This window comes from Pseudomonas sp. Marseille-Q5299, assembly GCF_943737035.1.
GTDB lineage: Bacteria > Pseudomonadota > Gammaproteobacteria > Pseudomonadales > Pseudomonadaceae > Aquipseudomonas > Aquipseudomonas putida_E.
In genome coordinates this window covers 792,273-903,134 of the sequence record NZ_CALSFR010000001.1, presented here as the reverse complement: position 1 = coordinate 903,134, position 110,862 = coordinate 792,273, and the positions used below count along the sequence as shown (strand labels likewise).

Sequence of the window (110,862 nt, the reverse complement as noted above, 5' to 3'; positions counted from 1 at the left end):
GCGCACCTGAGCGACCTGTTCGGCCGTGAGGAGCGCTGCACGGTGCTGGCCAACGACCTCAAGGCAGTCCAGGCCTTCGTCAGCCAGCACGGTAATCGCGGCAAGCCGCTTTAATCGTGATGAGAGGGGCCGCTGCGCGGCCCCTTTTTTAGATTTTTCCCCGGTTTCATTCAGACTTTTCCTATGTAAAACGCGTTGAGCGCTGCATACAGTGGCCCGTCCTTCCCTCAGGAGCGGCTCATGCATCAGCCCTACGTGTTGATTCACCAGGCTCGGCCTTCCCACCAGATTCTCCTGCATCAGGCGTGCAATGCCCTGGGCGTTTTCGATGTGCGCATCACCCATGATCTGGTTGACCTCAATGCCTGCCTGGCACGCAAGCGCGGTGCCGATCTGCTGATCCTCGACCATGCGATGAAAGGCGGCCAGGCCCTGCTCGAACGCCTGGAGCGCAACCGCTGTTCACGCGCTTTGCTTTTCGTCGGCTGTGCCAGCAAGTACCGGCCCAACCTTGCCGAGCAAGCTCGCGAGCGTGGCCTCTGGGTGCTGGCCGACCTGCCCTGGCCGCTACCGGTGCGGCGTTGGCAGCAGGCCTTGCAGCGTATTCAAACGGTCACATCACCCACGCATGCTCACTGAAACAGCTGCAGCGCAACGAACTTTCCGCTGCGCTTGCTGGTCAGTTCCTTCATATACCACCACGCAGCGAGTGATCCGGATGGAAAGAATCTGCAGACTGCTTAATGACGCCCTGAGCCCCTATCAGACCCAGCTAGGCACCGCCGATGCCATTGGCAACCGGCAACTCACCGTTTTCGACAGCCTCGGTGGCATTACCTTGCGCCGAACGGTCAGCCAGCGCCAGTTGCAGGAGCAAAGCCTGCTGATCGACCTGGTCGATGGCCTTCACCGTGACCTGCAGATAGCCGAGGGGCGCCTGCAGCCCTGTGTCATCGCCGCGTTGCAGCAACGTCAGCATCCTCAAGGAACCTTTGCCTGAGTGGCGCATCAGAGACAGTAGGGCAGCCAGCCAGCACACAGCTCCGGTGATGGCGGGTTGTCGCGGGAAGTCCATGAGGACTTTCGATTGGCCCCGGGCGTCCTCCCCAGCGTCCCGGGGTTTCTTTTTAACGCCCTTCGAAAAAATGCTTGCTCTGTTCCAGGTATTCTTCTTGCAGCTCCGGATCCAACCATTTGGCGTAAAGCGCGGGCAGGGTGTCCCGGCGTAGCGGGGGCAACAATTGGTCTATGTGCGCGACCGCTGCGTGCCCCAAGGGGGAATCGGAGCAGCCCACATGCAGGAACTGGTAGCGGTTCACCCCTTGTATCGGGTGAAACTGGTACTCATCGAGCGAGCCGCCTTGCTGCTGGATCAGGTAGCGCACTTCCGGCCAGTAGCCGAGCACCAGTTGCAGGCGCCCCAGGCGCTGCATCTGCAGCAGATTGGCAGTGGCATCGTTACCATAGTGGCGGCTGAGGACTGCGTCGGGGAGCTGGTGCAGGATCTCGTCGATCTGAGTGTTGTAGCTGCGTCCGGCGACGATGCCAAGCTGCAGTTGCGTGTCGCTCAACAAGCGTTTGAGGTCAACCTGCGCACCATCCAGAAACGGTGCCAGCAGAGATCCGGCTTGCTTGCGTACGACCAGGCCACCGCTCATCGCCCCCAGCACCGGTTCGGAGAAATGCACGAACTTCGCACGCTCCGGTGTCCACAGCATGGTCGGATCGCAGGTGAAGCTGGTAGGGTCCTGCAGCATCTGTATGCCGCGCGCCCGAGTGACCCGTACGATGTCGTGGTCGTACTCGGGCATCTGTTCGATCAGCAGCGCCAGCATCCGGTCGATCGCACCTTGGCCCTTGGCCGCACCCTCCAGGATGGTGAAGGGCGGCAGGTCGCGGACCAGCCATATCAGGCGTTCCTTGGCCTGCACTGGCGCGATGGCCATGGCGAGCAGCAGCCCGCACAGCAGGGACAGGAACGCGCGCACGGGCGGGGGCGACCTCAGACCGTGCCTGCCTGGCGCAAGCTGGCGATGGCGGCGGCGTCATAACCCAGGGTGCCAAGCAGGGCATCGGTGTGCTCGCCCAGCGCCGGGCCTACCCACTCGGCCGAGCCGGGTGTTTCGGACAGCTTGGGTACAATGCCTGGCATCTTGAACGCTTTACCGTCTGGCAGGCGGGCCTGCAGGAACATCTCGCGGGCCAGGTACTGCGGGTCGTTGAACATGTCTTCTGCCGAGTAGATTCGGCTTGCCGGCACTTCGGCGGCTGTCAGTACCTGCATCACCTGCTCCAGGGGCAGGCTGTTGGCCCAGCGGTCGATCACCCCGTACAGTTCGTCACGCCGCGCATCGCGGCCATCATTGCTGGCCAGCGTCGGGTCGTCGGCCAGGTCGTTACGGCCGATGGCCTGCATGAAACGTTTGAATATCGCATCGCCATTGGCACCGATCTGCACGTGCTTGCCGTCGGCGCTGGTGTGGATGGAAGAGGGCGTGATGCCCGGCATGATGTTGCCGGTGCGTTCGCGAATGAAGCCAAACACATCGAACTCGGGGACCATGCTTTCCATCATGGCGAAGATTGCCTCGTACAGCGCCACGTCCACCACCTGGCCCTGGCCGCCGTTGACCTCGCGGTGGCGCAGCGCCATCAGTGCGCCGATCACGCCCCACAATGCAGCGATCGAGTCGCCGATGGAGATGCCGGTGCGCACCGGTGGGCGGTCATCGAAGCCGGTGATATAGCGCAGGCCACCCATCGACTCGCCTACGGCGCCGAAGCCTGGCTGATCCTTCATCGGCCCGGTCTGGCCGAAGCCTGACAGGCGCACCATCACCAGTTTCGGGTTGAGCTCATGCAGCACATCCCAGCCCAGGCCGAGCTTTTCCAGCACGCCCGGGCGAAAGTTCTCGATGAGAATGTCGGCCTCGGCCAGCAGCCGCTTGAGGATCTCGCGACCATCGGGATGCTTGAGGTTCAGCGTCAGTGACTGCTTGTTGCGCGCCTGCACGAACCACCACAGCGAAGTACCCTCGTACAGCTTGCGCCATTTGCGCAGCGGGTCACCGCCGTCGGGCGACTCGACCTTGATCACCTCGGCGCCGAACTCGGCGCAGATGCGCGAAGCGAACGGGCCAGCGATCAGGGTGCCAAGCTCAATGACTTTCAGGCCGGCGAGGGGTTTGCTGGGCGTAGGCATGGGGCATCCGTGGCAATTGGGCAGAACCGTGGTTTTATCATAGGTCGGTAGCGGCAGATACTGCTGCGGCGCAACGAAGATCAGGATCGGGTAGACTGTGTGACTTTTCTTTGCGCAAGTAGCCCTTCGACCATGGCCCAGCCGTCCACCACCTACAAATTCGAACTGAATCTGACCGATCTCGATCGCGGCGTGTACGAAAGCGTCAAGCAGACCATCGCCCGTCATCCTTCGGAAACCGAAGAGCGCATGGCCGTGCGGCTGTTGGCCTACGCACTCTGGTACAACGAGAATCTGTCGTTCGGCCGCGGCCTGTCGGATGTCGACGAGCCTGCCCTGTGGGAAAAGAGCCTGGACGACCGCGTACTGCACTGGATCGAAGTGGGCCAGCCGGACGCTGATCGCCTGACCTGGTGTTCGCGCCGTACCGAGCGCACCAGCCTGCTGGCCTACGGCAGCCTGCGTGTATGGGAGAGCAAGGTGGTTGGCGCGGTCAAGAACCTGAAGAACCTGAACATCGCCGCTGTGCCGCAAGAGGTGCTCGAGGTGCTTGCCACGGACATGCCGCGCAGCATTAAGTGGGACGTGATGATCAGTGAAGGCACAGTGTTCGTCACTGATGACCGTGGCCAGCACGAAGTGCAGCTGCAGTGGCTGCTCGGTGAGCGTGGCTGAGCCAACCGACCCATGCGTATCGAACCCCGCCCGCTGCCGCCGACCCTGCCGTTTCTCGGTAACCTGCCACCTTTGCTGACCCGCCTGTATGCCGCCCGCGGCGTGCAGTCCGAGGCCGAGCTGGACAAGAGCCTGGCGCGGCTGTTGCCCTACCAGCAGCTCAAGGGCATCGATGCCGCTGTAGACTTGCTGGTCGAAGCGCTCGACCAGCGCCAGCGCATCATCATCGTCGGCGACTTCGATGCCGACGGTGCCACCGCCAGTACTGTCGGCGTGCTTGGCCTGCGTCTGCTGGGCGCGGCCCATGTCGACTACCTGGTGCCCAACCGTTTCGAATATGGCTATGGCCTGACCCCGGAGATCGTCGAGGTGGCGCTGCAGCGCCAGCCGCAATTGCTGATCACGGTCGACAACGGCATTTCCAGTGTCGAGGGTGTGGCGGCAGCCAAAGCGGCCGGGCTCAAAGTGCTGGTCACCGACCACCACCTGCCGGGCCAGCAATTGCCGGACGCCGACGCTATCGTCAACCCGAACCAGCCAGGTTGCGACTTCCCAAGCAAATCGCTGGCCGGCGTCGGGGTGATCTTCTACGTGCTGATGGCCTTGCGCGCGCGCCTACGCAGCTTGGGGCGCTACCAGACGCAAGCACAACCGAACATCGGTGAACTGCTCGACCTGGTCGCGCTGGGCAGCGTAGCCGACGTGGTGCCGCTGGATGCCAACAACCGCATCCTCGTGCATCAGGGCCTGGAGCGCATCCGTGCCGGCCGGGCGCGGCCGGGGCTGAAGGCGATTCTGGAGGTGGCACGTCGCGATCACCGGCGTATCACCTCCACTGACCTGGGCTTCATTCTAGGCCCGCGGCTCAATGCCGCCGGGCGCCTGGACGACATGAGCCTGGGTATCGAGTGCCTGTTGTGCGAGGACGAGGCGCTGGCCCTGGACATGGCACAGCAGCTCGACGGCCTGAACCAGGACCGCAAATCGATCGAGCAGGGCATGCAGCGCGAAGCCTTGGCCCAGCTCAAGGATTTGCCGGTCGAGTCCATGCCTTATGGCTTGTGCCTGTTCGATGCCGAATGGCACCAAGGTGTGATCGGGATCCTCGCCTCACGCCTGAAAGAGCGTTACCACCGGCCTACCATCGCCTTCGCCGATGCTGGTGACGGCATGCTCAAGGGCTCGGCGCGGTCGGTGCCGGGGTTCCACATCCGTGATGCGCTGGATGCAGTGGCAGCGCGCCATCCGCAGTTGATCAGCAAGTTTGGCGGCCATGCCATGGCCGCGGGCCTCTCGCTACCTGAAGGCAATTTCTCCGCGTTTGCCGAGGCGTTCGACGAAGAAGTACGGCGCCAGCTGCGTGAAGAAGACCTCACCGGGCGCCTGCTGTCGGATGGCAGCCTAGCGGTCGAGGAGTTCCACCTTGACCTGGCCAAGGCCTTGCGCCACGCCGGGCCCTGGGGGCAGCACTTCCCCGAACCGCTGTTCCATGGGGTGTTCCAGTTGGTCGAGCAGCGCGTGGTCGGCGAGCGCCACCTTAAAGTGGTGCTCAAGAGCGAATGTGGTTCGGTACGCCTGGATGGCATTGCCTTCGGCATCGACCGCGAGGTTTGGCCGAACCCGACCGTGCGTTGGGTGGAGCTTGCCTACAAGCTGGATGTTAACGAGTTTCGAGGTAATGAAAGTGTGCAGTTGATGATTGCGCATATGGAGCCGCGCTGAGGAGCCTACAAGTGCCTGACTTGGTCTTTGCGGGGGCGGCGCTCGGTTTCCCTGGCGCCGCAAACCTACCGGTAAAGACCTAAGCTCTCTGACACTTTAGCCATCAGGAAGAAGTTAGCCTGTCATGCCTAACTCTGCATCATCCATCAGTGCCTTGGCCATGGCACTGAGGTAATGGGATGCCCAGATCATCATCGGTTTTTCATCCATCAGGCCAATGATGGTCAGCTCTCGTACATAGCCCATCAATTCCGAGGCCTGCTCACGGGCATCGCGGCAGGGAATCCCTGGCTCGATGCGGAACAGTGGGTGAGTCTGGTGTTCACCCTGAAAGAAGGTGGTCTTCCCTACAGTAAAGTGGGTGTCGTCTGTGGTCATCGAATTCCCTCCTGAAGTTTCTCGATTGCCTGTTCTGGCCTCTTTGTGGGCAAGCCAGCTCCCACAGGTCATCTGCAAGTTTTGAGGTCTGCGATGCCCCTGTGGCCGCGGGTTTACCCGCGAAGAGGCCAGTGAATCCAGCCTCAATGCAGGGTAGTAGTACGCTCCACGGCCAATGACAGCGCATCCGCTTGGCCCCAGGCAATCTGCAGGGCACGCAGCCCATTCACAAGCGATTCCCGGGAGCTGTCATCTTCGACGGCATCGAGGACTCGATGGCAGTGGTTGTAAGCGAGCATCAGGTAATGGGTGACGTTCATCAACACGTGATCGATTGGCACGATGCCATCGCTCACGGCGTTGGTCAGGGTCTTGTCGGAGGGAAGGTCGAAATGGTGGGGCGGATCGGGGACTAGTTTTTTCATAGTGAAAGACTCGTAAGGTTACTGATTGACCGACCTGTCCGATTCCACACGGATGGGTGGCAGTTGTACGCGGTGTGGAATCCAGGCTACGAGTAAACCCGGTAGGCTTTGCGGCCTCCCGCGCACAACTGCCATGACGACAGCAACTCAGTAATTGACAGGATTCCACTCCCGGACGCCAAACATCAGCGACACGAAAAGCCTAAAGGGTGGGGTTTCCAGGGACAATCAGCCGCGAGTCGACAGGATTCGTAGGATATTTTCCTGATCTAGGTATCGCTAGCTTATATGTGTAGGAAACATCTGAAGCGCGCGTCAGAGCAGTCAACAATCCCATCGAACCTCCCTCCCACCAATCTGGTCTAGTCTGATTAATGACCGGCACCGGGCCAGGGATGTGCACTTGAATGCCCGGGCCGGATCACCATTGGAGTCCTTGGGAGGTGCCCTCATGAGCCTGCTGCTCGAGCCTTACACCCTGCGTCAGCTGACGTTGCCCAACCGCATCGCTGTCTCGCCGATGTGCCAGTATTCCGCTGTCGATGGCCTGGCCAACGACTGGCACCTTGTCCATTTGGGTAGCCGCGCCGTCGGTGGTGCCGGGCTGGTCATCACCGAAGCGGTCGCTGTGACCGCCGATGGCCGGATCACTGCCGAGGACCTTGGTCTGTGGAACGATGAACAGGTCGCCCCACTGCAACGCATCACCCGCTTCATCACCGCGCAGGGCGCCGTGCCGGGCATCCAGCTGGCCCACGCCGGGCGCAAGGCCAGCACCCATCGCCCCTGGCTGGGCAAGCATGGCAGCGTCAAGATCGAGGAAGGAGGCTGGCAGCCGGTGGGGCCGTCGAAAATTGCCTTCGACCCTGAACACACGGCACCGCGTGAGTTGAGCAAAGACGAGATCCAGGATGTTGTAGCCGAGTTTGTCAAAGCCACCGAACGGGCATTGCAAGCGGGCTTCAAGGTAGTCGAGATCCACGCCGCCCATGGCTACCTGCTGCATCAGTTCCTCTCGCCGCTAAGCAATCAGCGCCGTGACGAATATGGCAGCTGTTTCGAAAACCGCATCCGCCTTACGCTGCAGGTGACCGAGGCGGTGCGTAAGGTTTGGCCGAAGGAACTGCCGTTGTTCGTTCGCGTGTCGGCGACCGACTGGGTGGAAGACGGCTGGAACCCCGACGAAACAGTAGAACTGGCCCGTCGCCTGCGAGCGCTCGGAGTCGACTTGATCGATGTGTCCTCCGGCGGTACTTCGATGAATGCCGAAATCCCCACCGGCCCCGGCTACCAGACCCGCTTCGCCGAGCGTGTACGCAAGGAATCGGAAATCGCCACCGGTACGGTGGGCATGATCACCGAACCGGCCCAGGCTGAACACATCCTGCGCACCGGGCAGGCCGACCTGATCTTCCTCGCCCGCGAGCTGCTGCGCGACCCTTACTGGCCGTTGCATGCCGATGATGACCTGGGCGGTAACAGGGCTACGTGGCCGGCGCAGTATCAACGGGCTACCAGCCGGGCGAATCCGATACATGAGTCGGATCTGCGGGACTGATTGACCACCTCAGCTGTAAGCGGCCTTGCTCAGAATATCGCTGACCCACTGATTGATGCTTTTTTCCGCCAGCTCGGCCTTTGCGGCCACGCTGGCGTGAAGGGTGGGCTCAAGGCGCAGACTCAGCTTCCCTGAATAGGTCTTTTGCGGCTCACGGCCAAGGCGTTTACAGGTTTCGAGATAGTCATCAACGGCCTCCTCGAATGCTTGTCGCAATTCACTGATCGATTCGCCGTGAAAACCAATCACGTCACGTATGCCCGCAACGTGTCCAATCAGCAACTGGTCCTCGTCACTGTATTCGATTCTTGCGGCATAGCCGCGGTAGGTCATGACATTCATGGTGTTACTCCGGCCTGCTCAAGGAACTGGCGGGCGTCGCGCAATTGATAGGTTTTGGCATGTTTGTCCGGGTGAGGCCGATGGAAGGTGGCAACGGCCCCATTGAGCTCAAAGCGAACTCGCGAACCTCGACCTTCGATGACATTTGCGCCAGCTGATCTCAACAGTGACTCCAGCCGGACCCATTCCAAGGTCTTGGGCACTGGTTTCCTGAAAATGGCTTCAAGGGCCGATCTTTGATGATTATTCATGGTATCAGACTATGATACCAGTCGTTTTTTTCACAACAGCCGGACTGTAGGAGATAGGGGACCGTGCTTGAAGGAAAGGTCCTAGGTATTCATGCGAGGACGATCGCCACTTTGTACCGGCCTCCTTGCTGACTTGTCTCAGGATAGGCCGGTAGCTTCACATCACGTTCAATGCTTGATCATCACGTGCCGCACGCAGGTGTAATCCTCCAACCCATACATCGACATGTCCTTCCCATACCCTGAATGCTTCTGCCCGCCATGGGGCATTTCGCTGACCAGCATGAAGTGGGTATTGACCCAGGTGCAGCCATACTGCAACCGTGCCGCCAGGCGGTGGGCGCGGCCTGTGTCGCGGGTCCACACCGACGAAGCCAGGCCGTACTCCGAGTCGTTGGCCCATTCCAGCGCCTGTGCTTCGTCGGTGAAGCGCGTTACCGACACCACCGGGCCAAACACTTCGTGGCGCACGATCTCGTCATCCTGCAGCGCATCGGCCAGCACCGTTGGCTCGAAGAAGAAGCCATCCCCCGGTAGTGCCTTGCCCCCGGTGACCAGGCGAATGTGCGGCTGGGCGATGGCGCGCCCGACCAGGCCGGCCACCTTGTCACGGTGCTGGGCGCTGATCAGCGGGCCGAGTTCGGTGTCTTCGGCATCCTGCAGGCCGGTTTTAAGGCTGGCCACGGCTTTGCCGAGGCGTTCGACGAAGCGTTCGTAGATGCCGGCCTGCACATACAGGCGGCAGGCCGCGGTGCAGTCCTGGCCTGCGTTGTAGAAACCGAAGGTGCGGATACCGTCGATGGCGGCATCGATGTCGGCATCGTCGAACACCAGCACAGGCGCCTTGCCGCCCAGTTCCATGTGCATGCGCTTAACGCTGCCCGCCGTGGCGCCGATGATGTGCGCGCCGGTAGGGATCGAGCCAGTCAGCGAGACCATACGCACCTTGGGGTGGGTAACCAGTGGGTTGCCGACCGTCTGGCCGCGGCCGAAGAGGATGTTGAGCACGCCGGCAGGCAGTACGTCCTTGGCCAGTTCGCCGAGGCGCAGGGCGGTCAGCGGGGTCAGCTCGGACGGTTTTATGACCACGGTATTGCCAGCGGCCAAGGCTGGGGCGATCTTCCACGCCAGCATCATCAGCGGATAGTTCCAGGGTGCGATCGAGGCCACTACGCCCAGCGGGTCGCGGCGGATCATCGAGGTGTGCCCTGGCAGGTATTCACCGGCCGCCGAGCCACCGAGGCAGCGGGCGGCGCCGGCAAAATAGCGCAGCACATCGGCGATGGCCGGTATTTCGTCGTTCAGGGCCGCAGTGAAGGGTTTGCCACAATTTTGCGACTCCAGCCTGGCCAGTTCATCGGCATGCGCCTCAATCGTGTCGGCCAGTGCCAGCAGGGCCAGCGAGCGCTCTTTCGGGCTGGTCTGCGACCAGCTGTCGAAGGCATGGTCGGCGCCACGCACCGCCGTATCGACCTGGGCCTCGGTGGCTTCGTTGATCTGTGCCAAGGCACTGCCTTCAGCGGGGTTGAGCACGGTCCAGGCCGGGCCATCGCCTGCGACCAGGCGACCGTTGATCAGCATGTTGGTTTGCATCGGGGGCTCCTGTTGTGTCTGCGGCCGGCGCCTGGGCGGCTGCGTTTGGGGGCGTGGTCGGGCAGTCATCCAGACCGCAGTGTTGCGATTGCTACCAGCATGGGGTGCTTGTGACGATCTCGAGTCTAGTTGGCTTTTTGCCTGCCAATGCAACATCCGGAAGCAAATCCACAGGTGGCCCTTGGCCTTGCAAGCCTTACTCTGGACGTTACTTTCCGCTGCGTGGAGACATGCGAATGAATACTCGGGGTCTGCTCGATCAACTGCTCAAATCCGGCCAGGAACTGTTGAACAAACAGTCCGGCGCAGGCAAGCCGGCCACAGGCTCAGGAGGCTTGGGCAGCCTGCTTTCCGGCGCCGGGGGCGGGGCGCTTGGGGCTGGCGCCCTGGGCTTGCTGTTGGGCAGCAAGAAGGCGCGCAAGTACGGGGGCAAAGTGATCACCTACGGCGGCCTCGCCGCGCTCGGCGTGCTGGCCTACAAGGCCTATGGCAACTGGCAGGCCCGCCAGGGCGCAGGGCAGGGGGGCGAACCGCAAACCCTCGATCGCCTGCCGCCGGCCCAGGTCGAGCAGCATAGCCAGGCGGTATTGCGGGCGTTGGTGGCGGCGGCCAAATCCGATGGCCACATCGACGAGCGCGAGCGCGCGCTGATCGAAGGCGAATTCACCCGCCTGGACAGCGACCGCGAACTGCAGCACTGGTTGCACGCCGAGCTGAACAAGCCACTGGACCCGGCCGAAGTCGCGCGTGCTGCACAAACGCCGGAGATGGCCGCCGAGATGTACCTGGCCAGCCTGATGATGGTCGATCAGGAGAACTTCATGGAGCGTGCATACCTGGACGAACTGGCCCGCCAGCTTCGCCTGGACCCGGCGTTGCGCCAGGAACTGGAGAGCCAGGCCCGACTTGCCGCAGGTCAATGACGGGTAAATGGCCTGGCCATCAGGCAGGGATGCCTGGTTAACCCCGCATATTCAGCCGCATAAGCGTAGGAAGCCTGGGCTATACTTCGGCGATTTTTCCCGCTCGTTGTGAATTCCTGAGGGCTGAATGTGAAGAACTGGACCTTGCGCCAACGGATCCTGGCAAGTTTCGCCGTGATCATCGCCATCATGTTGCTGATGGTCGTAGCTGCTTACTCGCGGCTGGTGGCGATCGAAAGTGCCGAGGAGGCAGTAGGTACCGACAGCATTCCGGGGGTCTACTACAGTTCGATGATCCGCAGTGCCTGGGTCGACAGCTACGTCACCAGCCAGCAGCTGGTGGGGTTGTCCGACCACCGCGAGATCACGGCAGCCGACATGGAGCTGTTCAAAAGCTTCGACGAACGCCTCAAGCAACACCTGGCCAGCTACCAAGGCACCATTCACGACAAGGACGACCAGGCCCATTTCGACACCTTTCTCCAGATGGAGGCAAACTACACCCATGTCATCGGCCAGGTGATGGAAGCCTATCGACGGCAGGATTATGCCGAGGCAGAGCGGTTGATCAAGGACGTTCTGACACCGGTCTGGTCGCAGGGGCGCAATCATCTCAACACGATGATCGAGTACAACCGCGAAGCCGCCGACGCCGCTAACCACGAGATTGTCGGTGCCGTGAGCACCGCCAAAGGCAGCATGATCGTTTCGCTGTTGTTGGCGATCGTCGCGGCGGGTATCTGCGGCCTGCTGCTGATGCGCGCCATCACCGCCCCCGTACAGCGCGTGGTGCATGCCCTCGACAAGCTGCGCTCGGGCGACTTGAGCATGCGCCTGAGCCTGGACCGCAAGGACGAGTTCGGCGCCATCGAAAGCGGCTTCAACGAGATGGCCGAGGCGCTGGCCAAGCTGGTGTCCCAGGCCCAGCGCTCTTCGGTACAGGTGACCACATCGGTCACTGAAATTGCGGCCACCTCCAAGCAACAGCAGGCCACCGCCACCGAAACCGCTGCGACCACCACCGAGATTGGTGCCACCTCGCGTGAGATTGCCGCGACCTCGCGCGACCTGGTGCGCACCATGACCGAAGTCACCAGTGCCGCCGACCAGGCTTCGAGCCTGGCAGGTTCCGGCCAGCAGGGCCTGGCGCGCATGGAGGACACCATGCACCAGGTCATGGGCGCAGCCGACCTGGTCAATGCCAAGCTGGCGATCCTCAACGAAAAGGCCAGCAACATCACGCAGATGGTGGTGACCATCGTCAAGGTCGCCGACCAGACCAACCTGCTTTCGCTCAATGCCGCCATCGAAGCGGAAAAGGCCGGTGAGTACGGGCGCGGCTTTGCCGTCGTGGCCACCGAGGTGCGGCGCCTGGCGGACCAGACGGCCGTGGCCACCTACGACATCGAGCAGATGGTTCGGGAAATCCAGTCGGCGGTATCGGCAGGGGTCATGGGCATGGACAAGTTTTCCGAAGAAGTGCGCCGTGGCATGTTCGAAGTGCAGCAGGTGGGCGAACAGCTGAGCCAGATCATCCATCAGGTACAGGCGCTGGCGCCGCGGGTGTTGATGGTCAACGAAGGCATGCAGGCCCAGGCTACCGGTGCCGAGCAGATCAACCAGGCACTGGCCCAGCTCAGCGATGCCAGCACGCAGACGGTGGAATCGCTGCGCCAGGCCAGCTTCGCCATCGACGAGTTGAGCCAGGTGGCCGCGGGCCTGCGCGGTGGTGTATCGCGCTTCAAAGTCTGACCGCCATGACTGACCTGCACACGCATGCGGCAGCAGCGGCCAGCGCCAAGGGCAAGCTGTACCTGCTATTTCGTCTCAACGACCAACGTTTCGCCCTGGATGTGCGCCAGGTGGTCGAAGTGCTACCTCGCCTGCCACTCAAGCCGATCGCCCAGGCGCCGGCCTGGGTTGCCGGCATCGTTGCCCATCGTGGCGTGCTGGTGCCGGTGGTCGACCTGTCGGCCCTGAGCTTTGGTCAGCCTGCCACTGCGCGCACCAGCACACGGCTGGTGCTGGTGCGCTATCGCGGCGAGCATCAGTTGGGGCTGATCCTTGAACAGGCTACCGAGACCTTGCGCTGCCTCGCTGAGGAGTTTCAGCCGTATGGGCTGGACAACCCCGAAGCGCGTTACCTGGGCCCGGTTCGCCAGGACGCCAACGGCCTGCTACAGCGTATCGAGGTCGATGACTTGCTGTCTGATACTGTGCGCGAACTGCTGTTCCCACAACAGTCGGGGCAGGTGTCGGCATGAGCGAGCAACGGTTTTTCCGCTTTCTGCAAGAGCGCATCGGCCTGGATGTCGAATCGGTCGGCGCGCCCATGGTCGAGCGTGCCTTGCAGCAGCGCCGTGTCGCGGTCAACGCCCAAGACCTTCACGACTATTGGCTGTGCTTGCAGCAATCGGCAGATGAGCAACAGGCGCTTATCGAAGCGGTGATCGTCCCGGAAACCTGGTTCTTCCGCTACCGGGAGTCGTTTACCGCGCTGGTCGGGCTGGCCCACAAACGCCTGGCCGAACTTGCCGGCGAGCGGCCGCTACGCTTGCTGAGCCTGCCGTGCTCCACGGGTGAAGAACCTTATTCCCTGGCCATGGCACTGCTCGATTCGGGCATGAACCCGGCTGCGTTTCGCATCGACGGTATCGACATCAGCCCCAATTCGGTGGCCAAGGGCGTGCAGGCGGTCTACGGTCGCAACTCGTTCCGCGGCGTTGATCTGGCCTTTCGCGAGCGCCACTTCCACGCGCTCGCCGAAGGCCATGAGCTGAATGAGCGGGTGCGTGCACAGGTGAACCTGGCCGTGGGCAACGTGCTCGACCCGGCGCTGGGCAGCCGTGACGGTTATTACGACTTCGTGTTCTGCCGCAACTTGCTGATCTACTTCGACGTGGCGACCCAGCAGCGCGTGTTCGAGGTGCTCAAGCGCCTTACCCACGAGCACGGCGTACTGTTTATCGGGCCGGCCGAGGGCAGCCTTCTGGCAAGGCTGGGTATGCGGCCGCTGGGCATTGCCCAGTCGTTCGCCTATGTCCGCCAGCCGTTGGATGCGCCAGCACAGCCTCGGCTCATCCCGCCGGCGCCACTCGCACCGAGCCGCCCCGTGCCTGCCCCTGCGCCCATTTCGCGGCCCTTGCGCTCGGTTCCGGTTGCCCCACCCACAGTGGTGCAGCGCGAGAGCGAAAGTGAGTTGCTGGCCCTCATCGCGAGGCAGGCCAACGCGGGTGAGGGCACGCAAGCGCGTGCCAATTGCCAGCGCTACCTGCAGCAGTTCGAGCCCAAGGCTCAGGTGTATTACTGGCTGGGACTGCTCAGCGATACCGAAGGCGATGCCCGGCAAGCCCAGACGCACTACCGCAAAGCCCTGTACCTGGAGCCGCAGCACCCTGAGGCGTTGCTGCACCTGGCCATGTTGCTGGCGGCCCAAGGCGACGAAGCCGGCGCTCGCCGCTTGCACGAACGCGCGGCACGCGCTGGCAGGGGGGCTGAACGATGAGCGTCGAACACGCAATTGCGCTGCTCGCCCAGGACGATGAGCGCATCGACGATTGCTGGAACCGGATCGGCGTGCACGGCGACAAGCAATGCCCGCTGCTGCAAAGGCATATCCATTGTCGCAACTGTGAAGTCTATGCTGCGGCCGCTACCCGTCTGCTGGACCGCTATGCACTGGCTCAGGACGATCAGTTGCACGAGGCGGCGCAGGTCGAGTCCAGCGTCGGGCGCTCGCTGCTGCTGTTTCGTCTGGGTGAGGAGTGGCTGGCCTTGGCGACCGCCTGCCTGGCCGAGATCGCCCCGGTGCAGCCGGTACATTCATTGCCGCATCAGCGTTCCAGGGTGCTGCAAGGGGTAGCCAATGTGCGTGGCGCACTGGTGCCGTGCCTGTTGCTGAGCGAAATGCTGGGGCTGGCGCGCTTGCCGGAGCCTGCGCGCAGCAGCCGGGCGATGCCGCGCATGTTGATTCTGGCGGCGGCAGGCGGGCCAGTGGTGCTGGCGGTGGACGAGATCGACGGTATTCATCGCCTGGAGTTCACACTACCGGGCGCCACTGAAGATACTGCACCGTTCACCGCCGCCGTACTGCAGTGGCGCGGGCGCAGCGTGCGTGTGCTGGACGAACAACAACTACTGTCTGCCGTGCAGCGGAGCCTGTCATGACCCCTGAGCAAATGCGCGACGCATCGTTGCTCGAGCTGTTCAGCCTGGAAGCCGAAGCTCAGACCCAGGTGCTCATCACAGGGCTGATGGCGCTGGAGCGCAACCCGACCCAGGCCGCTCAATTGGAAGCCTGCATGCGTGCTGCGCACTCTTTGAAGGGTGCTGCACGCATCGTGGGCATCGACGCCGGGGTCAGCGTGGCCCATGTGATGGAAGATTGCCTGGTAGCGGCCCAGGAAGGCCGGCTGCTGCTGCGCGCTGAACATATCGATGCCTTGCTGCGCGGTACCGACCTGCTGTTGCATGTCGCAACGCCCGGGGACCCTGCCGGTGAGGGGGCGGTACCCGGTTTTCTGGCCCAGATGGCTGGCTTGCTGGACCCTCCCGGTGCACCTGTGCCTTCCAGCGTGCCGGCCCAGACACCATTGCCCACGGTCGAGCTGGTTACCCCCGAGCTTGAGCCCGAAGCAGAGCCTCCCGTGCCGCGCAGGGCATCCAAGCGCGGCGCGCAAGGTGGCGAGCGGGTGTTGCGGGTAACTGCCGATCGGCTCAACAGCCTGCTCGACTTGTCGAGCAAGTCGCTGGTCGAGACCCAGCGCCTCAAACCCTATCTGGCCACCCTGCAGCGCCTCAAGCGCATGCACGGCCAAGGCATGCGCGCCCTCGATGGCCTGAAAGCCCAGTTGGAAGGCAGCGGCCAGAGCCTGCCGGTGTTGGAAGCACTGGCCCAGGCGCAACGGCTGCTGATGGAAACCCAGCACATCCTGCAACAGCAGACCGCCGACCTTGACGAATTCGGCTGGCAGGCCAGCCAGCGCGCGCAGTTGCTGTACGACACAGCCCTGGCCTGCCGCATGCGCCCGTTTGCCGATGTGCTTACCGGCCAGAGCCGTATGGTGCGAGACCTGGGCCGCTCGCTGGGCAAGCAGGTGCGTCTGCAGATAGACGGTGAAAAGACCCAGGTCGACCGCGATGTGCTGGAAAAGCTCGAAGCGCCGTTGACCCATTTGCTGCGCAATGCAGTCGACCATGGTATTGAACTGCCTGAGCAGCGGCTGTTGGCGGGCAAACCGGAAGAAGGTGCAATACGCCTGCGAGCCTCCCACCAGGCCGGCCTGTTGATCCTTGAACTGAGCGATGACGGCGCCGGTATCGACCTGCAACGGCTGCAGCGCAGTATCGTTCAGCGCGGCTTGTCCCCGGCGGACACCGTGGCGCAGATGAGCGAGACGGAGCTGCTGACCTTCCTGTTCCTGCCGGGCTTCAGCATGCGCGACAAAGTGACCGAAGTCTCCGGCCGCGGTGTTGGCCTGGACGCGGTGCAGCATCTGGTGCGGGACCTGCGCGGCTCGATCGAGCTGACCCAGCAGGCCGGCCAGGGCTGCCGCTTCCATCTGGAAGTGCCGTTGACCCTTTCGGTGGTACGCAGCCTCGTGGTGGAAGTCGGCGGGGAGGCTTATGCGTTCCCGCTGGCGCATATCGAGCGCACCTTGGAGGTGACGGCCGAGCAGATCGTGCAAATCGAGGGGCGTCAGCATTTTTGGCACGAGGGCCGGCATATCGGTCTGGTGGCGGCCAGCCAGTTGCTCAACCGGCCCGCCGCGCAAGGTGATGAAAGCGCTTTGCGGGTCGTGGTGATCCGCGAACGTGAACAGCTTTACGGTGTGGCCGTGGAGCGGCTGATCGGTGAGCGGGTGCTGGTCGTGATGCCGCTCGATGCACGGCTGGGCAAGGTCCAGGACATTTCCGCGGGGGCGCTGCTGGACGACGGTTCGGTGGTGTTGATCGTCGATGTCGAAGACTTGCTGCGCTCGGTCGAGAAACTGCTCAGCACCGGCCGCCTGGAGCGCATCGAGCGCGGCGTGCAGGCAGGCCGTGGCGCCAGCCGCAAGCGCATTCTGGTTGTCGACGACTCGCTCACCGTACGCGAGCTGCAACGCAAGCTGCTGAGCAACCGCGGTTTCGAGGTGGCCGTGGCAGTCGATGGCATGGACGGTTGGAATGCACTGCGTAGCGAGTATTTCGACCTGCTGATCACCGACATCGACATGCCGCGAATGGACGGTATCGAGCTGGTCACCTTGGTGCGCCGCGACCAGCGCCTGCAGTCGCTGCCTGTGATGGTGGTGTCGTACAAGGACCGCGAAGAAGATCGACGGCGAGGCCTGGACGCTGGCGCCGACTACTATTTGGCAAAAGCCAGCTTCCACGACGATGCGTTGCTCGACGCCGTGGTTGAACTGATCGGAGGTGCTCAAGGATGAAGATCGCCATCGTCAACGATATGCCCATGGCGGTAGAGGCGTTGCGCCGGGCCCTGGCCCTGGAGCCTGCGCATGAGGTGATCTGGGTGGCCAGCAATGGCGCCGAGGCCGTGCGCCAGTGTGCCCAGGCAACGCCCGACCTGATTCTCATGGACCTCATCATGCCGGTGATGGATGGTGTGGAGGCGACCCGGCGGATCATGGCCGAGACGCCGTGTGCCATCGTCATCGTCACCGTCGACCGCAAGCAGAACGTGCACCGCGTGTTCGAGGCCATGGGCCATGGGGCCCTTGATGTGGTCGACACCCCGGCGCTGGGCGCGGGTGATGCGCGGGAAGCGGCGGCGCCGTTGCTGCGCAAGATCCTCAACATCAGCTGGTTGATCGGCCAACAGCGGCCCAGCGCGACCAAACCGGTCGCCGCGCCGTTACGCGATGCCGCCCAGCGCCGCGGCCTGGTGGCGATCGGCTCATCGGCCGGCGGGCCTGCGGCCCTCGAGGTGCTGCTAAAGGGCCTGCCCAAAGCGTTCCCGGCATCCATCGTGCTGGTCCAGCATGTTGACCAGGTGTTCGCTGCCGGCATGGCAGAATGGCTTGGCAGTGCCTGCGGCATGCCGGTGCGCCTGGCCCGTGAAGGGGAGCCGCCGCAGCCTGGGCAGGTCCTGCTGGCGGGCACCAATCACCACATACGCCTGCTGAACAACGGCCAGTTGGCCTACACTGCCGAACCTGTCAACGAAATCTACCGGCCCTCGATCGATGTGTTCTTCGAAAGTGTGGCGCGCTATTGGCGCGGGCAGGCGGTGGGCGTGCTGCTCACCGGCATGGGCCGCGATGGTGCCCAAGGCCTGAAACTGATGCGCCAGCAAGGCTTCCTGACCATTGCTCAGGACCAGTCCAGCAGCGCAGTCTACGGTATGCCCAAAGCCGCCGCGGCAATCGATGCAGCGGTGGAAATCCGTCCGCTGGAGCGAATCGCCGGGCGCCTGATGGAAATCTTTGCACAATGACGATATGTATTGAATCACACCGCCCCTGCGGCCGTGATCAGGTGAATAGGGATGATTGATCTACCGATCGAAGGGTTTGCGACCGCCAATGAAAATTCGGCGATGGTCTTGCTGGTCGACGATCAGGCGATGATCGGCGAAGCGGTGCGTCGTGGCCTGGCCCATGAGGAAAACATCGATTTCCATTTCTGCGCCGACCCCCATCAGGCGGTGGCTCAGGCCATGCGCATCAAACCTACGGTGATCCTCCAGGACCTGATCATGCCGGGCCTCGACGGCCTGACCCTGGTGCGCGAATACCGTAACAATCCGGCTACCCGGGACATCCCGATCATCGTTCTGTCGACCAAGGAAGACCCTTTGGTCAAAAGTGCGGCCTTCGCTGCCGGGGCCAACGACTACCTGGTCAAGCTGCCGGATACCATCGAACTGGTGGCTCGCATCCGCTACCACTCCCGCTCGTACCTGACCCTGCTGCAGCGTGACGAGGCCTACCGGGCGCTGCGCGTGAGCCAGCAGCAACTGCTCGACACCAACCTGATGCTGCAGCGGCTGATGAACTCCGATGGCCTCACCGGTCTGTCCAACCGCCGCCATTTCGATGAGTACCTGGAACTGGAATGGCGCAGGGCCATGCGTGAGCAGCAGCAGTTGTCGCTGCTGATGATCGATGTCGACTACTTCAAGGTCTACAACGACAGCTTCGGCCACCTGGCAGGTGATGAAGCGCTGCGCCAGGTTGCAGAGGCCATCCGCGGCTCCTGCTCACGGCCTACCGACCTGCCGGCGCGCTACGGGGGCGAGGAGTTCGCGCTGGTATTGCCCAACACCTCCCCGGGCGGTGCGCGGCTGGTGGCGGAGAAGCTGCGCCAGACCGTACATGGTCTGAATATCCCGCATACGGCATCGCAAGACGATTCGCGCCTGACCGTGAGCATCGGCCTGGCGACCCAGACGCCGGCGATCGGCAGCCATTGTCGGCAATTGATCTCGGCAGCCGACAAGGGGTTGTACCAGGCCAAGAACAGCGGGCGTAACCAGGTCGGTATCGCCTGAGGTTCAAGCGGCTGCCCAACGGGCTGCCGCAGCTCCCTGGATCGGTTATACTCGCGGGCTTTTCACCGAATTCGTACGAGAGCCGCGCGCCATGGAAATCCAACCGATCCTGAACACCATCAAGGACCTCACCGAGCGTTCCCAGTCCATTCGGGGGTATCTTTGACTACGATCAAAAAGCTGACCGCCTGATCGAAGTCAACCGCGAGCTGGAAGACCCGGCCGTCTGGAACAAGCCCGAGTACGCCCAGGCCCTGGGCCGCGAACGTGCCATGCTGGCGCAGGTCGTCGAGACCCTGGACAAGATGTCCGGCGGCCTGGCCGACTGCCAGGATCTGCTCGACATGGCCGTCGAGGAAAATGACGAAAGCGCCGTGAGCGACGTCGTGACCGAGCTGCAAGGCCTGGAAGAAAAACTGGCCCAGCTTGAGTTCCGTCGCATGTTCAGCGGCGAGATGGACATGAACAACGCCTACCTGGACATCCAGGCCGGCTCTGGCGGTACCGAAGCGCAGGACTGGGCCAACATCCTGCTGCGCATGTACCTGCGCTGGGCCGACAAGCGCGGTTTCGACGCCACCATCATCGAGCTTTCCGAGGGCGAAGTCGCCGGCATCAAGGGCGCCACCGTGCACATCAAGGGCGAGTACGCCTTCGGCTGGCTGCGCACCGAAATCGGCGTGCACCGCCTGGTACGCAAGAGCCCGTTCGACTCCGGTGCCCGTCGCCACACCTCGTTCTCGGCGGTGTTCGTGTCGCCCGAGATCGACGACAAGGTCGAGATCGACATCAACCCGTCCGACCTGCGCATCGACACTTACCGTTCCTCCGGTGCCGGTGGTCAGCACGTGAACACCACCGATTCGGCGGTACGTATCACCCACGTGCCGACCAACACCGTGGTGGCGTGCCAGAACGAACGCTCCCAGCATGCCAACAAGGACACCGCCATGAAAATGCTGCGGGCCAAGTTGTACGAGCTGGAAATGCAAAAGCGCAACGCCGCCTCCCAGGCGCTGGAAGACAGCAAGTCGGACATCGGCTGGGGCCACCAGATCCGCTCCTACGTGCTGGATGACTCGCGTATCAAGGACCTGCGTACCGGCGTCGAGCGCAGCGACTGCAACAAGGTGCTGGATGGCGACATCGACCAGTATCTGGAAGCGAGCCTCAAGCAGGGGCTGTAAGCCGCACACCACCGCCGCGATGCCCGCACGCCGGCATCGCGTGCCCTGCCCGAAAAGGGCAACGAATACCTGATGGAAAGAATGACGACATGAGCGACCTCAAGACCGAATCGCAAGACCTGCAACAGGAAGAAAACACCCTGATCGCCCTGCGCAAGGAAAAGCTTGCCGCCGAGCGCGAGAAGGGTCAGGCCTTCCCCAACGACTTCCGCCGCGACAGCTACTGCAACGACCTGCAGAAGCAATACGTCGACAAGACCAAGGAAGAGCTGGAAGCTGCAGCGATCCCGGTCAAGGTAGCCGGTCGCATCATGCTCAACCGTGGCTCGTTCATGGTGATCCAGGACATGACCGGGCGCATCCAGGTCTACGTCAACCGCAAGACCCTGCCGGAAGAAACCCTGGCCGCGGTCAAGACCTGGGACCTGGGCGACATCATCGCCGCCGAAGGCACCCTGGCCCGCTCCGGCAAGGGCGACCTGTACGTTGAAATGACCAACGTACGCCTGCTGACCAAGTCGCTGCGCCCGCTGCCGGACAAGCACCACGGCCTGACCGATACCGAGCAGCGCTACCGCCAGCGTTATGTCGACCTGATGGTCAACGAAGAAACCCGCCACACCTTCCGTGTGCGTTCGCAGGTGATCTCGCATATCCGCAAGTTCCTCATCGACCGCGACTTCCTGGAAGTCGAAACGCCGATGCTGCAGACCATTCCTGGCGGTGCCGCGGCCAAACCGTTCGAAACCCACCACAACGCCCTGGACATGGCCATGTTCCTGCGTATCGCGCCGGAGCTGTACCTCAAGCGCCTGGTGGTCGGTGGTTTCGAGAAAGTGTTCGAGATCAACCGCAACTTCCGTAACGAAGGCGTTTCGACCCGGCACAACCCCGAGTTCACCATGCTCGAGTTCTACCAGGCCTACGCTGACTACCGTGACAACATGGACCTCACCGAGGAACTGTTCCGCGAGCTAGCCCAGCTGGTCCTGGGCAGCACCGATGTACCGTATGGCGACAAGGTGTTCCACTTTGGTGAGCCGTTCGTGCGCCTGTCGGTGTTCGACTCGATCCTCAAGTACAACCCTGAACTGACTGCGGCCGACCTGCAGGACGTTGACCGCGCCCGCGACATCGCCAAGAAAGCCGGTGCCAAGGTGCTGGGCCACGAGGGCCTGGGCAAGCTGCAGGTGATGATTTTCGAAGAGCTGGTCGAGCACAAGCTGGAGCAGCCGCACTTCATTACCGAATACCCGTTCGAAGTTTCGCCGCTGGCCCGCCGCAACGACGACAACCCGGCCGTGACCGACCGCTTCGAGCTGTTCATCGGTGGCCGCGAGATCGCCAACGCCTACTCCGAGCTCAACGACGCCGAAGACCAGGCAGAGCGCTTCCTGGCCCAGGTGGCCGAGAAGGACGCCGGTGACGACGAAGCCATGCACTACGATGCCGACTTCGTTCGCGCCCTGGAGTACGGCATGCCACCGACTGCTGGTGAAGGCATCGGCATCGACCGCCTGGTGATGCTGCTGACCAACTCGCCTTCGATTCGCGACGTGATCCTGTTCCCGCACATGCGCCCACAGGCCTGAGTGAATTGAACAAGCCGCCTTTCGGGGCGGCTTTTTCTTGCCTGAAGCCTTATGTTGTTTGTCAGGGCCCTATCGCCGGCAAGCCGGCGAAAGGGCCGGTGCAGTCACCCCAAGATCAATGAGGTACACCCGTGACACCCGCAATGGCCCAGCAAGGCGCCGCCGGCATTGCCACCGCCGTCGCCGAAAGCGTGCAATACCAGGGTCGCAAGACCGCCCGCCAAGGCAGCGAACAGCGCCGCCAGTTGATCCTCGACGCCGCCATGCGCATTGTCGTGCGTGATGGCGTGCGTGGCGTGCGCCACCGTGCGGTCGCCGCCGAGGCCGGTGTGCCGCTGTCGGCCACGACCTACTACTTCAAGGATATCGAGGACCTGCTCACCGATACCTTCGCCCAATACGTCGAACGCAGCGCCGCCTACATGGCCAAGCTGTGGGCCAACACCGAAGTGGTGCTGCGCCAGCTGCTTGCCCAGGGTGATGGCAGTGCGCAATCAAGGGCGCGTCTGGCTGACGAAGTGGCGCAGATGACTGCCGACTACGTTTCCCGTCAGTTGGTCAACCGCCGCGACTTCCTGATGGCCGAGCAAGCCTTCCGCCAGGAAGCGCTGCTGTGCCCGCGCCTGGCCGAGCTGGTGTGCGCCCACGAGCAGATTCTGCTGCATGGCACGCGCCAGCTGTTACAGGTGGTCGGCTCGCAGCAACCGGAACAGGACGCCCAGATGTTGACGGCGATTATCGAGCAGATGGAATATCAGGGCCTGCTCAAGGATGCCGATGCGCAAGCCGATGGGCAGATGCTCGCTATGCTTACCCGTTACCTGCACCTGGTGTTGGCATCGGCCTGAGCCGAGAACGAACTTTCAAGGAGAACCTGATGAAAGCCTGGCGTGTGGTGTTGTTGACGTTGTCATTCCTCCTGCTGGGCGGTTGTCTGGTGACCTTCCATGAGCCGTTGCCGAGCAATCAGGCGGCGCCCAAGGCCCTGCTGGGCAAGTGGAGCAGCAAGGACGCCTGGGGCGAGCCACTGAAGCTAGCCATCAGCCGCAGCGGCGCCGATGCCTACAAGGCCGTGGCCACGGCCAAGGGCAAGAAACCCGAAGAGTACGTCTTCACCGTGTCACGCCACGGCAACCGCTGGTACCTCTCTGCCGGTGTACCCAAGCGCCTGGGCGGCCATTTCCTGATTGGCGGTTTCGATATCGTCGATGGCAAGGAACTGGTGATCTACAACCTTGATGTGGAACAGGTGCAGCAGGCGGTCGAGAAAAAAGAGCTGACCGGGCGCAACACCGAGGTACCGGAGGACAACGGTGAGGGCGTGCTGATCGACAGCCCGTCGGAGCGGGTGCTGGCCTATCTGGATGACCCGGCCAACTCCGACCTGTTCGTCGAGGTGGCGCGCTTCCAGCGCAGCGGCAAATGACCGTACAGGCCCTCGCCGGCTTGCCGGCGAGGGGCCAGTACAGGTGCCTTGTTCTAGAAAGGAGTTCCCGGTGGACGAGTACCAGCAGACCATACGCGCACTGTCCGATCGCATCGTCACCGCGCAAACCCCGATCCGTGTGCTCGATGCGGTCAAGTGGGATGACAACATCCGCCAGGGCTTTCTGAAGGCCAAGGGCAAAGAGCCGCCTGCAGTGGACCGCGCCTATTACCAGTCGCGGCCGCTGTCGTTCGACTCAAGTGCGGTCAAGGCCGAGTTCCAGAGCATCGAGCGCGACATCACCCGGCAATTGGGGCAGTTCAACCCGGTGGGGCAGATCATGCGGCGCATGTGCAAGGAGTACCGCATGGTGGTGCGCATGCTCGAAGCACGCGGCACCGAGGATTTCGGCCTGATCTCCCAGGAACTCTATGGCGCGGCGTCCGATGCCTTCCACGCTGGCGACCCGACGCTGGCCGACCTTGGCCTGATGCTTTCCGATTACCTGAACAACATCGACGGCCGTGGTGACCTTAAGGACGAGCCGAAAAACCTGACTGCCAAGGAGGCCGTGGACATCCTCCAGCGCCGCCTGAACAAGGTGTTCGGCGAGGCCGAGGAAACCATCCGGGTGTTCGAGTCCGACGGCATCGTCGCCGATGCGGCGGCAGGGGCCGACTACATCAAGGTGCGCGCTGACGCCATGTTCAACAGCCGTGATGTGCGCGCGCTGGAAGTGCACGAGGGGCTGGTGCATGTGGGCACCACGCTCAACGGCCTCAACCAGCCGATCTGCACCTTCCTGTCGAAGGGCCCGCCTTCGTCGACGGTGACTCAGGAGGGTTTGGCGATTCTCATGGAGGTGATCGCCTTCGCCTCTTACCCCAGCCGTCTGCGCAAGCTCACCAACCGCACGCGCGCCATCCACATGGTCGAGGAGGGCGCCGATTTCCTCCAGGTGTTCGAGTTTTTCCGCGCCCAGGGCTTTGAAATGGCGCAGAGCTACAGCAATGCAAGCCGGGTGTTCCGCGGCTCGGTGCCCAATGGTCTGCCATTTACCAAGGATTTGTCCTACCTCAAGGGTTTCATCATGGTTTACAACTACATTCAGTTGGCCGTGAGAAAGGGCAAACTCGAGCAGATTCCACTGCTGTTCTGCGGCAAGACTACCCTCGAAGACATGCGTACCTTGCGTCAGCTGGTCGAAGAAGGCCTGGTGGAACCGCCCAAGTACCTGCCGGAGCAGTTTCGCGACCTCAATGCGCTGTCGGCCTGGATGTGCTTCTCCAACTTCCTCAACCACCTGAGCCTTGATCGCATTGAAGCCGACTACGCGAACATTCTTTGAGCGCTGCCGCTGCCTGGTCCTGGGTTTGGCGCTGTTGGGCCTGGGCGGGTGCAGCAGCCTGTTGTTCTACCCGGAACCGGGCCAGCCGTTCACGCCCGAGCGTGCCAAGCTGCAGTACCGCGATGTCACCCTGACCACCGCCGACGGCGTCCGCCTGCATGGCTGGTGGCTGCCGGCCAAGGCGGATGTCGAGGTCAAGGGCACGGTGCTGCACTTGCACGGCAATGGCGGCAATCTGGCTGGGCACCTGGGCGGTAGCTACTGGCTGCCGGAGCAGGGCTATCAGGTGCTGATGATCGATTACCGGGGCTATGGCCTGTCCCAGGGCAAGCCCGGCTTGCCACAGGTCTACAATGACATCGCAGCGGCCATGGCATGGCTCGACCAGGCCCCCGAGGTCAAGGGCAAACCCCTGGTATTGCTGGGGCAGAGCCTGGGCGGGGCAATGGCCATCCACTACCTGGCAGCCCACCCCGAGCAATGCCTGCGCTTCAGCGCACTGGTGTTCGATGGCGTGCCGGCCAGTTACCGCGATGTCGGGCGCTTTGCGCTGAGCACATCGTGGTTGACCTGGCCCTTGCAGGTGCCGTTGTCCTGGCTGGTACCCGATGGTGACAGCGCGATCCGTTCGGTCGAGCGCCTGAGCAGCCCACCCAAGCTGTTCTTCCATAGCATCGACGACAACCTGGTACCGATGAACAACGGCATTCGCCTGTACCAGCACGCACCGCCACCACGGGTGCTGCAACTGACCCGCGGCGGCCATGTACAGACCTTTGCCGACCCGGTCTGGCGCCAGGTGATGGTGCGTTTTCTTGATGACCCCCGCCATTTCAACGGCCTGCGGCGGCTGGCCGAAGTGCCCAACTACCCTGACGAGAAGAACAAGCAATGAGTGAAGAACGCAACGCCATCCCGCTGATCCTGACCGGTGTCGGCAGCATCATCGTGACGGTGGGGGCTCTGTGGTATTACGGCTACCTGCATTTCGCCAAGCCGGAGGATGCGTTGTTGCTGCAGGATTTCACCATGCTCAAGACCGTACCTGGTGAGGACTACAAGGTTTCCCTCGACCCAGCGCCGCAGGTGGCGCAGTGTGTGGACGGTGTGCTGGTGCTGTTCGACACAGCGCAAAAGGGCCTTACCGGGGTACTGGTCGACAACCGCAAGCGTGCGGTGCGTTGCATGGGTGAGCAGACCCCGCAACAAGTGCAATGACCCGCTCGAACCAACGATGAAAAAGAAGAACCCCGCCATGAAGGCGGGGTTCTTTTATCGACCTGTGAGCCTTACTGCACCTGGCTCACCGAACGCGGCGCTACCGGCTGGTTGTCGTTGGAGATGGTCACCTCCACCCGGCGGTTTTGCGCACGGCCCGAGTTGCTGCTGTTGTCAGCAACCGGGTATTCCTTGCCGTAGCCTTGAGCGACGATGCGCGCAGGGTCCACGCCTGCACGTACCAGCGCCATGCGCACGGCACCGGCGCGACGCTCGGACAGTGTCTGGTTGTAGTTGGCCGAACCGACGCTGTCGGTGTAACCCTCGACGATGACCTTGCGCTCAGGGTTTTCCTGGAGGAACTGGGCCAGCTTGGTCACGTTGGGCAAGGCGCTGCTTTTGAGTTCGGCCTTGTTGAAGTCGAACAGTACATCGCCGAAGGTCACCAGCGTACCGCGGTCGGTCTGCTTGGCGTTCAGGCTGTCCTGAAGCTTGGCGATCTGCGCGTCACGGGCATCGAGCTTGGCCTGGGCACGTTGGGCCGAGGCGTTTTTCAGCTCGTTTTCGGCCGAGCGCAGGGCAATGGTCTGCTTGGCCACTTCAACGCGCTGGTTGGTCAGGTAGGCCAGTTGGTCGACTTTCTTGCTGTCCTCACGCTCCATGTAGGCTTTGTCGGCCTTGTTCAGCCAGTCCTGTGCGTCCTTGGTTTCAAGGGCTGCGATTTTGCTCGCCTGCGGGTCGCTCTGCAGCGACGAGAAGTTGGTACGGGCCGACTCCAGGTTGGCGTTCGGGTCGTGCGAGCATGCAGCGAGACCGACGCTCAGGGCCAGCAGGGCGGGAATCATGACGTGTTTGCGCATAGTGTTCATCCTTTGATCGAGTGCGAAGGCTAAGGCAGGCTTGGCGGCGCTCACTGAGCGCTACGCAGGCCTTCCTGACGTACGTCCTGAACGCCCTGGCGGGCGTCCTGCACGGCCTTCTGGGCCTTGGCCGCCTGGGCCTTGCGTTCGGCGAGGCGAGCGTCCCATTCGGCCTGTTCGGCCAGACGCTTGGCGTCCTCGTAGTTCTTGTCGTGCATGGCGATTTCGGCCTGCTTGAACTTGTCCTGCGCCGCTTTCATTTCAACGGCGGCGAACTCCGTACCGCCAGCGCTGACGGCGGAGTTCACGGCGGACTGGGTGACGGCATACTGCTCAGTGGGCGGGTTGCCCGCACAGCCGGCCAGGACCAGGCTACTGCCCAGGGCCAGCGCGGCCAGCTTGAACCCGCGCACATGAGTGGAGGAAAGTTTCGAAGTGCGGGTCTTCATGGTGGTCAGCTCCATTGGATCACTCCTGATAACGACGATGTCCGTAGCAGTCCATCCCATCGCTCAATCCCTGGCATCGCCGTGTGCTTCAGCTCAACGGTGCACGACGACAGTGTGCAGGGTTTTAGCGTGATGGCTATTGGCTGTGACTGGGTCGTTTTTTGAATAGTTCAGAAAAAAATGCCAACTATTTCTGACTGATCGGTCAGTGGTGTGTGAGCGGAACTTCCACTGTCAGAAGCGGTATTCCGGGCTGGAGGGCAGCCCGGAACGGGAGGCAGGCGCGTCAGCTTCCGCTGCCGTCGCCGGGATTGCTGAGGGTGTGCAGATGGCGCCTTGAAAGCGCCAGAAAGCGCGGTGTAGAGCCTATGTCTTCGTACAGCGGATCGCCTTCTTCATCGGTGGAAATGACCTTGTTGCCCTGCACGTAGGGGAAGCTGGCTTCAAGCTCCTCGAGCGCGGCTGCGACCAGCTCACCGAGCAGTTCCTCGGCGGTGCGCTTGGGGTACATGTCGATGAGCGCCGCCAGGCGCGCCTCCGACTCCAGGTCCAGGTGCAAGGTATGGCCGGTCGGGCTCAGGGTGCCTGCGGCGTTCTGTTCCCAGTGCTGGGCGAGTTCGCGGATTTTCATGATGACCTCTGTAAACGCCTCGGAAAGGCTGCATTGCATCGGACTGCTGCACTTTTACTTTAGTTTGCTTTACCGGTCGTGGCTTGCCATGGCGGCCCCGCTGTGGGCACTCTTGGGCCAGTGCTGTTTCCTGAGCAGAGCGCGGGCGAGCCGCGCCGAAGAGAGGGCCAATGACTGATATCGATGTGCGCTTGCGTGAAGATGTCCATGTGTTGGGGGAGTTGCTTGGCGAAACCATCCGCCAGCAGCACGGTGACGCGTTCCTGCAGAAAATCGAGGACATTCGCCATAGCGCCAAGGCGGACCGGCGCAGCGCCGGCGAACAGCTGAGTTCCACCTTGGCGAACCTGGCTGAAGAAGACTTGTTGCCGGTGGCACGTGCCTTCAACCAGTTCCTCAACCTGGCCAACATGGCCGAGCAGTACCAGTTGATCCGGCGTCGCGATGCCGAGCAGCCAGAGCCTTTCGAGGCGCGGGTGCTGCCTGAGTTGCTGGCGCGTCTGAAGCAGGCCGGGCACAAGGACGATGCCTTGGCCAGGCAATTGGCCAAGCTCGATATCCAGCTGGTGCTCACCGCGCATCCCACCGAAGTGGCACGCCGCACATTGATCCAGAAGTACGATGCCATTGCCGGCCAGTTGGCCGTGCAAGACCATCGTGATTTGACCCCGGTCGAGCGCCAGCAAGTGCGCGAGCGCCTGCGCCGGTTGATCGCTGAGGCCTGGCACACAGAAGAAATCCGGCGCACCCGGCCAACGCCTGTAGACGAAGCCAAATGGGGCTTCGCGGTGATCGAGCATTCCCTGTGGCATGCCATCCCCAGCCACCTGCGCAAGGTGGACAAGGCGCTGTTCGACGCCACTGGCCTGCGCCTGCCGCTGGAAGCGGCACCTGTGCGCTTTGCCTCGTGGATGGGCGGCGATCGTGATGGCAACCCCAACGTGACCGCCGCGGTGACACGCGAAGTGTTGCTGCTGGCACGCTGGATGGCGGCCGACCTGTTTTTGCGCGATGTCGACGCGCTGGCGGCAGAGTTGTCGATGCAGCAGGCCAACAGCGCTGTGCGCGAGCGGGTGGGGGACACCCCAGAGCCCTACCGCGCCGTGCTCAAGCAATTGCGTGACCGCTTGCGGGCGACGCGCGCCTGGGCCCATGCGTCGCTCACCGCTACCCAGCCGGCCAGTGCCGATGTGCTGGTGGACAACCGTGACCTGATCGCGCCGCTGGAGCTGTGCTACCAGTCCTTGCACGAATGTGGCATGGGCGTGATTGCCGATGGGCCATTGCTCGACAGTCTGCGCCGTGCGGTGACTTTTGGCCTGTTTCTGGGGCGCCTGGACGTGCGCCAGGATGCCGCCCGACACCGTGACGCGCTGTCGGAGATCACCGATTATCTGGGCATGGGCAGCTATGCGCACTGGGATGAAGACAAGCGTATCGCGTTCCTGCAGGCCGAATTGAAAAACCGCCGGCCATTGCTGCCGGCCCACTTCATGCCCCAGGCGGACACTGCCGAAGTGCTTGCCACCTGTCGCGAGATCGCTGCGGCGCCGGGCGCATCGCTCGGTTCGTATGTCATCTCCATGGCGGGCGCTGCATCGGATGTACTGGCTGTGCAGTTGCTGCTCAAGGAAGCCGGCCTGACCAGGCCGATGCGCGTGGTGCCGCTGTTCGAAACCCTGGCCGATCTGGACAACGCGGGCCCTGTGATGGAGCGGCTGCTCGGCCTGCCGGGCTATCGTGCGGGCTTGCGTGGGCCGCAGGAAGTGATGATCGGCTACTCCGATTCGGCCAAGGATGCCGGGACCACCGCCGCGGCCTGGGCCCAATATCGGGCGCAGGAAAATCTGGTACGCATCTGTCGTGAGCATCAGGTCGAACTGCTGCTGTTCCATGGCCGTGGCGGCACTGTCGGCCGCGGCGGTGGCCCGGCCCACGCGGCGATCCTCTCGCAACCACCGGGGTCAGTGGCAGGGCGGTTTCGCACCACCGAGCAAGGCGAGATGATCCGCTTCAAGTTTGGTTTGCCAGGTATCGCCGAGCAGAACCTCAACCTGTACCTGGCGGCGGTGCTGGAAGCCACCTTGCTGCCGCCGCCACCCCCTGAGCCGGCCTGGCGCGCCTTGATGGACCAACTGGCCGCCGATGGCGTCAAGGCTTACCGCGGCGTGGTGCGGGAGAACCCGGATTTCGTCGAGTATTTCCGCCAGTCCACACCCGAGCAGGAGCTGGGGCGCCTGCCGCTGGGCAGCCGCCCGGCCAAGCGTCGTGCCGGTGGCATCGAAAGCCTGCGTGCCATTCCATGGATCTTCGGCTGGACCCAGACGCGCCTGATGCTGCCGGCCTGGTTGGGGTGGGAGACCGCGCTGAGCAATGCACTGGCACGGGGGCAGGGTGAGTTGCTGGCGCAGATGCGTGAGCAGTGGCCGTTCTTCCGTACCCGCATCGACATGCTGGAGATGGTCCTGGCCAAAGCTGATGCGCAGATTGCCGAGGCCTACGACGAACGTCTGGTGCAACCGCAGTTGCTTCCTTTAGGTGCACATCTGCGCGACCTATTGTCGCAGTCCTGTCAGGTGATATTGGGCCTGACCGGGCAGCAGGTGCTACTGGCGCACAGCCCGGAAACGCTGGAATTCATCAGCCTGCGCAACACCTACCTGGACCCGCTGCATCAGCTTCAGGCCGAGCTGCTGGCGCGCTCCCGCAGCCGTGAAGCCGCTCTGGACAGCCCGCTGGAGCAGGCCCTGCTGGTGACAGTGGCAGGGATTGCCGCAGGCCTGCGCAACACAGGCTGAGGCCACGGCTGGCTGCCCGCGCGCAGGGCCGCCCTGCGGGCCAAACCAGGGCAGGGAAGGTGGTTGCGCTGGGCGCAACCGCCTGCAGCCTTGGCTACAGATGGCCCATTCCTGCAACTTTGGGAAGCTTGTCTGGCTGACGGGCGCTGTGTATCTTGAGCAGCCTTCTGACCGATTTATGGTCATACCCGATTTTCCGGACTTGGCCCTGGTTGCCGAATCCATTGAATTTCATAAAAAAATTTGAGGAGCACGAGATGCGCGTAATTCTGCTGGGAGCTCCCGGGGCCGGTAAAGGTACTCAGGCAAAATTCATCACCGAGAAGTTCGGTATCCCACAGATCTCCACCGGTGACATGCTGCGTGCTGCCGTCAAGGCCGGTACCCCGCTGGGCCTGGAGCTCAAGAAAGTCATGGATGCCGGCCAGCTGGTCTCCGACGAGCTGATCATCAGCCTGGTCAAGGAGCGCATCGCCCAGCCAGACTGCGCCAACGGCTGCCTGTTCGACGGTTTCCCACGCACCATTCCGCAGGCTGAAGCCATGGTCGCTGCCGGTGTCGACATCGATGCAGTGGTCGAGATCGCCGTCGACGACGAAGAGATCGTCGGCCGCATGGCGGGCCGCCGCGTGCACCTGGCCTCGGGCCGTACCTACCACATTCAGTACAACCCGCCGAAAGTGGAAGGCAAGGACGACGTTACTGGCGAAGACCTGATTCAGCGCGACGACGACAAGGAAGAAACCGTGCGTCATCGCCTGTCGGTCTACCACACCCAGACCAAGCCGCTGGTGGACTTCTACCAGAAGCTGTCGGCCGCCAACGCTGGCAAGCCGAAGTACAGCCACATCGAAGGCGTGGGTTCGGTAGATGCAATCACCGCCAAAGTGCTGGCAGCCCTGAGCTGATCCATCACCGTGTGTCACGACGGCCCGCTTGCGGGCCGTTGTCGTTTATACTGCCGCTCTTTTCACTTGCTCCTGGATACCCGTTCGATGACCACCCTGCTGGCCCTGGATACCGCCACCGAAGCCTGTTCCGTCGCGCTGCTGCATGATGGCAAGGTAACCAGCCATTACGAGGTGATCCCGCGCATGCATGCGCAGAAGCTGCTGCCGATGATCAAGCAGCTGCTGGGCGACTCCGGCGTGGCGCTCAATGCCCTCGATGCCATTGCCTTCGGCCGTGGCCCCGGCGCCTTCACCGGCGTGCGCATCGCCATCGGCGTGGTGCAAGGCCTGGCTTTCGCCCTGGAGCGCCCGGTACTGCCAGTGTCCAACCTGGCCGCGCTGGCCCAGGGTGCGTTGCGCGAGCATGGCGCGCAGCAGGTAGCGGCTGCCATCGATGCACGCATGGACGAGGTGTACTGGGGTTGCTACAAGGCGGTGGAGGGCGAAATGCGCCTGCAAGGCCTGGAAGCGGTGCTGCCACCGGAGCGCGTGGCGTTGCCTGATGGCAGCAGCGGCGATTGGTACGGGGCCGGCACCGGCTGGGGCTACGCCGAGCGTCTGGCCGTGCAGGCCAGTGCCAGCAACCCTGCGGCGCTGCCCAATGCGCTGGACATCCTCAGCTTGGCCAGCTTCGCCTGGGCACGCGGCGAGGCAATCGTTGCCGATCAGGCGCAACCGGTTTACCTGCGCGATAACGTAGCTACGCCCAAAGCCCGCTGACGGCTGTTCGTCGGTTATCGCGGCTGTCGATAAAACCTTTGTCGCAAACTGTGGTCCAGTTATCACTAGAGCATTAGCGATGGAACCCTGATGCTGCTAAATTGCCATCATTGGTCCTGAGTGCTCATCATGCGTATCGACGGTTTCTCACCGCAGTCCTATCCGGTAAAGCGCGCGCCGCGCAAAGCGGCGGTGCGCGATGAGAGCATCGACGATGCCGAGCTCGTCGAAGAGGGCGAGGCTGCTCCGGAAGCGGCGCCGCGCCGCCGTCCCGGTGGCTTGCCGGCCCGCCAGCAAGACATGGTTTTCCCACGTGCCCGTGACCGCCGCACGGCCACTGCGCTGGCCAGCTACCTCAGTACTGCCGGTTTTACCGATTGGGACATGGAAGTGCTGGGGCTGGACCTGTACATTTGAGGGATGAGTTCATCCCACCTGCCTTATTTCCTGGGTTGCCCGTCATGGAGCGAAAGCGCCTGGCGCGACTACCTGTATCCCGCTGACGCCCGCACCGGCGAATTTCTTGGCCTTTACAGCCAGGTGCTGAATGCCGTCGAGGGCAACACCACCTTCTATGCCCGCCCGGCGCCGAGCACTGTCGAGCGGTGGGCGCAGGTCATGCCTGCGCACTTTCGTTTTACTGCCAAGTTCCCCCGTGATGTCAGCCATGAAGGCGACCTGCGCGAGCGGCTGGAAGCCGCGCTGGACTTCACCCGGCTGATGGCGCCCCTTGGCCAGCGGGTGTCACCGTACTGGTTGCAATTGCCGGCTCAGTTCGGCCCGGCTCGCCTGGCTGAGCTGGGGCATTTTCTCGATGAAATCGGTGTGCCTGTGGCGGTGGAAGTGCGTAACCAGGCTTTTTTCTCCAAGGGTGAGGAGGAGCGCCTGCTCAACCGTTTGCTGCACGAGCGCGGTGTTGAACGTATCTGCCTGGACTCGCGTGCATTGTTCAGCTGTACCTCGCGTGAGGCCGCCGTGCTCGACGCGCAAGCCAAGAAGCCCAGGGTTGCGCCGCGCCCCGCAGCTTTCAGCCAGCACCCCCAGGTCCGTTTTATCGGCCATCCCGAGCTCGACGCCAATGAAGCGTTCCTTTCGCAGTGGGTTGAAAAGGTCGCCAGCTGGATCGAGGAAGGCCGTAGCCCGTACATCTTCCTGCACACCTCGGACAACCGCCTGGCCGCCGCGTTGGCTCAGCGTTTTCATCAGCGGCTGATGGCGCGCCTGCCGGGGTTGGCAGCTTTGCCGGAATTGCCACGCGCCCCTGAGGTCGAACAACTGGGGCTACTTTGACCCTTACCGACCAGCCGGAGGTTGTGATCATGGATGTACAAACCCTGCGTGCCGAAGCCTTCAAAGCCCTGCACGAGCGCGAAGGCGCGTTCGTCATCCCCAACCCGTGGGATGCCGGTTCCGCCAAGCTCCTGGCAAGCCTCGGCTTCGAGGCGCTGGCTACCACCAGTGCGGGCCTTGCCTTCAGCCTTGGGCGAGCGGATGCCGAAGCGGCGCTGAGCCTGGACGAGACACTCGACAACGCCGGGATGATCGTCGATGCCACTGCCTTGCCCGTTGCCGCCGACCTGGAAAATGGTTTTGGTGACCTGCCTGAAGACTGTGCCCACGCCATCCTGCGTGCCGCTGAAGCAGGGTTGGTCGGCGGCTCGATCGAAGATGCCAGTGGGCGCAGCGACGCGCCGATCTATGACCTGGGCCTGGCCGTAGAGCGGGTGAGGGCTGCAGTGCAGGCGGCGCGCAGCCTGCCATTTCCTTTCATGCTCTGCGCCCGGGCGGAAAACCTGCTGCACGGGCGAATGGACCTGGATGACACCATCCTGCGTTTGCAGGCTTATGCCGAAGCGGGCGCCGACGTGCTCTATGCGCCGGGTTTGCGCACAGTCGAAGAGATCCGCGCGGTGGTACAGGCGGTAGCGCCTAAACCTGTCAATGTGCTGATGGGGCTGGCGGGTGTGCCATTGAGCGTCAATCAGTTGCAGGACTTGGGCGTACGCCGCATCAGCGTGGGCTCTTCACTGGCCCGTGCGGCGCTCGGTGCGTTTCAGCGCGCGGCATTGGAAGTTCGTGACCAGGGTACGTTCAGCTATGGTGAGCAGGCGTTGCCGTTCGCCCAGCTCAACGACCTGTTCCGGCGCTGAAGCGCGGTGCGCGCATTGGTGCTGCTGTGCGGGCTGCTGCTGGTAGCAGGCCTTTTATGGCAGTGGGGTTGGCGCCTGCCGCAGGCCTGGGATCCGTGGGCAGCACTGGACGTTCGTCAGCCGCCGAACCTGCTGACGCCCTATAAGCTTTCGCGTCTGCGTGATGATCCGCAGTTGTGCCGCCAAGCGTTGGCGACCACCAGCCTGCGCTATCGGGCGCAGGCCGATAGCCCGGCATCGGCCAATTGCCCGTTGCAAAACGTCTGGCGTATAGAACAAGGCCAGGCGCGGTTGAGTAGCAGCTTCCTGGCCAGTTGCCCGTTGGCGGTGGCCTATGCGCTGTTCGAAAAGCATGGCTTGCAACCTGCAGCGCAGCAGGTGTTTGGCCAGCCGGTGGCGCAGGTCGATCATCTGGGCAGCTTCGCCTGCCGCAACGTCTATAACCGCAAGCAGGGCCGGCTCAGTCAGCATGCCACCGCCAATGCGCTGGATATCAGCGGCTTTCGCCTGCAGGACGGGCAGCGGATCGTGCTGGCGCGGGACTGGCAGGCAGGCGGGCAAAAGGCGGCATTCCTGCGGCAAGTGCAGCAAGCGGCCTGTAAGAGCTTCAGTACGGTGCTGGGGCCGGAATACAATGCCGCCCACCGCAATCACTTTCACCTGGACATGGGGCTGTGGCAGATCTGCCGTTAAGCTCAGGCGTGGATGCGAACGTTGTTCAGCACTACCGGGCGCGCCCAGTGGATGTCGAATTCCAGATCGTTCTGCTGCTTGGCCATGGTCGCTGCGTCGAATGGCTCCGGCGCGGGGTCGAGCAGGCCCGTCTCAAACTCGGCGATAGGCAGGTGCAACGGGCGCGGGGAGGGCGCAGGGCCTGGCTCGGCAAGCGGCTGACCCTGGCTCATGACCACTGGGCGTAGCCAACTGTTGCTGATGTCCAGTTGGCGCTGCTGCTGAATCATCTCGGCGGTGCTGAATGGCTCCGGCGCTGGCTCCAGCAGGTTGGCTTCCAGTTCAGCCTTGGGCAGGAACAGAGGCTCGGGTGGTGCAACGATGGTGTCGTGCACGGGGCAGGCGCGTTGGGCATCGATCAGGGCCAAGGCCCTGGCCCCGCCAATCGGCTCGCCGCTGATTTTGTCGTACTGCGCCAGCGCCTGATGGGTGCTGTCTGCCTCATCCCCTTGCTGCTCGGCCATGGCGCGGGCAAAGAAATCCTGCCACAGGTGGCTGACGCCCCCCAGTGCCTGGGTATTCTGCCGACCGTAGTTGCCGACGGGCGACAGGTAGGTCAAGCCGATGGGAAGAGTATCTGTCATGGCAGTCGTGCGCGTTGTGCTCTGGCAGAATAGCGGGATATTGCCTGTATCGGCCGATGGTGCCGATTCATTAAGGGCTTGGTTCGAATTTTCAGGTGTGGATGATGGAAGAGCAAGGCACGGGTATCAGAGTCGAAGCGATGTCGGCTGAATATGCGCAACAGGCTACGGCATGGGCCGAGCGCCTGGGCCTGCCGCTGCAGGACGATGCCGCCGGTTTCGCTGTGCAGGTGGGCGCCGATGGCTTGCAGATCCAGCAGTTGGGCCCGCAGGCACCCGGGCCAGTGCGGGTGGACTTCGTCGAAGGCCAGGCAGCGCATCGGCGCCAGTTTGGCGGTGGCAACGGGCAGATGATCGCCAAGGCCGTGGGCATCGCCCAAGGCGTGCGGCCACAAGTGCTAGATGCCACGGCGGGTTTGGGCAAGGACGCGTTCGTGCTGGCCAGCCTGGGTTGCCAGATGACCCTGATCGAGCGCCAGCCGCTGATAGCCGCCTTGCTGGAAGACGGCCTGACGCGAGCCCGGTCGGATGACGAGGTAGGGCCTATCGTCGGCCGCATGCGGTTGCTGACAGGCAACGCCATCGAGCGTATGCGCAACTGGGAGGGGGAGGCACCGCAGGTGATCTACCTTGACCCCATGTTCCCGCACCGGGACAAGAGCGCCCTGGTGAAAAAGGAAATGCGCGTATTCCGGCCATTGGTCGGCGATGACCTGGATGCCCCGGCTTTGCTCGAAGCCGCGCTGGCGCTGGCCAGCCACCGGGTGGTGGTGAAGCGGCCGCGCAAGGCACCGATCATTGATGGACCAAAGCCGAGCCATAGCCTGGAAGGCAAGTCGAGCCGGTATGACATTTATCCGAAGAAGACGTTAAAAGTTTGATCGCAACTGCGAAACCATCTTGTGAGTCTTGCCTCAAGGCTAACTCACGATATTGCGGAGTCTATCTACTTCCTTGTCGATGTAATTACCGGTGAAATCAAGGAAATTTTGCGATGCTGGCCTGATTCGCGGCCACGTATTCGACGGCTGACCTGGCATGCTGGAGAGAGTAGCTGAGGTAGGGGCAACGTCGCTCCTGCTTGCAGCTTTGATTTTTTCAAACCTGTTTTCTATATCTTCCCAGGATGTTGAGTTTATCGAGGCGATTGACTCCCTGTGGTTTGCCGGGCGGACGTATCGAGTTTTGCCCTTGATTGTTACAGGGGTAAGACTCATTAATATGGCTTCTTGGAGGGTGGCGTTGAGGATTCTTTGCTCACCTTTTTTTCCAAATTCGCTCTGGTGGGCTTTTGTCTCCTTCATCCCTTTCACTTTTTGGCTCGCAATGCGTTTTTCAAGTATTTTGTATTCTCGGCGTGTGAGGTTGGGGTTTTGCTGATTCAGGCGACGAGAGATTTTATTTGCGCTGTATCCTCCAGTCATGAATTTTACTATCGAAAACATGCCGCTAGGATCCGATCTGTTAATAGGATCATTCATGCAGTAAGCGTAAGCATTGATCCCCCCCCTTTCAAATGGCGACAAGCTATCTGCACTGTGAAAGCGCATCAGTCCTGGATTGAAAAGGCGGTGACCATTACCCAGCATGTAGCCTATGGCAGAGGGCAACCAGCTCTGGCCTGTGAATCGAGATAACAATGGGCTGGCAGACGGGCGACTGTCATTACCGTAGGGAGCGTAGGCGATGGTCGTCTGGCTTTCTGAGAGAATGTTGACTGTTGACTCTTGTGCATCAGTGGCCAAGAGGCTTGTTTGCGAAGGCAGGCCTGTCGTTTCGCATAGGTTCTGGTCATTGGCGCTGAGCACTGTCTGGTGAGCACTGCTTGTATATAACGTCGAAAGCTTATTGCCTTTGTAAAAAATCTTCAGTTTTGGCGCTGTCATGGGGCGAGCTCATATTCGCAGATTCAATACGAGCTTGCTGAAGAATTGCATGGTTGACTACTGACAAAAATGCCAGGTAGTCATGTTGGTTAAACAGGCTCTGGCGGATTTGTTTAGAGTTGGAACGCCCGCAAGAACACCCCCACCACCTCGCGCACATGCGCCTCGGCCTCATCTCCCTCCAATGGCCCTGCACACCCCAGTAGCAACCGGTAATCGGGCGCTCCTTTGACCAGGCAGAAGAAGTGCTCGGCCGCGTGCAACGGGTTGTCGATGCGCAACAGGCCGCGCTCGGCGACTCCGCGCAACAGCCCTTCCATGCCCGCCAGCACCCGTTTCGGCCCGGCTTCGTAAAAGAACTCGCCAAAGCTTGGGTCCTGACTGCCCTGGGCCATGATCAGGCGGCTCAACTTGACCGCCTCATCACTGCTGATCAACGCCTGGAAGCCCCGGGCAATGTTCAGCAACACCTGTTCGACGGCCGCGCCCTCGGGGTACTCGAACATCAGGTCGGGTAGCTGATTCTGGCAGGTAGCCATGACCGCAGAGCCAAACAGCGTCTGTTTATCGTTGAAGTGGCTATAGACCGTGAGTTTTGAAACACCTGCCGCCGCAGCGACCGCATCCATGCTGGTGTTGGCATAGCCGAGGCTGAGGAACAGCGTCTTGGCCGCTTCGAGGATCGCCTCGCGCTTGGCCAGGTCCTTGGGGCGACCTGGGCCGATGGGTGCGTCGTTGGGCATTGGAATCCGTGTCTGGTTGAAGGGGCCCCCATCTTACCGGCTCGGTTGCCTTCCGGCTTCAGGGAATGGCCCATCGTTAACGTTGATTTTCTTTCCGACGCTGGCTTCCCGGCTTCGGTTCCCTGATTTAATATACTCGACAGTATAAATATTCGATGCGCTCGTCGCGAAAGGATTCATCATGTTGCGTCATGCCTTGTGCCTCGCTCTGCCTGCCGCTGCCGCCTTGTTGCTGGCGGCCTGCGGGCAGGAAGCCGCCCCGCCCACTGCTCCGCGCCCGGCGCTGGTGGTCCAGCCGCAACCGGCCCAAGCCTCAGCCGACAGCTACCCTGGCGAGGTGCGAGCGCGTTTCGAGCCGGAGCTGGCGTTCCGCATCGCTGGCAAGGTCAGCAAACGCCTGGTCGAGGAGGGGCAGCGGGTCCAGGCCGATCAGCCACTGGCAGAGCTCGACCCCCAGGACGTGCGCCTGCAACTCGAGGCCAACCGCGCCCAATTGGCGGCCGCCGAGGCCAACCTGGCGCTGGTGCGCGCCGAGCGTGACCGCTACCGCAAGCTGCTGGATCGGCAGATGGTCAGCCACTCTCTGTACGACAATGCCGAAAATCTCTACCGGGCCGGGCTCGCGCGCCTCAAGCAGGCCAAAGCCGAGTTCGACGTGGCTGGCAACCAGGCCGGTTACGCCGTGTTGCGTGCGCCCCAGGCCGGCGTGATCGCCAAGCGTCAGGTCGAGGTCGGCCAGGTGGTGGCTGCCGGGCAAACGGTGTTCACGCTGGCGGCCGACGGTGAGCGCGAAGTCGTCATCGGCCTGCCGGAGCAGCAGTTCGCCCGCTTCGCCGTTGGCCAGCAGGTCAGTGTCGAGCTGTGGTCGCGGCGCAATGAGCGCTTCCAGGGCCGGATCCGTGAGTTGTCGCCCGCAGCCGACCCCCGTTCCCGTACCTTCGCCGCACGCATCGCGTTCAACTCGGCCAAGGTGCCCGCCGATCTTGGGCAGAGCGCTCGGGTATTCATCGCCCATGACGGGCTGATCCCGCTGGCTGTACCTCTCTCGGCGATTACCGCTGAAAACGGCCAGGCGTACGTCTGGCGAGTCAACCAGGACCGTCGACTGGAGCGTGCCGCCGTGCGCCTGGGGCCTTATGGCAGTGACACTGTCCCCGTACTTGAGGGCCTGAACCCTGGCGACTGGGTGGTTGCCGCCGGCGGCCACGTGCTGCGCGAAGGGCAGGAGGTGCGGCCGGTGGACCGTACCAACCGTGTGGTGAACCTGACGGCCAAGGAGTAAGTCCCGATGGGTTTCAACCTTTCCGCCTGGGCGCTGCGCAATCGCCAGATCGTACTGTTCCTGATGATCCTGCTGGCTGCCATTGGCGCCATGTCCTACACCAAGCTGGGGCAGAGCGAGGATCCACCCTTTACCTTCAAGGCCATGGTCATCCGTACCCTGTGGCCGGGGGCCACGGCCGAGGAAGTGTCGCGCCAGGTCACCGAGCGCATCGAGAAGAAGCTGATGGAAACCGGCGAGTACGAAAAGATCGTCTCGTTCTCGCGCCCCGGCGAATCGCAGGTGACCTTCATGGCCCGGGACTCGCTGCATTCCAAGGACATCCCCGAGCTGTGGTACCAGATCCGCAAGAAGGTCGCGGATATCCGCCACACCCTGCCCCCGGAAATCCAGGGGCCGTTCTTCAATGATGAGTTCGGCACCACCTTCGGCAACATTTATGCGCTCACCGGCACCGGCTTCGACTATGCGGTGCTGAAGGACTACGCCGACCGCATCCAGATCCAGCTGCAACGGGTCAAGGACGTGGGCAAGGTCGAACTGATCGGCCTGCAGGACGAAAAAATCTGGATCGAGCTGTCCAACCTCAAGCTGGCCACCCTGGGCGTGCCGCTGGAGGCCGTGCAGCAAGCGCTGCGGGAGCAGAACGCGGTGAGTACCGCCGGCTTTTTCGAAACCCCCAGCGAGCGCTTGCAACTGCGCGTCAGCGGGCAGTTCGACAGTGTCGAGCAGATTCGTCAGTTTCCCATTCGGGTAGGGGACCGTACCTTCCGTATCGGCGATGTCGCCGAGGTCTACCGTGGCTTCAATGACCCGCCTGCGCCGCGCATGCGCTTCATGGGCGAAGACGCGATCGGCCTGGCCGTGTCGATGAAAGATGGCGGCGACATCCTGGTGCTGGGCAAGGCACTGGAAGGTGAGTTCGAGCGCTTGGCGCGCAACCTGCCGGCCGGCATGCAGCTGCGCAAGGTCTCCGACCAGCCGGCGGCGGTCAAGGCGGGCGTGGGTGAGTTCGTCCAGGTGCTGGTCGAGGCGCTGGTCATCGTGCTGTTGGTGAGCTTCTTCTCACTTGGCCTGCGTACCGGTTTGGTGGTGGCCCTGGCGATACCCCTGGTACTGGCGATGACCTTTGCCGCCATGCACTATTTCGGCATCGGCCTGCACAAGATCTCGCTGGGCGCGCTGGTATTGGCCTTGGGCCTGCTGGTGGACGACGCGATCATTGCCGTGGAAATGATGGCGATCAAGATGGAGCAGGGCTTCGATCGGTTCAAGGCTGCCAGTTACGCCTGGACCAGTACGGCCTTCCCGATGCTGACCGGTACGCTGATTACCGCTGCCGGCTTCCTGCCGATTGCCACGGCAGCGTCGAGTACGGGTGAGTACACCCGCTCGATCTTCCAGGTAGTGACCATCGCGCTGATCACCTCATGGGTAGTGGCCGTGGTGTTCGTCCCTTACCTGGGCGAACGGTTGCTGCCGGACCTGGCCAAGCTGCATGCCGCCCGTCATGACGGTAGTGGGCATGCGCCAGACCCCTATGCCACACCGTTCTACCAGCGTGTGCGACGTGTGGTGGAGTGGTGCGTGCGGCGGCGCAAGACGGTCATCCTGCTGACCATCGCAGCCTTTGTCGGCAGCATTGCGTTGTTCCGCTTCGTGCCGCAGCAGTTCTTCCCGGCGTCTGGTCGCCCAGAGCTGATGGTCGACCTGAAACTGGCCGAGGGTGCGTCGCTGGGCAATACCACCGAGCGGGTCAAGCAACTGGAGGCCCTGCTCAAGCAGCAGGATGGCATCGACAACTATGTGGCCTACGTGGGCACGGGGTCGCCGCGTTTCTATCTGCCATTGGACCAGCAACTGCCCGCCGCCAGCTTTGCCCAGTTCGTCGTGCTGGCCACGTCCATGGAGGAGCGCGAGCGCTTGCGCAGTTGGCTGATCAACACTGTGGACCAGCAATTCCCCGACCTGCGTGCCCGCGTCACCCGCCTGGAAAACGGCCCGCCCGTGGGCTACCCGGTGCAGTTCCGGGTCACGGGCGAGCATATCGAGAAGGTGCGCGCCCTGGCCCGCGAAGTCGCGGACAAGGTGCGCGAGAACCCGCATGTGGTGAACGTGCACCTTGACTGGGAAGAGCCGAGCAAGGCGGTGTTCCTGGCGATCGACCAGGACCGTGCGCGCGCACTTGGCGTAAGCACCGCGCACCTGTCGAGCTTCCTGCGAAGCTCGCTCACCGGTACCACGGTGAGCCAGTACCGGGAGGACAACGAGCTGATCGAGATTCTTTTGCGCGGCACGCAGAAAGAACGTGGCGAGCTGGGCAACCTTGGCAGCCTGGCGTTGCCCACCGACAACGGCCAGAGCGTTGCGCTATCGCAGGTAGCGACCCTGGACTATGGCTTCGAGGAAGGCATCATCTGGCACCGTAACCGCTTGCCGACGGTGACCGTACGCGCCGACATCTATGACAAGCAGCAGCCGGCGACCCTGGTCAGGCAGATTGCCCCGACCTTGCAGGAGGTCAAGGACAAGCTGCCTGATGGCTACCTGCTGGAAGTGGGCGGCACAGTCGAGGACTCCGAGCGTGGGCAGAAGTCGGTGAACGCCGGTATGCCGTTGTTCATCGTAGTGGTGCTCAGCTTGCTGATGATCCAGCTGCGCAGCTTCTCGCGCACGGTGATGGTGTTCCTCACGGCGCCACTGGGGCTGATCGGCGTGACCTTGTTCCTGTTGGTGTTCCGCCAGCCGTTCGGCTTCGTCGCCATGCTTGGCACCATTGCCCTGGCGGGGATGATCATGCGCAACTCGGTGATCCTGGTGGATCAGATCGAGCAGGATATCGCCTCGGGGCTGGACCGTTGGCAGGCGATCATCGAGGCTACCGTGCGACGCTTCAGGCCGATCGTGCTGACCGCACTGGCGGCGGTGCTGGCGATGATTCCGTTGTCCAGAAGCGTGTTCTATGGGCCGATGGCGGTGGCGATCATGGGCGGGTTGATCGTTGCCACGGCGCTGACCCTGTTGTTCCTGCCGGCATTGTATGCGGCGTGGTTCAGGGTGAAGAAGGGCTGAAGGCTGCGGGGGAGGGCGTCGCCCTCCCTTCGCGGGTCACAGGGCGCCAAATACCTTCTTGGCCAGGCTGGTAGCCGCCTGTGCAGGGTTCTGACGAATGCTCTGTTCTTGTTTGGCGATCATTTCAAACAGGCCGTCGAGGGCTTTTTCGGTCACATAGCTCTCGACATTGGCACTCTTGGCATCGCCCAGGCCCAGGGCTGACGCCTGGCCGGCAAAGCTGTTGTATTGTTGAACCACGCCAACCTTGTCGGTCGCCGCCTTGACGATGGGCAGGAACTTGGTGCGGATCTGCTCCCGGCTGCTCTTGTTCAGGTACTGGGTGGCCGAATCGTCACCGCCGCTCAAAATGCCCTTGGCGTCGGTCACACTCATGTTCTTCACCGCGTCCACCAGGATCGCCTGTGCCTGCGGCACCGCAGCTTCAGCGGCCTTGTTCATGCTGTCTTCCAGGGCGGTAACCTGATCACCTTTGCCAAACATTTTCATGGCTTTGGCGGCTTTGCCGAGGTTGCCTGGCAACTCGATGCGTACGTCGGGGTTATTGCTGAACCCGCCTGGGGTGCTCAGTTGCTTGACGGCGAGCTGCGCCCCTTGGGTAAGGGCATCCTTCAGGCCGCCGGCGGCGTCTTTCTGGCTCAGATCGCCAAGTGACAAGGCCAGTGCGCTGGCCGACAGCAGCAGGCCGGCGCACAGGGTGGTGAAGCGCAGGGAGGAGCGAATCATGAAGCTTTCCTTTTGAACTGAAGTAGGCGGGTATCAGCGCACCGGATCGACTTTGATCCGTATTGGCTGCTCGTCGCTGCCGTCGAGTTTGACGCCATGATGCTCTGTGTTGATGAACAGCAGCTTGCCGTCCAGCTCGATGCGGGCGCTAACCGCATAGCGGTGGCCTGGCTTGACCTGGGCTGGGTCATAAGTGAGGTGGAAAGGCAGCGGCACGTTGCCTTTGACCGGGCCGGCCTGGCGGGCCAGTGTCACGGCAGGGGCGTCCATCAGCGACACGTCTTGCAGTTCAACACTCAAGGTAGCGCTGGGCGGTAGGGCAATGCGCTGCAGGTAGAAGACTTCACCGTCCAGGCTGGCCTGTGGCGATGGGGTGTGGCTGGAACAGGCTGCGAGCAGGGATGCGCAACACAGCATAACGAGCTTTTTCATGGATTCTCCGTTGTCCTTGGGCTGGCTTGTGGCCAAGCCCAAGGACTTTAACGGATTTTTCCGGTTGATGATGCCTTAGAGGATCGATGCTTCCAGCGCGTGTTCACGGTGCAGCGCCACCTGCCGGATCGAAAGGCGCAGCTCTGCCGACAACACACGCTTGGCCACCCCTTCGGCGAGTTCGCCGAGTTTGTCGTGGTAGCCCAGTTTGCCGTTGCCATCCGGGCGCAGCACACCTTGCTCGACCAAGGTCTGGATGAAGTGGCGGAACAGCGTCTTGTCAAAGAACTCGGGGGCGTTCAGGCCATGCAGTATCGACAGGCGCTGGGCCATCATCACGCAGAGGTCTTCCAGTGCTTCGGCGCTGAGGGTGTTCTGGCCGCTGTTGAGCAACAGCGAGGTGGCCATGTAGAAGCGCTGCAGGGTCTGGGTGATGGTGCGGGCCAGCAGCGTCAGCAAAACGAACTGGCGCGAACTGGGGGCCGGGCGCACGTACACATCGTTTTCGCGGCGCAGCAGGCCCTGTTCGACCAGTGCCGCCAGCCACTGATCGATCACCTCGTCCAGTTGCTCGGGTGCCCAGCGCAGGAACAGTTCGGCCTGCAGGTACGGGTACAACGCGTGTACATACTGCCCGAGCAGTTCACGGCTCATCCGTGAGCTGCTGTGGAAGAAGCTCGCCAGTAACGCCGGCAAGGCAAAGATGTGCAGGACGTTGTTGCGGTAATAGGTCATCAGCACTGCATTGGCTTCATCCAGGTAGAGAATGCGGCCAAGGGCGTCTTTTTGTTCCGCCAGCAGGTTCATGCCCCTGACATGTTCGATCAGCGCCTGGCCGTCACCTTCGGGCAGGGTGGTGTGCTGCGAATAGGGGACCTTGCGCAAAAGGGCCAGGTACAGGTCCAGTACCCGGGTCAGGGCACTTTCGTCCAGGGCCAGGCGGCTGGTGGAGAGCAGTGCCAGGGCTACCAGGTTGACCGGGTTGACCGCTGCGGCTTCGTTGAGGTGACGGGCTACGGTTTCACCCAGGCGGGTGGTGGTCTCGTTCAGCCAGGCCGGACGGAACTGCGGGCCAAGTGCCTGTTCGCGCCAGCCGGGTTGCTGTTGGTCGAGAAAGGCTGCCAGGCGGATCGGTTCGCCGAAGTTGACGTAGACCTGGCCGAAGCGTTGCTTCAGCGCGCCGATGACCTTGAATATGTCGAAGATCGACTCTTTCTTCTTGCTGGCGCCACGCAGTTCACCCAGGTAGGTGCGGCCTTCCAGTACCCGTTCGTAGCCGATGTACACCGGCACGAAGACGATCGGTGTGCGCGATGAGCGCAGGAAGCTGCGCAGGGTGATCGCCAGCATCCCCGTGCGCGGTTGCAGCATGCGCCCGGTGCGCGAGCGCCCGCCCTCGACGAAGTACTCGACCGGGAACCCCTTGGTGAACAGGGTGTGCAGGTATTCGTTGAACACTGCGGTGTACAGCGGGTTGCCCTTGAACGTGCGGCGCATGAAGAAAGCGCCGCCGCGGCGCAGCAGGCCGCCGATCACTGGCATGTTGAGGTTGATGCCGGCGGCAATGTGCGGTGGCGTCAGGCCGTTGCGGAACAATAGGTACGACAGCAGCAGGTAGTCGATGTGGCTGCGATGGCACGGTACGTAGATAACTTCGTGGCCCGGCGCGATGCCTTGCACCTGCTCGATGTGGTTGACCTTGATACCGTCGTAGATCTTGTTCCAGAACCAGCTGAGTACCACTTCCAGGAAGCGGATCGCGGTGTAGGTGTAGTCCGAGGCGATCTCGTTGCCGTAGCGCAGGGCCTGTGCTTCAGCCTTGGCCACGGGAATGTTTTCCCGTTGGGCTTGTTCGCCGATGGCCTGGCGAACCAGTGGTGCGTGCACCAGGCCTTTCACCAGATTGCGCCGGTGCGAGATGTCCGGGCCGATCACTGCAGTCTTGAGGTTGCGAAAGTGTACGCGCATCAGGCGTTGGGCCATGCGCACGGTGCGCTCATGGCCTTTGTTGTGCTGCACCAGGTCACGCACCTGGATCGGCGCCGAGAACTGCACGCGGGTCTTGCGCCCCAGTATCAGGATGGTCAGTAGCCGGCGCAGGCGCCCGGTTACCGCCCAGCTGTCGGCGAACAGCAATTTCCACGGGCTCGATTCGCTTGCAGGCGTCTGGCCCCAGAACACACTGACCGGGATGATCTGTGCATCTTCCTCGGCATGCTTGCTGACTGCTGCAATCACACGCTCAAGGGCAGGAGGCGCGCCGCGCTTGTCTTGGCGGCCGAGCCAGTCCGGGTCGGGGGTGAGGTAGAAGAAACCGGCCGGCTCGTGCAGTGTGCCCACAGCTACCGGCAGTACCGGGCGCGGCAGCCCCGCCTTGGTGCACTCGTGGTCGAGTACGGCCAGGTCGGTGAGCGATGGCGAGGGCAGGGCATAGAACACCGGGCGGCTGCGGTCGAGTTGCAGGCTCATGGCGGACTGATTGATGGTCTCGGAGCGCACCCACAGGTACAACAGGCGACGCAGAGCGCCGAAGATCAGGCGGCGCAGGGGAGAACGGGTCATGGGGTGTGTGCCCTGGGTGTGATTTTTAGTAAGTGTGCAATCAGTTAGTCTGCCGTATCGGCGTAAGTTCAGCAAAATCCTGCAAAGGGCGCGGCGGTCATGAAAATTATTTGTTCTGTGTCATATACTCGGCCTGCCACTTGCAGGATATTTCGGCAAGCGGCGTCGGCACGGGGAGGAAACCCTGTGTCTACAAGGCGATCTTCACAATAAAAATCCGGAGTAGTTCAGATGTCGTCTCGTGAGACTGGGAATGTAAAGTGGTTCAACGATGCCAAGGGCTTTGGCTTCATTCAGCGCGAAGGTGGTGCGGATGTGTTCGTCCATTATCGGGCGATCCGCGGTGAGGGGCATCGTACCCTGGTCGAAGGGCAGCGGGTCGAGTACTCCTGCGTGCAGGGCCAGAAAGGCCTGCAAGCCGAGGACGTGGTAGGGCTCTAAGTCCCAAACCTCAAGCCTCAAGCCTCAAGCTGCAAGTTGACCGTGTAACTTGCAGCCTGATGCGAACCCTCTTGCAGCTTGCCGCTTAAAGCTTGCCGCTCACGAGGTACGCCAGGTGATTTCCTCTTCACCGTCAGCGCTGATGCGGATCCAGCGATCGGCATCTTCCTCGCCATCTTCCTCGACCCAGCCACCCGGCGCGCAGCGCACTTCCACGCCCAGTGCGGTGAATGCGGCGCGGGCGCAGGCGACGTCATCGTCCCATGGGGTCTGGTCGCTTTCCAGGTAAAGGCTGTTCCATTTCCCTACAGCCTTGGGTAACCAGGTGACCGGAATGTTACCGGCCTTGCATTTGAAGGTCTGGCCTTTCTGCTGCCATTCGCTGCAGGGGCCGATCGCTTCGCCGAGCCATTGGGCAATCTGCTTGTGGTCGACGTCAGCGTCCTTCAGGTAGATCTCGATATCAGGTTGGCGCATAAGGGCTCCGGGTGTGCTCAGTCTTGGCGCACGAAATAGTCATAACGCATGGAAACCGTGACGTCGAAGGGCTCGGCCTGGTCGATCACCCGCGCGCGTTTCTCGGCACTGGCGCGCCAGCCGTGCGGGGTCATGGCCAGCAGGTCGGCGCGGGCTTTGGGTGCAGCCAGGCTCAGCCTGAACTCCAGGGTTTCGCTGTGGGCATGGGCCATGCCCTGCGGTACCAGGGCCAGGTGTTTGTCGTCGGCATAAGGGCGAACTTCATCGTAGAGCACTTCGCGCAACTCCATCAGGTGGCCGCTGGTCGGGCCCACCCGCATCAGGCCGCCACCCGGGCTCAGCAGGCGCTGGGCCTCGGCCCAGTCCAGCGGGCTGAAGACGCTGGCGATGAACTGGCAACTGGCATCGGCCAAGGGTACGCGGGCCATGCTGGCGACCATCCAGGTGACCGAAGGCTCGCGGCGGCAGGCGCGTTTGACGGCTTCGCGCGAGATGTCCAGGGCGTAGCCGTCAGCCTGTGGCAGGGCCTGGGCGAGCTGCGCGGTGTAGTAGCCTTCGCCGCAGCCGATGTCGAGCCAGGCGCCGGGCTGGCGCTCAGTGGCCAGCTCGGCCAGGCGGCGGGCCACGGGCGCGTAATGGCCGGCATCGAGGAAATCCCGGCGTGCTTCGACCATGGCCTGATTGTCGCCAGGGTCACGGCTGTTCTTGTGCTGCACAGGCAGCAGGTTCAGGTAACCCTGGCGGGCACGGTCGAAGCGGTGGCCGGCCGGGCACACCACGCCGTTGTCGAGCCGCGTCAGGGCCGCATGGCAAATAGGGCAGGCGAGCATCAGGCGAGCAACCGCACCAGGGTCTGGTAGTAGATCTCGGTCAGCAGGTCGAGGTCGCTGGCCAGGATGCGCTCGTCGACCTGGTGGATCGTTGCATTGACCGGGCCCAGTTCAACGACCTGGGTGCCCATGGTGGCGATGAACCGGCCATCGGACGTACCACCGCTGGTGGACGGCTGGGTATCACGGCCGGTGACGCCCTTGATGCTGGCCGACACGGCATCGAGCAGTTCACCGGGTTCGGTCAGGAACGGCAGGCCCGAAAGCGCCCAGTCGATCGACCAGTCCAGTTCATGCTTGTCGAGGATTGCCGATACTCGCGCTTGCAGGCCTTCGACCGTCGACTCGGTGGAGAAGCGGAAATTGAACACCGCGGTCAGATCGCCAGGTACCACATTGGTGGCGCCAGTACCGGAGTTGAGGTTGGAAATCTGGAAGCTGGTCGGTGGGAAGAACGCGTTGCCTTCATCCCAGTGCTCGGCGGCCAGCTCTGCCAGCGCCGGCGCGGCCAGGTGGATCGGGTTGCGCGCCAGGTGCGGGTAGGCCACATGGCCTTGTTTGCCGCGCACGGTCAGTTTGGCGCCGAGCGAGCCACGGCGGCCGTTCTTGACCACGTCACCGAGCAGGGTAGTGCTCGACGGCTCGCCGACGATGCACCAGTCCAGGCGCTCGTTGCGCGCGACCAGGCGCTCGACCACAGCCTTGGTACCGTGATGGGCCGGGCCTTCTTCATCGCTGGTGATCAGGAAGGCGACCCTGCCGCGGTGGTTCGGGTAGTCCTGCACGAAACGCTCACTGGCGACCACCATGGAGGCCAGGCTGCCCTTCATGTCGGCGGCGCCGCGACCGCAGAGCATGCCGTCGGCATCGATCAGTGCCTCGAACGGCTCATGCTGCCACTGCTGCACCGGGCCGGTGGGGACCACATCGGTGTGGCCGGCGAAGCACAGCACCGGACCGTCCTGGTTGCCATGGGTGGCCCAAAAGTTGTCGACGTCCTCGATGCGCATCGGTTCGAGCTGAAAGCCCACGGCGCCCAGGCGCTTCATCATCTGCGCCTGGCAGTCGGCGTCGACAGGGGTGACCGAGGGGCGACGGATCAGGTCGCAGGCCAGTTGAAGGGTAGGCGAGAGCTCGGCTGGGGCCGTCATGGGGAACTCCGGGGCAAGGCAAGGCGGAAAAACGAGGGGCGTTATCTTATATCAAACAAGGGTTGTCGGCACGGGGCATTGGGCCGCTGCGCGGCCCTGGCATCCTCAAGCCTCCTGAGGCTCGGCCATCTTGTGTTCGGGCTTGGGCAACGACGACAACAGTGCCATGACCAGCGCCGCCAGGTATGGCAGTGACTGCACCAGCAGCATCGCGACCCAGAACCGCATGTCCGAGCTCGGCAACCCTTGCACCAAGTAGATCCCGGCTGCCGCCCCCCACAGCAGCAACATGATGAACAGTTCTTCGCGCGCTTCGGCAATCGCTACCAGCAATCCATGGCTATCGGCATTTTTCGGCGTGCGGAAGAACGGCATGCTGCTGGTGAAGAACCCGTACAGCACCGCCTTGGCGATGGTGTGCGACAGCGCAAGCCCGGCCAGCGCCGCTGCGAAAGCGTCCTTGAGGTTGACCCCGACCGCTCGGCGATAAAGGAAGATGATCTTGGCTACCTTGAAGAAGAACAGCGCCAGGGGCGGGATGGCGAAGATCATCAGGGGTGGATCGACCCGATGCGGCACGATGATCATCGCCGCCGACCAGAGCAGGGCGCCGACAGTGAAAAAGATGTTCATGCCATCGGCGACCCATGGCAGCCAGCCAGCCAGGAAATGATAGCGCTGGCCACGGGTCAGCTCGCTGCCCTTGCCGCGCAGCAGGGCGGCGGCGTGGTGCTTGATGATCTGGATGGCGCCATAGGCCCAGCGGAAACGCTGCTTCTTGAAGTCGATGAAGGTGTCGGGCATCAGGCCCTTGCCATAGCTGTTGTGGGCGTAGGCGGCCGACAGGCCTTTTTCGAACACCCGCAAGCCCAGTTCGGCGTCTTCGCAGATGCACCATTCGGCCCAGCCCAGTTCTTCTAGCACGCTGCGCCGGGTCATGGTCATGGTGCCGTGCTGAATGATCGCGTCACGGTCGTTGCGGGTGACCATGCCGATGTGGAAGAAGCCTTTGTACTCGCTGTAGCAGAGCTTCTTGAAGGCGCTCTCGTGCTGGTCGCGGTAGTCCTGCGGCGATTGCACCACGGCGATCTTCGGGTCGGCGAAGTGCGGCACCATGTGCTTGAGCCAGTTGCGGTCCACGCAGTAGTCCGAGTCGATCACTGCGATCACTTCGGCATCCTTGGCGGTGTGCGGCAGCAGGTAGTTCAGCGCGCCGCCCTTGAACCCGGCCAACGGCGCGACGTGGAAGAACTTGAAGCGCTCGCCGAGCTTTTCGCAGTGGGCCTTGAGCGGCTCCCACACGGCTGGGTCTTTGGTGTTGTTATCGATCACCAGTACTTCGTAGTCCGGATAGTCCAGCGCGGCCAAGGCGTCGAGCGTCTGTTTGACCATCTCTGGCGGTTCGTTGTAGCACGGTACATGCACCGAGACCTTGGGCCGGTAGGCGCTGTCGCCCTGCACCGGCAGAAACTCCCGGCGGCGTTTGTGAATCCACACCGCCTCGGCCAACTCGTGCGCCTCGGTCAGTAGCACGATGAACACGCCGAGTGCGCCGAGCGCCAGCAGTACGCCGACAGTCAGGCTGAACCAGGTGCTGTACTGCTGGCTGTAGTCGTAACCGATCCACACCAGCACCGACCCACAGAGGAAGGTAATGAAGGTGAGGAACGTCCGGCCGCGTTGGCGCAAGGCCGAGCCGTCGATCAGCAGCACGGTCAGGGCGAGCATCGCCAACACCACCGAGGCGACCGCCAGCGCACGCCATTGCGGTATCGCCACCACCGGCCCTTCAAAATTGAATTTCTGCTGGCGTTCGGCATTGAATACGCCCCAGTAGGCGCCTACCGAGCCCTCGTCACTGGCTTTCCAGGGTTGGTCGTAGGCTTCGATGACGAAATAGTTGTAGCCACGGCGGTTGAGGGTGTTGACCAGCGTGCGCAGGTAGATGGCCTGGTCGGCCTGGGTGGCGTCGGCGCCGCCGCGCATGCGGCCGTTGCTCGGCCAGCCGACTTCCGAGAGCAGCAATGGCTTGCGCGGGAACTGCTGTTTCAGCTCACGGGCCCGATCGAGGACGAACTCCACGGAATCCTTCATGGGCACGAACTCCCAGTAGGGCAGGATGTGCGCGGCAATCAGGTCGACATGCTTGGCCAGTTCCGGGTGTTCCTTCCAGATGTGCCACTGTTCACTGGTGGTTACCGGCACCTTGACTGCGGCTCGCACCCGGTCAAGGTACTGGATCAGTGCTTCGGGCGTGACCTCTTCGCGGAACAGCGCTTCGTTGCCGACCACCACGCGAACCACGCTGCGCGAGGTGTTGGCCAGTTCGATGGCCGTGGCGATCTCACGCTCGTTGCGCTCCAGGTCCGGGCTGATCCAGATGCCCAGGGTGACGCGAAGCCCAAGCTCCTCTGCCAGCCGCGGGATATCGGCCTGGGTGCCTTCGACGGTGTAGATACGGATGCTGTCGGTCAGCTTGTTCATCTGCTCCAGGTCTTGGCGCATCTCGGCGTCGCTTGGGTATTGGCCTTTTTGCGGGCTCTCCCCCAGACGGAATGGCGAGTACGAGAAACCTGATATCTGCTCAGGCCAGGCTGGCGCGGAAACCGGCCGATTGATCAGCGCCCAGAACCCGGTGAACAGTGCGGCGATGGCCAGGACAATCACCAGGTTCAAGCCGAATTTGCGAGATGACATTGTCGTCCATATCTGTCGAAGTAGTAGGACATTAAAGCAGGATCAGTAGGTGTTTTCCTAACGATGGAGGTCATCCGCGCTGCTGGCCTATAATGCGCGCCGTTTTAGCGGTATGAGCCTCGGGGTACGAACATGAGCACAGAAGATCCACGCTTTGCAGGCGTTGCCCGGCTGTACGGCGACGAAGGGCTGCAACGCCTTAACCAGGCCCATGTGGCGGTCGTCGGTATCGGCGGGGTGGGCTCCTGGGTGGCCGAGGCGCTGGCGCGCAGTGGCGTGGGTGAGATCACCTTGTTCGACCTGGATGATGTCTGTGTCAGCAACACCAACCGCCAGGCCCATGCCTTGGAAGGGCAGGTGGGGCGCCCCAAGGTCGAGGTGATGGCCGAGCGCCTGCGGGCGATCAACCCGGCCTGTACGGTGCATGCGGTGGCTGACTTCGTCACCCGCGACACCATGGCTGAGTACATCACCGAGCAGCTCGATTGCGTTGTCGACTGCATTGACAGCGTGATGGCCAAGGCGGCGCTCATTGCCTGGTGCCGGCGGCGCAAGATCGCGATCGTTACTACCGGCGGAGCAGGTGGGCAAATCGACCCCACACAGATTCAGATCGGCGACCTCAACAAAACCTTCAACGACCCGTTGGCATCGCGGGTGCGTTCAACCCTGCGGCGCGACTACAACTTTTCGCGCAACGTCAGCCGCAATTATGGGGTGCCATGCGTGTTCTCCAGCGAACAACTGCGCTACCCCAAGGGCGATGGCAGTGTGTGCCTGCAGAAGAGCTTTGTCGGTGAGGGTGTGCGCCTGGACTGCGCCGGGGGCTTTGGCGCGGTGATGATGGTGACCGCGACCTTTGGCATGGTGGCAGCGAGCAAGGCGGTGGAAAAGCTGGTGGCTGGCGCCCGGCGGCCTTCAGAACGGGTCAAGGCCGAGTAAGGCGCGCGGTCGGTGCTGGGTTCAGTTGGCTGAAACCAGCTCGGCCATCCGCAGCAACACCGCATGCAGGCCATTGCTGCGCGAGGGCGACAATTGCCGCTCCAACCCCAACCGGGTAAACCACTCGCGCAGGTCAAGCGCCGCCAGCTCGCGGCTGTCGAGCCCTTGCACCCGCACCAGCAGCAATGCCAGCAGGCCACGCAACAACCGCGCATCACTGCTTGCCTTGAACTGCCATTGGCCGTCGTGCTGTTCAGCTACCAGCCATACCAGGCTTTCACAGCCGTGAACGCGGTTGTGCTCGCACTTCTGCGTATCGCTCAGCGGTTCCAGTTGCTCACCCATCTGCATCAGAAGCCGTGCACGCTGCTCCCAGCCGCGGGCGTGCCCGAAGCGCTCCAATGCTTCCTGGGCGGGTGCTGGCAGGTTCATCGCAGCAGCTCCAGGCCTTGATCGAGGGCATCGAAGAAGCGTTGCAGGTCATCGCTGTCGTTATACAGGCCCAGTGATACCCGAATAGCACCTTCGAGCCCCAGCCCTTTGAGCAGTGGCATGGCGCAGTGATGGCCGGCACGTACGGCAATGCCCTGCTCTGTCAGCAGGTGGGCGATGTCGGCATTGTGCACGCCTTCGATGACAAAGCTGGCCAAGGCAGCCTGTGGTGTGCCCAGTACCCGCACCCCCTCACGGTCGGCAAGCCCGCGCAGCAGGTGATGGTGAAGGTGGGTCTCGTGGTGCTCGACGGCCTGGCCATCGAGGCTGGCCAGGTAATCGAGCGTCGCCCCCAGGCCGATCACCCCGGCGATCGGTGGTGTGCCTGCCTCGAAGCCCAGCGGTGCCGGGCGGAAGCTGGCACTCTGGTAGTCAGCCAGTTGCACCATTTCACCGCCGAACTGCCAGTGGCGCAGCAGTTCCAGCGCCTGCGCACGGCCATACAGTACGCCGACGCCTTCCGGGCCATACAGCTTGTGGCTGGAGAATACATAAAAATCACAGCCCAGCTGCTGCACATCGTGGCGGCCATGCACCACGCCCTGAGCGCCATCGACCACAGTCAGCGCCCCTTGGGCGCGGGCATGGGCGAGTAACGCTGGCAGCGGCTGCCAGGTGCCGAGCACATTGGACAACTGGCTGACCGCAAGCACGCGTGTACGTGGGCCAACCAACTGCAGCGCCTGGTCAAGGTCGATGCGGCCATGCTCATCCAGTGGCAGTACCACCAGGCGCAGGTTGCGCCGCCGCGCCAGTTGTTGCCAGGGCAGCAGGTTGGCGTGGTGCTCCAGCGCGCTCACGGCGATTTCGTCGCCTGCCTCCAAGCGGTGTTCCAGGCCATAGGCCAACAGGTTCAGGGCCGAGGTGGCGCCGTGGGTAAAGATGACCTGCCGCGATTCGGCGGCGTTGAGCCAGGCGGCGACCTTGTCGCGGCTGGTTTCAAACGCTTGTGTCGCCAGCGCGCCGGGCAGGTGCTGGGCACGGTGCACGTTGGCTGCGCCGTGGCCGTAATAGTGGCTCAGGGCATCGAGCAGGGCCTGGGGCTTCTGGGTGGTGGCGGCGCTGTCCAGGTAGGTCTGGTGCTGCCGTTGCAGGGCGGCGATGGCGGGGAAATCGGCACGCCAGGGGGAGGGCTGGAACATGATCACGGGGCCTGGAATGAAAATCGGGTCTGGCGTGAGTGCGCCAGACCCGATCTTAACACTTCGAACCCTTCGGGAGTTCTCAGTTGTGGGCGTGCAGCGCCTCGTTCAGCTCGATCGCCGATTTGTGCGTCTTGCACTCTACGGCGCCGTTGAGCGAGTTGCGGCGGAACAGCAGGTCGGTCTGGCCAGCCAGGTCGCGCGCCTTGACCACTTTGACCAGCTCATTGTTCTCGTCGAGCAGGTTGACCTTGGTGCCGGCAGTGATGTACAGGCCGGCTTCGACGGTGTTGCGGTCGCCCAGCGGGATGCCGATGCCGGCGTTGGCGCCGATCAGGCAACCTTCACCGACCTTGATGACGATATTGCCGCCACCGGACAGGGTGCCCATGGTCGAGCAGCCGCCGCCCAGGTCCGAGCCCTTGCCAACGAATACGCCGGCCGAGACACGGCCTTCGATCATGCCCGGGCCTTCGGTGCCGGCATTAAAGTTGACGAAGCCTTCGTGCATGATGGTGGTGCCTTCGCCGATGTAGGCGCCCAGGCGCACACGGGCGGTGTCGGCGATACGCACGCCGGCCGGGACCACGTAGTCGGTCATCTTCGGGAACTTGTCCACCGAGAACACTTCCAGCAGCTCGCCTTTGAGGCGCGCTTCCAGTTGCAGCTCGGCCAGCTCGGCCAGGTCGACGGCGCCCCGGTTGGTCCAGGCGACGTTCGGCAGCAGCGGGAAGATGCCTGCCAGGCTCACGCCGTGCGGCTTGACCAGGCGGTGCGACAGCAGGTGCAGCTTGAGGTAGGCCTCTGGGGTCGAAGCCAGGGCAGCGTCTTCGGCCAGCAGGGTGGCGACCAGCGGCTTGTGGCTTTCGGCCAGGCGGGTCAGCAGGGCAGCCTGGGCGGCATCGATGCCTTTGACGGCTTCGGCCAGTTGCGCGGCCTGGGCATTGCTGAAGGTGATGGCCTGGTTGCCACCTTCATAACCGAGGATCGGCGCGACGGCGGCGACCAGCTCGGCGCTCGGCTTGAGCAGTGGCTGTGCGTAGAACACTTCCAGCCAGGTGCCCTGGCGGTTCTGGGAGCCGACACCAAAGGCCAGGCTGAACAGGGTATTGGACATGTGATTACCTCGTGCGAAATAGGGTGCGATGCGTAGATGGACTCAGGCCAGCGCAGCGGCGTACAGGTCAGGTTTGAAACCGACCAGGGTGCGTGCGCCAAGGTCGAGCACCGGGCGTTTGATCATCGACGGCTGGGCCAGCATCAGCTCGACGGCCTTGGCCTGGTCGAGGTCGGCCTTGCTGGCATCGTCGAGCTTGCGGAACGTGGTGCCGGCACGGTTGAGGATCACCTCCCAGCCGTGCTCGTCGCACCAGCGGTTCAGGCTGTCACGGTCGATGCCTTGAGTCTTGTAGTCGTGGAATTCGTAGGCGATGGCTTGATCTTCGAGCCAGGTGCGCGCTTTTTTCATGGTGTCGCAGGCTTTGATGCCGTAGAGCGTGTAGGTCATTGTGTGCATTGGGGCCACAGGCTGCCCCAATCTCTCCATTGCCGAATGTCAGTCGCGCGATTATGCGGGAACGACTCTTTGAGCGCCACGGGTGGGGCTAAATGGGCGCACTCGGGGGGAGGGGGCGTCCCAGTGGCCCTGTTAAGGCTCACGCCATGCCCTGCCAGCCCAACTCCAGTATCATCATGTTACATATTCATCCGCCTCCTGCGACTTTGGTGCAGCGGCCCATGATTGCCCCACCCCGCTAACATAGTGCTTCTGTGGCGATTTTTCGCCCTGGATTGACTTCGGTTCACAAAGGAAGCTTTAACGGATGCAGTCAGCCTATACCGTCCTCATCCTGCTGACGCTGGTAAGCGTGTCGAAACTGGTCGGGCGGGTGATCCCCTTGCCGTTGCCGCTGGTGCAGATCGGTGCCGGTGCGCTGTTGGCCTGGCCGACCCTGGGGCTGCATGTGGCCCTGGATCCTGAGCTGTTCCTTTTCCTGTTCCTGCCGCCGTTGCTGTTTGCCGACGGCTGGCGCATCCCCAAACGCGAACTGTGGCGCATCCGCGGGCCGGTGGTGGCACTTGCCGTGGGGCTGGTGCTGTTCACGGTGGTCGGCGCCGGCTACTTCATCCATTGGCTGCTGCCTAGCATCCCACTGGCGGTGGCCTTTGCCCTGGCGGCCGTGTTGTCGCCTACCGACGCCGTGGCAGTGTCGGCCATCACCCAGGACCGCCTTCCCACTCCGCTGATGCGCATGCTTCAGGGGGAGGCGCTGATGAATGACGCCTCTGGCCTGGTGACCTTCAAGTTCGCGCTGGCAGCGGCGATCACCGGCGTATTTTCTTTGGCCGATGCCAGCTTCAGCTTTGTCCTGGTTGCCATCGGCGGGCTGGCGGTTGGTGTTGCCCTGAGCTGGCTGATTGGCAGGCTGCGCGCCTGGATGATCGCTCGTGGCTGGGATGACCCGGCCACCCACGTGGTTTTCATGCTCTTGCTGCCGTTTGCCGCCTATGTGCTGGCCGAGCGCCTTGGGGTGTCGGGCATCCTCTCGGCGGTGGCCGCCGGCATGATGCAGAGCTGGCTCGACCTGCTGCCGCGCCAGACCAGCACCCGCCTGCTCAACCGTAGCGTCTGGTCGCTACTGGAATTCGCCTTCAATGGCTTGATCTTCCTGCTATTGGGCCTGCAATTGCCGGACATCATCAAGGCGGTGGTCAGCCACGAACCTACCCTCTGGCCGACACTGGCATGGCGTTGCCTGGATGTGCTGGCGATCTTTGCGGCGCTGATCCTGCTGCGTTTCATCTGGGTACAAAGCATCTGGCGGGCGGTCGGGGTAGTGCGTCGCTGGCGCGGCAAGCCGGCACTGGTGCTGATGCCCACGGCGCGCTCATGCTGGTTGCTGACCCTTGGCGGGGTGCGGGGTGCGGTGACGCTGGCGGGTGTGATGTCGATACCGCTGCTGATCGGGGCAGGCCAGGCTTTCCCGGAGCGCGACCTGCTGATTTTCATCGCTGCCGGCGTCATCTTGCTGTCGCTGGTCAGCGCCTGCGTGGCGTTGCCCTTTCTCTTGAGAGGTGTCACCCGAAGCCCGGACGAGCGGCTGCATCAGGAGGTGCAGGAAGCCTGGCGGCGCACGGCCGAGGCTGCGATTCATGCCTTGGAGGCCGAGGACGTGGTTGATGCCAGCGCACCTCAGGATGCGGCGCAGGCGACCCTGGCCACCGAGCTCAAGGCGAGGTTGATGGCCGAATACCGCGATGAGCTGGACAGTTACAACGACACGGCCGAGGCGAGGGCCTTGGCGGAGCAGATGGACTTGCTGGAACGACGTCTGCGCCTGCGGGCGCTTCGGGCGCAGCGGTTGGAATTGTATAACCTGCATCGCCAGCATCTGGTTGGTGATGAGGTGGTGCGGCAAGTGTTGGGGGAGCTGGACTTGAGCGAGGCGAACCTGGGGGCAGTCAAATGAGCCGCTGTAGCTCAAGCGCCGGCGAGCCGGTGTTTGAGCTACAGTGCGGCACTCGGTCAATCAACGGGTTTGCACAAACGCACGAATCCGCTCAGCCGCCTCGATGCACTCGGCCAATGGTGCGACCAGTGCCATGCGTACCCGCCCGGCCCCCGGGTTCACGCCATCCACTTCACGCGACAGGTACGAACCAGGTACCACCGTCACATGCTGGGCTTGGAACAGGTCACGCGTGAAGTCGGCATCGCACCCCGGTACCTTGGCCCACAGGTAGAAACTGCCATCGGGCCGCTGTACGTCCAGCACGGGCTGCAGGATATCCAGCACGGCATCGTATTTGGCGCGGTATAGGTCGCGGTTTTCGCGCACATGCGCTTCATCCTGCCAGGCGGCGATGCTGGCCAGCTGGGTCTGCACCGGCATGGCGCAGCCATGGTAAGTGCGGTACAGCAGGAACGGCTTGATGATGGCCGCGTCGCCGGCAACGAAGCCCGAACGCAGGCCCGGCAGGTTGGAGCGCTTGGACAGGCTGTGGAATACCACGCAACGCTTGAAATCACTGCGGCCCAGTTCGGCACAGGCACTGAGCAGGCCCGGTGGTGGCGCGTCTTCGTCGAAGTACAGCTCGCTGTAGCATTCATCGGCGGCGATCACGAAATCATGCTCGTCGGCCAGTGCGATCAGCTTCTTCAGGGTGTCCATCGGTACCAGTGCGCCGGTGGGGTTGCCCGGTGAGCACAGGAACAGGATCTGGCAGCGTTTCCATACCTCGGCGGGTACGGCATCGAAGTCCGGGTTGAAACCGTTGTTTTCCAGGCACGGCAGGTAATGCGGGGTGGCGCCGGCGAGCAGGGCCGCGCCTTCGTAGATCTGGTAGAACGGGTTGGGGCTGACCACCAGGCCATCATCGGCGCGGTTGACCACAGCCTGGGTGAAGGCAAACAGTGCTTCACGGGTGCCGTTGACCGGCAGCACATGGCGGTCCGCGTCCAGCCAGCCGCTCGGCACGCCGAACCGGCGTTCGCACCATTGGCCGATGGCCTGGCGCAGCTCTGGCAGGCCGATGGTGCTGGGGTAGACCGCCAGCTTGTCGAGGTTGTCGGCCATGGCCTGGGCGACGAACGCCGGGGATGCGTGCTTCGGCTCACCGATCGACAGGGCGATGGCGCGCTTGTCCGCCGCGGGCTTCACGCTGCCCAGCAGGGCGCGGAGTTTCTCGAACGGGTAGGGCTGAAGCTGGGTCAAGGCATGGTTCATCGGCGCAAGGTCTCGTCAATCGTCTAATCGTTAAAAGGTCACGCGAGTCGGGCTGGCATCGCTGGCCTGGCCGGCCTGCAGCTGCTGCACGATCGCTTCCTGCAGGCGGCTGCACAGCTGCGGGTCGGACAGCGGCTGGTTGTCGGCATCGGTAATGAAGAATACGTCTTCCACGCGTTCGCCGAGGGTGGCGATCTTGGCGTTCTGCAGTGACAGGTCGAACTCCAGGAAGATCCGCCCGATCCGCGCCAGCAGCCCGGGGCGGTCCGGTGCGGTGATCTCAAGGATGGTCACCGCCCGCTGTGCATCGTTGAGGATGGTCACCTGCGGCGGGAAGTTGAAATGCTTGAGCTGGCGGGGTACCCGTCGCTGGATGATGGTCGGGTAGTCCTCGGGGTTGCGCAGCGCCTCGGTCAGGCCGTCGCGGATCTGCTTGACCCGTTGCGGGTTATCGCCGATGGAGCCGCCGTCATTGTCGAGCACGATGTAGGTGTCGAGCGTGAACTGGCTGCTCGAGGTGATGATGCGCGCGTCATGGATGTTCAGGTTGAGCTGCGACATGGCCGCCACGGTCACGGCGAAGAAATCGTGCTGGTCGGGGGCGTAGATGAAGATTTGCGTGCCGCCCTCGAACTCCCGCTGTGTGGTTTCCTTGATCAGTACCAGCGGCCCGCCGTCGGCGGGCTGCTGCAGGATCGCATCACTGTGCCAGGCCACATCGGCGGCGTTGTGCTTGAGGAAGTAGTCGTCACCCAGTTGCGACCAGAGTTGCTCGACGTCGTCCGGGTCGGTGCCCTCGCGCACGAGGATGTCCAGCGCAGCGCTCTGTGTCTGGCGGATCTGCTCCTCGCGGTCCAGCGGGTTTTCCAGGCCGCGACGCAGGGCGCGTTTGGTCTCGCTGTACAGCTGGCGCAGCAGGCTGGCGCGCCAGGAGTTCCACAGGCTGGGATTGGTGGCGTTGATGTCGGCCACGGTCAGCACGTAGAGGTAGTCCAGGCGCGTCTCGTCGCCGACATGCAGGGCGAAGTCGTTGATCACCTGCGGGTCGGACAGGTCCTTGCGCTGGGCGGTGGTGGACATCACCAGGTGGTTTTGCACCAGCCAGACGATCAGGCGGCTATCCCAGGCGGGCAATTGATGGCGCTCGCAGAACTTCTTCGCATCCACAGCGCCCAGTTCGGAGTGGTCGCCCTGACGGCCCTTGCCGATGTCGTGGTACAGCCCGGCCAGGTAGATGAGCTCAGGCTTGGGCAGGCGGCCCATGAGCTTGCTGGCCAGCGGGAATTTTTCGGACACCGGCGTGTACTGCAGCTTGCGCAGGTGCTTGATGAGGTTGAGGGTGTGCGCATCGACCGTATAGATGTGGAACAGGTCGTGCTGCATCTGCCCGACGATCAGGCCGAACTCTGGCAGGTAGCGGCCGAGGATGCCGTAGCGGTTCATTCGCCGCAGGTTGCGATGGATGCCGATTTCGCACTTGAACAGCTCGATGAACAGGCTGGTGTTGCGGATATCGTTGCGGAAGGTGTCGTCAATCAGGTGCCGGTGCTCGCGCAGCAGGCGCACGGTGTCAGCGCGCACGCCCTTGATTTCCGGGTGCTGCGCCATCAGCACGAAGATCTCCAGCATGGCGAACGGCGTGCGCTTGAAAACGTTGGCGTTGACCGCTTCGATATAGCCGTCGTGCAGGCGGAAACGCGCATTCAGCGGCTGGGTGGTGCCACTGTCATCGTCGGCGAGGATGACTTCCTCGAAGTGCTGGATGATCAGGTCGCACAACTGGCTGATGCTCATCACCACCCGGTAGTACTGCTGCATGAACTGTTCGATGGCGCGTTTGGGGTTTTCGTCGCTGTAGCCCAGCAGTGCGGCGATGCTGCGCTGGTGGTCGAACAGCAGGCGATCTTCGGCGCGGCCGGCGAGCATGTGCAGGGCGTAGCGCACCTTCCACAAAAAGTCCTGGGAGGAGGCCAGCAGTTCGTTTTCGCTTTCCAGCAGGAAGCCTTCGCCAGCGAGGGCGTGCAGGTTCAGGGTGCCGTACTGGCGACGGGCTACCCAAAGGACTGTCTGGATGTCGCGAAGGCCGCCGGGCGAGCCTTTTACATTGGGCTCGAGGTTGTACTCGGTGTCGTTGTACTTGTGGTGGCGGGCCTTGAGCTCTGCGCGCTTGGCCAGGAAGAACTCCTTGCTCGGCCACATGTGCGCGGTGCTGGTGACCTCGAGCATGCGCTGGCGCAGGGCTTCGGGGCCGGCGATGGTACGGCTTTCCATCATGTTGGTGATGACCGTCAGGTCGGCGCGGGCCTGTTCGGCACACTCGTCCACGGTACGCACGCTCTGGCCCACTTCAAGGCCCATGTCCCACAGCAGTGTCAGGAAGCGCTCGATGGCGTCGCGGTACTGCTCGTGTTCGGCGTCGCGCAGCAGGATCAGCAGGTCGATGTCCGAGTGCGGGTGAAGTTCACCGCGCCCATAGCCCCCGACCGCTACCAGGGCGATACCGTCAGCGTCGCCCCAGTCGAACTGCTTCCAGGCCTGTTGCAGGATGTTGTCGACGAGCCAGGCGCGGTCCTCGATCAGCCGACGGATGTCGCGGCCGTCACGGAAACGCCTGTCGAGCACCTCGCCGGCCTGGCGGATGGCCTTCTTGAAAGCGGCGATGGGGCTCGCCTTGAGGGCCAGTTCCGCCTGGAACTGGCCGCGGTCGAACAGCTCGGGATCCACCTGGGGCATGCATCGCGTTCCTGTCGTAGAGGCTTTGGCGTGAACTCAGGCCGAAGTGCGCGGGATGGTGTCGTCCTTGCGCAGGGTGAAGATCTCGTAGCCGGTGGCGGTCACCACCAGGGTGTGCTCCCACTGCGCCGAGAGCTTGCGGTCCTTGGTGATGGCGGTCCAGCCGTCGCCCAGCACCTTGGTGTCGGCCTTGCCCTGGTTGATCATCGGTTCGATGGTGAAGGTCATGCCCTCTTTGAGCTCCATGCCGGTGCCGGCGCGGCCGTAGTGGAGGATCTGCGGTTCTTCGTGGAACACCTTGCCGATGCCGTGGCCGCAGAATTCACGCACCACCGAAAAGCCGTTCTTCTCAGCGTGCTTCTGGATCACTTCGCCGATATCGCCCAGGCGGCAGCCAGGCTTGACCAGCTCGATGGCCTTGTACATGCACTCCTGAGTGACTTTGGACAGGCGCTCGGCCCATACCGGCACGGTACCGACGTGGAACATGCGGCTGGTGTCGCCGTGGTAGCCGTCCTTGATCACGGTGACATCGATGTTCAGCGTGTCCCCGTCCTTGAGCGGCTTGTCGTTGGGGATGCCGTGGCACACCACGTGGTTGATCGAGGTGCAGATCGACTTGGGGTAGCCCTTGTAGTTGAGCGGTGCCGGAATGGCCTGCTGCACGTTGACGATGTAGTCGTGGCACAGGCGGTCGAGCTCTTCGGTGGTGACACCGGGCTTGACGTGTTCTTCGATCATTTCCAGCACTTCGGCGGCCAGGCGGCCGGCGATGCGCATCTTCTCGATGTCTTCTGCGGTCTTGATGGTAACGGTCATTACTGGCTCTCTACGGCGCCGCAGGCGGCGCGAACAAACGGAAAAGGCCCTTATTCTATCAGAGGGCGGCTGCGAACCCAGCATCAAGCTTGAGGCTGGATTCACAGTTCACTTCTGCGGGTTCCGTTCGTTGGCGGTCTGTGGTATAACATGCGCCGCTTTCGGGGACGACCCCGTCAGCTCAAACCCACACACGTGTCGACACGATGACCTGGGTGCCCCGCATTCTCGAAGTTCTTGTTCAGGTGCGTGGGTTGGTCATTGGGATACGTGGAGGCCCAACCCGACTTATCAAGGAACTATCATGTCCCAAGTCAACATGCGCGATATGCTGAAGGCCGGTGTGCACTTCGGCCACCAGACCCGTTACTGGAACCCGAAAATGGGCAAGTACATTTTCGGCGCGCGTAACAAGATCCACATCATCAACCTGGAAAAAACCCTGCCAATGTTCAACGACGCTCTGTCGTTCGTAGAACGCCTGGCCCAGGGCAAGAACAAGATCATGTTCGTCGGCACCAAGCGTTCCGCCGGCAAGATCGTCGCCGAGCAAGCTGCTCGTTGCGGTTCGCCATACGTTGACCACCGCTGGTTGGGCGGCATGCTGACCAACTACAAAACCATCCGCGCTTCGATCAAGCGTCTGCGCGACCTGGAAACCCAGGCCGAAGACGGCACTTTTGCCAAGCTGACCAAGAAAGAAGCCCTGATGCGTTCGCGCGATCTGGAAAAGCTGGACCGCAGCCTGGGTGGTATCAAGGACATGGGCGGCCTGCCTGATGCCCTGTTCGTGATCGACGTTGACCACGAGCGCATTGCCATCACCGAAGCCAACAAGCTGGGTATCCCGGTTATCGGCGTTGTCGATACCAACAGCAGCCCAGAAGGTGTTGACTACATCATCCCAGGTAACGATGACGCCATTCGCGCTATCGAGCTGTACATGACTTCGATGGCTGACGCCGTCATCCGCGGCCGCAACAACGTTGCTGGCGGCACCGAAGTCTACGCTGAAGAAGCGGCTGCACCTGCTGCCGAGTAATAGACGCTAGCGTCTGCTTGGCACGCAAAAAGGGGGCTTGGCCCCCTTTTTGCCACCTTGAAATCCTGCTGTCAGCAAGCGCCCCGCAATATGGGCCGGCTGAGGTTGAAACAGCGGATTTGCAGAATTGAACGCCCGTGATGAGCGGGTGGAATGGTTGAAAAACTTTCCAAGAGGATTTTGAAATGGCAGCAATTACTGCAGCGCTGGTCAAAGAACTGCGCGAGCGTACCGGCGAAGGCATGATGGATTGCAAAAAGGCCCTGGAAAAGGCCGGCGGCGACATCGAAAAAGCCATTGACGACATGCGTGCCTCGGGCGCCATCAAGGCCGCCAAAAAGGCTGGCAACGTCGCTGCCGAAGGCGCGATCGCCGTCAAGACCGACGGTAAATCCGCCGTCCTGCTGGAAGTCAACTCGCAGACCGACTTCCTGGCTCTGCAAGACGACTTCAAGAACTTCGTCGCTGAAAGCCTCGAAGAAGCTTTCGCCCAGAAGCTGACCGATGCCGCTCCGCTGATCGCCTCGCGCGAAGCTGCTCGTGAAGCCCTGGTCGCCAAGTGCGGCGAGAACGTCAACATCCGTCGCCTGGTGCGCGTTGAGGGTGACGTTGTCGGTGCTTACCTGCACGGTAACAAGATCGGTGCAGTTGTCGTCCTCAAGGGCGGCGACGTCGAGCTGGCCAAGAACATTGCCATGCACGTTGCAGCTTCGAACCCAGAGTTCCTGGATGCGTCGGAAATTTCCGCCGAGGCCATCGAGCGCGAGAAGAACGTCTTCCTGCAGCTGAACGCCGACAAGATCGCCGGCAAGCCGGAAAACATCGTTGAAAACATGATCAACGGCCGTATCACCAAGTTCAAGGCCGAAGCCTCGCTGAAAGAGCAAGCCTTCGTCATGAACCCGGAAGTCAAAGTCGGCGAGCTGGCCAAGAAGGCCGGTGCTGAAATCGTTTCCTTCACCTACTTCAAAGTAGGCGAAGGCATCGAGAAGCCGGTCGACGACTTCGCTGCTGAAGTTGCCGCTCAGGTAGCTGCCGCCAAGCAGTAAGACAGACTCGTCTGTCGCCCCAAAGAGGCTGCCCGCTCACGCGCGCAGCCTCTTTGTCAAAGCGGGAGCGGTTTTCAAGGCCGTGCTCGCTGACGCAGTCGCTGCGTCACGTTAGAGTTACACGCAGGCTCAAGCAGCCCGCCAGAATTTTACAAACGCCGCAGGAGAGATTCGCAATGGCTCAGCAGGGCAGTGGTTATCAGGCTCGCTATAAACGCATTCTACTCAAACTTAGCGGCGAGGCCCTGATGGGCTCGGAAGAGTTCGGGATCGACCCCAAGGTCCTGGATCGCATGGCCCTGGAAGTCGGCCAGTTGGTCGGCATCGGTGTCCAGGTCGGCCTGGTGATTGGCGGTGGCAACCTGTTCCGTGGCGCGGCGCTCAGTGCAGCCGGCATGGACCGTGTTACCGGCGACCACATGGGCATGCTGGCGACCGTAATGAATGGCCTGGCCATGCGCGATGCGCTGGAGCGGGCGAACATTACCGCCATCGTCATGTCGGCCATTTCCATGGTGGGCGTGACCGATCACTATGACCGCCGCAAAGCCATGCGTCACCTGAACGCCAAAGAAGTCGTAATCTTCGCTGCCGGTACTGGCAACCCGTTCTTCACCACCGACTCCGCCGCATGCCTGCGTGCCATCGAAATCGATGCCGACGTGGTATTGAAGGCAACCAAGGTCGATGGTGTATACACTGCAGATCCATTCAAGGACCCGCATGCCGAGAAGTTCGATCATCTGACCTACGATGAAGTGCTGGATCGCAAGCTGGGTGTAATGGATCTCACGGCAATCTGCCTTTGCCGCGACCACAAGATGCCGCTGCGCGTCTTCAACATGAACAAACCCGGCGCCTTGCTGAACATCGTGCATGGCGGCGCGGAAGGAACTCTGATCGAGGAAGTTCAAAAATGATCAACGACATCAAGAAAGACGCTCAGGATCGCATGGGCAAGTCCATCGAGGCTTTGGGCCGCAACCTGGCGTCAATCCGCACCGGTCGCGCCCACCCAAGCATCCTGGACAGCGTCAAGGTCCCGGCGTGGGGCAGCGAAATGCCGCTGAACCAGGTCGCTGCAGTCTCTGTTGAAGATGCGCGCACCCTGAAGATCGTCGCCCACGACAAGAACCTCAGCGCTGCCATCGAGAAGGCCATCCTGACTTCCGATCTGGGCCTGAACCCGTCCAGCGCCGGCACCACCATCCGTGTACCGATGCCGGCCCTGACCGAGGAAACCCGCAAGGGTTACACCAAACAGGCCAGCGCCGTTGCCGAAGACGCCAAGGTTGCCGTGCGCAACGTGCGTCGTGATGCCCTGGCCGACCTGAAGAAGCTGACCAAGGACAAGGAAATCAGCGAAGACGAAGAGCGTCGTGCTGCTGACGAGATCCAGAAGCTGACCGACAAGTTCGTCGCCGAAATCGACGCTGCGTTCAAAGCCAAGGAAAAGGACCTGTTGGCCGTCTAAGGCCGAGGTTTTTTAATGGAAAAGACCAAGCTGGCGGCACCGTCTTCGGTGCCGCGACACGTCGCGATCATCATGGATGGCAATAATCGCTGGGCGAAGAAGCGCCTGTTGCCCGGCGTAGCCGGGCACAAGGCCGGCGTCGATGCCGTACGTGCGGTTATCGAGGTATGCGCCAAGTCCGGGGTCGAGGTGCTGACCCTGTTCGCCTTCTCCAGTGAGAACTGGCAGCGCCCTGCCGAGGAAGTGGGGGCGTTGATGGAGCTGTTCTTCTCGGCGCTGCGCCGTGAGGCCAAACGCCTGAACGAGAACAATATCAGCCTGCGCATCATTGGCGACCGTTCGCGTTTCCATCCAGAGCTGCAGGCCGCCATGCGCGAGGCCGAGGCGCAGACCGCCGGCAATAATCGCTTCATCCTGCAGATCGCCGCCAACTACGGTGGCCAGTGGGATATTGCCCAGGCCGCCCAGCGCCTGGCGCGTGAGGTTCAGGCCGGCCATCTGCGTCCGGACGACATCACTCCAGGGCTTTTGCAAGCCTGCCTGGCGACGGGCGAATTGCCGTTGCCGGACCTGTGCATCCGCACCGGTGGTGAGCACCGCATCAGCAACTTCCTGCTGTGGCAGTTGGCCTATGCCGAACTGTATTTCTCCGACCTGTACTGGCCGGACTTCAAACACGAGGCCATGCGCAATGCTCTGGCCGATTTCGCTTCGCGCCAGCGCCGCTTCGGTAAGACCAGCGAGCAGGTCGAGGCTGGAGCTCGTGCTTAATGCTTAAACAACGCATCATTACCGCGCTGATCCTGCTGCCGGTCGCGCTGGGTGGTTTCTTCCTGCTCAACGGCGGGGATTTCGCTCTGTTCATCGGCTTGGTGGTGACCCTGGCGGCCTGGGAGTGGGCGCGCCTGGCCGGGCTGATGGCCCAGCCACTGCGCATTGCCTATGCCGCTGTCGTCGCCGGTGTGCTGATGCTGCTCTACCTGATGCCTGACCTGGCGCCCTGGGTGCTTGGTGCGTCGGTCATCTGGTGGGGTATGGCCACCTGGTTGGTGCTGACTTATCCGCGCAGCAGTGAGCTGTGGGCCAGTGCTGCCTGCCGTCTGCTGATCGGTCTGCTGATCCTGCTGCCTGCCTGGCAAGGGCTGGTGCTGCTCAAGCACTGGCCGCTGGGTAACTGGCTTATCCTGTCTGTCATGGTGCTGGTGTGGGCGGCCGATATCGGCGCGTACTTCTCGGGCCGTGCTTTCGGCAAGCGCAAGCTGGCTGCCCAAGTCAGCCCGGGTAAAAGCTGGGAAGGCGTCTATGGCGGCCTGGCGGTCAGCCTGGTGATTACGCTTGCGGTCGGCATCACTCGCGATTGGGGCGTCGGCCAGATTCTGCTGGGGCTCGTGGGGGCTGCGCTGGTGGTCATGTCATCGGTGATTGGTGACCTGACCGAGAGCATGTTCAAGCGCCGCTCCGGTATCAAGGACAGCAGCAACCTGCTGCCTGGCCATGGCGGGGTGCTTGACCGCATCGACAGCCTGACTGCGGCCATCCCGGTTTTCGCGGTATTGCTGTGGGCTGCTGAATGGGGTGTGATGTGACAGCGCTACAGCGCATTACGGTCCTGGGCGCCACCGGCTCCATCGGCCTCAGTACCCTGGATGTGATTGCCCGCCATCCCGAGCGCTACCAGGTATTTGCATTGAGCGGCTATTCGCGCATCGATCAACTGCTGGCGCTGTGCGTGCTGCATCGCCCGGCCTATGCCGTGGTGCCCAACGGCGAAGCAGCCGTGCGCTTGCGTGAAGGCCTGGCGGCTGCGGGCTGCGCCACCGAGGTGCTCGAAGGGGAGGCGGGCCTGTGTGAGGTTGCGGCCGCCCCTGAAGTGGATGCGGTGATGGCTGCCATCGTCGGCGCTGCTGGCTTGCGCCCGACACTGGCCGCCGTCGAGGCGGGCAAGAAGGTGCTGCTGGCCAACAAGGAGGCGCTGGTGATGTCCGGCGCGCTGTTCATGGAAGCTGTGCGCCGCAGTGGTGCGGTGCTGCTGCCGATCGACAGCGAGCACAATGCCATCTTCCAGTGCCTGCCGGGTGACTATGACCGTGGTCTGAGCCAGGTGGGCGTGCGTCGCATTCTGCTGACAGCCTCGGGCGGGCCGTTTCGCGAGACGCCTCAGGCAGACTTGGCCGACGTCACGCCAGAGCAGGCTTGTGCCCACCCGAACTGGTCCATGGGGCGCAAGATTTCGGTGGACTCGGCAAGCATGATGAACAAGGGCCTGGAACTGATCGAGGCTTGCTGGTTGTTCGATGCGGCGCCGGACAAGGTCGAAGTGGTGGTGCACCCGCAGAGCGTTATCCATTCCCTGGTGGACTACGTTGACGGTTCGGTGCTGGCCCAGTTGGGTAACCCGGATATGCGCACGCCCATTGCCAACGCCCTTGCCTGGCCGGAGCGGATCGATTCTGGTGTGGCCCCGCTGGATCTGTTCGCCATTGCTCGCCTGGATTTCCAGGCCCCCGACGAACTGCGCTTTCCGTGCCTGCGCCTGGCACGGCAGGCTGCCGAGGCGGGCAACAGCGCGCCAGCGGTACTCAATGCGGCCAACGAAGTTGCGGTCGATGCATTTCTTGAGCGGCGTATCCGCTTCCCGGAGATCGCGGGTATGATCGAACAGGTACTGGCTCAGGAACCCGTGGTGCCTGTGCCTTCGCTGGATGCGGTATTTGCTGCCGATCAGCGCGCCCGAGAGTTGTCCCGCGAGTGGTTGAGGCGCCACGGCCGCTGATGCTGCCCGGCCCAGAGGATGTGCGAAAAGTCGTTCCGCTGAACGTCATTCGGAGAAAGACATGACTGCGCTGTACATGATTATCGGCACCCTGGTGGCCCTGGGTGTACTGGTCACTTTCCACGAATTCGGCCACTTCTGGGTGGCCCGGCGTTGCGGGGTCAAGGTGCTGCGCTTTTCCGTGGGCTTCGGCCCCGGGCTATTGCGCTGGCATGACCGCCACGGTACCGAGTTCGTGGTGGCGGCCATTCCTTTGGGTGGGTACGTCAAGATGCTCGACGAGCGTGAAGGCGAAGTGCCGCCAGCGCTGGCCGAGCAGTCATTCAATCGCAAATCGGTTCGCCAGCGCATCGCCATCGTCGCCGCCGGTCCGATTGCCAACTTCCTGCTGGCCATCGTTTTCTTCTGGTTGCTGGCGATGCTCGGTACCCAGCAGATCCGTCCGGTCATCGGTGCGGTAGAGCCAGGCAGCCTGGCAGCATCGGCGGGCCTGGTTGCCGGCCAGGAAATTGTGTCCATCGATGGCAAGGCGACCAGTGGCTGGTCGGCCGTCAACCTGCAGTTGGTGCGTCGCCTGGGCGAAAGCGGAACATTGCAGGTTGGCGTGCGCGATGAGGGCTCCAGTGCCGAGCGTCAGTTGCAGGTCAAGCTCGACAGCTGGCTCAAGGGCGCGGACGAGCCTGATCCGATTCAGTCGCTCGGGCTGCGGCCATGGCGCCCTGTGGTTGCGCCCGTGCTGGCCGAGATCGATCCAAAAGGGCCAGCGGCGGCTGCCGGTCTGAAAACCGGTGATCGGCTGCTGAGTCTCGATGGGGTGGCCTTGACTGACTGGCAGCAGGTTGTCGATAGCGTGCGCGCCCGCCCTGAAGCCAAGGTGGTGGTGCGTGTCGAGCGCGACGGTGCAGCGCTGGATGTGCCGGTGACACTGGCACGAAAAGGTGAGGGCGAGGCTGCCGGTGGTTACCTGGGTGCCGGGGTGAAAAGTGGCGAATGGCCTGCCGACATGCTTCGTGAGGTCAGCTACGGTCCGCTGGATGCGGTAGGCGAGGGCCTTTCCCGGACGTGGAACATGAGCGTCCTGACCCTCGAATCCCTGAAGAAAATGCTGTTCGGTGAGCTCTCGGTAAAAAACTTGAGCGGACCGATAACCATTGCTAAAGTGGCGGGCGCTTCAGCCCAGTCCGGCGTGGGGGATTTCCTGAATTTCCTCGCCTACCTGAGCATTAGCCTGGGGGTTCTTAACCTGCTGCCCATTCCAGTGCTGGATGGGGGGCATTTGCTGTTTTACCTGGTCGAGTGGGCGCGCGGTCGTCCATTGTCGGATCGGGTTCAAGGTTGGGGGGTCCAGATCGGTATCAGTTTGGTCATAGGGGTGATGTTGCTCGCCCTGATCAACGATCTGGGTCGACTATAAAAGCTTCGCATTGCAAACCTGCCGCCATTTGCGGCAGGTTGTTTATTGCCAGTTGGAATAAAAGGACTTCATGAAACGTCTGCTGCTAACTGCGGTCCTCTCCGCATTGATGATCGCTGAAGTTCACGCCGAGTCCTTCACCATCTCCGATATTCGTGTCAACGGCCTGCAGCGGGTATCCGCCGGCAGCGTTTTCGGTGCCTTGCCCCTGAACGTGGGCGATCAGGCCGATGACCGGCGCCTGGTGGAGTCGACCCGTTCGCTGTTCAAGACCGGCTTCTTCCAGGATATCCAGCTGAACCGCGACGGCGATGTCCTGATCATCAACGTGGTCGAGCGCCCGTCGGTGTCGAGCATCGAGATCGAAGGCAACAAGGCGATCAGCACCGAAGACCTGATGAAGGGCCTGAAACAGTCGGGCCTGGCCGAAGGCGAGATCTTCCAGCGTGCCACCCTCGAAGGCGTGCGTAACGAACTGCAGCGCCAGTACGTGGCCCAGGGCCGCTACTCGGCCGAGGTCGACGCCGAGGTGGTGCCGCAGCCGCGCAACCGGGTTGCCCTGAAGATCAAGATCAACGAAGGCACCGTCGCTGCCATCCAGCACATCAACGTCGTCGGCAACACCGTGTTCGACGATGAAGAACTGGCGCAGCTGTTCGAGCTCAAGACCACCAACTGGCTGTCGTTCTTCAAGAACGACGACAAGTACGCCCGCGAAAAACTTTCCGGTGACCTGGAGCGCCTGCGTTCCTACTACCTGGACCGCGGCTACATCAACATGGACATCGCTTCCACCCAGGTGTCGATCACCCCGGACAAGAAGCACGTCTACATCACCGTCAACGTCAACGAAGGCGAGAAGTACACCGTTCGTGACGTGAAGCTGTCGGGCGACCTGAAAGTGCCGGAAGACCAGGTCAAGTCGCTGCTGCTGGTGCAGCCGGGCCAGGTGTTCTCGCGCAAGGTGATGACCACCACGTCCGAGCTGATCACCCGCCGCCTTGGTAACGAAGGCTATACCTTCGCCAACGTCAACGGCGTGCCACAGCCCAATGACGAAGACCATACCGTCGACATCATGTTCGTGGTCGACCCGGGCAAGCGTGCCTACGTCAACCGCATCAACTACCGCGGCAACACCAAGACCGAAGACGAAGTGCTGCGCCGCGAAATGCGCCAGATGGAAGGCGGCTGGGCTTCGACCTACCTGATCGACCAGTCCAAGACCCGCCTGGAGCGCCTGGGCTTCTTCAAGGAAGTCAACGTCGAGACCCCGCCAGTGCCGGGCACCGACGACCAGGTCGACGTCAACTACAGCGTCGAAGAGCAGGCATCCGGCTCGATCACCGCCAGCGTGGGCTTCGCCCAGAGCGCCGGCCTGATCCTGGGCGGTTCGATCAGCCAGACCAACTTCCTCGGTACCGGTAACAAGGTGTCCATCGGCCTGACCCGTTCGGAATACCAGACCCGCTACAACTTCGGTTTCGTTGACCCCTACTTCACTGCCGACGGCGTCAGCCTGGGTTACAACGCATTCTATCGCAGTACCGACTACGACGACCTTGACGTTGACGTGGCCAGCTATGCGGTCGACAGCCTGGGTGCTGGCGTCAGCCTTGGCTACCCGATCAGTGAAACCTCGCGTCTGACCTACGGCCTCAGCGTACAGCAGGACAAGATCAAGACCGGTCGTTATACCGTTGACGAGATCTTCGACTTCCTCGAGGAGGAAGGCGACAGCTTCCTGAACTTCAAGGCGTCCGTCGGCTGGTCCGAGTCGACCCTGAACAAAGGCGTGCTGGCAACCCGTGGTCACTCCCAGAGCCTTACCCTGGAAACCACCATTCCAGGCAGCGACCTTTCGTTCTACAAGCTCGACTACCGCGGCCAGCTGTTCAAACCGATCAACAACGACTACACCCTGCGCCTGCACACCGAATTGGGCTATGGTGATGGTTTCGGTGGCACTTCGGGCCTGCCGTTCTACGAGAACTACTATGCGGGTGGCTTCAACTCCGTTCGCGGCTTCAAGGACAGCAGCCTGGGTCCGCGCAGTACGCCGAGCCTGGGTACCAACCCCGGAACGATTAAAGACCCGGACCAGGACCCACTGCCGTTCGGTGGCAACGTCCTGGTACAAGGTGGCGTAGAGCTGTTGTTCCCGCTGCCGTTCGTGAAGGACCAGCGTTCGCTGCGCACCTCCGTGTTCTGGGATGTGGGTAACGTGTTCGACACCAATTGCGGTTCCAAGCCTGACTGCGCCAAGGTCGGTTTCTCGGACATGGCCAGCTCCGTGGGCCTGGGTGTGACCTGGATCACCGCGCTGGGTCCGTTGAGCTTCAGCCTGGCAATGCCGGTGAAGAAGCCGGACGATGCCGATACCCAGGTGTTCCAATTCTCTCTGGGCCAGACCTTCTAAGGTCGGCCCTTGCTTAACGACAACGGTTTATCCAGGAGTGCATCGTGCGTAAGTTGACTCAACTGGCCTTACTGGCCGCGGCGCTGGTCGCCACCCCGGCTTTCGCCGAAATGAAGGTTGCCGTGCTGAACTATCAGATGGCGTTGCTCGAATCTGATGCCGCCAAGAAATACGCGGTGGATGCCGAGAAGAAGTTCGGCCCGCAGCTGACCAAGCTCAAGACCCTGGAAAGCAGCGCCAAAGGCATTCAGGACCGCTTGATCAAAGGCGGCGACAAGATGGCCCAGCCGGAGCGTGAGCGCCTGGAGCTTGAATTCAAGCAAAAGGCCCGTGACTTCCAGTTCCAGTCCAAGGAACTGAATGAAGCCAAGGCGGTTGCTGACCGCGACATGCTCAAGCAGCTCAAGCCCAAGCTCGACGGCGCTGTCGAGGAAGTGATCAAGAAAGGCGGTTACGACCTGGTCCTCGAGCGTGGCGCGGTCATTGATGTCAAGCCTCAGTACGACATCACCCGCCAAGTCATCGAGCGCATGAACCAAGCCCGTTGATATGACCGTGACCATGACGCTCGGCCAGTTGGCCGAGGCCCTCGGGGCCACTCTCAAAGGCTCCGAGGCGCTGCAGATCACCGGGCTGGCCACCTTGCAGGAGGCCGGCCCCGGTCAGTTGAGCTTTCTCGCCAACAAGCAGTACCGCAAATACCTGGATAACTGCCAGGCAGCAGCGGTGTTGCTGCAGGCTGCAGATGCTGAAGGCTTTGCCGGCAATGCGCTGATCGTGGCGGACCCGTACCTGGCCTACGCGCGCATTTCCCACCTGTTCGATCCCAAACCCAAGGCTGTAGCGGGAATTCATCCCAGCGCCGTGGTTGCCGAGGATGCGCAGGTGGATGCCAGTGCCAGCATCGGGCCGTTCGTGGTCATCGAGAGCGGCGCACGCATTGGCGCCAACGTCAGCATCGGTGCGCATTGCGTGATCGGTGCCCGTTGTGTGGTTGGCGAGGGTGGCTGGCTGGCACCGCGGGTCACGCTGTATCACGACGTGACCATAGGCAAGCGCGTGGTCATCCAGTCTGGCGCGGTGATCGGTGGTGAGGGCTTCGGCTTTGCCAACGAGAAGGGCGTATGGCGCAAGATCGCCCAGATCGGCGGTGTCACCATAGGTGATGACGTCGAAATCGGCGTGAACACCGCTGTCGACCGGGGCGCGTTGTCCGACACGCGGATCGCCGACGGCGTCAAGCTCGACAACCAGATCCAGATCGCTCACAACGTGCAGATCGGCGAGCACACGGCCATGGCTGCCTGCGTCGGGATTTCCGGCAGCACGCGCATTGGCAAGCACTGCACCATTGCCGGTGGCGTCGGCATGGTGGGGCACATTGATGTCTGCGACAACGTATTCGTTTCCGGGATGACCATGGTCACCCGTTCGATCACCGAACCGGGTGCGTATTCTTCCGGCACTGCCATGCAGCCACTGGCTGACTGGCGCAAGAGCGCTGCGCGTATCCGCCAGCTGGATGACATGTCCAAACGTCTCCAGCAGCTGGAAAAACGTGTCGATACCGTGACCTCAGGTGGCCAGCCGACATCAGAAGGCTGATACCATTTCCTGAGCAAGAGTGAACAGTCGCTAGCTGGCTCCTCTTTGGATTGCAAAAGGAGCGTGTGGTCAGCACCTGCGCTCCCTATTCTTATTACAGGCTTCCCCCCGAAATGATGGACATCAACGAGATTCGCGAATACCTGCCTCACCGTTACCCGTTCCTGTTGGTGGATCGTGTAACGGATCTGGACTTCGAGGCCCAGAGCATTCGTGCCTACAAGAATGTCAGCATCAACGAGCCGTTCTTCAACGGGCATTTCCCGGAACACCCGGTAATGCCAGGCGTGCTGATCATCGAGGCCATGGCACAGGCTGCAGGCATTCTCGGTTTCAAGATGCTCGACGCCAAGCCGGCCGACGGCACGCTCTATTACTTCGTCGGTTCCGACAAGCTGCGTTTCCGTCAGCCCGTCCTGCCGGGCGACCAGTTGGTGCTGGAGGCCAAGTTCATCGGCCGTAAGAAGACCATCTGGAAGTTCGAGTGCCGGGCACTGGTCGATGGCAAGCCAGTGTGCTCGGCTGAGATCACCTGTGCGGAACGTGAGCTATGAATTCGATTGATCCGCGGGCGATCATCGATCCGTCGGCCAAACTGGCCGATGGTGTCGAGGTCGGCCCGTGGTCGATCGTTGGCCCTGATGTCGAAATCGGGGAGGGTACCGTCATTGGTCCTCACGTGGTGCTCAAGGGGCCGACCCGGATCGGCAAGCACAATCGCATCTACCAGTTTTCCTCGATCGGCGAAGACACCCCGGACCTGAAGTACAAAGGGGAGCCAACGCGCCTGGTGATCGGTGATCACAACGTGATTCGCGAGGGTGTGACCATTCACCGTGGCACGGTCCAGGACCGCGCTGAAACCACGCTGGGTGACCACAACCTGATCATGGCCTATGCCCACATCGGCCATGACAGTGTGATCGGCAACCATTGCATCCTGGTCAACAACACTGCGCTGGCCGGGCATGTGCATGTGGGTGACTGGGCGATCCTGTCCGGTTTCACCCTGGTGCACCAGTACTGCCACATCGGCGCGCATGCCTTCTCCGGCATGGGCACGGCGATCGGCAAGGACGTTCCGGCTTTCGTCACGGTATTCGGCAGCCCCGCCGAAGCCCGCAGCATGAACTTCGAAGGCATGCGCCGTCGCGGGTTCAGCGACGAGGTCATCCATGCCCTGCGTCGTTCCTACAAGATCGTCTACCGCCAGGGCCTGACCGTTGAAGAAGCGGTCAAGGAACTGGATGAGCTGGCAGGCAAACACCCAGAGGTCGACTTGTTCCGTCAGTCGATCGTGAATTCTGCCCGCGGCATTACCCGCTGACATGGCGCAACTTTGCGTAGCCCTGGTTGCGGGTGAGGCCAGCGGCGATATTCTCGGTTCCGGTCTGATGCGCGCCTTGAAGGCGCGCCATCCCCAGGTGCGTTTCATCGGCGTCGGCGGCCCGCTGATGGAAGCCGAGGGCATGCAGTCGTATTTCCCCATGGAACGTCTGGCGGTCATGGGCCTGGTAGAAGTGCTGGGGCGCCTGCGTGAGCTGCTCAAGCGGCGCAAGGTACTGATCCAGACCCTGATTGCCGAAAAGCCCGATGTGTTCATTGGCATCGATGCACCTGACTTCACCCTCAATATCGAACTGAAGCTACGCCAGGCCGGTATCAAGACCGTGCACTACGTCAGCCCTTCGGTCTGGGCATGGCGGCAGAAGCGTGTGCTGAAGATTCGTGAAGGTTGCGATCTGATGCTGACGCTGCTGCCATTCGAAGCGCGCTTCTATGAAGAGCAGGGCGTGCCGGTTAGGTTCGTCGGCCATCCGTTGGCCGATACCATACCGTTGGCTGCGGATCGGCAGGCTGCGCGCATGGCGCTGGGGCTGGGTGCAGGGCCGGTGGTTGCCCTGATGCCTGGCAGCCGTGGCGGGGAAGTCGGGCGCCTGGGGGCGTTGTTCCTGGATGCGGCGCAGCGCTTGGGCGAGCTGATACCCGGCGTGCACTTTGTAGTGCCATGCGCTAATGGGGCACGGCGTGCACAGCTCGAACAGATGCTTGAAGGTCGCGACTTGCCGCTGACGCTGCTCGATGGCCAGTCGCATCAGGCCCTGGCAGCCTGTGATGCGGTGCTGATCGCGTCGGGTACCGCCACCCTGGAGGCCATGCTGTACAAGCGCCCCATGGTCGTTGCCTATCGCCTCGCGCCACTGACCTACTGGATTCTCAAGCGTCTGGTGAAAAGCCCCTACGTGTCGTTGCCCAACTTGCTCGCCCAGCGCGAGTTGGTGCCAGAGTTGCTGCAGGATGCCGCCACCAGCGAGGCCCTCGCACAAACCCTGGCTCCCCTGGTGGCCGACGGCAGCCAGCAGACCGAGCGCTTCGACGAGATTCACCGCACCCTGCGCCGCGACGCCTCCAACCAGGCAGCCGACGCGGTGCTGGCCTTGCTCAAGGACCGCTGACATGCAGATAGGACTGGATTTCAACCTGGTCGAGGACCTGGTTGCCGGAGTCGACGAGGTCGGGCGCGGCCCGCTGTGCGGGGCGGTCGTCACAGCGGCGGTGATTCTTGACCCGGCGCGGCCGATCCTCGGCCTCAACGACTCGAAGAAACTCACCGAAGCCAAGCGCGAAGCGCTGTTCGACGAGATCTGTGCCAAAGCCCTGAGCTTTTGCATCGCGCGCGCCGAGGTCGAGGAAATCGATCGGCTGAACATTCTTCAGGCCACCATGCTGGCCATGCAGCGTGCAGTGGAGGGCTTGAGTGTCACACCCAGGCTCGCACTGATCGACGGTAACCGCTGCCCCAAACTGTCGGTGCCGGCTGCGCCGGTTATTAAGGGTGATAGCCAGGTGCCAGCCATCGCTGCAGCGTCGATCCTGGCCAAAGTGACCCGCGATCGCGAGATGAGCGCATTCGAGCTGATCTATCCGGGCTATGGGATTGGCGGGCACAAGGGGTATCCGACGCCGGTACACCTGCAAGCCTTGGCCCGGCTAGGGCCCACGCCCATTCATCGGCGCTCCTTTGCGCCGGTACGGGCCGCTTGGGAAGCCCGCGAAGGCATTACCGATTCTCTGATCTAGCCTGTTGGGGGCGTCTTGCGTCCCCAAAACCCCCTCGCTTTTACGCTACAATCCCGCCCTTGTCGTTCAGCACTGCTACAGGATCTTCCATGTCGGTTCCCTTCGTTCACCTGCGCGTCCACTCCGAATTTTCGCTGGTCGACGGTCTGGTGCGGATCAAACCGCTGGCCAAGGCGCTGGCCGGGATGAACATGCCCGCGGTGGCGATCACCGACCAGAGCAACATGTGCGCGTTGGTGAAGTTCTACAAGGCCGCCATGGGCGCGGGCATCAAGCCGATCTGCGGTGCTGACCTGTGGCTGGCCGGTGCCGACCCTGAAGCGCCGCTGTCGCGCATCTGCTTCCTGGCGATGAACCCCAAGGGTTACCGCAACCTTACCGAGCTGATCTCCCGAGGCTGGACTGACGGCCAGCGCAATGGCCTGGTCATTCTGCAGCGTGAGTGGATCGCCCCGGCCAGCGAAGGTCTGATTGCCCTGTCCGCCGGCAAAGAGGGCGATATCGGTATGGCCCTGATGGCCGGCCGTACCACTGAGGCCGAGGCGCTGCTGCACGACTGGATGGGCATGTTCCCTGAACGTTTTTACGTCGAGGTGCAGCGTACCAATCGTGCCGGTGATGAAGAATACGTGCACGCTGCCGTGGCGCTGGCCGACAAGGTCGGCGCGCCGCTGGTGGCCACCAATGATGTGCGTTTTATCAAGCAGTCGGACTTCGACGCCCACGAAAGCCGCGTGTGCATCGGTGAAGGCTGGACCCTGGACGACCCGCGTCGCCCGCGCATGTACAGCGACCAGCAGTACCTCAAAAGCGCGGATGAAATGGCCGAGCTGTTCAGCGACTTGCCCGACGCGATTGCCAACACCGTCGAAATCGCCAAACGCTGCAACATCCAGGTCCAGCTGGGCAAGTACTTCCTGCCCGACTTCCCGACGCCCAATGGCATGGGCATCGACGACTACTTGCGCCATGTTTCGCACGAAGGCCTGGAGGAGCGCCTGGCGGTGCTCTGGCCCAAGGAGACCACGCCCAATTACGAAGAGAAGCGCCAGCTCTACCTGGACCGCCTGAAGTTCGAACTGGACATCATCATCCAGATGGGTTTCCCGGGTTACTTCCTGATCGTGATGGACTTCATCAAGTGGGCCAAGAACAACGGCGTGCCGGTAGGCCCGGGCCGTGGTTCGGGTGCCGGCTCGCTGGTGGCCTACGTACTGAAGATCACCGACCTCGATCCTCTGGCCTACGACCTGCTGTTCGAACGTTTCCTCAACCCCGAACGTGTTTCCATGCCCGACTTCGACGTCGACTTCTGCATGGATGGCCGCGACCGGGTGATCGACTACGTGGCCGACGCCTACGGGCGCAATGCGGTCAGCCAGATCATCACCTTCGGTACCATGGCCGCCAAGGCGGTGGTACGCGACGTGGCGCGGGTGCAGGGCAAGTCCTATGGCCTGGCCGACCGTTTGTCGAAGATGATCCCGTTCGAAGTGGGCATGACCCTGGAGAAGGCGTATGAGCAGGAAGAAATCCTGCGCGACTTCCTCAAGGGCGACGAAGACGCCCGCGAAATCTGGGAGATGGCGCTCAAGCTCGAAGGTGTCACCCGGGGTACCGGCAAGCACGCCGGTGGTGTGGTAATCGCCCCGACCAAGCTCACCGATTTCTCGCCGATCGCCTGTGATGAAGAGGGCGGCGGCCTGGTGACCCAGTTCGACAAGGACGATGTCGAGGCCGCCGGCCTGGTCAAGTTCGACTTCCTTGGCCTGCGTACCCTGACCATCATCAAGTGGGCGATGGAGACGATCAACCGCGAGCAGGCCAAGAACAACCTGCCCGACGTCAACATCGACTTCATCCCGCTGGACGATCGCAAGACCTACGAGTTGCTGCAGAAGGCCGAAACCACGGCGGTATTCCAGCTCGAATCGCGCGGCATGAAGGAGCTGATCAAAAAGCTCAAGCCCGACTGCCTGGAAGATCTTATCGCACTGGTGGCATTGTTCCGCCCAGGCCCCCTGCAATCGGGCATGGTGGACGACTTCATCAACCGCAAGCACGGCCGCGCCGAACTCGCCTACCCGCACTCGGATTACCAGTACGAAGGCCTCAAGCCCGTTCTTGCGCCGACCTACGGCATCATCCTGTATCAGGAACAGGTGATGCAGATTGCCCAGGTCATGGCGGGGTACACCCTCGGCGGCGCCGACATGCTGCGCCGCGCCATGGGTAAGAAAAAGCCTGAGGAAATGGCCAAGCAGCGCGGTGGCTTCATCGAAGGTTGCGTCGCCAACAACATCGATGCAGACCTCGCCGGCAACATCTTCGACCTGGTGGAAAAGTTTGCCGGTTACGGCTTCAACAAGTCCCACTCGGCGGCCTACGGTCTGGTGTCTTACCAGACCGCCTGGCTCAAGACTCATTATCCGGCGCCGTTCATGGCCGCGGTCCTGTCGGCGGACATGCACAACACCGACAAGGTGGTGGTGCTGATCGAAGAAGTGCGCAGCATGAAGCTGCGCCTCGATGCGCCCGACGTGAATGCCTCGGAGTTCAAGTTCACGGTCAATGACGACGGCCGCATCATCTATGGCCTGGGGGCCATCAAAGGCGTGGGTGAAGGCCCGGTGGAGGCCATTGTCGAGGCACGCGACCAGGGTGGCCCATTCAAGGATCTTTTCGACTTCTGTGAGCGGGTCGACCTCAAGCGGGTGAACAAACGCACACTCGATGCGCTGATCCGCAGTGGCGCACTGGACCGGCTGGGCCCGCACTTTCATGATGAGATCAAGGCCTACCACGCCAGTATCGACATTAATCGCGCGACCTTGCTGTCTGCCCTCGAAGAGGCGATCAAGGCCGCTGAGCAGACCGCTCGCACCGCAGACAGCGGTCACGTCGACCTGTTCGGCGGGCTGTTCGTCGAGGAGGACTCCGATGTCTATGCCAACCACCGCAAGGTGCGTGAACTGACGCTCAAGGAGCGCCTGAAGGGCGAGAAGGATACCCTTGGCGTATACCTCACCGGCCACCCGATCGATGAATATGAAGGGGAGATCCGCCGTTTCGCCCGCCAGCGCATCATCGATCTGAAGCCCTCCCGCGAGACGCAGACTATCGCCGGCATGATCATTGCCATGCGCGTGATGAAGAACAAGAAGGGCGACAAGATGGGCTTTGTCACCCTTGATGACCGCTCCGGGCGCATCGAAGCGTCGCTGTTCGCCGATGCCTTCATGGGGGCTCAGGCGTTGTTGCAGAACGATGCCATGGTCGTGGTTGAAGGTGAGGTCAGCAATGACGACTTCTCCGGTGGCCTGCGCCTGCGCGTCAAGCAGGTGATGACCATGGAAGATGCCCGTACCAAGCTGGCCGAGAGCCTGCGCCTGAAGATCACCCACGATGCCCTCAAGGGCGACCGCCTGAACTGGCTGGGCGAGCTGATCACCCGCCATCGCGGTGGTTGCCCGATCACCCTCGAATACACCGGCAGCGACGCCAAGGCGATGCTGCAGTTCGGCGACCAGTGGTCGATCGACCCGGCCGATGGCTTGATTCAGGCGCTGCGTGACCAGTTCGGGCGTGAGAACGTCTTCCTGCAATATCGTTGAACCGACGAAATTTAATCTCGACCTGAATGCGCCTGATCCCTTAAGGTAGGGCGCCAAACGGATCAACCGGCCGGCCGCCTGGCCGTAGACCCAAGACGGATGACTATGAACCCGAATTTTCTCGATTTCGAACAGCCGATTGCCGACCTGCAAGCCAAGATCGAAGGGCTGCGTTTGGTGGGTAACGACAACTCGCTGAACATCAGCGATGAAATTGCCCGTCTGCAAGACAAGAGCAACACCCTGACCGAAAGCATCTTCGGCAACCTGACCAGCTGGCAGATCGCCCGCCTGGCCCGTCACCCGCGTCGTCCTTACACCCTGGACTACCTGGAGCACATCTTCACCGAGTTCGAAGAGCTGCACGGCGACCGTCACTTCTCAGATGATGCTGCCATCGTCGGTGGTACCGCGCGCCTGGATGGCAAGCCGGTCATGGTCATCGGCCACCAGAAGGGCCGTGAAGTGCGCGAAAAGGTTCGCCGCAACTTCGGCATGCCGCGCCCTGAAGGCTACCGCAAGGCTTGCCGCCTGATGGAAATGGCCGAGCGCTTCAAGATGCCTATCCTGACCTTCATCGACACCCCGGGTGCATACCCAGGCATCGACGCAGAAGAACGCAACCAGAGCGAGGCGATCGCCTGGAACCTGCGGGTCATGGCACGCCTGAAGACCCCGATCATCGCCACCGTCATCGGTGAAGGTGGTTCCGGCGGTGCACTGGCCATCGGTGTGTGTGACCAGCTGAACATGCTGCAATACTCCACTTACTCGGTGATCTCGCCGGAAGGTTGCGCCTCGATCCTGTGGAAGACCGCAGACAAGGCCGCGGACGCTGCCGAGGCCATGGGCATCACCGCCGAGCGCCTGAAAAGCCTGAACATCGTCGACAAGGTCATCCAGGAACCGCTGGGCGGCGCCCATCGTGACCCGGCGCAGATGTCCGAAAGCATTCGCGCTGACCTGGTTCAGCAGCTGGACATGCTCGGCAAGCTCGACAACGACACGCTGCTGGCCCGTCGTTATGAGCGCTTGATGAGCTACGGTCTCTGATGCACCGCTGGGGGCGCAAAGCGCCCCCAACGCTTTCAAGCCGCGTGAGGCTCCAATGATCAACCTCACCCCTTGGCTCAATGCCCCTGCCTGGTACATCGCCTTCTCCGGTGGCCTCGACTCCACCGTCCTCCTGCACTGGCTGGCCGACTACGCCCGCATCCACGCAACGCCGCCGCTCCATGCCATCCACATCCACCACGGCCTGCAACCTGCCGCCGATGCCTGGCCAGGCCATTGCACCGCGGTGTGTGAGCGGCTGGGCATCGAACTCACCGTCATCCACGTTCAGGTCCCTGCCGGGGCGAGCCTGGAGCAGGCTGCGCGCGATGCTCGGTATGCGGCATTCGGTACCGTTCTTGGCGCGGGCGACGTCCTTTTCACGGGGCAGCACTGTGATGATCAGGCCGAAACCTTACTGTTCCGGCTTCTGCGCGGTGCCGGCCTGCGTGGCCTGGCCGCAATGCCGCAGCAGCGCCCGCTGGGGCGCGGCCGCGTGGTCAGGCCGCTGCTCAACGTTTCTCGCGCGCAGTTGCATGAATATGCACAAACCCATGGGTTGATCTGGGCCGAAGATCCGTCCAACGCAGATACGGCCTTTGCCCGCAACTTCCTGCGCGCAGAGGTGTTCCCGCTATTGCAGCAGCGTTGGCCGAAGGCCAGCCAGGCCCTGGCTCGCGGTGCCGAGCATCTGGGTGAGGCGCTAGGGCTGCTTGATGAGCTGGCCCAGGCTGACCTGGCCGTGGCGCGGGAGGGGGCGCCTGCCATGTGGTCAGGGATCGACTCGCTTGACCTCGCGAGCCTGGTGGCGCTTTCGCCAGCCCGTCAGCGCAATGCCCTGCAATATTGGTTGAGCCTGCGCACCCGCCTGCCCGACACCCGGCATTGGGCCGGTTGGGCGGCCCTGCGTGATGCGGCAGTCGATTCCCAGCCTGCCTGGCAGCTGACCGACGGCAAGCTGGAGCGCAGCCACGGGCGGATCTGGTGGTTGTGTGGCGACTGGCTGCAGCCTGTCGGCGGGACGCTGCGCTGGGAGATGCCCGGTAGCCCGTTGCCATTGCCCGGGAACGGCAGCGTCAGCCTCCAGGGCGCCCCGCTAGGTGATTTGCGCATCGCCTACCGCCAGGGCGGGGAAGTGCTGGACATACCAGGGCGGGGCAAGCGCGACCTCAAGCGCCTGCTCAATGAGCTGCACGTCCCGCACTTCGTGCGACCGCGCCTGCCACTGCTGTATCGTGGCGAGCGCTTGCTGGCAGTGGCCAATCTGCCCCGATTGGCGCAGGCCGATTGCCAGCTCCACTGGCAGCCTCCGACGAACGCGCAAGGTTTGAGCTGAAGGGTACATTCCGGTAGACTACCCTCCCTTCTTGATACAACTTCTGTGCGTTCCTCGGAAACACGGCAGTTGCCGATTACCACGCAGTTTTTTGCTGGGCTGATTCTGGAAATGACGAGCGAGCTCCATGCCGGGGTTAACCCTGGTCTGTACAGACGCGGCAGTTTTTCGAGATGCACTGTGATTGACGCAGGTGATCGGGGGCTTCGGCCTTCCTTCGCTTTCTCCGGCGGCGCTGGCCGCCTTAACGCAGACTTCTAGGGTTTTTCATGACGCGCTACATATTCGTCACGGGCGGTGTTGTTTCTTCATTGGGGAAAGGCATTGCCTCGGCTTCCCTGGCGGCCATCCTGGAAGCGCGGGGGCTAAAGGTCACCATGCTCAAGCTGGATCCGTACATCAACGTCGATCCTGGCACCATGAGTCCGTTCCAGCACGGTGAAGTATTCGTCACCCACGACGGCGCCGAGACCGACCTCGACCTGGGCCACTACGAGCGGTTCATCCGCACGACCATGACCCAGAACAACAACTTCACCACCGGCCGCATCTACGAGCACGTGCTGCGCAAAGAGCGTCGTGGTGATTACCTGGGCGCGACCATCCAGGTCATCCCGCACATCACCGACGAGATCAAGCGTCGCATCATCAAGGGCGCCGGCGATGCCGATGTGGCCCTGGTGGAAATCGGTGGTACCGTGGGCGACATCGAGTCGCAGCCGTTCCTCGAGGCGATCCGCCAGTTGCGCTTCGAAGTCGGCGCCAAGCGCGCGATGCTGATGCACCTGACGCTGGTGCCGTACATCGCCACCGCTGGTGAGACCAAGACCAAGCCGACTCAGCACTCGGTCAAGGAACTGCGCTCCATCGGCCTGCAGCCTGACGTGCTGGTCTGCCGCTCCGACCACCCGATCGACAGCTCGTCGCGCCGCAAGATCGCCCAGTTCACCAACGTTGAAGAGCGTGCGGTGATTGCCCTTGAAGACGCCGACACCATCTACAAGATCCCGGGCATTCTGCATGCCCAGGGCCTGGACGATTTCGTCGTCGAACGCTTCGGCCTGCAGTGCAGCAGCGCCGACCTGTCCGAGTGGGACAAGGTAGTCGACGCTAAGCTCAACCCTGAGCACGAAGTGACCATCGCCATGGTCGGCAAATACATGGAGCTGCTGGACGCGTACAAGTCGCTGATCGAAGCGATGAGCCACGCCGGCATCACCAACCGCACCAAGGTCAACCTGCGTTACATCGATTCCGAAGATATCGAAAACCAGGGCACCAGCCTGCTCGAAGGCGCAGACGCCATTCTGGTACCGGGCGGTTTCGGCCTGCGTGGCGTGGAAGGCAAGATCACCGCGGTGCAGTATGCCCGTGAGAACAAGGTGCCATACCTGGGTATCTGCCTGGGCATGCAAGTTGCCGTGATCGAATTCGCCCGCAATGTGATGGGCTGGAAAGACGCCAACTCCACCGAGTTCGATCGCAACAGCGGCCACCCGGTCGTTGGCCTGATCACCGAGTGGGCCGATGCCACTGGCGCTGTCGAGACCCGTACCGAAGCCTCCGACCTGGGTGGCACCATGCGCCTGGGTGCGCAGGATTGCCAACTGGCTGCCGGCTCCAAGGTGCATGACTGCTATGGCAAGGACGTGATCACCGAGCGCCATCGCCACCGCTACGAAGTGAACAACAACCTGCTGCCGCAACTGGTCGATGCTGGCCTGGTGGTATCCGGTCGTTCCGAAGACGGTGCGCTAGTTGAAGTGGTCGAGTCCAAGGACCACCCGTGGTTCGTCGCCTGCCAGTTCCACCCTGAGTTCACCTCGACCCCGCGTGATGGCCACCCGCTGTTCAGCGGCTTCGTCAAGGCTGCTCTGGCGCAGAAGAACAAGGCCTGAGCCCAGGCTTTGTGAGTTTTCCGACGGTATAAACCGCGCAAAGCTCATTTCTCGGGTAAAGTACCGTCCGTTCTGCCCCTGACCCGCCGGTCAGGGGCTGCTTCTGCCAGGCCTGCCTGCTGCATCTACGCCTGGTGCAAGGCAAGAATTTCCTAAAGCTGCGTTGTTTTCGTCAATTCTGGAGTGCTTACAACAATGGCAAAAATCGTCGACATCAAAGGTCGTGAAGTTCTCGATTCGCGTGGCAACCCCACCGTGGAAGCCGATGTACTGCTCGACAACGGCATCATCGGCAGCGCTTGCGCGCCGTCCGGTGCTTCCACCGGCTCGCGCGAAGCGCTGGAGCTGCGTGATGGCGACAAGAGCCGTTACATGGGCAAGGGCGTGCTGAAAGCTGTTGGCAACATCAACGGCCCGATCCGTGACCTGCTGCTGGGCAAGGACCCTTCCGACCAGAAGGCTCTGGACCGCGCCATGATCGAACTGGACGGTACCGAGAACAAGGCCAAGCTGGGCGCCAACGCCATCCTGGCTGTTTCCCTGGCTGCTGCCAAGGCTGCTGCCCAGGACCAGGACCTGCCGCTGTACGCGCACATCGCCAACCTCAACGGCACCCCAGGCCAGTATTCGATGCCGGTTCCGATGATGAACATCATCAACGGTGGCGAGCACGCCGACAACAACGTCGACATCCAGGAGTTCATGGTGCAGCCGGTTGGCGCCAAGACCTTCTCCGATGGCCTGCGCATGGGCACCGAGATCTTCCATCACCTCAAGGCTGTGCTCAAGGCCCGTGGCCTGAACACCGCAGTGGGTGACGAAGGTGGCTTCGCGCCGAACCTGGCTTCCAACGAAGACGCCCTGGGCGCCATCGCTGAAGCCGTGGAAAAAGCCGGCTACAAACTGGGCACCGACGTGACCCTGGCCCTCGACTGCGCGGCCTCCGAATTCTACGAAGACGGCAAGTACAACCTGTCCGGCGAAGGCAAGTCGTTCGACGCCGAAGGCTTTGCCGACTACCTGAAAGGCCTCACCGAGCGCTTCCCGATCATCTCGATCGAAGACGGTCTGGATGAGTCCGACTGGGCTGGCTGGAAGATCCTCACCGACAAGATCGGCGAGAAGGTGCAACTGGTCGGTGACGACCTGTTCGTGACCAACACCAAGATCCTCAAGGAAGGCATCGAGAAGGGCATCGGTAACTCGATCCTGATCAAGTTCAACCAGATCGGCTCGCTGACCGAAACCCTGGAAGCCATCCAGATGGCCAAGGCCGCAGGCTACACCGCTGTGATCTCGCATCGCTCCGGTGAAACCGAAGACTCGACCATTGCCGACCTGGCTGTGGGTACCGCCGCTGGCCAGATCAAGACCGGCTCGCTGTGCCGTTCCGACCGCGTCTCCAAGTACAACCAGTTGCTGCGCATCGAAGAACAACTGGGCGCCAAAGCGGTTTACCGCGGTCGTGCCGAGTTTCGCGGCTAAGCAAGAGATGGTAAAAAGACAGCAGCCGAAGCTGTCGGAACTTTCTTACTGAAATTTCTGACACATGATGCGGGTTTCTGTCGACGAAGCCTGGCCTCGGCCAGGCTTCGTGCTATTTGAGGTCTGCCTGTTCGCGGCGGTCTTTTTAACCTGGATACCTTGATGCGCAGTCCCTATTGGTTGTTCCTTGTCCTGCTCCTGCTGCTTGGTGGCCTGCAGTACCGCCTGTGGGTGGGTAACGGCAGCCTGGCGCAAGTGGCTGAGCTCAAGCAGCAGATCGACGAGCAGCATGCCGAGAACGAGCGGCTGCTGGAGCGTAACCGCGTGCTCTATGCCGAGGTCCTGGAATTGAAAAAAGGTATGGAGACCGTTGAAGAACGGGCTCGTCACGAATTGGGGATGGTCAAAGAGGGTGAAACCCTCTTCCAGCTGCCGCAAAAATGATCGAAACCCTACCGGCCTTCTGGGCCGTGATTCCTGCTGCGGGTGTTGGTGCCCGCATGGCTGCCGACCGCCCGAAGCAGTATTTGCAATTGGGTGGGCAGACCCTTCTCGAGCATAGCCTCGACTGTTTTCTTGGCCATCCGGCGCTCAAGGGCGTGGTGGTCAGCATTGCTGCGGATGATCCTTACTGGCCTGGCTTGCGCTGCGCCAGCGACCCCCGCATCCAGCGTGCGTCAGGTGGGCGTGAGCGCGCCGACTCGGTGCTCAATGCCTTGTTGCTGTTGCATGCCCAAGGTGCGGCGGACACTGACTGGGTGTTGGTGCACGATGCGGCGCGTCCGAACCTGGCACGCGCGGATCTTGACCGTCTGTTGTCGCAGTTGGCTGATGACCCTGTAGGAGGGCTGCTGGCGGTGCCTGCGCGTGACACGCTAAAGCGCGCCGATGCCAATGGCCGGGTCAGCGCCACCGTGGATCGCAGTACCATCTGGCAGGCCTTTACGCCTCAAATGTTCCGCCTGGGGGCTTTGCATCGGGCCTTGGCCGAGTGTCTGGTGTCCGATGTGGTGGTTACCGATGAAGCTTCAGCCATCGAATGGTCCGGCCAGGCTCCGCGGCTGATCGAAGGGCGCAGCGACAACATCAAGGTGACCCGCCCGGAAGACCTGGAGTGGCTGCGCCAGCGTTGGTCAGGGCGCCGCTGAGATTGCCGGGTCCGTCTCGCGGCCCAATCGCCGGCAAGCCGGCCACAGGTTACCCAGCTGCTCTCAAGTTCAGCGCAAACCCAGTGGGAGCCGGCTTGCCGGCGATTGGGCCGCAAAGCGGACCCGCTAAACTGTCAGACCATTCGGTACTCCGGCATCCCCGCCAACCCCTCCTTCAGATAATCCACCAGCCGCCGAACCTTGGGCGACAAGTGCCGCTGCTGCGGATACAGCGCCCACACCGCCGTATTGGGCGGCTGATGCGCCTCCAGCAGCGACACTAGCGCGCCGCTGTTGAGGTGTTCCAGTACGTAGTAATCCGGCAACTGGCACAGCCCCATTCCCAGCAAAGCGGCATCCAGCACCGCCTGGCCACTGTTGCACCGCCAGTTGCCCTGCACCCGCTGGCTGATCTCGCGCCCGTCCTGTTGCAACGCCCACAGGTCCGTGCTGCCCACCAGGCAGTTGTGCCGGGCCAGTTCCGACAGGCTGTGTGGACGGCCGTAGCGCTCAAGGTAGGCGGGTGAAGCGCACAGGTACATGCGCCGTGGCGCCAGGCGCGTCGCCACCAACCTCGAATCGGCAAGCCGCCCCAGGCGAATCGCCAGGTCCATGCCTTCGTGCAGCAGGTCCAGCGTGCGGTTGCTCAACTCCACCTCGACCCGCAACTGTGGATACAGCGCCATGAAGCGCGTCACCAGCGGCACGATGAAGCGCTCGCCATAAGCCACAGCACAGGTCATGCGCAATAGCCCCTTGGGTTCGCTGGCCAAGTCGCCCATGGCACGCAGTGCTTCTTCACGGCCATCCTGCAGGCGTTGGCAATGTTGCAGGAATGTCTGCCCGGCCTCACTCAGGGTCACGCGACGCGTGCTGCGATACAGCAGGCGGGTTTGCAAACGCTCCTCAAGGCGGGCGATCTGCCGGCTTATGTGCGACGACGATACGCCCATGCGCTCGGCAGCGGCCGTGAATTGGCCCGATTCGGCCACGGCTACGAATTCATCGATACCCTCCCAGCGGCTGCTCATTGATTGTCCCTGTACGGCAATAATGTTTTGTCTTCGTCACGATTATTCATCAAAACAAGCTGAATTACACTGCATGTCTGAACTGACCCTCTGACTGGAGACCTTTGATGATCAAGTCCCGTGCCGCTGTAGCCTTCGAGGCCAAGAAACCCCTGGAAATCGTCGAAGTGGACGTGGCCATGCCCAAGGCTGGCGAAGTCCTGCTGCGTGTTGTGGCCAGCGGTGTTTGCCACACTGACGCCTATACCCTCTCGGGTGCCGACCCGGAAGGTATCTTCCCGTCGATTCTGGGCCATGAAGGTGGCGCGATCGTCGAGGCGGTAGGTGAGGGCGTCACCTCCGTGGCGGTCGGCGATCACGTGATCCCGCTGTATACCCCTGAGTGTGGTCAGTGCAAATTCTGCCGCTCGGGCAAGACCAACCTGTGCCAGGCCATACGTGCCACCCAGGGCAAGGGGTTGATGCCGGACGGCACCACTCGTTTCTCGTACAAGGGCCAGCAGCTGTTCCACTACATGGGCACCTCGACGTTCTCCGAGTACACCGTGCTGCCGGAAATCTCCGTCGCCAAGATCCAGAAGCAAGCGCCGCTGGAAAAGGTCTGCCTGCTCGGTTGCGGCGTGACCACCGGTATCGGTGCGGTGCTCAACACTGCCAAGGTCAAGCCGGGTGACACAGTGGCCATCTTCGGCCTGGGCGGTATCGGCCTGTCGGCGGTCATAGGCGCAGTCAAAGCCAAGGCATCGCGCATTATCGCCATCGACATCAACCCGGCCAAGTTCGAGATCGCCCGTCAACTGGGCGCCACCGACTGCATCAACCCGAAGGATTACGATCGCCCGATCCAGGAAGTGATCGTCGACCTTACCGATGGCGGCGTGGACTTTTCGTTCGAATGTATCGGCAACGTGCAACTGATGCGCGCGGCCCTGGAGTGCTGCCACAAGGGTTGGGGTGAGTCGGTGATCATCGGTGTCGCCGGTGCCGGCCAGGAAATCGCCACTCGCCCGTTCCAGCTGGTGACCGGTCGCGTCTGGCGCGGTTCTGCCTTCGGTGGCGTGCGCGGCCGTACCGAACTGCCAAGCTACGTGGAAATGTCCGAGAAGGGCGAGATTCCGCTGGACACCTTCATCACGCATACCATGGGCCTTGAAGATATCAACAAGGCGTTCGACCTGATGCATGAAGGCAAGAGCATCCGCAGCGTGATCCACTTCTGAGGTGAGCCATGAGCCTGGATAACATCTCCTGCCAGAAAAGCTTCGGCGGCTGGCACAAGCGCTACCGGCATCACTCCAAGGTGCTGGGTTGCGACATGGTGTTCGCCGTTTACCTGCCGCCGCAGGCCGAACAGGGCGAAAAGCTGCCAGTGCTGTACTGGCTCAGCGGCCTGACGTGCACCGACGAGAACTTCATGCAGAAGGCCGGCGCCCAGCGCCTGGCCGCCGAGCTTGGCCTGATCATCGTCGCGCCCGATACCAGCCCGCGTGGCGAGCAGGTGCCGGGCGACCCTGACGGCGCCTGGGACTTCGGCCTTGGCGCCGGCTTCTACCTCAATGCCACCCAGCAGCCTTGGGCGAAGCACTACCGCATGCACGACTATGTGGTCCAGGAGCTGCCAGAGCTGATCGAGGCGCACTTCCCGGCCTCGGATCAGCGCAGCATCAGTGGCCACTCCATGGGTGGGCACGGCGCGCTGGTCTGCGCCCTGCGCAACCCGGGGCGCTACCGCTCTGTGTCGGCGTTCTCGCCGATCAGCAATCCGATGGATTGCCCTTGGGGTGAAAAGGCCTTCAGCCGTTATCTGGGTGAAGACCGGGCGCGCTGGCGCGAGTGGGATGCCAGTGTGCTGCTTGCCGAGACGCCAGCGGGCGAATGCCCGCCGTTGCTGGTGGATCAGGGCGACCGTGACGACTTCCTTGCCAAGCAGCTCAAGCCTGAAGCGCTGGAGCAGGCGGCCCGCAAAGGGGGGCATGCGCTGAGCCTGCGCCTGCAACCTGGCTATGACCATAGCTATTACTTCATCGCCAGCTTCATCGATGAGCACCTGCGCCATCACGCAGTGGCACTTGGCCGGGGGTAGGGCTGCAGCTACACGCTGCAAGCTTCAAGCCGCAAGAAAGTGCGGGCAGCACAACGCCTGCTTTTTGCTTGTGGCTTGCAGCTTGCAGCTTGCAGCTCCAAATGAAGGTAGAATCACGCCCTGACTCAATCAGGGCGTTTTTCTATGCGTATTGGCCACGGCTACGATGTGCACCGTTTTTGCGACGGTGATTTCATTACCCTGGGTGGGGTGCGTATCCCCCACAAATACGGCCTCCTGGCCCACTCCGACGGTGACGTGCTGCTGCATGCCCTGAGCGATGCCTTGCTTGGCGCGGCGGGTCTGGGTGACATCGGCAAGCACTTCCCCGATACGGACCCGCAATTCAAGGGCGCCGACAGTCGCGTGCTGCTGCGCCATGTGGTCGGCATTGTCCAGGCCAAAGGCTGGAAAGTCGGTAATGTCGACGCCACCATCGTTGCCCAGGCGCCGAAAATGGCTCCGCATATCGAAACCATGCGCCAACGGATCGCCGAGGACCTGCAGGTCGAACTCGACCAGGTCAACGTCAAGGCCACTACCACCGAGAAACTCGGTTTCACCGGCCGCGAGGAGGGTATCGCCGTGCACGCGGTCGCCCTGCTGCTGCCAGCATGACCGAACTGGAACTGCTGGGCCCGCGCGCATCGGGCCAACCCCTGGGCACTGCGATACTCAAGGCTGTGGCCGAAGACTTCCAGGTCGATGAGGTGCTGGACATTCCGCTTTCGGGCCAGGGCGAGCATCTATGGTTGTGGGTTGAGAAGCGCGACCTCAACACTGAGGAAGCTGCCCGCCGCCTGGCGCGAGCCGCTGGTGTGCCGGTGCGCTCGATCAGCTACGCCGGCCTCAAGGACCGCCAGGCCCTGACGCGCCAGTGGTTCAGCCTGCACCTGCCTGGCAAGGCAGACCCCGACCTGTCGCGTGCCGAAGATGCCACCCTGCGTGTGCTCAAGCAGGTGCGTCACCAGCGCAAACTGCAGCGCGGCGCCCATTCGGCCAATGGCTTCACCCTGCGCCTTACGGCGCTGGCGGCTGATCATGCTGCCCTCGATGCCCGCCTGCAGACGCTCAAACAGCAGGGTGTGCCGAACTACTTCGGCGGCCAGCGTTTCGGGCATGGCGGCGGCAATGTCCAGGATGCCCAGCACTGGGCTGCCCTCAAGGCCCTGCCCGAGCAGCGCAACGTGCGTTCGCGGCTGCTCTCGGCTGCCCGCAGCTACCTGTTCAACCAGGTCCTGGCCGCTCGCGTTGCCGACGGCAGTTGGCAGCGGGCCCAAGTTGGTGACCTGTTGGCATTCACCGATAGCCGCAGTTTTTTTTCGGCGGGTGAACAGGAATGTTCAGATCCTCGCCTGGCCATTCTGGATTTGCATCCCACCGGCCCGATGTGGGGCGAGGGCCCGTCTCCAGCGGCCGGCGCGGCCTTGACGCTGGAGACGGCGATAGGTCAGCAGCATGCATTGCTGTGCCAATGGCTGGCCAATGCAGGCATGAGTCACGAACGGCGCATCCTGCGGCTCCCTATTGGCGGCCTGACGTGGCATTATCCCGAGCCTGATATCCTGCAACTGGAATTCGTCCTTCCGGCCGGATGCTTCGCCACCGTGGTGGTGCGCGAACTCGTCGATCTGGTGCCGGCAGGGCAGACGGACAGCCCATGCGTATTCTGATTTCGAATGACGACGGTGTTACGGCACCTGGCCTCGCCGCGCTCCACGGTGCGCTGGTGGATTATGCCGAGTGCGTGGTGATCGCCCCGGATCAAGACAAGAGCGGCGCCGGCAGTTCGCTGACGCTGGACCGGCCGTTGCACCCGCAAACCCTGGCCAACGGTTTCATCAGCCTCAATGGCACGCCCACCGATTGCGTGCACCTGGGGCTCAATGGCCTGTTGCCGGAAACACCGGACATGGTTGTCTCGGGGATCAACCTCGGTGCCAACCTGGGGGATGACGTGATCTATTCCGGCACGGTCGCTGCCGCGTTGGAGGGGCGCTTTCTCGGCGGTACGTCGTTGGCATTCTCGTTACTGTCGCGTCTGCCCGACAACCTGCCGACTGCAGCGTTCATCGCCCGCCGGCTGGTTGAGGCGCAGTCACGCCTGGAACTGCCGCCGCGTACGGTCCTCAACGTCAATATTCCCAACCTGCCGCTGGAGCACATCCGTGGCATACAGGTCACCCGTCTCGGTCACCGGGCGCGGGCGGCGGCACCGACCAAGGTGGTCAACCCGCGCGGCAAGGAAGGCTACTGGATCGCCGTGGCCGGTGATGCCGAGGACGGTGGGCCGGGTACCGACTTCCACGCGGTGATGCAAGGTTACGTGTCGATCACCCCGCTGCAACTGGACCGCACCTTCAACGATGCCTTCGAGCAGCTCCACGGTTGGCTGGAGGGCGTGCTCTGATGCGCGAACAGGACGATCTGCAGCGCCGAGGTATCGGCATGACCTCCCAGCGTACCCGCGAGCGCCTGATCCAGCGCTTGTGCGAAGAGGGTGTATCGAACCCCAAGGTGCTCGATGCCATCCGCCGTACGCCGCGCCATCTGTTCGTCGATGAGGCCCTGGCCCACCGCGCCTACGAAGACACCGCGCTGCCGATCGGGCACAACCAGACCATCTCCCAGCCATTCATGGTCGCACACATGAGTGAGCTGCTACTGGAGGCAGGGCCGCTGGACAAGGTGCTGGAGATCGGTACCGGCTCCGGTTACCAGACGGCCATCCTTGCCCAACTGGTGGAGCGGGTGTTCTCGGTGGAGCGCATCAAGGTCCTGCAGGACCGAGCCAAGGAACGCCTGGTCGAATTGAACCTGCGCAACGTGGTGTTCCGCTGGGGGGATGGGTGCGACGGCTGGCAGGCGCTGGCCCCCTACAACGGCATCATCGTTACCGCCGTGGCGCCGGAAGTGCCGCAGGCACTGCTCGACCAGCTGGCTCCTGGTGGGCGAATGGTCATCCCGGTAGGCCCTGCTGGTGAAGTCCAGCAGTTGATGCTTATCGTGCGTGAGGAGCAGGGCTTCTCTCGCCGTGTACTGGGCGCTGTGCGCTTTGTACCGCTGCTCAATGGCCCGGTGGCTTGAGCTGCTGGGAATATTTGAGGTGGTGACGAATTCTTGCCGCATCGCCCTGTCTATCTGGCGGGGCATCCCGGCTCTTTACTGAGCCTGTGCACCGAGCCTGCCAATGCAGTGGCGCTCGGTTATAATTGCAACATTATTGCATTTCTTTCCGTATTTTCGATTTTCGGCACCATGAGGGGAGCGCGGGTGGGGCATACAGTCATTCGGCAGCGCAAGGATTGGTTGGGTTTCAAGCTTCTGGTGATTGCACTGGCCATGGGCGCCCTGCTGACGGGTTGCTCCAGCACCGGCTCGGGCGGCGCACGCGTGGTCGACCGCAGCAATGCGGCGCCCAAGCGGCCGACCGTGACCTCCGGGCAGTATGTGGTCAAACCTGGCGATACGCTGTTCTCCATTGCGTTTCGCTACGGCTGGGACTACAAGGAGCTCGCCGCACGCAATGGCATCGCTGCCCCGTACACCATCCGGCCTGGCCAGGCGATCCGCTTCAGCAGCGGCGCTACCGGCAGTACCACGGTGGTGTCCAGCCCCTCTTCTTCGAGCAGGACGACGGTCATTCGTCGCCCCGTTGGAAAACCTATCACGGCGCCCGCCAGCGGCGGGAAAACGACGCCAACAACGCGAACCACGCCTACGCCGGTCGTTACCACGGTGCCCGCCGCAGAGCGCGCGGTGGGCGGTTGGACCTGGCCTGCAAATGGCGTGCTGATTGGAAAATTCGCTTCAAACGGTAGTTTGAATAAAGGCATTGATATCGCCGGTGATTTGGGACAGCCTGTTTTTGCTGCGTCTGATGGTGCGGTGGTCTACGCCGGGAGTGGCTTGCGGGGCTACGGCGAACTGATCATCATCAAGCACAGCGATACCTACGTCAGTGCCTACGGTCACAACCGCAGGCTGTTGGTTCGGGAGGGGCAGAAGGTCAAGGCAGGGCAGTCGATTGCTGAAATGGGGTCCACGGGCACTGATCGGGTGAAGCTGCATTTCGAGATTCGCCGCCAGGGCAAACCCGTCGATCCTCTCCAGTTCCTGCCACGGCGTTGATTGTTGTCCCCGGCCTGTTCCTCTGAAGTAGAGGGGAGAGGCTCCAGCGATGCCAGGGATGCAGGCGCCGCTCGAGTCTGAGTTCGAACTCAGCAAAGGACTATAACAATGGCTCTCAATAAAGAAGCGCCGGAGTTTGACATCGACGATGACGTTCTCCTGATGGAGACGGGCATCGTTTTGGAAACGGATGTGGTGTCAGACGAACCTGCTGTACCGTCGGTTCGGACCAGGGCCAAGTCAGGCTCTACGCTCAAGCAGCATAAATACATCGATTACAGCCGGGCGCTCGATGCCACCCAGTTGTATCTCAACGAGATCGGTTTCTCGCCTCTGCTTTCACCGGAAGAGGAAGTGCACTTCGCGCGGCTGTCGCAGAAGGGTGACCCAGCCGGGCGCAAGCGCATGATCGAAAGCAACCTGCGCCTGGTTGTGAAAATCGCCCGTCGTTACGTGAACCGCGGCCTGTCCTTGCTCGATCTCATCGAGGAGGGGAACCTGGGTTTGATTCGTGCAGTCGAGAAGTTCGACCCGGAGCGCGGTTTCCGTTTCTCGACCTATGCGACGTGGTGGATCCGCCAGACCATCGAGCGGGCGATCATGAACCAGACCCGCACCATTCGTCTGCCGATCCACGTGGTCAAGGAGCTCAACGTCTACCTGCGTGCCGCGCGGGAGTTGACCCAAAAGCTCGACCACGAACCTTCCCCTGAAGAGATCGCCACCCTGCTGGAAAAACCCGTTGCCGAGGTCAAGCGCATGCTTGGTCTTAACGAGCGGGTATCGTCGGTGGATGTTTCGCTCGGGCCAGATTCGGACAAGACCCTGCTCGATACACTCACCGACGATCGTCCTACCGACCCGTGCGAGCTGCTGCAGGATGACGACCTGTCACAGAGCATCGACCAGTGGCTGGGCGAGCTCACCGACAAGCAGCGCGAAGTGGTGGTACGCCGTTTTGGTCTGCGCGGGCATGAAAGCAGCACCTTGGAGGATGTAGGCCTGGAAATCGGCCTTACCCGCGAGCGAGTGCGGCAGATTCAGGTAGAGGGGCTCAAGCGCCTGCGTGAGATCCTGGAGAAGAATGGCCTGTCCAGTGAGTCGCTGTTCCAGTAAGCACTGCATGCCGGTATGCAAAAACGCCCTGATGACCTCGGGGCGTTTTTTTATGCGCAGGCCAGAGCGGCTGGCAATTATCTGGGGGTGATCAATGTGTAACTTGCTACCCCTGATGCACTGCGTGTAAGCCTTTGCTTACTTGTTGTGTAAGCCATACACGTAAAGGCCAGTAAATCATTGTCGTTTCCAGATCTGTTTTTTTCTCAACTAACTGAAATAATTGAACTTTTCAGATTTGTGGAAATGTGTCCCCGGTAATGTCTTGTGAGGGTTCGCGGTTGCCTGCGCTGCGGAAGTCGCTAGTATTCGAACTGTGCACACGGACATGCACAGGCGTTCAGGAAGAACGCCAAGGACATCGCAAGACGCGATTCATCAGGACGATGTTTAGGACAAGCAGGGACTACGGAAAAAATGTGGGCGGGTCAAACCGCCCCTTTTTTTGCCCGCAAAAAATGAAAAAGGCCCGTTGTGGGCCTTTTTCGTATCTGGGCGATTAACGTTCCAGATCGGCGATCTTGCCAGGCTTGCCATCCCACTCTTCGGCGTCAGGCAGGGCATCCTTACGCTCGGTGATGTTCGGCCAGATCTCCGCCAGCTCGGCATTGAGCTCAAGGAAGTTCTCCATGCCCGCAGGCACTTCGTCTTCCGAGAAGATGGCCTGGGCCGGGCATTCAGGCTCGCACAGTGCGCAGTCGATGCACTCGTCCGGGTGAATGACCAGGAAGTTCGGGCCTTCGTAGAAGCAGTCCACCGGACAGACTTCCACGCAGTCGGTGTATTTGCATTTGATGCAGTTGTCGGTGACGACGAAGGTCATTTCTAGTTCTCTCCTCAGGCAACGGCGGCGGCCCTTCCTCTCAGGGCCGCGCGGTTTACGGGCATGTGGCTGCAGGCCAGGCTAATAACCTGCAGCACCAGCAAACCGCGGCGGATTCTACCAGCTTGTAGTGCCCGCCGTTATAACAGGTTCTTTAGTTGATATAGCATTTCGATAGCTTGACGCGGGGTCATGTCGTCCAGCTCCAGCTTGCCCAGCTTCTCGATGGCCGGGTGTGGCAGGCTGGCGAACAGGTCGCTCTGGTGCGGTGCTTGTGGCTCGCCCTTGGCTTTGTTCGACACGGGTTGTTCGTGGGGCAGGCTGCTGGTCTCCAGCCGGCCCAGGTGCTCGCGCGCCCGCTGGATGACCGGCGACGGCACGCCTGCCAGTTGCGCCACGGCCAGGCCGTAGCTCTGGCTGGCGGGGCCAGGCAGCACATGGTGCAGGAACACGATGCGCTCGTTGTGTTCGGTAGCGTTCAGGTGCACGTTCGCCACCAGTGGTTCGCTTTCCGGCAGTACGGTCAGCTCGAAGTAGTGTGTGGCGAACAGCGTGTATGCACGCAGCTGCGCCAGGCGCTCTGCAGCCGCCCAGGCCAGCGACAAGCCGTCGAAGGTGCTGGTGCCACGGCCGACTTCGTCCATCAGCACCAGGCTGCGGTCAGTGGCGTTGTGCAGAATGTTGGCGGTTTCGCTCATCTCGACCATGAACGTCGAACGACCGCCAGCCAGATCGTCGCTGGAGCCGATACGGGTGAAGATGCGATCGACCAACGACAGTTCGCAACTGGCCGCCGGAACGAAACTGCCGATGTGCGCCATCAGCACGATCAGTGCGGTCTGGCGCATGTAGGTGGATTTACCACCCATGTTCGGGCCGGTGATGATCAGCATCCGGGTGCTGTTGTCCAGGCCCAGGTCGTTGGCTACGAACGGCGTGGTCAGTACCTGTTCGACCACCGGGTGACGCCCCTGATCGATGCGCAGGCAAGGTTCGTCGACGAAACGGGGGCAGTTAAGGTCCAGGTTGAGCGCCCGCTCGGCAAGGTTGCTCAGCACGTCCAGCTCGGCCAGCGCAGCGGCGCTGTCCTGCAGCGGTGCAAGGTGGCTGATGAGGGTCTCGAGCAACGCGTCGTACAGCATTTTTTCGCGGGCCAGGGCGCGGCTCTTGGCCGACAGCGCCTTGTCCTCGAAAGCCTTGAGCTCCGGCGTGATGAAACGCTCGGCCCCTTTGAGGGTCTGGCGACGAATGTAGTCGCCCGGGGCCTGTTCGGCTTGCTTGGTCGGCAGCTCGATGAAGTAGCCATGCACGCGGTTGTAGCCGACTTTCAGGTTGGCAAGACCGGTGCGGGCCTTCTCGCGGGCTTCAAGGTCGATCAGGAACTGGCCGGCGTTCTCGCTGATCGCCAGCAGATCGTCCAGCTCGTTGTCATAGCCGGCCTTGAGTACGCCGCCGTCGCGGATCACTGCTGGCGGGTTGTCGATGATCGCCCGCTCCAGCAGGCTGGCCAGCTCCGGGTAGGTGCCGGTGATGGCCGCCAGGCGCGCCAGGTGTGGGGCTTCCAGCTCAGCCATGGCGTTCTGCAGTTCGGGCAGGGCGCCGAGGGCATCACGCAGGCGCGCCAGGTCGCGCGGGCGGGCATTGCGCAGGCCGATACGGGCGAGGATCCGCTCGATATCGCCAATTTCCTTGAGCTGCGGCTGCAGTTTCTCGAAGCGGTAGCCATCGAGCAGGCAGCGAATCGAATCCTGGCGCGCCTGCAAGACCTTGAGGTCGCGCAGCGGGCGGTTCAGCCACCGGGTCAGCAGGCGGCTGGCCATTGCGGTCTGGCAGCGATCGATCACCGACTGCAAGGTATTGTCGCGACCACCTGCCAGGTTGATGTCCAGCTCCAGGTTGCGGCGGCTGGCCCCGTCGAGGATCACGGTGTCGTCCAGGCGCTCGTGGCGCAAGCTGCGCAGGTGGGGCAGGGCGGTGCGTTGGGTTTCCTTGGCGTAGGTCAGCAGGCAGCCGGCGGCGCCGATGGCCAGGGTCAGCTTGTCGCAACCAAAGCCCTTGAGGTCTTTGGTTGCGAACTGCTGGCACAGAGCCTTGCGTGCCGAGTCGCGGTCGAAGTCCCAAGGGGCTCGTCGGCGTGCGCCCGGACGCTTCTCGGCCGGCAGGTCGCGTGGCCAGTCGTCGGGGATCAGCAGCTCGACAGGGTTGATGCGTTCAAGCTCGGCCAGCAGGTTTTCCCAGCCCTTGATTTCTTGCACGCTGAAATTGCCGCTGGTGATATCCAGCACCGCCAGGCCAAACAGGCGCTCATCCCCCAGCAGTGCGGCAATCAGGTTGTCGCGGCGCTCGTCGAGCAACGCTTCGTCGCTGACCGTGCCCGGGGTGATGATGCGCACCACCTGACGCTCTACCGGGCCCTTGCTGGTGGCGGGGTCACCGATCTGCTCGCAGATCACCACCGACTCGCCGAGCTTGACCAGCTTGGCCAGGTAGCCTTCCAGCGAGTGGAACGGAATTCCGCACATGGGGATCGACTGGCCGGCTGACTGGCCACGGGCTGTCAGGGTGATATCCAGCAGTTTTGCGGCTTTTTTCGCATCTTCGTAGAAGATTTCGTAAAAGTCGCCCATGCGGTAGAACATCAGCTGGTCCGGGTGCTGGTTTTTCAGCTTCCAGTACTGCTGCATCATTGGGGTGTGTGCGGAAAGATCAGACATTCAGGGCCTTACAGCGGGGATCTGGTTGGCGATTGTAAAACCGGCAATGGTACAGGCTTTTTGGCCGAGATGCAGGCGGCGGGCAAGTGCCCTCGCGCCCCGGCTGCATGAATTGCATTTCCTGCGGCGGCGCTGCATTATGCATGCTATGCAAAAACGCAATGTAGCCACCGTACTCAGAGAGTTGCTCGCCCGCCACGGCCTGTCCCCCACAGAGCTGCACCGGCGCACGGGCGTGCCTCAATCCACCCTGTCGCGGATCCTCAGCGAGAAGATCGTCGATCCCTCGGATAGGCACGTGTCGAAAATTGCCGACTATTTCGGCGTCAACACCGAACAGCTGCGCGGCCGCGCCGAGCTTGGCGCCTCACGCGAAGCCGCATTGCCGGCCCGCGGCCATGCGGACCTCAGCGACATCAGCCTGTGGGACGATGAAACGCCCGTCGAGGACGACGAGGTGTCAGTACCCTTTCTTCGTGAGGTCGAATTGGCAGCAGGATCAGGAAGGTTCGTCATCGAGGAAAGCGAGCGTGCCCGCCTGCGCTTTGGCAAGCGCAGCCTGCGCCATAACGGCGTGCAGTTCGACCAGGCCAAATGCGTGACCGTGCGCGGTAACAGCATGCTGCCGGTACTGCGCGACGGGGCGACGGTCGGGGTCAACACCGGCAAGTGTTCGATCGGTGACATCATCGATGGTGATCTCTACGCCATCAACCACAATGGTCAATTGCGGGTGAAGCAGGTGTATCGGCTGCCCACCGGTATTCGCCTGCGCAGCTTCAATCGCGACGAACACCCTGATGAAGACTACAGCTTTCAGCAGCTGCAGGAAGAGCAGATCAGCTTGCTCGGGCATGTGTTCTGGTGGGGCATGTACGCCCGCTGACCAGGCCTTTTTCAAGAAAACCCGCTTCGGCGGTTTTTTTTCGTCTGGAGAAAAGCCCTACAGCCTGATGAGCAAAAGCACTCATGCGTATCAGCAAAGTCATGCCTACAGTTAAATGAATAAATGCATTGACTGGATATGCGTTAACGCATAGCTTGTATCTCGAGGCGGACTGAGCCTTTGTTACACAGGAGACAGGACAGTGACGAACGAGCAACAAGTGTTACTGGAGATGCCGCTCTGGCTGGTAATCGTCCTGGCATCGCTGGGCGGCCTCAGCGGCGAAATGTGGCGGGCCGACAAGGCGGGCGCCACCGGTTGGTCGCTGCTGCGACGGCTGGCGCTGCGCTCCGGCGCCTGTATCGTCTGCGGAGTTTCGACGGTGATGTTGCTGTATGCCAGCGGCCTGTCGATCTGGGCGGCCAGCGCATTTGGTTGCCTGACCGCGGTAGGTGGAGCCGATGTGGCCATGCGTCTTTATGAGTGCTGGGCGATCAGGCGGCTGGGCTTGCGTGGCACCGCGTCGAGCGATGAATGACCAGGAGGATGTGCGTGCGAAAGTTTGAGCATGGGTAGAACAATGCCTGTCCCGATCAGCCCCCTCAAATGCTAGGGTGTCGCTCAGCCTCTTCCAGGAGTTGCCCATGGACCCGATCACCGTTCTCTCCGCCCGGCTGGGCGAACACCTGCGCCGCTTCAGCGCCCAGGTCACCACCGCCGAATCTTGCACCGGCGGCGGCATCGCCGAAGCCATCACCCGCGTACCTGGCAGCTCCGCCTGGTTCGAGGCAGGCTATGTCACCTACTCCAACGCCCAGAAGACTCGCCAGCTTGGGGTCCCAGAACCGTTGTTCGCCCAAGTCGGTGCAGTCAGCCAGGAGGTGGTCGAAGCCATGGTTCGCGGCGCCCAGGCGGCCAGCGGTGCGCGTTTTGCCGTGGCAGTCAGTGGCGTGGCCGGGCCCGACGGTGGCTCGCCGGCCAAACCGGTCGGTACCGTGTGGCTGGCATGGGCCGATGGCAGTCACGTGAGCAGTGAGCGTCGCCACTTCGACGGCGACCGTGAAGCAGTGCGCCGACAGACGGTGATCGCCGCGTTAGACGGCTTGTTACAGCTTGGTGCCGAGTAAATCGACGACAGGGGTTTGCTCAAACGCTTCCCTGTGGAATAATACTGGCTACTTATACAGGTATTCCGGCCATCAGGGCCAAGTCGAACACGTGAGGATTTCAATGGACGACAACAAGAAGCGCGCCTTGGCTGCGGCCCTGGGTCAGATCGAACGCCAATTCGGCAAAGGCGCGGTCATGCGCATGGGCGATCACGAGCGCACCGGCATTCCGGCCATTTCTACCGGCTCCCTGGGCCTGGACATCGCTCTGGGCATCGGCGGCCTGCCAAAAGGCCGTATCGTCGAGATCTATGGCCCGGAGTCTTCGGGTAAAACCACACTGACCCTGTCGGTCATCGCCGAAGCCCAGAAAAGCGGCGCCACCTGCGCCTTCGTCGACGCCGAGCACGCTCTCGACCCAGAGTACGCCGGCAAACTGGGCGTCAACGTCGACGACCTGCTGGTTTCGCAGCCGGATACCGGCGAGCAGGCGCTGGAAATTACCGACATGCTGGTGCGTTCCAACGCCGTTGACGTAATCATCGTCGACTCCGTGGCCGCCCTGGTGCCCAAGGCAGAAATCGAAGGCGAGATGGGTGACATGCACGTTGGCCTCCAGGCCCGTCTGATGTCCCAGGCGCTGCGCAAGATCACCGGTAACATCAAGAACGCCAACTGCCTGGTCATCTTCATCAACCAGATCCGTATGAAGATCGGTGTGATGTTCGGCAGCCCGGAAACCACCACCGGTGGTAACGCCCTGAAGTTCTACGCCTCGGTGCGCCTGGACATCCGTCGTACTGGTGCAGTCAAGGAAGGCGACGAAGTCGTCGGCAGCGAAACCCGCGTCAAAATCGTCAAGAACAAGGTCTCGCCGCCGTTCCGTCAGGCTGAGTTCCAGATTCTTTACGGTAAGGGTATCTACCGTAACGGCGAAATCATTGACCTGGGCGTTGCTCAAGGGTTGGTCGAGAAGTCGGGAGCCTGGTATGCCTACCAGGGCAACAAGATCGGCCAAGGCAAGGCTAACGCAGCCAAGTACCTGCAAGAGAACCCGGCCATTGGTGCCGAGATCGAGAAGCAGATTCGCGAGAAGCTGCTCAAGGCGGGTGTTGTTGCCGAAGCGGGCAAGGCTGCTGCAGCCGATGCCAAAGCCGACGACGTGGCTGACGCCGACGCCGGTTATTGATAGCTGCTTGGCCGATCATGTCCGTCGTACTCGACACCCCCGTCGCCGTTCGGCGGACAGCCATGGACCTGCTTGCGCGCCGCGAGCATGGTCGCGTCGAGCTGACGCGCAAACTGCGTCAGCGCGGCGCTACGGATGAGCTGATCGAGCCCGCGCTTGATCGGCTCGCCGAAGAAGGGCTGCTCAGTGAGGCCCGCTACCTTGAAAGCTTCATCAGGTACCGTTCCAATGCCGGCTATGGCCCAGCGCGTATTCGCGAGGAGCTGGGCCAGCGTGGCCTGAACCGTGGCGATATTGACCAGGCACTGCGTGACTGTGGTGTGAACTGGGCAGAGCGGCTACAGGATGCCTGGCAGCGCAAATATGCCGGGCTACGTCCGCATGACCCCCGCAGCCGTGCCCAGCAAACCCGGTTTCTCGCTTACCGTGGGTTTCCCTTGGACATGATCGGCCGCCTGCTCAGCGGCCGAGACTTGGACGACTACTGATCTAACAGCCACATCGCAGGCGCACTCAGCTGACCTTCAACGCCTCCCGCGCCCGCTGCGTGGTATGCATCGGCTGTGGCTTTGCCCAGTTCTCCGACAGGTTGATGAAATCCACCAGCTCACGCAGACGCCCTTGATTACGCCCATTGAAGGCAAAGGTCAGACGGGTCAGATGGTTGTAGTTGCCTACTTCATGCTCTACGCCACTGTCGGCATGTTGATGGTACTTCCCGCTCAGTCGTAAATCGGCAAAGGCTTCCTGAATCTCATGCAGTGCCGCGTCGCTGAGCCGATGGTGCATGCGGATCACAAACTGGTTCTTCAGCCAGCGGCTGGAGTGGTAGTTGCTGTAGAACTGGTTGATTTCCTCCACTGCCTCGTCGGCACTGTGTACCAGGCGCACCAGCTTGAGGTCACTGGGCAGGATGTAGCGGTTTTCTTCCAGTTGCCTGCTGATGAAGTCCAGGCAGTCACGCCAAAAGCTGCCACCTGGTGAGTCCAGCAGGACCACCGGCACCAGTGGGCTCTTGCCAGTCTGAATCAGCGTCAGTACTTCCAGTGCCTCATCGAGCGTGCCGAAACCTCCCGGGCAAAGGACCAGGGCGTCGGCTTCCTTGACGAAGAACAGCTTGCGAATGAAGAAAAAGTGGAAGGGCAGCAGCTTGTCAGTGCCATCCACTGTCGGGTTGGCGTGCTGTTCGAAAGGAAGGGTGATGTTGAAGCCCAGGCTATGATCGCTACCCGCGCCTTCGTGCGCTGCGGCCATGATGCCGCCGCCTGCGCCGGTAATGACCATGAGGTCGGAGCGGGCCAGTGTGGCACCCAGTTCGCGGGCCAAGGCATACATCGGGTGTTCCAGCGGTGTGCGGGCCGAGCCGAAAACAGTGACCTTGCGCCGGCCCTTGTAGCGTTGCAGGCTGCGGAAGGAGTGGTCCAGCTCGCGAAGGGCCTGCAAGGTGATCTTGGCACTCCAGCGATCGGTGTCGTCGTGGGCCATGCGCAAGATGGTCAGCATCATGTCGCGGTACAGTGGCAGGTTGGGGCTGTCCGGTGCGACCAGTTGCAGTTGTTCATCGAGTTTACTCAGGTCGATACCACTGTCCCTGAAGTGATTGAACAGATACTCATTGGGTTGGTAAGGCATTCAACGTCTCCTTCTGCAGCAAAACCTCTGACCGAGCTGATGGCTGGGCTCGGCCGCGACGCTACGTGCGTCGCTGGCTGCTCTGGCTCGAGTGTGCGTCCCGAGCATTGCAGTAGGCCTTCAAGGCCCTGATGCAGGTGCGTAATTCATCTTGTCGTTTTTGTGCGCTTCGCTATCAATCTAGACCCTCGCGCCACTTCATGCAGGCACTATCACCAAGGCCACTCGTCGGTACGCGGCCATTGATGGCAAGGGTTTGGTTAACTGGAGAAGCGAAACGTGTCGATGCAGGAGGTGGCGGTATGCATCGCTTGGTCATCGAGGTAGACCGGCAGCTCTATCAGCAGCTGGAACATGCGGCACAGGTTCATCATGTGAGCCTGGAGGCGGAGTGCCTGCGGCGGTTGGCTGCGTTAGAATGCCAGTCACCTTACCTGCAGGCGCTTCTGGCAGAGATGCGCGCCGAGGAAGAGCCGCGGCGCGCGGAGGATGAGCGGGTCAGTTGATTACTTCTTCTTGTTTCCGGCAGTGCAGCTGGCAGCGTCAAAGGCCTGGTCCATGACCGGTTGATTGGTCTTGTAGACGGTGAAGCGATAGACCATCACGGCGCCTTTTGACATCAGGTTGCGGTAACCGCTGTTCCGGCAGACGCTGTCACCTAGCTGGCTGCGCACCTGCTCTGCGTTTTGCTGCATGCGTGCGGCGTGCTCGGCGCGCACGCTCAGGTGGTTCACCAGTGCCTTGCCTTCAACGGTATAACCCTGGTCGAGGATATCTTCGTTGATGGCTCGCGGGGTGCCGACGCTGCTTTCCTTGGCGACCTTTTCCAGCATCTTGTTCAGCTCGAACTCCTGCTTGGAGGCCGCCTGGGCTGCCAGTGGCAGGGTGAGCAACAGGCTCAGGGTCGGGACGATAAGACGCAGCATGAATCTCTCCTGGTTCGGTGACTGGCGCTTCGACATGCGCAGACGGCTGGTGTTCCATGAAACCCGCAGAATCGCGGGCAGGCTCGCGGCCACCAAAACGCTGATTATAAAGGACCAGCCGGTCCAGCTGCACGGCAAATGACGCCCGCTCTGGTAGACTGGCGCTTTGTTTTCATCGAGTTATCGCAGTGTCCAGTCACAACCTGTCCCGAGGCTTGCCAGCATGAGCCATGCGGTAGCGCGCCTGCGCGCCGAACGGCTGGCCCGCAGCATCAAGCCGTTCATTGCTCGTGGTTCACGTGCCGAACGCTGCCCTGACTGTCGGGTTATCGCCACCCATTGCCTGTGTGCCTGGAAGCCAAAGGTGCACGCCGACTCTGGGGTATGCCTGTTGATGCATGATACCGAGCCATTGAAGCCGACCAACACCGGCTGGCTGATCGCCGACCTCATCGAAGATACCTCTGCCTTCGGCTGGTTGCGAACGTCGGTGGACGAACGCTTGTTGACCTTGCTGGCAGACCCACAGTGGCAGCCCTACATCGTCTTCCCTGGCGAATTCGTCGCCCAGCAGCGGGTGGTCAGCGAGGTCGTGCGTGAGCCGGGCAAACGCCCGCTGTTCATCCTGCTGGATGCCACCTGGACCGAAGCCCGCAAGATGTTCCGCAAGAGCCCTTATCTTGACCGTTTCCCGGTGCTGAGCCTGCAAGCTGAGCAGATGTCGCGCTATCGCCTGCGCCGCTCCAAGCGCGATGATCATTTCTGCACTGCGGAAGTTGCTGCCATGTGCCTGGACCTTGCGGGTGACGACCAAGCCTCCCAAGCCCTGGATGCGTATCTGGATGTGTTCAGCCTGCACTACCTCAGTGGCAAGCGTCGCCTGCCTCTGGACGAGCAGGACGCTACCCACCAGCGTTTGCATACCTTCCTATAGTCCAAGGGGCACAAGCCCCACTTTGGTTCATAATGACGGGGCTGGCGGCCAGGATGAAGCGAGGCGGCAGGGCGAGTGGTTTGACCTGCCCGGCCGTGCTCGGCACCTTGGCGCCGATTCCCCGCCGGGCGCTATTCCTCCGCCGCTGCGCCTGGCACAGAACAGGATCCTTAGATCGATGGCCATGTACGAAATCCTGATTGCCGATGACCACCCGCTGTTTCGTAGCGCTCTGCGCCAGGCCGTCACCCTCGGCCTGGGCGCGGATGTGCGCCTGGTCGAGGTGGCGAGCATCGCCGAGCTGGAAAGCCGGCTGAGCGAAAAAGCCGACTGGGACCTGGTCCTGCTGGACCTGAACATGCCGGGCGCCTATGGTTTCTCCGGGCTGGTCCTGCTGCGTGGCCAGTACCCTCAGATCCCGGTGGTGATGGTCTCGGCCCAGGAAGAGGCTGCCGTTGTAGTCAAGTCCCGCGAGTTTGGGGCCAGTGGTTTCATTCCAAAGTCCAGTGGGCTGGAAGTGATTCAGGATGCAGTGAGGAAGGTGCTCGATGGCGACGTCTGGTGGCCGCCTCAGGCATTTGAAAGGGTCGATGTCTCGGCCGAGGCCAAAGCCGCCAGCGAAGGCCTGGCCAGCCTCACGCCACAGCAGTTTCGCGTGTTGACCATGGTCTGTGAAGGCTTGCTGAACAAACAGATCGCCTATGAGCTGAATGTGTCGGAAGCGACCATCAAGGCCCATGTGACGGCCATTTTCCGCAAGCTGGGTGTGCGCACTCGGACCCAGGCGGCCTTGTTGCTGCAACAACTTGAATCCGTTGCGAGCAGCTAAATGCTTGCCGCTTCACGCTTTTTTGACTCATTTTGAACTAGTCTGCTGGCCTTTCATCGGTGAAGTGACGCACATGTCGCCATTCAAAGGCCAGACCGGCCTCAAACGTATCTTCAACGCCGCCGGCTATTCGCTGGACGGCCTGCGCGCCGCCTTCAAAGGCGAGGCTGCTTTCCGTCAACTGGTACTGCTCAATGTGCTGCTCATCCCGATTGCCTTTTGGCTGCCGGTAAGCCGCGCCGAGCGGGCCATCATGATCGCCGTGTGCCTGCTCGGGCTGATCGTCGAACTGTTCAACTCGGCGGTGGAGGCGGCCATCGACCGCATTTCGCTGGAGCGCCATCCGCTTTCGAAAAACGCCAAAGACATGGGCAGTGCTGCGCAATTCGTAGCACTGACCATGGTGGCGTTGGTCTGGGGCGTTATCCTGCTCTAAGCGATCGGTGGCAAGACGATCTCGTCACTGCGCGTAAACCCTGCGGTGAAGTTGCGGCACAACTCGAGAAACTCGCGCATGGCCGAGGTCTGGTATTTTTGTTTGTGCCAGATGAAGTAGAACTGGCGCATCAGGTCCAGCTCCGGGGTTTCGACCGGCACCAGGCTGCCACGCCGGAAGGCATCGCGCAGGGCCAGGCGCGATATGCAGCCAATACCCAGGCCTGATTCCACGGCACGCTTGATCGCTTCGGTATGCTCCAGTTCCAGGCGTATGTTCAGATTGGCGCGATGATGCCGCATGGCCTGATCGAATGTCAGGCGGGTGCCGGAGCCTTGTTCGCGAAGAATCCAGGCTTCCTGGGACAGGCTTTCGATATCTGCGCGGCCCACCTTGGCCAGCGGGTGTTGCGGCGCGCAGAACACTACCAGTTCGTCCTCAACCCAAGGCTGTACCTCCAGGTCCGGATGGTTGCAGTCGCCTTCGATCAGACCCAGATCAATTTCGTATTGTGCAACCTGGTGCACGATATGGGCTGTGTTCTGCACGTGCAGCTTGACCTGGCTTTCCGGGTGTACCTGCATGAAGCTACCGATCAGCAAGGTGGCCAGGTAGTTGCCAATGGTCAGTGTGGCGCCGACTGCCAGTGAGCCAAAACCGGACTTGCCGTTGAGCAGGTCTTCGATCTCCTTGGCCTGGTCGAGCAGCGCAACCGCTTGCGGCAGCAGCTGATGCCCCAAGGCGTTGAGGGCCAGGCGTTTACCTGCACGGTCGAACAACTGGCAGCTCGATTGCCGCTCCAGTTCAGTGATGGACGTGCTGGCAGCCGACTGCGACAGGGCCAGCACACTGGCGGCTCGAGAGACGCTCTGATGCTGGGCCACGGCGACGAATACCTGTAGCTGACGAAGTGTGAATCGCATATCTATATAACCGATAACACATATCTTGATAATTCAGTTAACAGATATTGTCGCTGCCCCTAAACTATCGCGCAACTGTGCGCTGTGCGCGCTGCGTTTTCTTCAGGAGCCCCATCGATGAGCAACATGAACCACGAACGTGTCCTCAGTGTGCATCACTGGAACGACACCCTGTTCAGCTTCAAGTGCACCCGCGACCCGGGCCTGCGCTTCGAGAACGGTCAGTTCGTGATGATCGGCCTGCAGCAGGACAGCGGCCGTCCGCTCATGCGCGCCTACTCCATCGCTTCGCCCAACTGGGAAGAGCACCTGGAATTCTTCAGCATCAAGGTGCCTGACGGCCCGCTGACCTCCCAGCTGCAGCACCTGAAGGAAGGCGACGAGATCATCATCAGCAAGAAGCCTACCGGTACGCTGGTCCTCGACGACCTGAACCCGGGCAAGCACCTGTACCTGCTGAGCACCGGCACTGGCCTGGCGCCGTTCATGAGCGTCATTCAGGACCCGGAAACCTACGAGCGCTTCGAGAAAGTGATCCTGGTGCACGGTGTGCGCTACGTGAACGAAGTGGCCTATCGCGAGTTCATCACCGAACACCTGCCACAGAACGAGTTCTTTGGTGAGGCGGTGCGTGACAAGCTGATCTACTACCCGACCGTTACCCGCGAGCCGTTCGAAAACCAGGGCCGCCTGACTGACCTGATGCGCAGCGGCAAGCTGTTCAGCGATATCGGCCTGCCACCGATCAACCCGCAGGACGACCGCGCCATGATCTGTGGTAGCCCGAGCATGCTCGACGAGACCAGCGAAGTTCTCGACAGCTTCGGCCTGAAGATCTCCCCGCGCATGCGTGAGCCGGGTGACTACCTGATCGAGCGTGCTTTCGTCGAGAAGTAATCGACCGGCAATGAAGGCGCAGGCTTGGCCTGATGCCAGTCAGTTAAGCGTTTTGGGGCCGCTTTGCGGCCCATCGCCGGCAAGCCGGCTCCCACAGGTACAGCGCAGACCTCAAGAACTGTGCGGTCCCGGTAGGAGCCGGCTTGCCGGCGATGGGCTGCGTAGCAGCCCTGACAACGCTAACTGACTGGCATTAAGGTAAGGCCTGCGTTTTTTATGCCTGTGCGACTGAGGTTGCCAGTGCTTTCAGTTTTCCGGCACGACCTCAAGCACGCGAATTACATCCGGCTGCGGGTAGTGCCACCTGACCTGCACATCCCAGAACTTCACCCCATACACCCGCTCTGGCGGCGGCACCTGATAGGCCGGTCGTGGGTCCTGTGCCAGGCACTGTTCGATAAGCTCCACCAGTGGTTCGCCCAGGCGCAGGGCGTGTTCGCGGGCCTG

Annotated in this window: 109 protein-coding genes (2 of these 109 running past the window's edge); 75 read left to right on the top strand and 34 right to left on the bottom strand. The window is 62.2% G+C overall.

What is annotated here, in order from left to right; genetic code table 11:
- The 3 genes from thrC to NGJ21_RS04205 all read left to right on the top strand — a co-directional run.
- Window positions 1-114: the final stretch of a threonine synthase gene (gene thrC / locus NGJ21_RS04215; RefSeq protein ID WP_046784365.1), read on the top strand. It extends 1,296 nt beyond the left edge of the window; the window shows 114 of its 1,410 coding nt (coding positions 1,297-1,410); its start codon lies beyond the left edge, outside the window; it ends in the stop codon at window positions 112-114.
- 126 nt (window positions 115-240) lie between these two features.
- A complete protein-coding gene (locus tag NGJ21_RS04210) occupies window positions 241-639 on the top strand; it encodes a histidine kinase (protein ID WP_251961867.1) in 399 nt (132 codons plus the stop codon).
- A gap of 79 nt (window positions 640-718) precedes the next feature.
- On the top strand, window positions 719-1,000 hold the full coding sequence (locus NGJ21_RS04205) for a DUF3509 domain-containing protein (protein ID WP_080765825.1): 282 nt from the start codon (window positions 719-721) through the stop codon (window positions 998-1,000).
- 127 nt (window positions 1,001-1,127) lie between these two features.
- Here NGJ21_RS04205 and NGJ21_RS04200 read toward each other — a convergent pair whose 3' ends face one another.
- Together NGJ21_RS04200 and NGJ21_RS04195 are read right to left on the bottom strand one after the other, a co-directional pair.
- On the bottom strand, window positions 1,128-1,988 hold the full coding sequence (locus NGJ21_RS04200) for a TIGR02285 family protein (RefSeq protein ID WP_196996955.1): 861 nt from the start codon (window positions 1,986-1,988) through the stop codon (window positions 1,128-1,130).
- A 14-nt stretch (window positions 1,989-2,002) separates the two neighbouring features.
- Window positions 2,003-3,202, bottom strand: coding sequence for a CaiB/BaiF CoA transferase family protein (locus tag NGJ21_RS04195; RefSeq protein ID WP_046784362.1), 1,200 nt, complete (start codon window positions 3,200-3,202; stop codon window positions 2,003-2,005).
- Between the two features lie 132 nt (window positions 3,203-3,334).
- On the opposite strand from NGJ21_RS04195, the gene NGJ21_RS04190 reads away from it, so the two are divergent.
- Together NGJ21_RS04190 and recJ are read left to right on the top strand one after the other, a co-directional pair.
- On the top strand, window positions 3,335-3,877 hold the full coding sequence (locus NGJ21_RS04190) for a YaeQ family protein (protein WP_046784361.1): 543 nt from the start codon (window positions 3,335-3,337) through the stop codon (window positions 3,875-3,877).
- 12 nt (window positions 3,878-3,889) lie between these two features.
- Complete coding sequence (gene recJ, locus NGJ21_RS04185; RefSeq protein WP_204918760.1) at window positions 3,890-5,599, top strand: single-stranded-DNA-specific exonuclease RecJ; 1,710 nt, start codon at window positions 3,890-3,892, stop codon at window positions 5,597-5,599.
- A gap of 114 nt (window positions 5,600-5,713) precedes the next feature.
- Here the strand turns inward: recJ and NGJ21_RS04180 are convergent, their stop codons facing one another.
- Both NGJ21_RS04180 and NGJ21_RS04175 read right to left on the bottom strand, forming a co-directional pair.
- Complete coding sequence (locus tag NGJ21_RS04180; RefSeq protein ID WP_115274004.1) at window positions 5,714-5,977, bottom strand: DUF3077 domain-containing protein; 264 nt, start codon at window positions 5,975-5,977, stop codon at window positions 5,714-5,716.
- 143 nt (window positions 5,978-6,120) lie between these two features.
- Window positions 6,121-6,402 (bottom strand): hypothetical protein, encoded by a 282-nt coding sequence (locus tag NGJ21_RS04175; RefSeq protein ID WP_115274005.1) that lies wholly within the window; start codon window positions 6,400-6,402, stop codon window positions 6,121-6,123.
- 451 nt (window positions 6,403-6,853) lie between these two features.
- Here NGJ21_RS04175 and NGJ21_RS04170 point away from each other — a divergent pair, with 451 nt between their 5' ends.
- Entirely contained in the window at window positions 6,854-7,960 is a 1,107-nt protein-coding gene (locus NGJ21_RS04170; RefSeq protein WP_012315955.1) for an NADH:flavin oxidoreductase/NADH oxidase, read from the top strand.
- Window positions 7,961-7,969: 9 nt separating this feature from the next.
- Here the strand turns inward: NGJ21_RS04170 and NGJ21_RS04165 are convergent, their stop codons facing one another.
- The 3 genes from NGJ21_RS04165 to NGJ21_RS04155 all read right to left on the bottom strand — a co-directional run bounded on the left by NGJ21_RS04165 (window position 7,970) and on the right by NGJ21_RS04155 (window position 10,146).
- Complete coding sequence (locus NGJ21_RS04165; protein ID WP_012315954.1) at window positions 7,970-8,302, bottom strand: type II toxin-antitoxin system HicB family antitoxin; 333 nt, start codon at window positions 8,300-8,302, stop codon at window positions 7,970-7,972.
- A complete protein-coding gene (locus NGJ21_RS04160; protein ID WP_115274007.1) occupies window positions 8,299-8,553 on the bottom strand; it encodes a type II toxin-antitoxin system HicA family toxin in 255 nt (84 codons plus the stop codon). Before NGJ21_RS04160 ends, NGJ21_RS04165 begins: the two co-directional genes overlap by 4 nt.
- Window positions 8,554-8,721: 168 nt before the next feature.
- Entirely contained in the window at window positions 8,722-10,146 is a 1,425-nt protein-coding gene (locus NGJ21_RS04155; protein WP_237860085.1) for a gamma-aminobutyraldehyde dehydrogenase, read from the bottom strand.
- A 236-nt stretch (window positions 10,147-10,382) separates the two neighbouring features.
- On the opposite strand from NGJ21_RS04155, the gene NGJ21_RS04150 reads away from it, so the two are divergent.
- The 15 genes from NGJ21_RS04150 to NGJ21_RS04080 all read left to right on the top strand — a co-directional run bounded on the left by NGJ21_RS04150 (window position 10,383) and on the right by NGJ21_RS04080 (window position 26,337).
- The gene (locus tag NGJ21_RS04150; RefSeq protein ID WP_251961866.1) at window positions 10,383-11,069 is read left to right on the top strand and encodes a tellurite resistance TerB family protein; all 687 of its coding nucleotides are present in this window, start codon (window positions 10,383-10,385) and stop codon (window positions 11,067-11,069) included.
- A 189-nt stretch (window positions 11,070-11,258) separates the two neighbouring features.
- Window positions 11,259-12,821, top strand: a complete 1,563-nt coding sequence (locus NGJ21_RS04145; RefSeq protein ID WP_231386448.1) for a methyl-accepting chemotaxis protein — start codon at window positions 11,259-11,261, stop codon at window positions 12,819-12,821.
- Window positions 12,822-12,826: 5 nt separating this feature from the next.
- Window positions 12,827-13,333 (top strand): chemotaxis protein CheW, encoded by a 507-nt coding sequence (locus tag NGJ21_RS04140; RefSeq protein WP_115274010.1) that lies wholly within the window; start codon window positions 12,827-12,829, stop codon window positions 13,331-13,333.
- Entirely contained in the window at window positions 13,330-14,574 is a 1,245-nt protein-coding gene (locus NGJ21_RS04135; protein ID WP_251961865.1) for a CheR family methyltransferase, read from the top strand. The genes NGJ21_RS04140 and NGJ21_RS04135 overlap by 4 nt, the downstream gene beginning before the upstream one ends.
- On the top strand, window positions 14,571-15,236 hold the full coding sequence (locus NGJ21_RS04130) for a chemotaxis protein CheW (protein ID WP_119687685.1): 666 nt from the start codon (window positions 14,571-14,573) through the stop codon (window positions 15,234-15,236). Before NGJ21_RS04135 ends, NGJ21_RS04130 begins: the two co-directional genes overlap by 4 nt.
- Complete coding sequence (locus NGJ21_RS04125) at window positions 15,233-17,500, top strand: hybrid sensor histidine kinase/response regulator (protein WP_251961864.1); 2,268 nt, start codon at window positions 15,233-15,235, stop codon at window positions 17,498-17,500. Before NGJ21_RS04130 ends, NGJ21_RS04125 begins: the two co-directional genes overlap by 4 nt.
- On the top strand, window positions 17,497-18,510 hold the full coding sequence (locus NGJ21_RS04120; protein WP_119687683.1) for a chemotaxis response regulator protein-glutamate methylesterase: 1,014 nt from the start codon (window positions 17,497-17,499) through the stop codon (window positions 18,508-18,510). The genes NGJ21_RS04125 and NGJ21_RS04120 overlap by 4 nt, the downstream gene beginning before the upstream one ends.
- Window positions 18,511-18,561: 51 nt before the next feature.
- Window positions 18,562-19,566, top strand: a complete 1,005-nt coding sequence (wspR, locus tag NGJ21_RS04115; RefSeq protein WP_046784348.1) for a Wsp signal transduction system regulator diguanylate cyclase WspR — start codon at window positions 18,562-18,564, stop codon at window positions 19,564-19,566.
- Between the two features lie 91 nt (window positions 19,567-19,657).
- Window positions 19,658-20,753 (top strand): peptide chain release factor 2 gene (gene prfB, locus NGJ21_RS04110; protein WP_115274014.1). Its coding sequence is split into 2 segments (ribosomal slippage): window positions 19,658-19,729 and window positions 19,731-20,753, totalling 1,095 coding nucleotides; the frame shifts between segments, so codons are not numbered across the junction.
- A gap of 89 nt (window positions 20,754-20,842) precedes the next feature.
- Window positions 20,843-22,345: a lysine--tRNA ligase gene (gene lysS / locus NGJ21_RS04105; protein WP_012315937.1), complete on the top strand. Its 1,503-nt coding sequence runs from the start codon at window positions 20,843-20,845 to the stop codon at window positions 22,343-22,345.
- 143 nt (window positions 22,346-22,488) lie between these two features.
- The gene (locus NGJ21_RS04100; RefSeq protein WP_046784346.1) at window positions 22,489-23,193 is read left to right on the top strand and encodes a TetR/AcrR family transcriptional regulator; all 705 of its coding nucleotides are present in this window, start codon (window positions 22,489-22,491) and stop codon (window positions 23,191-23,193) included.
- Between the two features lie 29 nt (window positions 23,194-23,222).
- A complete protein-coding gene (locus NGJ21_RS04095) occupies window positions 23,223-23,771 on the top strand; it encodes a hypothetical protein (RefSeq protein ID WP_115274015.1) in 549 nt (182 codons plus the stop codon).
- Between the two features lie 70 nt (window positions 23,772-23,841).
- The gene (locus tag NGJ21_RS04090) at window positions 23,842-25,119 is read left to right on the top strand and encodes a flavohemoglobin expression-modulating QEGLA motif protein (protein WP_039602209.1); all 1,278 of its coding nucleotides are present in this window, start codon (window positions 23,842-23,844) and stop codon (window positions 25,117-25,119) included.
- A complete protein-coding gene (locus tag NGJ21_RS04085) occupies window positions 25,091-26,014 on the top strand; it encodes an alpha/beta hydrolase (RefSeq protein ID WP_177010524.1) in 924 nt (307 codons plus the stop codon). Before NGJ21_RS04090 ends, NGJ21_RS04085 begins: the two co-directional genes overlap by 29 nt.
- On the top strand, window positions 26,011-26,337 hold the full coding sequence (locus NGJ21_RS04080) for a PA3694 family proteiin (protein ID WP_012315932.1): 327 nt from the start codon (window positions 26,011-26,013) through the stop codon (window positions 26,335-26,337). The genes NGJ21_RS04085 and NGJ21_RS04080 overlap by 4 nt, the downstream gene beginning before the upstream one ends.
- 71 nt (window positions 26,338-26,408) lie before the next feature.
- Here NGJ21_RS04080 and lptF read toward each other — a convergent pair whose 3' ends face one another.
- The 3 genes from lptF to NGJ21_RS04065 all read right to left on the bottom strand — a co-directional run bounded on the left by lptF (window position 26,409) and on the right by NGJ21_RS04065 (window position 28,277).
- Window positions 26,409-27,197: a lipotoxin F family OmpA-related lipoprotein LptF gene (gene lptF / locus NGJ21_RS04075; protein WP_115274017.1), complete on the bottom strand. Its 789-nt coding sequence runs from the start codon at window positions 27,195-27,197 to the stop codon at window positions 26,409-26,411.
- A 50-nt stretch (window positions 27,198-27,247) separates the two neighbouring features.
- A complete protein-coding gene (locus NGJ21_RS04070; protein ID WP_012315930.1) occupies window positions 27,248-27,661 on the bottom strand; it encodes a DUF4398 domain-containing protein in 414 nt (137 codons plus the stop codon).
- 271 nt (window positions 27,662-27,932) lie between these two features.
- Window positions 27,933-28,277 carry a pilin assembly protein gene (locus NGJ21_RS04065; protein WP_251961863.1) on the bottom strand — a complete coding sequence of 115 codons (345 nt, stop codon included), beginning with the start codon at window positions 28,275-28,277 and terminating at the stop codon, window positions 27,933-27,935.
- Window positions 28,278-28,447: 170 nt separating this feature from the next.
- Between NGJ21_RS04065 and ppc the strand changes: the two genes are divergently transcribed.
- From ppc to NGJ21_RS04030, 7 genes are all read left to right on the top strand, one after another.
- Window positions 28,448-31,075, top strand: a complete 2,628-nt coding sequence (ppc, locus tag NGJ21_RS04060; RefSeq protein WP_174142361.1) for a phosphoenolpyruvate carboxylase — start codon at window positions 28,448-28,450, stop codon at window positions 31,073-31,075.
- A 257-nt stretch (window positions 31,076-31,332) separates the two neighbouring features.
- Window positions 31,333-31,983, top strand: coding sequence for an adenylate kinase (adk, locus tag NGJ21_RS04055; protein WP_012270800.1), 651 nt, complete (start codon window positions 31,333-31,335; stop codon window positions 31,981-31,983).
- Window positions 31,984-32,070: 87 nt separating this feature from the next.
- Window positions 32,071-32,745 carry a tRNA (adenosine(37)-N6)-threonylcarbamoyltransferase complex dimerization subunit type 1 TsaB gene (gene tsaB, locus NGJ21_RS04050; RefSeq protein WP_046784340.1) on the top strand — a complete coding sequence of 225 codons (675 nt, stop codon included), beginning with the start codon at window positions 32,071-32,073 and terminating at the stop codon, window positions 32,743-32,745.
- Window positions 32,746-32,874: 129 nt separating this feature from the next.
- Complete coding sequence (locus NGJ21_RS04045) at window positions 32,875-33,162, top strand: hypothetical protein (protein WP_115274020.1); 288 nt, start codon at window positions 32,875-32,877, stop codon at window positions 33,160-33,162.
- Window positions 33,163-33,165: 3 nt separating this feature from the next.
- On the top strand, window positions 33,166-34,035 hold the full coding sequence (locus tag NGJ21_RS04040; RefSeq protein WP_196996944.1) for a DUF72 domain-containing protein: 870 nt from the start codon (window positions 33,166-33,168) through the stop codon (window positions 34,033-34,035).
- A 29-nt stretch (window positions 34,036-34,064) separates the two neighbouring features.
- Window positions 34,065-34,895: an isocitrate lyase/PEP mutase family protein gene (locus tag NGJ21_RS04035; protein ID WP_174142363.1), complete on the top strand. Its 831-nt coding sequence runs from the start codon at window positions 34,065-34,067 to the stop codon at window positions 34,893-34,895.
- A gap of 6 nt (window positions 34,896-34,901) precedes the next feature.
- Entirely contained in the window at window positions 34,902-35,588 is a 687-nt protein-coding gene (locus NGJ21_RS04030; RefSeq protein WP_046784336.1) for an extensin-like domain-containing protein, read from the top strand.
- A gap of 2 nt (window positions 35,589-35,590) precedes the next feature.
- Here NGJ21_RS04030 and NGJ21_RS04025 read toward each other — a convergent pair whose 3' ends face one another.
- The gene (locus tag NGJ21_RS04025; protein WP_115274024.1) at window positions 35,591-36,211 is read right to left on the bottom strand and encodes an energy transducer TonB; all 621 of its coding nucleotides are present in this window, start codon (window positions 36,209-36,211) and stop codon (window positions 35,591-35,593) included.
- A 104-nt stretch (window positions 36,212-36,315) separates the two neighbouring features.
- Between NGJ21_RS04025 and NGJ21_RS04020 the strand changes: the two genes are divergently transcribed.
- Complete coding sequence (locus NGJ21_RS04020) at window positions 36,316-37,092, top strand: class I SAM-dependent methyltransferase (RefSeq protein WP_046784334.1); 777 nt, start codon at window positions 36,316-36,318, stop codon at window positions 37,090-37,092.
- Between the two features lie 39 nt (window positions 37,093-37,131).
- On the opposite strand, the gene NGJ21_RS04015 is transcribed toward NGJ21_RS04020, so the two are convergent.
- Both NGJ21_RS04015 and NGJ21_RS04010 read right to left on the bottom strand, forming a co-directional pair.
- Window positions 37,132-38,097, bottom strand: a complete 966-nt coding sequence (locus NGJ21_RS04015) for an RHS repeat-associated core domain-containing protein (protein WP_115274025.1) — start codon at window positions 38,095-38,097, stop codon at window positions 37,132-37,134.
- A gap of 113 nt (window positions 38,098-38,210) precedes the next feature.
- Window positions 38,211-38,840, bottom strand: coding sequence for a TetR/AcrR family transcriptional regulator (locus NGJ21_RS04010; protein ID WP_046784333.1), 630 nt, complete (start codon window positions 38,838-38,840; stop codon window positions 38,211-38,213).
- Window positions 38,841-39,021: 181 nt separating this feature from the next.
- Between NGJ21_RS04010 and NGJ21_RS04005 the strand changes: the two genes are divergently transcribed.
- Window positions 39,022-40,122, top strand: a complete 1,101-nt coding sequence (locus tag NGJ21_RS04005; RefSeq protein WP_012315919.1) for an efflux RND transporter periplasmic adaptor subunit — start codon at window positions 39,022-39,024, stop codon at window positions 40,120-40,122.
- Window positions 40,123-40,128: 6 nt separating this feature from the next.
- Window positions 40,129-43,194, top strand: coding sequence for an efflux RND transporter permease subunit (locus tag NGJ21_RS04000; RefSeq protein WP_174142365.1), 3,066 nt, complete (start codon window positions 40,129-40,131; stop codon window positions 43,192-43,194).
- A gap of 36 nt (window positions 43,195-43,230) precedes the next feature.
- Here the strand turns inward: NGJ21_RS04000 and NGJ21_RS03995 are convergent, their stop codons facing one another.
- From NGJ21_RS03995 to plsB, 3 genes are all read right to left on the bottom strand, one after another.
- Window positions 43,231-43,920 (bottom strand): DUF4197 domain-containing protein, encoded by a 690-nt coding sequence (locus tag NGJ21_RS03995; protein WP_251961862.1) that lies wholly within the window; start codon window positions 43,918-43,920, stop codon window positions 43,231-43,233.
- A 33-nt stretch (window positions 43,921-43,953) separates the two neighbouring features.
- A complete protein-coding gene (locus NGJ21_RS03990; RefSeq protein ID WP_012315916.1) occupies window positions 43,954-44,352 on the bottom strand; it encodes a YbaY family lipoprotein in 399 nt (132 codons plus the stop codon).
- 75 nt (window positions 44,353-44,427) lie between these two features.
- On the bottom strand, window positions 44,428-46,914 hold the full coding sequence (gene plsB / locus NGJ21_RS03985; protein ID WP_204918740.1) for a glycerol-3-phosphate 1-O-acyltransferase PlsB: 2,487 nt from the start codon (window positions 46,912-46,914) through the stop codon (window positions 44,428-44,430).
- Window positions 46,915-47,145: 231 nt separating this feature from the next.
- Here plsB and NGJ21_RS03980 point away from each other — a divergent pair, with 231 nt between their 5' ends.
- A complete protein-coding gene (locus NGJ21_RS03980) occupies window positions 47,146-47,355 on the top strand; it encodes a cold-shock protein (protein ID WP_012315914.1) in 210 nt (69 codons plus the stop codon).
- Between the two features lie 99 nt (window positions 47,356-47,454).
- On the opposite strand, the gene NGJ21_RS03975 is transcribed toward NGJ21_RS03980, so the two are convergent.
- The 4 genes from NGJ21_RS03975 to NGJ21_RS03960 all read right to left on the bottom strand — a co-directional run bounded on the left by NGJ21_RS03975 (window position 47,455) and on the right by NGJ21_RS03960 (window position 52,510).
- Window positions 47,455-47,832 (bottom strand): hypothetical protein, encoded by a 378-nt coding sequence (locus tag NGJ21_RS03975; protein WP_012315913.1) that lies wholly within the window; start codon window positions 47,830-47,832, stop codon window positions 47,455-47,457.
- Window positions 47,833-47,849: 17 nt separating this feature from the next.
- Window positions 47,850-48,662: a putative RNA methyltransferase gene (locus tag NGJ21_RS03970; RefSeq protein WP_196996937.1), complete on the bottom strand. Its 813-nt coding sequence runs from the start codon at window positions 48,660-48,662 to the stop codon at window positions 47,850-47,852.
- Window positions 48,662-49,813 carry a succinyl-diaminopimelate desuccinylase gene (gene dapE / locus NGJ21_RS03965; protein ID WP_115274031.1) on the bottom strand — a complete coding sequence of 384 codons (1,152 nt, stop codon included), beginning with the start codon at window positions 49,811-49,813 and terminating at the stop codon, window positions 48,662-48,664. Before dapE ends, NGJ21_RS03970 begins: the two co-directional genes overlap by 1 nt.
- Window positions 49,814-49,918: 105 nt before the next feature.
- Window positions 49,919-52,510 carry a glycosyltransferase gene (locus tag NGJ21_RS03960; RefSeq protein ID WP_046784325.1) on the bottom strand — a complete coding sequence of 864 codons (2,592 nt, stop codon included), beginning with the start codon at window positions 52,508-52,510 and terminating at the stop codon, window positions 49,919-49,921.
- Between the two features lie 132 nt (window positions 52,511-52,642).
- Here NGJ21_RS03960 and tcdA point away from each other — a divergent pair, with 132 nt between their 5' ends.
- On the top strand, window positions 52,643-53,452 hold the full coding sequence (tcdA, locus tag NGJ21_RS03955) for a tRNA cyclic N6-threonylcarbamoyladenosine(37) synthase TcdA (RefSeq protein WP_039601802.1): 810 nt from the start codon (window positions 52,643-52,645) through the stop codon (window positions 53,450-53,452).
- A gap of 21 nt (window positions 53,453-53,473) precedes the next feature.
- Here tcdA and NGJ21_RS03950 read toward each other — a convergent pair whose 3' ends face one another.
- The 4 genes from NGJ21_RS03950 to NGJ21_RS03935 form a co-directional block, all read right to left on the bottom strand.
- Window positions 53,474-53,884 (bottom strand): SufE family protein, encoded by a 411-nt coding sequence (locus NGJ21_RS03950; RefSeq protein WP_251961861.1) that lies wholly within the window; start codon window positions 53,882-53,884, stop codon window positions 53,474-53,476.
- A complete protein-coding gene (locus NGJ21_RS03945; protein ID WP_174142368.1) occupies window positions 53,881-55,086 on the bottom strand; it encodes a cysteine desulfurase in 1,206 nt (401 codons plus the stop codon). The genes NGJ21_RS03950 and NGJ21_RS03945 overlap by 4 nt, the downstream gene beginning before the upstream one ends.
- Before the next feature lie 82 nt (window positions 55,087-55,168).
- On the bottom strand, window positions 55,169-56,203 hold the full coding sequence (gene dapD, locus NGJ21_RS03940; protein WP_046784321.1) for a 2,3,4,5-tetrahydropyridine-2,6-dicarboxylate N-succinyltransferase: 1,035 nt from the start codon (window positions 56,201-56,203) through the stop codon (window positions 55,169-55,171).
- A gap of 42 nt (window positions 56,204-56,245) precedes the next feature.
- Window positions 56,246-56,593, bottom strand: a complete 348-nt coding sequence (locus NGJ21_RS03935) for an ArsC family reductase (protein ID WP_075043977.1) — start codon at window positions 56,591-56,593, stop codon at window positions 56,246-56,248.
- Window positions 56,594-56,909: 316 nt separating this feature from the next.
- Between NGJ21_RS03935 and NGJ21_RS03930 the strand changes: the two genes are divergently transcribed.
- Window positions 56,910-58,556 carry a Na+/H+ antiporter gene (locus NGJ21_RS03930; RefSeq protein ID WP_115274034.1) on the top strand — a complete coding sequence of 549 codons (1,647 nt, stop codon included), beginning with the start codon at window positions 56,910-56,912 and terminating at the stop codon, window positions 58,554-58,556.
- Between the two features lie 60 nt (window positions 58,557-58,616).
- On the opposite strand, the gene dapC is transcribed toward NGJ21_RS03930, so the two are convergent.
- From dapC to map, 3 genes are read right to left on the bottom strand one after another with little or no spacing between them, the layout of a single operon-like run.
- Window positions 58,617-59,813, bottom strand: a complete 1,197-nt coding sequence (gene dapC, locus NGJ21_RS03925) for a succinyldiaminopimelate transaminase (protein WP_161872977.1) — start codon at window positions 59,811-59,813, stop codon at window positions 58,617-58,619.
- Between the two features lie 30 nt (window positions 59,814-59,843).
- Entirely contained in the window at window positions 59,844-62,546 is a 2,703-nt protein-coding gene (locus NGJ21_RS03920) for a [protein-PII] uridylyltransferase (RefSeq protein ID WP_115274036.1), read from the bottom strand.
- A 36-nt stretch (window positions 62,547-62,582) separates the two neighbouring features.
- On the bottom strand, window positions 62,583-63,365 hold the full coding sequence (gene map / locus NGJ21_RS03915) for a type I methionyl aminopeptidase (protein WP_004375406.1): 783 nt from the start codon (window positions 63,363-63,365) through the stop codon (window positions 62,583-62,585).
- 304 nt (window positions 63,366-63,669) lie between these two features.
- Here map and rpsB point away from each other — a divergent pair, with 304 nt between their 5' ends.
- The 22 genes from rpsB to ispD all read left to right on the top strand — a co-directional run bounded on the left by rpsB (window position 63,670) and on the right by ispD (window position 88,756).
- Window positions 63,670-64,407: a 30S ribosomal protein S2 gene (rpsB, locus tag NGJ21_RS03910; protein ID WP_012315900.1), complete on the top strand. Its 738-nt coding sequence runs from the start codon at window positions 63,670-63,672 to the stop codon at window positions 64,405-64,407.
- A gap of 185 nt (window positions 64,408-64,592) precedes the next feature.
- A complete protein-coding gene (gene tsf / locus NGJ21_RS03905) occupies window positions 64,593-65,456 on the top strand; it encodes a translation elongation factor Ts (RefSeq protein ID WP_008094914.1) in 864 nt (287 codons plus the stop codon).
- Between the two features lie 176 nt (window positions 65,457-65,632).
- Entirely contained in the window at window positions 65,633-66,376 is a 744-nt protein-coding gene (gene pyrH / locus NGJ21_RS03900) for a UMP kinase (RefSeq protein WP_008094912.1), read from the top strand.
- Window positions 66,373-66,930: a ribosome recycling factor gene (gene frr / locus NGJ21_RS03895; protein ID WP_008094910.1), complete on the top strand. Its 558-nt coding sequence runs from the start codon at window positions 66,373-66,375 to the stop codon at window positions 66,928-66,930. The genes pyrH and frr overlap by 4 nt, the downstream gene beginning before the upstream one ends.
- Window positions 66,931-66,945: 15 nt before the next feature.
- A complete protein-coding gene (gene uppS / locus NGJ21_RS03890) occupies window positions 66,946-67,701 on the top strand; it encodes a polyprenyl diphosphate synthase (protein ID WP_046784287.1) in 756 nt (251 codons plus the stop codon).
- On the top strand, window positions 67,701-68,516 hold the full coding sequence (locus NGJ21_RS03885; RefSeq protein ID WP_046784286.1) for a phosphatidate cytidylyltransferase: 816 nt from the start codon (window positions 67,701-67,703) through the stop codon (window positions 68,514-68,516). The genes uppS and NGJ21_RS03885 overlap by 1 nt, the downstream gene beginning before the upstream one ends.
- A complete protein-coding gene (gene ispC / locus NGJ21_RS03880; protein ID WP_125924500.1) occupies window positions 68,513-69,703 on the top strand; it encodes a 1-deoxy-D-xylulose-5-phosphate reductoisomerase in 1,191 nt (396 codons plus the stop codon). The genes NGJ21_RS03885 and ispC overlap by 4 nt, the downstream gene beginning before the upstream one ends.
- A gap of 61 nt (window positions 69,704-69,764) precedes the next feature.
- The gene (gene rseP, locus NGJ21_RS03875) at window positions 69,765-71,117 is read left to right on the top strand and encodes an RIP metalloprotease RseP (protein WP_115274038.1); all 1,353 of its coding nucleotides are present in this window, start codon (window positions 69,765-69,767) and stop codon (window positions 71,115-71,117) included.
- Between the two features lie 70 nt (window positions 71,118-71,187).
- Window positions 71,188-73,536, top strand: a complete 2,349-nt coding sequence (bamA, locus tag NGJ21_RS03870) for an outer membrane protein assembly factor BamA (protein ID WP_119687649.1) — start codon at window positions 71,188-71,190, stop codon at window positions 73,534-73,536.
- 44 nt (window positions 73,537-73,580) lie between these two features.
- Window positions 73,581-74,084, top strand: coding sequence for an OmpH/Skp family outer membrane protein (locus NGJ21_RS03865; protein ID WP_012315893.1), 504 nt, complete (start codon window positions 73,581-73,583; stop codon window positions 74,082-74,084).
- A 1-nt stretch (window position 74,085) separates the two neighbouring features.
- The gene (gene lpxD, locus NGJ21_RS03860) at window positions 74,086-75,141 is read left to right on the top strand and encodes a UDP-3-O-(3-hydroxymyristoyl)glucosamine N-acyltransferase (protein ID WP_012315892.1); all 1,056 of its coding nucleotides are present in this window, start codon (window positions 74,086-74,088) and stop codon (window positions 75,139-75,141) included.
- Between the two features lie 113 nt (window positions 75,142-75,254).
- Window positions 75,255-75,695, top strand: coding sequence for a 3-hydroxyacyl-ACP dehydratase FabZ (gene fabZ / locus NGJ21_RS03855; protein WP_012315891.1), 441 nt, complete (start codon window positions 75,255-75,257; stop codon window positions 75,693-75,695).
- Entirely contained in the window at window positions 75,692-76,468 is a 777-nt protein-coding gene (gene lpxA, locus NGJ21_RS03850) for an acyl-ACP--UDP-N-acetylglucosamine O-acyltransferase (protein WP_012315890.1), read from the top strand. The genes fabZ and lpxA overlap by 4 nt, the downstream gene beginning before the upstream one ends.
- Before the next feature lies 1 nt (window position 76,469).
- Window positions 76,470-77,597, top strand: coding sequence for a lipid-A-disaccharide synthase (gene lpxB, locus NGJ21_RS03845; protein ID WP_174142343.1), 1,128 nt, complete (start codon window positions 76,470-76,472; stop codon window positions 77,595-77,597).
- 1 nt (window position 77,598) lies between these two features.
- Window positions 77,599-78,222 (top strand): ribonuclease HII, encoded by a 624-nt coding sequence (rnhB, locus tag NGJ21_RS03840; RefSeq protein ID WP_046788313.1) that lies wholly within the window; start codon window positions 77,599-77,601, stop codon window positions 78,220-78,222.
- Window positions 78,223-78,311: 89 nt separating this feature from the next.
- Window positions 78,312-81,836, top strand: coding sequence for a DNA polymerase III subunit alpha (gene dnaE, locus NGJ21_RS03835; RefSeq protein WP_174142342.1), 3,525 nt, complete (start codon window positions 78,312-78,314; stop codon window positions 81,834-81,836).
- Between the two features lie 105 nt (window positions 81,837-81,941).
- Window positions 81,942-82,889 (top strand): acetyl-CoA carboxylase carboxyl transferase subunit alpha, encoded by a 948-nt coding sequence (accA, locus tag NGJ21_RS03830; RefSeq protein WP_042111686.1) that lies wholly within the window; start codon window positions 81,942-81,944, stop codon window positions 82,887-82,889.
- 55 nt (window positions 82,890-82,944) lie between these two features.
- Complete coding sequence (gene tilS, locus NGJ21_RS03825; protein ID WP_174142341.1) at window positions 82,945-84,225, top strand: tRNA lysidine(34) synthetase TilS; 1,281 nt, start codon at window positions 82,945-82,947, stop codon at window positions 84,223-84,225.
- Window positions 84,226-84,494: 269 nt separating this feature from the next.
- Window positions 84,495-86,123: a CTP synthase gene (gene pyrG, locus NGJ21_RS03820; RefSeq protein ID WP_115274042.1), complete on the top strand. Its 1,629-nt coding sequence runs from the start codon at window positions 84,495-84,497 to the stop codon at window positions 86,121-86,123.
- A 195-nt stretch (window positions 86,124-86,318) separates the two neighbouring features.
- Window positions 86,319-87,608 (top strand): phosphopyruvate hydratase, encoded by a 1,290-nt coding sequence (gene eno / locus NGJ21_RS03815; protein WP_012315883.1) that lies wholly within the window; start codon window positions 86,319-86,321, stop codon window positions 87,606-87,608.
- Between the two features lie 162 nt (window positions 87,609-87,770).
- Window positions 87,771-88,052 (top strand): cell division protein FtsB, encoded by a 282-nt coding sequence (gene ftsB / locus NGJ21_RS03810; protein WP_012315882.1) that lies wholly within the window; start codon window positions 87,771-87,773, stop codon window positions 88,050-88,052.
- Window positions 88,049-88,756, top strand: coding sequence for a 2-C-methyl-D-erythritol 4-phosphate cytidylyltransferase (ispD, locus tag NGJ21_RS03805; RefSeq protein ID WP_174142340.1), 708 nt, complete (start codon window positions 88,049-88,051; stop codon window positions 88,754-88,756). Before ftsB ends, ispD begins: the two co-directional genes overlap by 4 nt.
- A 134-nt stretch (window positions 88,757-88,890) precedes the next feature.
- On the opposite strand, the gene NGJ21_RS03800 is transcribed toward ispD, so the two are convergent.
- Entirely contained in the window at window positions 88,891-89,787 is an 897-nt protein-coding gene (locus NGJ21_RS03800) for a LysR substrate-binding domain-containing protein (RefSeq protein WP_115274044.1), read from the bottom strand.
- 107 nt (window positions 89,788-89,894) lie between these two features.
- Here NGJ21_RS03800 and NGJ21_RS03795 point away from each other — a divergent pair, with 107 nt between their 5' ends.
- The 8 genes from NGJ21_RS03795 (at window position 89,895) to rpoS (ending at window position 97,117) form a co-directional block, all read left to right on the top strand.
- Complete coding sequence (locus tag NGJ21_RS03795) at window positions 89,895-91,007, top strand: S-(hydroxymethyl)glutathione dehydrogenase/class III alcohol dehydrogenase (RefSeq protein WP_046788319.1); 1,113 nt, start codon at window positions 89,895-89,897, stop codon at window positions 91,005-91,007.
- 8 nt (window positions 91,008-91,015) lie between these two features.
- Window positions 91,016-91,870: an S-formylglutathione hydrolase gene (fghA, locus tag NGJ21_RS03790; protein ID WP_115274045.1), complete on the top strand. Its 855-nt coding sequence runs from the start codon at window positions 91,016-91,018 to the stop codon at window positions 91,868-91,870.
- A gap of 144 nt (window positions 91,871-92,014) precedes the next feature.
- Complete coding sequence (ispF, locus tag NGJ21_RS03785) at window positions 92,015-92,488, top strand: 2-C-methyl-D-erythritol 2,4-cyclodiphosphate synthase (RefSeq protein ID WP_046788321.1); 474 nt, start codon at window positions 92,015-92,017, stop codon at window positions 92,486-92,488.
- Window positions 92,485-93,543, top strand: coding sequence for a tRNA pseudouridine(13) synthase TruD (gene truD, locus NGJ21_RS03780; RefSeq protein ID WP_251961860.1), 1,059 nt, complete (start codon window positions 92,485-92,487; stop codon window positions 93,541-93,543). The genes ispF and truD overlap by 4 nt, the downstream gene beginning before the upstream one ends.
- Window positions 93,531-94,280: a 5'/3'-nucleotidase SurE gene (gene surE / locus NGJ21_RS03775; protein ID WP_039601868.1), complete on the top strand. Its 750-nt coding sequence runs from the start codon at window positions 93,531-93,533 to the stop codon at window positions 94,278-94,280. The genes truD and surE overlap by 13 nt, the downstream gene beginning before the upstream one ends.
- 38 nt (window positions 94,281-94,318) lie before the next feature.
- Window positions 94,319-94,957 carry a protein-L-isoaspartate(D-aspartate) O-methyltransferase gene (locus NGJ21_RS03770; RefSeq protein ID WP_161872020.1) on the top strand — a complete coding sequence of 213 codons (639 nt, stop codon included), beginning with the start codon at window positions 94,319-94,321 and terminating at the stop codon, window positions 94,955-94,957.
- Window positions 94,958-95,143: 186 nt separating this feature from the next.
- Complete coding sequence (locus tag NGJ21_RS03765; protein ID WP_046788323.1) at window positions 95,144-96,001, top strand: peptidoglycan DD-metalloendopeptidase family protein; 858 nt, start codon at window positions 95,144-95,146, stop codon at window positions 95,999-96,001.
- A gap of 108 nt (window positions 96,002-96,109) precedes the next feature.
- Window positions 96,110-97,117 carry an RNA polymerase sigma factor RpoS gene (gene rpoS, locus NGJ21_RS03760; RefSeq protein ID WP_012315872.1) on the top strand — a complete coding sequence of 336 codons (1,008 nt, stop codon included), beginning with the start codon at window positions 96,110-96,112 and terminating at the stop codon, window positions 97,115-97,117.
- A gap of 499 nt (window positions 97,118-97,616) precedes the next feature.
- On the opposite strand, the gene fdxA is transcribed toward rpoS, so the two are convergent.
- Together fdxA and mutS are read right to left on the bottom strand one after the other, a co-directional pair.
- Window positions 97,617-97,940: a ferredoxin FdxA gene (gene fdxA, locus NGJ21_RS03755; RefSeq protein WP_012315871.1), complete on the bottom strand. Its 324-nt coding sequence runs from the start codon at window positions 97,938-97,940 to the stop codon at window positions 97,617-97,619.
- Between the two features lie 140 nt (window positions 97,941-98,080).
- Window positions 98,081-100,654 carry a DNA mismatch repair protein MutS gene (gene mutS, locus NGJ21_RS03750; RefSeq protein ID WP_046788324.1) on the bottom strand — a complete coding sequence of 858 codons (2,574 nt, stop codon included), beginning with the start codon at window positions 100,652-100,654 and terminating at the stop codon, window positions 98,081-98,083.
- A 139-nt stretch (window positions 100,655-100,793) separates the two neighbouring features.
- On the opposite strand from mutS, the gene NGJ21_RS03745 reads away from it, so the two are divergent.
- The 5 genes from NGJ21_RS03745 to recX all read left to right on the top strand — a co-directional run bounded on the left by NGJ21_RS03745 (window position 100,794) and on the right by recX (window position 104,326).
- Window positions 100,794-101,540, top strand: a complete 747-nt coding sequence (locus tag NGJ21_RS03745; RefSeq protein WP_046788325.1) for a S24 family peptidase — start codon at window positions 100,794-100,796, stop codon at window positions 101,538-101,540.
- Between the two features lie 202 nt (window positions 101,541-101,742).
- Window positions 101,743-102,078, top strand: a complete 336-nt coding sequence (locus NGJ21_RS03740) for a phage holin family protein (protein WP_115274050.1) — start codon at window positions 101,743-101,745, stop codon at window positions 102,076-102,078.
- A gap of 106 nt (window positions 102,079-102,184) precedes the next feature.
- Complete coding sequence (locus tag NGJ21_RS03735) at window positions 102,185-102,667, top strand: CinA family protein (RefSeq protein WP_012315851.1); 483 nt, start codon at window positions 102,185-102,187, stop codon at window positions 102,665-102,667.
- 103 nt (window positions 102,668-102,770) lie between these two features.
- Window positions 102,771-103,838, top strand: a complete 1,068-nt coding sequence (recA, locus tag NGJ21_RS03730; protein WP_046788327.1) for a recombinase RecA — start codon at window positions 102,771-102,773, stop codon at window positions 103,836-103,838.
- A 17-nt stretch (window positions 103,839-103,855) separates the two neighbouring features.
- On the top strand, window positions 103,856-104,326 hold the full coding sequence (gene recX, locus NGJ21_RS03725; protein ID WP_046788328.1) for a recombination regulator RecX: 471 nt from the start codon (window positions 103,856-103,858) through the stop codon (window positions 104,324-104,326).
- Window positions 104,327-104,351: 25 nt separating this feature from the next.
- On the opposite strand, the gene NGJ21_RS03720 is transcribed toward recX, so the two are convergent.
- Window positions 104,352-105,470, bottom strand: coding sequence for an LOG family protein (locus NGJ21_RS03720; RefSeq protein ID WP_115274051.1), 1,119 nt, complete (start codon window positions 105,468-105,470; stop codon window positions 104,352-104,354).
- 302 nt (window positions 105,471-105,772) lie between these two features.
- Between NGJ21_RS03720 and NGJ21_RS03715 the strand changes: the two genes are divergently transcribed.
- A complete protein-coding gene (locus tag NGJ21_RS03715) occupies window positions 105,773-105,976 on the top strand; it encodes a hypothetical protein (protein ID WP_046787958.1) in 204 nt (67 codons plus the stop codon).
- Here NGJ21_RS03715 and NGJ21_RS03710 read toward each other — a convergent pair whose 3' ends face one another.
- Window positions 105,977-106,396, bottom strand: a complete 420-nt coding sequence (locus NGJ21_RS03710; RefSeq protein WP_012315846.1) for a quorum-sensing-regulated virulence factor family protein — start codon at window positions 106,394-106,396, stop codon at window positions 105,977-105,979.
- On the opposite strand from NGJ21_RS03710, the gene NGJ21_RS03705 reads away from it, so the two are divergent.
- The 4 genes from NGJ21_RS03705 (at window position 106,395) to NGJ21_RS03690 (ending at window position 108,595) form a co-directional block, all read left to right on the top strand.
- The gene (locus NGJ21_RS03705) at window positions 106,395-106,538 is read left to right on the top strand and encodes a hypothetical protein (protein ID WP_158621143.1); all 144 of its coding nucleotides are present in this window, start codon (window positions 106,395-106,397) and stop codon (window positions 106,536-106,538) included. The genes NGJ21_RS03710 and NGJ21_RS03705 overlap by 2 nt on opposite strands.
- A gap of 81 nt (window positions 106,539-106,619) precedes the next feature.
- Complete coding sequence (locus NGJ21_RS03700) at window positions 106,620-107,330, top strand: tRNA-uridine aminocarboxypropyltransferase (RefSeq protein ID WP_251961859.1); 711 nt, start codon at window positions 106,620-106,622, stop codon at window positions 107,328-107,330.
- A gap of 178 nt (window positions 107,331-107,508) precedes the next feature.
- Window positions 107,509-108,159 (top strand): response regulator transcription factor ErdR, encoded by a 651-nt coding sequence (gene erdR / locus NGJ21_RS03695; protein ID WP_012315844.1) that lies wholly within the window; start codon window positions 107,509-107,511, stop codon window positions 108,157-108,159.
- A 73-nt stretch (window positions 108,160-108,232) separates the two neighbouring features.
- A complete protein-coding gene (locus NGJ21_RS03690; protein WP_046787960.1) occupies window positions 108,233-108,595 on the top strand; it encodes a diacylglycerol kinase in 363 nt (120 codons plus the stop codon).
- On the opposite strand, the gene finR is transcribed toward NGJ21_RS03690, so the two are convergent.
- Entirely contained in the window at window positions 108,592-109,518 is a 927-nt protein-coding gene (finR, locus tag NGJ21_RS03685) for a LysR family transcriptional regulator FinR (protein ID WP_046787961.1), read from the bottom strand. The two genes, NGJ21_RS03690 and finR, sit on opposite strands and share 4 nt — an antisense overlap.
- Before the next feature lie 117 nt (window positions 109,519-109,635).
- On the opposite strand from finR, the gene fpr reads away from it, so the two are divergent.
- Window positions 109,636-110,415 carry a ferredoxin-NADP reductase gene (gene fpr, locus NGJ21_RS03680; protein WP_012315841.1) on the top strand — a complete coding sequence of 260 codons (780 nt, stop codon included), beginning with the start codon at window positions 109,636-109,638 and terminating at the stop codon, window positions 110,413-110,415.
- A 246-nt stretch (window positions 110,416-110,661) separates the two neighbouring features.
- On the opposite strand, the gene tsaA is transcribed toward fpr, so the two are convergent.
- Window positions 110,662-110,862, bottom strand: partial view of a tRNA (N6-threonylcarbamoyladenosine(37)-N6)-methyltransferase TrmO gene (tsaA, locus tag NGJ21_RS03675; RefSeq protein ID WP_046787962.1) — the end only. The gene runs 495 nt beyond the window's last position; only the last 201 of its 696 coding nucleotides appear in the window; its start codon lies off the right edge, out of view — the gene reads right to left on this strand; its stop codon occupies window positions 110,662-110,664.

What these genes read in the sequence shown, in the direction of transcription:
- plsB (WP_204918740.1), bottom strand. Translation starts at nt 46,914, where the DNA reads ATGACCCGTTCTCCCCTGCGCCGCCTGATCTTCGGCGCTCTGCGTCGC.
- NGJ21_RS04005 (WP_012315919.1), top strand. Translation starts at nt 39,022, where the DNA reads ATGTTGCGTCATGCCTTGTGCCTCGCTCTGCCTGCCGCTGCCGCCTTG.
- truD (WP_251961860.1), top strand. Translation starts at nt 92,485, where the DNA reads ATGACCGAACTGGAACTGCTGGGCCCGCGCGCATCGGGCCAACCCCTG.
- adk (WP_012270800.1), top strand. Translation starts at nt 31,333, where the DNA reads ATGCGCGTAATTCTGCTGGGAGCTCCCGGGGCCGGTAAAGGTACTCAG.
- tsf (WP_008094914.1), top strand. Translation starts at nt 64,593, where the DNA reads ATGGCAGCAATTACTGCAGCGCTGGTCAAAGAACTGCGCGAGCGTACC.
- dapD (WP_046784321.1), bottom strand. Translation starts at nt 56,203, where the DNA reads ATGTCCAATACCCTGTTCAGCCTGGCCTTTGGTGTCGGCTCCCAGAAC.
- NGJ21_RS04145 (WP_231386448.1), top strand. Translation starts at nt 11,259, where the DNA reads ATGTTGCTGATGGTCGTAGCTGCTTACTCGCGGCTGGTGGCGATCGAA.
- fabZ (WP_012315891.1), top strand. Translation starts at nt 75,255, where the DNA reads ATGATGGACATCAACGAGATTCGCGAATACCTGCCTCACCGTTACCCG.
- NGJ21_RS03975 (WP_012315913.1), bottom strand. Translation starts at nt 47,832, where the DNA reads ATGCGCCAACCTGATATCGAGATCTACCTGAAGGACGCTGACGTCGAC.
- finR (WP_046787961.1), bottom strand. Translation starts at nt 109,518, where the DNA reads ATGCGATTCACACTTCGTCAGCTACAGGTATTCGTCGCCGTGGCCCAG.
- NGJ21_RS03945 (WP_174142368.1), bottom strand. Translation starts at nt 55,086, where the DNA reads ATGTTCCAGCCCTCCCCCTGGCGTGCCGATTTCCCCGCCATCGCCGCC.
- lptF (WP_115274017.1), bottom strand. Translation starts at nt 27,197, where the DNA reads ATGCGCAAACACGTCATGATTCCCGCCCTGCTGGCCCTGAGCGTCGGT.
- NGJ21_RS04095 (WP_115274015.1), top strand. Translation starts at nt 23,223, where the DNA reads ATGAAAGCCTGGCGTGTGGTGTTGTTGACGTTGTCATTCCTCCTGCTG.
- NGJ21_RS03885 (WP_046784286.1), top strand. Translation starts at nt 67,701, where the DNA reads ATGCTTAAACAACGCATCATTACCGCGCTGATCCTGCTGCCGGTCGCG.
- NGJ21_RS04100 (WP_046784346.1), top strand. Translation starts at nt 22,489, where the DNA reads ATGGCCCAGCAAGGCGCCGCCGGCATTGCCACCGCCGTCGCCGAAAGC.
- erdR (WP_012315844.1), top strand. Translation starts at nt 107,509, where the DNA reads ATGGCCATGTACGAAATCCTGATTGCCGATGACCACCCGCTGTTTCGT.
- NGJ21_RS03690 (WP_046787960.1), top strand. Translation starts at nt 108,233, where the DNA reads ATGTCGCCATTCAAAGGCCAGACCGGCCTCAAACGTATCTTCAACGCC.
- NGJ21_RS03745 (WP_046788325.1), top strand. Translation starts at nt 100,794, where the DNA reads ATGCATGCTATGCAAAAACGCAATGTAGCCACCGTACTCAGAGAGTTG.
- NGJ21_RS03950 (WP_251961861.1), bottom strand. Translation starts at nt 53,884, where the DNA reads ATGAACCTGCCAGCACCCGCCCAGGAAGCATTGGAGCGCTTCGGGCAC.
- NGJ21_RS03800 (WP_115274044.1), bottom strand. Translation starts at nt 89,787, where the DNA reads ATGAGCAGCCGCTGGGAGGGTATCGATGAATTCGTAGCCGTGGCCGAA.
- NGJ21_RS03995 (WP_251961862.1), bottom strand. Translation starts at nt 43,920, where the DNA reads ATGATTCGCTCCTCCCTGCGCTTCACCACCCTGTGCGCCGGCCTGCTG.
- NGJ21_RS04130 (WP_119687685.1), top strand. Translation starts at nt 14,571, where the DNA reads ATGAGCGTCGAACACGCAATTGCGCTGCTCGCCCAGGACGATGAGCGC.
- fghA (WP_115274045.1), top strand. Translation starts at nt 91,016, where the DNA reads ATGAGCCTGGATAACATCTCCTGCCAGAAAAGCTTCGGCGGCTGGCAC.
- NGJ21_RS04175 (WP_115274005.1), bottom strand. Translation starts at nt 6,402, where the DNA reads ATGAAAAAACTAGTCCCCGATCCGCCCCACCATTTCGACCTTCCCTCC.
- lpxA (WP_012315890.1), top strand. Translation starts at nt 75,692, where the DNA reads ATGAATTCGATTGATCCGCGGGCGATCATCGATCCGTCGGCCAAACTG.
- surE (WP_039601868.1), top strand. Translation starts at nt 93,531, where the DNA reads ATGCGTATTCTGATTTCGAATGACGACGGTGTTACGGCACCTGGCCTC.
- recX (WP_046788328.1), top strand. Translation starts at nt 103,856, where the DNA reads ATGTCCGTCGTACTCGACACCCCCGTCGCCGTTCGGCGGACAGCCATG.
- ppc (WP_174142361.1), top strand. Translation starts at nt 28,448, where the DNA reads ATGACTGATATCGATGTGCGCTTGCGTGAAGATGTCCATGTGTTGGGG.
- dnaE (WP_174142342.1), top strand. Translation starts at nt 78,312, where the DNA reads ATGTCGGTTCCCTTCGTTCACCTGCGCGTCCACTCCGAATTTTCGCTG.
- NGJ21_RS03715 (WP_046787958.1), top strand. Translation starts at nt 105,773, where the DNA reads ATGCATCGCTTGGTCATCGAGGTAGACCGGCAGCTCTATCAGCAGCTG.
- rpoS (WP_012315872.1), top strand. Translation starts at nt 96,110, where the DNA reads ATGGCTCTCAATAAAGAAGCGCCGGAGTTTGACATCGACGATGACGTT.
- NGJ21_RS04020 (WP_046784334.1), top strand. Translation starts at nt 36,316, where the DNA reads ATGGAAGAGCAAGGCACGGGTATCAGAGTCGAAGCGATGTCGGCTGAA.
- NGJ21_RS03930 (WP_115274034.1), top strand. Translation starts at nt 56,910, where the DNA reads ATGCAGTCAGCCTATACCGTCCTCATCCTGCTGACGCTGGTAAGCGTG.
- NGJ21_RS04170 (WP_012315955.1), top strand. Translation starts at nt 6,854, where the DNA reads ATGAGCCTGCTGCTCGAGCCTTACACCCTGCGTCAGCTGACGTTGCCC.
- rpsB (WP_012315900.1), top strand. Translation starts at nt 63,670, where the DNA reads ATGTCCCAAGTCAACATGCGCGATATGCTGAAGGCCGGTGTGCACTTC.
- NGJ21_RS03720 (WP_115274051.1), bottom strand. Translation starts at nt 105,470, where the DNA reads ATGCCTTACCAACCCAATGAGTATCTGTTCAATCACTTCAGGGACAGT.
- NGJ21_RS04180 (WP_115274004.1), bottom strand. Translation starts at nt 5,977, where the DNA reads ATGACCACAGACGACACCCACTTTACTGTAGGGAAGACCACCTTCTTT.
- NGJ21_RS04065 (WP_251961863.1), bottom strand. Translation starts at nt 28,277, where the DNA reads ATGAAAATCCGCGAACTCGCCCAGCACTGGGAACAGAACGCCGCAGGC.
- NGJ21_RS04045 (WP_115274020.1), top strand. Translation starts at nt 32,875, where the DNA reads ATGCGTATCGACGGTTTCTCACCGCAGTCCTATCCGGTAAAGCGCGCG.
- NGJ21_RS04190 (WP_046784361.1), top strand. Translation starts at nt 3,335, where the DNA reads ATGGCCCAGCCGTCCACCACCTACAAATTCGAACTGAATCTGACCGAT.
- dapE (WP_115274031.1), bottom strand. Translation starts at nt 49,813, where the DNA reads ATGACGGCCCCAGCCGAGCTCTCGCCTACCCTTCAACTGGCCTGCGAC.
- NGJ21_RS04040 (WP_196996944.1), top strand. Translation starts at nt 33,166, where the DNA reads ATGAGTTCATCCCACCTGCCTTATTTCCTGGGTTGCCCGTCATGGAGC.
- uppS (WP_046784287.1), top strand. Translation starts at nt 66,946, where the DNA reads ATGGAAAAGACCAAGCTGGCGGCACCGTCTTCGGTGCCGCGACACGTC.
- NGJ21_RS04080 (WP_012315932.1), top strand. Translation starts at nt 26,011, where the DNA reads ATGAGTGAAGAACGCAACGCCATCCCGCTGATCCTGACCGGTGTCGGC.
- wspR (WP_046784348.1), top strand. Translation starts at nt 18,562, where the DNA reads ATGATTGATCTACCGATCGAAGGGTTTGCGACCGCCAATGAAAATTCG.
- NGJ21_RS03795 (WP_046788319.1), top strand. Translation starts at nt 89,895, where the DNA reads ATGATCAAGTCCCGTGCCGCTGTAGCCTTCGAGGCCAAGAAACCCCTG.
- dapC (WP_161872977.1), bottom strand. Translation starts at nt 59,813, where the DNA reads ATGAACCATGCCTTGACCCAGCTTCAGCCCTACCCGTTCGAGAAACTC.
- tsaB (WP_046784340.1), top strand. Translation starts at nt 32,071, where the DNA reads ATGACCACCCTGCTGGCCCTGGATACCGCCACCGAAGCCTGTTCCGTC.
- NGJ21_RS03960 (WP_046784325.1), bottom strand. Translation starts at nt 52,510, where the DNA reads ATGTCATCTCGCAAATTCGGCTTGAACCTGGTGATTGTCCTGGCCATC.
- lpxD (WP_012315892.1), top strand. Translation starts at nt 74,086, where the DNA reads ATGACCGTGACCATGACGCTCGGCCAGTTGGCCGAGGCCCTCGGGGCC.
- NGJ21_RS03705 (WP_158621143.1), top strand. Translation starts at nt 106,395, where the DNA reads ATGAATCTCTCCTGGTTCGGTGACTGGCGCTTCGACATGCGCAGACGG.
- lpxB (WP_174142343.1), top strand. Translation starts at nt 76,470, where the DNA reads ATGGCGCAACTTTGCGTAGCCCTGGTTGCGGGTGAGGCCAGCGGCGAT.
- NGJ21_RS03970 (WP_196996937.1), bottom strand. Translation starts at nt 48,662, where the DNA reads ATGCTCGCCTGCCCTATTTGCCATGCGGCCCTGACGCGGCTCGACAAC.
- NGJ21_RS03990 (WP_012315916.1), bottom strand. Translation starts at nt 44,352, where the DNA reads ATGAAAAAGCTCGTTATGCTGTGTTGCGCATCCCTGCTCGCAGCCTGT.
- NGJ21_RS04025 (WP_115274024.1), bottom strand. Translation starts at nt 36,211, where the DNA reads ATGACAGATACTCTTCCCATCGGCTTGACCTACCTGTCGCCCGTCGGC.
- tcdA (WP_039601802.1), top strand. Translation starts at nt 52,643, where the DNA reads ATGAGCACAGAAGATCCACGCTTTGCAGGCGTTGCCCGGCTGTACGGC.
- recA (WP_046788327.1), top strand. Translation starts at nt 102,771, where the DNA reads ATGGACGACAACAAGAAGCGCGCCTTGGCTGCGGCCCTGGGTCAGATC.
- rseP (WP_115274038.1), top strand. Translation starts at nt 69,765, where the DNA reads ATGACTGCGCTGTACATGATTATCGGCACCCTGGTGGCCCTGGGTGTA.
- frr (WP_008094910.1), top strand. Translation starts at nt 66,373, where the DNA reads ATGATCAACGACATCAAGAAAGACGCTCAGGATCGCATGGGCAAGTCC.
- rnhB (WP_046788313.1), top strand. Translation starts at nt 77,599, where the DNA reads ATGCAGATAGGACTGGATTTCAACCTGGTCGAGGACCTGGTTGCCGGA.
- NGJ21_RS03710 (WP_012315846.1), bottom strand. Translation starts at nt 106,396, where the DNA reads ATGCTGCGTCTTATCGTCCCGACCCTGAGCCTGTTGCTCACCCTGCCA.
- ispF (WP_046788321.1), top strand. Translation starts at nt 92,015, where the DNA reads ATGCGTATTGGCCACGGCTACGATGTGCACCGTTTTTGCGACGGTGAT.
- NGJ21_RS04120 (WP_119687683.1), top strand. Translation starts at nt 17,497, where the DNA reads ATGAAGATCGCCATCGTCAACGATATGCCCATGGCGGTAGAGGCGTTG.
- fpr (WP_012315841.1), top strand. Translation starts at nt 109,636, where the DNA reads ATGAGCAACATGAACCACGAACGTGTCCTCAGTGTGCATCACTGGAAC.
- NGJ21_RS04010 (WP_046784333.1), bottom strand. Translation starts at nt 38,840, where the DNA reads ATGCCCAACGACGCACCCATCGGCCCAGGTCGCCCCAAGGACCTGGCC.
- NGJ21_RS03735 (WP_012315851.1), top strand. Translation starts at nt 102,185, where the DNA reads ATGGACCCGATCACCGTTCTCTCCGCCCGGCTGGGCGAACACCTGCGC.
- NGJ21_RS04070 (WP_012315930.1), bottom strand. Translation starts at nt 27,661, where the DNA reads ATGGAGCTGACCACCATGAAGACCCGCACTTCGAAACTTTCCTCCACT.
- pyrH (WP_008094912.1), top strand. Translation starts at nt 65,633, where the DNA reads ATGGCTCAGCAGGGCAGTGGTTATCAGGCTCGCTATAAACGCATTCTA.
- NGJ21_RS04155 (WP_237860085.1), bottom strand. Translation starts at nt 10,146, where the DNA reads ATGCAAACCAACATGCTGATCAACGGTCGCCTGGTCGCAGGCGATGGC.
- eno (WP_012315883.1), top strand. Translation starts at nt 86,319, where the DNA reads ATGGCAAAAATCGTCGACATCAAAGGTCGTGAAGTTCTCGATTCGCGT.
- NGJ21_RS04015 (WP_115274025.1), bottom strand. Translation starts at nt 38,097, where the DNA reads ATGACAGCGCCAAAACTGAAGATTTTTTACAAAGGCAATAAGCTTTCG.
- bamA (WP_119687649.1), top strand. Translation starts at nt 71,188, where the DNA reads ATGAAACGTCTGCTGCTAACTGCGGTCCTCTCCGCATTGATGATCGCT.
- NGJ21_RS03700 (WP_251961859.1), top strand. Translation starts at nt 106,620, where the DNA reads ATGAGCCATGCGGTAGCGCGCCTGCGCGCCGAACGGCTGGCCCGCAGC.
- pyrG (WP_115274042.1), top strand. Translation starts at nt 84,495, where the DNA reads ATGACGCGCTACATATTCGTCACGGGCGGTGTTGTTTCTTCATTGGGG.
- NGJ21_RS03920 (WP_115274036.1), bottom strand. Translation starts at nt 62,546, where the DNA reads ATGCCCCAGGTGGATCCCGAGCTGTTCGACCGCGGCCAGTTCCAGGCG.
- accA (WP_042111686.1), top strand. Translation starts at nt 81,942, where the DNA reads ATGAACCCGAATTTTCTCGATTTCGAACAGCCGATTGCCGACCTGCAA.
- NGJ21_RS03770 (WP_161872020.1), top strand. Translation starts at nt 94,319, where the DNA reads ATGACCTCCCAGCGTACCCGCGAGCGCCTGATCCAGCGCTTGTGCGAA.
- NGJ21_RS04165 (WP_012315954.1), bottom strand. Translation starts at nt 8,302, where the DNA reads ATGAATGTCATGACCTACCGCGGCTATGCCGCAAGAATCGAATACAGT.
- NGJ21_RS04135 (WP_251961865.1), top strand. Translation starts at nt 13,330, where the DNA reads ATGAGCGAGCAACGGTTTTTCCGCTTTCTGCAAGAGCGCATCGGCCTG.
- mutS (WP_046788324.1), bottom strand. Translation starts at nt 100,654, where the DNA reads ATGTCTGATCTTTCCGCACACACCCCAATGATGCAGCAGTACTGGAAG.
- NGJ21_RS04205 (WP_080765825.1), top strand. Translation starts at nt 719, where the DNA reads ATGGAAAGAATCTGCAGACTGCTTAATGACGCCCTGAGCCCCTATCAG.
- NGJ21_RS04150 (WP_251961866.1), top strand. Translation starts at nt 10,383, where the DNA reads ATGAATACTCGGGGTCTGCTCGATCAACTGCTCAAATCCGGCCAGGAA.
- fdxA (WP_012315871.1), bottom strand. Translation starts at nt 97,940, where the DNA reads ATGACCTTCGTCGTCACCGACAACTGCATCAAATGCAAATACACCGAC.
- recJ (WP_204918760.1), top strand. Translation starts at nt 3,890, where the DNA reads ATGCGTATCGAACCCCGCCCGCTGCCGCCGACCCTGCCGTTTCTCGGT.
- NGJ21_RS03980 (WP_012315914.1), top strand. Translation starts at nt 47,146, where the DNA reads ATGTCGTCTCGTGAGACTGGGAATGTAAAGTGGTTCAACGATGCCAAG.
- NGJ21_RS04160 (WP_115274007.1), bottom strand. Translation starts at nt 8,553, where the DNA reads ATGAATAATCATCAAAGATCGGCCCTTGAAGCCATTTTCAGGAAACCA.
- NGJ21_RS04125 (WP_251961864.1), top strand. Translation starts at nt 15,233, where the DNA reads ATGACCCCTGAGCAAATGCGCGACGCATCGTTGCTCGAGCTGTTCAGC.
- NGJ21_RS04035 (WP_174142363.1), top strand. Translation starts at nt 34,065, where the DNA reads ATGGATGTACAAACCCTGCGTGCCGAAGCCTTCAAAGCCCTGCACGAG.
- ftsB (WP_012315882.1), top strand. Translation starts at nt 87,771, where the DNA reads ATGCGCAGTCCCTATTGGTTGTTCCTTGTCCTGCTCCTGCTGCTTGGT.
- ispD (WP_174142340.1), top strand. Translation starts at nt 88,049, where the DNA reads ATGATCGAAACCCTACCGGCCTTCTGGGCCGTGATTCCTGCTGCGGGT.
- NGJ21_RS03935 (WP_075043977.1), bottom strand. Translation starts at nt 56,593, where the DNA reads ATGACCTACACGCTCTACGGCATCAAAGCCTGCGACACCATGAAAAAA.
- NGJ21_RS04000 (WP_174142365.1), top strand. Translation starts at nt 40,129, where the DNA reads ATGGGTTTCAACCTTTCCGCCTGGGCGCTGCGCAATCGCCAGATCGTA.
- tilS (WP_174142341.1), top strand. Translation starts at nt 82,945, where the DNA reads ATGATCAACCTCACCCCTTGGCTCAATGCCCCTGCCTGGTACATCGCC.
- NGJ21_RS04210 (WP_251961867.1), top strand. Translation starts at nt 241, where the DNA reads ATGCATCAGCCCTACGTGTTGATTCACCAGGCTCGGCCTTCCCACCAG.
- NGJ21_RS04195 (WP_046784362.1), bottom strand. Translation starts at nt 3,202, where the DNA reads ATGCCTACGCCCAGCAAACCCCTCGCCGGCCTGAAAGTCATTGAGCTT.
- lysS (WP_012315937.1), top strand. Translation starts at nt 20,843, where the DNA reads ATGAGCGACCTCAAGACCGAATCGCAAGACCTGCAACAGGAAGAAAAC.
- NGJ21_RS04140 (WP_115274010.1), top strand. Translation starts at nt 12,827, where the DNA reads ATGACTGACCTGCACACGCATGCGGCAGCAGCGGCCAGCGCCAAGGGC.
- map (WP_004375406.1), bottom strand. Translation starts at nt 63,365, where the DNA reads ATGACCGTTACCATCAAGACCGCAGAAGACATCGAGAAGATGCGCATC.